This window comes from Kordia periserrulae, assembly GCF_003054265.1.
Lineage (GTDB): Bacteria > Bacteroidota > Bacteroidia > Flavobacteriales > Flavobacteriaceae > Kordia > Kordia periserrulae.
In genome coordinates, this window is sequence record NZ_QBKT01000005.1 from 288,358 (window position 1) to 398,225 (window position 109,868).

General features: G+C 34.5%; 91 protein-coding genes, 1 other RNA gene and 1 pseudogene (1 of these 93 running past the window's edge). 63 read left to right on the forward strand and 30 right to left on the reverse strand.

Going from position 1 to position 109,868, the window contains the following annotated elements; all coding sequences use genetic code 11:
* The 23 genes and pseudogenes from C8N46_RS12345 to C8N46_RS12455 form a co-directional block, all read left to right on the forward strand.
* Positions 1-332, forward strand: partial view of a response regulator gene (locus C8N46_RS12345; RefSeq protein WP_108115206.1) — the 3' portion only. It extends 295 nt beyond the left edge of the window; only the last 332 of its 627 coding nucleotides appear in the window; its start codon lies beyond the left edge, outside the window; its stop codon occupies positions 330-332.
* A 297-nt stretch (positions 333-629) separates the two neighbouring features.
* Complete coding sequence (locus C8N46_RS12350; RefSeq protein WP_108115207.1) at positions 630-1,589, forward strand: caspase family protein; 960 nt, start codon at positions 630-632, stop codon at positions 1,587-1,589.
* Between the two features lie 2 nt (positions 1,590-1,591).
* The gene (locus C8N46_RS12355) at positions 1,592-2,173 is read left to right on the forward strand and encodes a toll/interleukin-1 receptor domain-containing protein (RefSeq protein ID WP_108115208.1); all 582 of its coding nucleotides are present in this window, start codon (positions 1,592-1,594) and stop codon (positions 2,171-2,173) included.
* Positions 2,174-2,182: 9 nt separating this feature from the next.
* On the forward strand, positions 2,183-4,843 hold the full coding sequence (locus tag C8N46_RS12360) for a ligand-binding sensor domain-containing protein (protein WP_108115209.1): 2,661 nt from the start codon (positions 2,183-2,185) through the stop codon (positions 4,841-4,843).
* 41 nt (positions 4,844-4,884) lie between these two features.
* On the forward strand, positions 4,885-6,687 hold the full coding sequence (locus tag C8N46_RS12365) for a hypothetical protein (protein WP_146169811.1): 1,803 nt from the start codon (positions 4,885-4,887) through the stop codon (positions 6,685-6,687).
* Between the two features lie 336 nt (positions 6,688-7,023).
* Complete coding sequence (locus C8N46_RS12370) at positions 7,024-8,079, forward strand: DUF4407 domain-containing protein (protein ID WP_108115211.1); 1,056 nt, start codon at positions 7,024-7,026, stop codon at positions 8,077-8,079.
* A gap of 110 nt (positions 8,080-8,189) precedes the next feature.
* On the forward strand, positions 8,190-8,933 hold the full coding sequence (locus tag C8N46_RS12375) for a toll/interleukin-1 receptor domain-containing protein (protein ID WP_108115212.1): 744 nt from the start codon (positions 8,190-8,192) through the stop codon (positions 8,931-8,933).
* Positions 8,934-9,250: 317 nt separating this feature from the next.
* On the forward strand, positions 9,251-9,952 hold the full coding sequence (locus tag C8N46_RS12380; RefSeq protein WP_108115213.1) for a hypothetical protein: 702 nt from the start codon (positions 9,251-9,253) through the stop codon (positions 9,950-9,952).
* A 414-nt stretch (positions 9,953-10,366) separates the two neighbouring features.
* On the forward strand, positions 10,367-11,605 hold the full coding sequence (locus C8N46_RS12385) for a HesA/MoeB/ThiF family protein (RefSeq protein ID WP_108115214.1): 1,239 nt from the start codon (positions 10,367-10,369) through the stop codon (positions 11,603-11,605).
* Between the two features lie 20 nt (positions 11,606-11,625).
* Positions 11,626-11,883, forward strand: coding sequence for a ubiquitin-like domain-containing protein (locus C8N46_RS12390; protein ID WP_108115215.1), 258 nt, complete (start codon positions 11,626-11,628; stop codon positions 11,881-11,883).
* Positions 11,884-11,901: 18 nt separating this feature from the next.
* Positions 11,902-12,438, forward strand: coding sequence for a ubiquitin-conjugating enzyme E2 (locus C8N46_RS12395; protein WP_108115216.1), 537 nt, complete (start codon positions 11,902-11,904; stop codon positions 12,436-12,438).
* Between the two features lies 1 nt (position 12,439).
* Complete coding sequence (locus C8N46_RS12400) at positions 12,440-13,036, forward strand: Mov34/MPN/PAD-1 family protein (protein ID WP_108115217.1); 597 nt, start codon at positions 12,440-12,442, stop codon at positions 13,034-13,036.
* A gap of 2 nt (positions 13,037-13,038) precedes the next feature.
* Positions 13,039-14,481: a Mov34/MPN/PAD-1 family protein gene (locus C8N46_RS12405; protein WP_108115218.1), complete on the forward strand. Its 1,443-nt coding sequence runs from the start codon at positions 13,039-13,041 to the stop codon at positions 14,479-14,481.
* Between the two features lie 31 nt (positions 14,482-14,512).
* Positions 14,513-15,463: a hypothetical protein gene (locus tag C8N46_RS12410; protein ID WP_108115219.1), complete on the forward strand. Its 951-nt coding sequence runs from the start codon at positions 14,513-14,515 to the stop codon at positions 15,461-15,463.
* Between the two features lie 78 nt (positions 15,464-15,541).
* On the forward strand, positions 15,542-16,552 hold the full coding sequence (locus C8N46_RS12415; protein WP_108115220.1) for a helix-turn-helix transcriptional regulator: 1,011 nt from the start codon (positions 15,542-15,544) through the stop codon (positions 16,550-16,552).
* A gap of 65 nt (positions 16,553-16,617) precedes the next feature.
* Positions 16,618-19,125, forward strand: a complete 2,508-nt coding sequence (locus C8N46_RS12420) for an N-6 DNA methylase (RefSeq protein ID WP_108115221.1) — start codon at positions 16,618-16,620, stop codon at positions 19,123-19,125.
* 2 nt (positions 19,126-19,127) lie between these two features.
* Positions 19,128-20,039, forward strand: a complete 912-nt coding sequence (locus tag C8N46_RS12425; RefSeq protein ID WP_108115222.1) for a response regulator — start codon at positions 19,128-19,130, stop codon at positions 20,037-20,039.
* Positions 20,040-20,233: 194 nt separating this feature from the next.
* Positions 20,234-21,817: pseudogene (locus tag C8N46_RS12430) on the forward strand (type I restriction-modification system subunit M).
* Complete coding sequence (locus C8N46_RS12435) at positions 21,817-23,049, forward strand: restriction endonuclease subunit S (protein WP_108115223.1); 1,233 nt, start codon at positions 21,817-21,819, stop codon at positions 23,047-23,049. The pseudogene C8N46_RS12430 and the gene C8N46_RS12435 overlap by 1 nt, the downstream one beginning before the upstream one ends.
* 59 nt (positions 23,050-23,108) lie before the next feature.
* Positions 23,109-26,555, forward strand: coding sequence for a DEAD/DEAH box helicase family protein (locus C8N46_RS12440; RefSeq protein ID WP_108115224.1), 3,447 nt, complete (start codon positions 23,109-23,111; stop codon positions 26,553-26,555).
* A 22-nt stretch (positions 26,556-26,577) separates the two neighbouring features.
* The gene (locus C8N46_RS12445) at positions 26,578-27,957 is read left to right on the forward strand and encodes a DUF262 domain-containing protein (RefSeq protein WP_158269140.1); all 1,380 of its coding nucleotides are present in this window, start codon (positions 26,578-26,580) and stop codon (positions 27,955-27,957) included.
* Positions 27,950-29,866 (forward strand): DUF262 domain-containing protein, encoded by a 1,917-nt coding sequence (locus C8N46_RS12450; RefSeq protein WP_108115226.1) that lies wholly within the window; start codon positions 27,950-27,952, stop codon positions 29,864-29,866. The genes C8N46_RS12445 and C8N46_RS12450 overlap by 8 nt, the downstream gene beginning before the upstream one ends.
* Positions 29,859-30,461, forward strand: a complete 603-nt coding sequence (locus C8N46_RS12455) for a hypothetical protein (RefSeq protein WP_108115227.1) — start codon at positions 29,859-29,861, stop codon at positions 30,459-30,461. The genes C8N46_RS12450 and C8N46_RS12455 overlap by 8 nt, the downstream gene beginning before the upstream one ends.
* A gap of 256 nt (positions 30,462-30,717) precedes the next feature.
* Here the strand turns inward: C8N46_RS12455 and ssrA are convergent.
* Positions 30,718-31,115: a transfer-messenger RNA gene (gene ssrA, locus C8N46_RS12460) on the reverse strand.
* Between the two features lie 168 nt (positions 31,116-31,283).
* Here ssrA and C8N46_RS12465 point away from each other — a divergent pair.
* The 3 genes from C8N46_RS12465 (at position 31,284) to C8N46_RS12475 (ending at position 39,538) form a co-directional block, all read left to right on the forward strand.
* Positions 31,284-32,489, forward strand: a complete 1,206-nt coding sequence (locus C8N46_RS12465) for an NAD(P)-dependent oxidoreductase (protein ID WP_108115228.1) — start codon at positions 31,284-31,286, stop codon at positions 32,487-32,489.
* Positions 32,490-32,584: 95 nt separating this feature from the next.
* The gene (locus tag C8N46_RS12470) at positions 32,585-35,839 is read left to right on the forward strand and encodes a Calx-beta domain-containing protein (RefSeq protein ID WP_108115229.1); all 3,255 of its coding nucleotides are present in this window, start codon (positions 32,585-32,587) and stop codon (positions 35,837-35,839) included.
* A gap of 84 nt (positions 35,840-35,923) precedes the next feature.
* Positions 35,924-39,538 (forward strand): hypothetical protein, encoded by a 3,615-nt coding sequence (locus C8N46_RS12475; RefSeq protein WP_146169812.1) that lies wholly within the window; start codon positions 35,924-35,926, stop codon positions 39,536-39,538.
* A gap of 230 nt (positions 39,539-39,768) precedes the next feature.
* On the opposite strand, the gene creD is transcribed toward C8N46_RS12475, so the two are convergent.
* The 3 genes from creD to C8N46_RS12490 form a co-directional block, all read right to left on the reverse strand.
* Positions 39,769-41,151: a cell envelope integrity protein CreD gene (gene creD / locus C8N46_RS12480; protein WP_108115231.1), complete on the reverse strand. Its 1,383-nt coding sequence runs from the start codon at positions 41,149-41,151 to the stop codon at positions 39,769-39,771.
* Between the two features lie 99 nt (positions 41,152-41,250).
* Positions 41,251-41,547 (reverse strand): winged helix-turn-helix domain-containing protein, encoded by a 297-nt coding sequence (locus tag C8N46_RS12485; protein WP_108115232.1) that lies wholly within the window; start codon positions 41,545-41,547, stop codon positions 41,251-41,253.
* 2 nt (positions 41,548-41,549) lie between these two features.
* A complete protein-coding gene (locus C8N46_RS12490; RefSeq protein ID WP_170110084.1) occupies positions 41,550-42,188 on the reverse strand; it encodes a hypothetical protein in 639 nt (212 codons plus the stop codon).
* A gap of 252 nt (positions 42,189-42,440) precedes the next feature.
* Here C8N46_RS12490 and C8N46_RS12495 point away from each other — a divergent pair, with 252 nt between their 5' ends.
* The 7 genes from C8N46_RS12495 to C8N46_RS12525 all read left to right on the forward strand — a co-directional run bounded on the left by C8N46_RS12495 (position 42,441) and on the right by C8N46_RS12525 (position 50,175).
* Positions 42,441-43,736 carry a sensor histidine kinase gene (locus C8N46_RS12495; RefSeq protein ID WP_108115233.1) on the forward strand — a complete coding sequence of 432 codons (1,296 nt, stop codon included), beginning with the start codon at positions 42,441-42,443 and terminating at the stop codon, positions 43,734-43,736.
* 27 nt (positions 43,737-43,763) lie between these two features.
* The gene (locus C8N46_RS12500) at positions 43,764-45,044 is read left to right on the forward strand and encodes a sensor histidine kinase (RefSeq protein WP_108115234.1); all 1,281 of its coding nucleotides are present in this window, start codon (positions 43,764-43,766) and stop codon (positions 45,042-45,044) included.
* Between the two features lie 109 nt (positions 45,045-45,153).
* Positions 45,154-46,923, forward strand: coding sequence for an AraC family transcriptional regulator (locus C8N46_RS12505; RefSeq protein WP_108115235.1), 1,770 nt, complete (start codon positions 45,154-45,156; stop codon positions 46,921-46,923).
* A 112-nt stretch (positions 46,924-47,035) separates the two neighbouring features.
* Positions 47,036-47,239: a hypothetical protein gene (locus tag C8N46_RS12510; RefSeq protein WP_108115236.1), complete on the forward strand. Its 204-nt coding sequence runs from the start codon at positions 47,036-47,038 to the stop codon at positions 47,237-47,239.
* Between the two features lie 290 nt (positions 47,240-47,529).
* Positions 47,530-49,335, forward strand: coding sequence for a helix-turn-helix domain-containing protein (locus tag C8N46_RS12515; RefSeq protein WP_108115237.1), 1,806 nt, complete (start codon positions 47,530-47,532; stop codon positions 49,333-49,335).
* 100 nt (positions 49,336-49,435) lie between these two features.
* Positions 49,436-49,729 carry a hypothetical protein gene (locus C8N46_RS12520; protein WP_108115238.1) on the forward strand — a complete coding sequence of 98 codons (294 nt, stop codon included), beginning with the start codon at positions 49,436-49,438 and terminating at the stop codon, positions 49,727-49,729.
* Positions 49,730-49,827: 98 nt separating this feature from the next.
* Positions 49,828-50,175 carry a DUF1801 domain-containing protein gene (locus C8N46_RS12525; RefSeq protein WP_108115239.1) on the forward strand — a complete coding sequence of 116 codons (348 nt, stop codon included), beginning with the start codon at positions 49,828-49,830 and terminating at the stop codon, positions 50,173-50,175.
* A gap of 130 nt (positions 50,176-50,305) precedes the next feature.
* Here the strand turns inward: C8N46_RS12525 and kdsA are convergent, their stop codons facing one another.
* The 4 genes from kdsA to C8N46_RS12545 are packed head-to-tail and all read right to left on the reverse strand — an operon-like array spanning position 50,306 to position 54,657.
* Positions 50,306-51,124: a 3-deoxy-8-phosphooctulonate synthase gene (gene kdsA, locus C8N46_RS12530; protein ID WP_108115240.1), complete on the reverse strand. Its 819-nt coding sequence runs from the start codon at positions 51,122-51,124 to the stop codon at positions 50,306-50,308.
* Between the two features lie 27 nt (positions 51,125-51,151).
* Positions 51,152-52,345 (reverse strand): ABC transporter permease family protein, encoded by a 1,194-nt coding sequence (locus tag C8N46_RS12535; protein ID WP_146169813.1) that lies wholly within the window; start codon positions 52,343-52,345, stop codon positions 51,152-51,154.
* Positions 52,342-52,974 carry an ATP-binding cassette domain-containing protein gene (locus tag C8N46_RS12540; RefSeq protein WP_108115242.1) on the reverse strand — a complete coding sequence of 211 codons (633 nt, stop codon included), beginning with the start codon at positions 52,972-52,974 and terminating at the stop codon, positions 52,342-52,344. Before C8N46_RS12540 ends, C8N46_RS12535 begins: the two co-directional genes overlap by 4 nt.
* A 24-nt stretch (positions 52,975-52,998) precedes the next feature.
* Positions 52,999-54,657 (reverse strand): DUF4836 family protein, encoded by a 1,659-nt coding sequence (locus C8N46_RS12545; protein ID WP_108115243.1) that lies wholly within the window; start codon positions 54,655-54,657, stop codon positions 52,999-53,001.
* A 327-nt stretch (positions 54,658-54,984) separates the two neighbouring features.
* Here C8N46_RS12545 and typA point away from each other — a divergent pair, with 327 nt between their 5' ends.
* The 11 genes from typA (at position 54,985) to C8N46_RS12600 (ending at position 65,443) form a co-directional block, all read left to right on the forward strand.
* Positions 54,985-56,784, forward strand: coding sequence for a translational GTPase TypA (gene typA, locus C8N46_RS12550; RefSeq protein WP_108115244.1), 1,800 nt, complete (start codon positions 54,985-54,987; stop codon positions 56,782-56,784).
* Positions 56,785-57,052: 268 nt separating this feature from the next.
* Positions 57,053-57,292 (forward strand): uroporphyrinogen decarboxylase, encoded by a 240-nt coding sequence (locus C8N46_RS12555; protein ID WP_108115245.1) that lies wholly within the window; start codon positions 57,053-57,055, stop codon positions 57,290-57,292.
* 68 nt (positions 57,293-57,360) lie between these two features.
* A complete protein-coding gene (locus C8N46_RS12560; RefSeq protein ID WP_108115246.1) occupies positions 57,361-57,570 on the forward strand; it encodes a hypothetical protein in 210 nt (69 codons plus the stop codon).
* Entirely contained in the window at positions 57,560-58,939 is a 1,380-nt protein-coding gene (locus C8N46_RS12565; protein ID WP_108115247.1) for a nodulation protein NoeA, read from the forward strand. Before C8N46_RS12560 ends, C8N46_RS12565 begins: the two co-directional genes overlap by 11 nt.
* Complete coding sequence (locus C8N46_RS12570; protein ID WP_108115248.1) at positions 58,940-60,415, forward strand: sulfatase-like hydrolase/transferase; 1,476 nt, start codon at positions 58,940-58,942, stop codon at positions 60,413-60,415.
* A gap of 81 nt (positions 60,416-60,496) precedes the next feature.
* A complete protein-coding gene (locus tag C8N46_RS12575) occupies positions 60,497-60,745 on the forward strand; it encodes a type II toxin-antitoxin system ParD family antitoxin (RefSeq protein WP_108115249.1) in 249 nt (82 codons plus the stop codon).
* Positions 60,738-61,037: a type II toxin-antitoxin system RelE/ParE family toxin gene (locus C8N46_RS12580; RefSeq protein WP_108115250.1), complete on the forward strand. Its 300-nt coding sequence runs from the start codon at positions 60,738-60,740 to the stop codon at positions 61,035-61,037. Before C8N46_RS12575 ends, C8N46_RS12580 begins: the two co-directional genes overlap by 8 nt.
* A 185-nt stretch (positions 61,038-61,222) precedes the next feature.
* The gene (locus C8N46_RS12585; protein ID WP_108115251.1) at positions 61,223-62,095 is read left to right on the forward strand and encodes a GNAT family N-acetyltransferase; all 873 of its coding nucleotides are present in this window, start codon (positions 61,223-61,225) and stop codon (positions 62,093-62,095) included.
* Positions 62,092-63,204 (forward strand): DegT/DnrJ/EryC1/StrS family aminotransferase, encoded by a 1,113-nt coding sequence (locus C8N46_RS12590; RefSeq protein ID WP_108115252.1) that lies wholly within the window; start codon positions 62,092-62,094, stop codon positions 63,202-63,204. The genes C8N46_RS12585 and C8N46_RS12590 overlap by 4 nt, the downstream gene beginning before the upstream one ends.
* 14 nt (positions 63,205-63,218) lie before the next feature.
* Positions 63,219-64,706: an O-antigen translocase gene (locus C8N46_RS12595; protein ID WP_108115253.1), complete on the forward strand. Its 1,488-nt coding sequence runs from the start codon at positions 63,219-63,221 to the stop codon at positions 64,704-64,706.
* On the forward strand, positions 64,703-65,443 hold the full coding sequence (locus tag C8N46_RS12600) for an acyltransferase (RefSeq protein ID WP_108115254.1): 741 nt from the start codon (positions 64,703-64,705) through the stop codon (positions 65,441-65,443). Before C8N46_RS12595 ends, C8N46_RS12600 begins: the two co-directional genes overlap by 4 nt.
* Before the next feature lie 361 nt (positions 65,444-65,804).
* Here the strand turns inward: C8N46_RS12600 and C8N46_RS12605 are convergent, their stop codons facing one another.
* The 3 genes from C8N46_RS12605 to C8N46_RS12615 form a co-directional block, all read right to left on the reverse strand.
* Positions 65,805-66,293 (reverse strand): DapH/DapD/GlmU-related protein, encoded by a 489-nt coding sequence (locus C8N46_RS12605; RefSeq protein ID WP_108115255.1) that lies wholly within the window; start codon positions 66,291-66,293, stop codon positions 65,805-65,807.
* A gap of 192 nt (positions 66,294-66,485) precedes the next feature.
* Positions 66,486-67,010 carry a hypothetical protein gene (locus C8N46_RS12610; protein WP_146169814.1) on the reverse strand — a complete coding sequence of 175 codons (525 nt, stop codon included), beginning with the start codon at positions 67,008-67,010 and terminating at the stop codon, positions 66,486-66,488.
* 118 nt (positions 67,011-67,128) lie between these two features.
* A complete protein-coding gene (locus C8N46_RS12615) occupies positions 67,129-67,632 on the reverse strand; it encodes a Dps family protein (RefSeq protein WP_108115304.1) in 504 nt (167 codons plus the stop codon).
* 494 nt (positions 67,633-68,126) lie between these two features.
* On the opposite strand from C8N46_RS12615, the gene C8N46_RS12620 reads away from it, so the two are divergent.
* Genes C8N46_RS12620 through C8N46_RS12625 form a run of 3 tightly spaced genes read left to right on the forward strand, consistent with a single transcriptional unit; the run spans position 68,127 to position 69,367 of the window.
* Complete coding sequence (locus C8N46_RS12620; protein ID WP_108115257.1) at positions 68,127-68,675, forward strand: CIA30 family protein; 549 nt, start codon at positions 68,127-68,129, stop codon at positions 68,673-68,675.
* 57 nt (positions 68,676-68,732) lie between these two features.
* Positions 68,733-68,900 (forward strand): hypothetical protein, encoded by a 168-nt coding sequence (locus C8N46_RS20485; RefSeq protein WP_158269141.1) that lies wholly within the window; start codon positions 68,733-68,735, stop codon positions 68,898-68,900.
* An 11-nt stretch (positions 68,901-68,911) separates the two neighbouring features.
* Positions 68,912-69,367, forward strand: coding sequence for a tRNA (cytidine(34)-2'-O)-methyltransferase (locus tag C8N46_RS12625; protein WP_108115258.1), 456 nt, complete (start codon positions 68,912-68,914; stop codon positions 69,365-69,367).
* Positions 69,368-69,444: 77 nt separating this feature from the next.
* Here the strand turns inward: C8N46_RS12625 and C8N46_RS12630 are convergent, their stop codons facing one another.
* Positions 69,445-70,584: a glycosyltransferase gene (locus C8N46_RS12630; protein ID WP_108115259.1), complete on the reverse strand. Its 1,140-nt coding sequence runs from the start codon at positions 70,582-70,584 to the stop codon at positions 69,445-69,447.
* A 38-nt stretch (positions 70,585-70,622) separates the two neighbouring features.
* On the opposite strand from C8N46_RS12630, the gene C8N46_RS12635 reads away from it, so the two are divergent.
* Entirely contained in the window at positions 70,623-71,708 is a 1,086-nt protein-coding gene (locus tag C8N46_RS12635) for a glycosyltransferase family 4 protein (RefSeq protein ID WP_108115260.1), read from the forward strand.
* Between the two features lie 3 nt (positions 71,709-71,711).
* Entirely contained in the window at positions 71,712-72,137 is a 426-nt protein-coding gene (locus C8N46_RS12640; protein WP_108115261.1) for a sugar 3,4-ketoisomerase, read from the forward strand.
* 169 nt (positions 72,138-72,306) lie between these two features.
* On the opposite strand, the gene C8N46_RS12645 is transcribed toward C8N46_RS12640, so the two are convergent.
* From C8N46_RS12645 to C8N46_RS20155, 6 genes are all read right to left on the reverse strand, one after another.
* On the reverse strand, positions 72,307-73,248 hold the full coding sequence (locus C8N46_RS12645; protein WP_108115262.1) for a glycosyltransferase family 2 protein: 942 nt from the start codon (positions 73,246-73,248) through the stop codon (positions 72,307-72,309).
* Positions 73,248-74,144 carry a glycosyltransferase family 2 protein gene (locus C8N46_RS12650; RefSeq protein ID WP_108115263.1) on the reverse strand — a complete coding sequence of 299 codons (897 nt, stop codon included), beginning with the start codon at positions 74,142-74,144 and terminating at the stop codon, positions 73,248-73,250. The genes C8N46_RS12645 and C8N46_RS12650 overlap by 1 nt, the downstream gene beginning before the upstream one ends.
* A gap of 101 nt (positions 74,145-74,245) precedes the next feature.
* Positions 74,246-74,926 (reverse strand): cell division ATP-binding protein FtsE, encoded by a 681-nt coding sequence (locus tag C8N46_RS12655; RefSeq protein ID WP_108115264.1) that lies wholly within the window; start codon positions 74,924-74,926, stop codon positions 74,246-74,248.
* A 160-nt stretch (positions 74,927-75,086) separates the two neighbouring features.
* Entirely contained in the window at positions 75,087-75,281 is a 195-nt protein-coding gene (locus C8N46_RS12660; RefSeq protein ID WP_108115265.1) for a hypothetical protein, read from the reverse strand.
* A 185-nt stretch (positions 75,282-75,466) separates the two neighbouring features.
* Positions 75,467-75,616: a hypothetical protein gene (locus C8N46_RS20490; protein ID WP_158269142.1), complete on the reverse strand. Its 150-nt coding sequence runs from the start codon at positions 75,614-75,616 to the stop codon at positions 75,467-75,469.
* Positions 75,617-75,839: 223 nt separating this feature from the next.
* A complete protein-coding gene (locus tag C8N46_RS20155; RefSeq protein ID WP_146169815.1) occupies positions 75,840-76,031 on the reverse strand; it encodes a hypothetical protein in 192 nt (63 codons plus the stop codon).
* Between the two features lie 382 nt (positions 76,032-76,413).
* Between C8N46_RS20155 and C8N46_RS12665 the strand changes: the two genes are divergently transcribed.
* The 3 genes from C8N46_RS12665 (at position 76,414) to C8N46_RS12675 (ending at position 83,241) form a co-directional block, all read left to right on the forward strand.
* Positions 76,414-79,452 carry a tetratricopeptide repeat protein gene (locus tag C8N46_RS12665; protein ID WP_108115266.1) on the forward strand — a complete coding sequence of 1,013 codons (3,039 nt, stop codon included), beginning with the start codon at positions 76,414-76,416 and terminating at the stop codon, positions 79,450-79,452.
* Between the two features lie 12 nt (positions 79,453-79,464).
* Positions 79,465-81,252, forward strand: coding sequence for a TonB-dependent receptor (locus C8N46_RS12670; RefSeq protein ID WP_317046707.1), 1,788 nt, complete (start codon positions 79,465-79,467; stop codon positions 81,250-81,252).
* A 363-nt stretch (positions 81,253-81,615) separates the two neighbouring features.
* A complete protein-coding gene (locus C8N46_RS12675) occupies positions 81,616-83,241 on the forward strand; it encodes an amidohydrolase (RefSeq protein ID WP_108115268.1) in 1,626 nt (541 codons plus the stop codon).
* Positions 83,242-83,713: 472 nt separating this feature from the next.
* Here the strand turns inward: C8N46_RS12675 and C8N46_RS12680 are convergent, their stop codons facing one another.
* Positions 83,714-84,253, reverse strand: a complete 540-nt coding sequence (locus C8N46_RS12680; protein ID WP_108115269.1) for a DUF2911 domain-containing protein — start codon at positions 84,251-84,253, stop codon at positions 83,714-83,716.
* Positions 84,254-84,468: 215 nt separating this feature from the next.
* On the reverse strand, positions 84,469-85,482 hold the full coding sequence (locus C8N46_RS12685) for a hypothetical protein (protein WP_108115270.1): 1,014 nt from the start codon (positions 85,480-85,482) through the stop codon (positions 84,469-84,471).
* A 379-nt stretch (positions 85,483-85,861) separates the two neighbouring features.
* Here C8N46_RS12685 and asnB point away from each other — a divergent pair, with 379 nt between their 5' ends.
* Positions 85,862-87,526: an asparagine synthase B gene (gene asnB / locus C8N46_RS12690; RefSeq protein WP_108115271.1), complete on the forward strand. Its 1,665-nt coding sequence runs from the start codon at positions 85,862-85,864 to the stop codon at positions 87,524-87,526.
* Between the two features lie 141 nt (positions 87,527-87,667).
* Here the strand turns inward: asnB and C8N46_RS12695 are convergent, their stop codons facing one another.
* Entirely contained in the window at positions 87,668-87,868 is a 201-nt protein-coding gene (locus C8N46_RS12695) for a hypothetical protein (RefSeq protein WP_108115272.1), read from the reverse strand.
* A 43-nt stretch (positions 87,869-87,911) separates the two neighbouring features.
* Between C8N46_RS12695 and C8N46_RS12700 the strand changes: the two genes are divergently transcribed.
* Positions 87,912-88,931, forward strand: a complete 1,020-nt coding sequence (locus tag C8N46_RS12700; RefSeq protein ID WP_108115273.1) for a dipeptide epimerase — start codon at positions 87,912-87,914, stop codon at positions 88,929-88,931.
* 56 nt (positions 88,932-88,987) lie between these two features.
* Here C8N46_RS12700 and C8N46_RS12705 read toward each other — a convergent pair whose 3' ends face one another.
* Positions 88,988-90,001 carry a T9SS type A sorting domain-containing protein gene (locus C8N46_RS12705; RefSeq protein ID WP_108115274.1) on the reverse strand — a complete coding sequence of 338 codons (1,014 nt, stop codon included), beginning with the start codon at positions 89,999-90,001 and terminating at the stop codon, positions 88,988-88,990.
* 374 nt (positions 90,002-90,375) lie between these two features.
* On the opposite strand from C8N46_RS12705, the gene gyrB reads away from it, so the two are divergent.
* From gyrB to secDF, 7 genes are all read left to right on the forward strand, one after another.
* Positions 90,376-92,313 carry a DNA topoisomerase (ATP-hydrolyzing) subunit B gene (gene gyrB, locus C8N46_RS12710; protein ID WP_108115275.1) on the forward strand — a complete coding sequence of 646 codons (1,938 nt, stop codon included), beginning with the start codon at positions 90,376-90,378 and terminating at the stop codon, positions 92,311-92,313.
* Between the two features lie 152 nt (positions 92,314-92,465).
* Positions 92,466-93,479, forward strand: coding sequence for a DUF6588 family protein (locus tag C8N46_RS12715; RefSeq protein WP_108115305.1), 1,014 nt, complete (start codon positions 92,466-92,468; stop codon positions 93,477-93,479).
* 89 nt (positions 93,480-93,568) lie between these two features.
* Positions 93,569-94,495, forward strand: a complete 927-nt coding sequence (gene mdh / locus C8N46_RS12720) for a malate dehydrogenase (protein WP_108115276.1) — start codon at positions 93,569-93,571, stop codon at positions 94,493-94,495.
* Between the two features lie 146 nt (positions 94,496-94,641).
* Positions 94,642-94,881, forward strand: coding sequence for a hypothetical protein (locus C8N46_RS12725; protein WP_108115277.1), 240 nt, complete (start codon positions 94,642-94,644; stop codon positions 94,879-94,881).
* An 81-nt stretch (positions 94,882-94,962) separates the two neighbouring features.
* A complete protein-coding gene (locus tag C8N46_RS12730; protein WP_108115278.1) occupies positions 94,963-95,922 on the forward strand; it encodes a SecDF P1 head subdomain-containing protein in 960 nt (319 codons plus the stop codon).
* A 189-nt stretch (positions 95,923-96,111) separates the two neighbouring features.
* Positions 96,112-96,747, forward strand: coding sequence for a hypothetical protein (locus tag C8N46_RS12735; RefSeq protein WP_108115279.1), 636 nt, complete (start codon positions 96,112-96,114; stop codon positions 96,745-96,747).
* Between the two features lie 206 nt (positions 96,748-96,953).
* Positions 96,954-99,992, forward strand: a complete 3,039-nt coding sequence (gene secDF, locus C8N46_RS12740; protein ID WP_108115280.1) for a protein translocase subunit SecDF — start codon at positions 96,954-96,956, stop codon at positions 99,990-99,992.
* 72 nt (positions 99,993-100,064) lie between these two features.
* Here secDF and C8N46_RS20495 read toward each other — a convergent pair whose 3' ends face one another.
* From C8N46_RS20495 to folE, 8 genes are all read right to left on the reverse strand, one after another.
* Positions 100,065-100,226 (reverse strand): hypothetical protein, encoded by a 162-nt coding sequence (locus C8N46_RS20495; RefSeq protein ID WP_158269143.1) that lies wholly within the window; start codon positions 100,224-100,226, stop codon positions 100,065-100,067.
* Between the two features lie 74 nt (positions 100,227-100,300).
* Positions 100,301-101,476, reverse strand: coding sequence for a tetratricopeptide repeat-containing glycosyltransferase family 2 protein (locus tag C8N46_RS12745; RefSeq protein WP_108115281.1), 1,176 nt, complete (start codon positions 101,474-101,476; stop codon positions 100,301-100,303).
* 3 nt (positions 101,477-101,479) lie between these two features.
* Positions 101,480-101,617, reverse strand: a complete 138-nt coding sequence (locus C8N46_RS20500; RefSeq protein WP_158269144.1) for a hypothetical protein — start codon at positions 101,615-101,617, stop codon at positions 101,480-101,482.
* A gap of 425 nt (positions 101,618-102,042) precedes the next feature.
* Complete coding sequence (locus C8N46_RS12750; protein WP_108115282.1) at positions 102,043-102,519, reverse strand: DUF192 domain-containing protein; 477 nt, start codon at positions 102,517-102,519, stop codon at positions 102,043-102,045.
* Positions 102,519-103,400 (reverse strand): prolipoprotein diacylglyceryl transferase, encoded by an 882-nt coding sequence (lgt, locus tag C8N46_RS12755; RefSeq protein WP_108115283.1) that lies wholly within the window; start codon positions 103,398-103,400, stop codon positions 102,519-102,521. The genes C8N46_RS12750 and lgt overlap by 1 nt, the downstream gene beginning before the upstream one ends.
* Before the next feature lie 139 nt (positions 103,401-103,539).
* The gene (gene yidD, locus C8N46_RS12760; RefSeq protein WP_170110086.1) at positions 103,540-103,791 is read right to left on the reverse strand and encodes a membrane protein insertion efficiency factor YidD; all 252 of its coding nucleotides are present in this window, start codon (positions 103,789-103,791) and stop codon (positions 103,540-103,542) included.
* Positions 103,792-103,808: 17 nt separating this feature from the next.
* Positions 103,809-105,296, reverse strand: a complete 1,488-nt coding sequence (gene cysS / locus C8N46_RS12765; RefSeq protein ID WP_108115285.1) for a cysteine--tRNA ligase — start codon at positions 105,294-105,296, stop codon at positions 103,809-103,811.
* A gap of 22 nt (positions 105,297-105,318) precedes the next feature.
* Entirely contained in the window at positions 105,319-105,999 is a 681-nt protein-coding gene (folE, locus tag C8N46_RS12770; RefSeq protein WP_108115286.1) for a GTP cyclohydrolase I FolE, read from the reverse strand.
* Positions 106,000-106,361: 362 nt separating this feature from the next.
* Between folE and C8N46_RS12775 the strand changes: the two genes are divergently transcribed.
* Positions 106,362-106,790 carry a hypothetical protein gene (locus tag C8N46_RS12775; protein ID WP_108115287.1) on the forward strand — a complete coding sequence of 143 codons (429 nt, stop codon included), beginning with the start codon at positions 106,362-106,364 and terminating at the stop codon, positions 106,788-106,790.
* 16 nt (positions 106,791-106,806) lie between these two features.
* Positions 106,807-109,868, forward strand: a 3,062-nt coding sequence (locus tag C8N46_RS12780) for a PKD domain-containing protein (RefSeq protein WP_245896839.1), incomplete at its 3' end; no start/stop codon positions are given.

Genomic DNA, 109,868 nt, shown 5'->3' on the forward strand with positions numbered 1-109,868 from the left:
GTGGTTATATTTTAAAAAATCAAGTAAAGCAACAATTAATTGAAGCCATTATGGAACTATCAAAAGGGAATGATTATTATGGTAATAAGGTAAAAGATATCATAATGAATATGCATAAGTCTGAAAAGGTATATGGAAATGTAAATTTTACAACTAGAGAACTTGAAGTTTTAAAATTAATTGCAAATGGGTATTCTACACCTGATATCGCCAAAATGTTATGTAGAGCTAAGTCTACTGTAGATTCTCATCGGAAGAATTTAATAGAAAAAACAGGTTTAAAAAACTCGAAAGAACTTATTTGCTTTGCTATAAAAAATGGTTACGATTAGCTATAGAACTTTCTTAGTCTATTTACTACTAGATACAAAAACGGATTAAGTTCAATGCTTTCAAATCCACTATTTTTGAGAGCTTTTCGTACTTAAAAAAATATCTACATTAGAAAAACTTATCCCTACTTCTTAGGATAAAAAAATCAATACATCTAACAATATAGTTTATCAATAATTAATTCAAATTTGTTTAACTATTCAATCAATACTTTACTACACATAAAAATATATAGTAAGATGTTGAGAGTAGGAGGTAGCCTTACCAAATAATTATGAATTAAATATTAATAAATCATGCCTAGAAAAGCCTTAATTGTTGGAATCAATCATTATAATCATGCATCAAAATTGGATGGTTGTATAAACGATGCTAAAAGTGTAAAAAATGTGTTACAATTTCATGGTACTCATCAACGAGAAAGAAATTTTCATATTGACTTAAAAACTTCAGATCAAGAACAAATTACAAGCGGCGGCTTACAAGATGCCCTTTCTTCCTTTTTTCAAAGTAGAAGAGAAATCTCTCTTTTTTATTTTTCAGGTCATGGCTATGTAAGGAATGGGCAAGGTTATTTACTTACTCCAGAATGTAAAAGAGGAGATCAAGGAGTTCCTATGAAGGACATCTTAAGAATGGCTAATGATTCTCCAGCAAGCAATAGAATTATTATTTTAGATTGTTGCCATGCAGGAATTTTTGATAATGACTTTCTTGGAGGTAATTTAACAAGAATTGCAGAAGGAGTTACTGTTTTGGCAGCAGCAACAAAAAAACAATATGCCATAGAAATGGAAGGAGAAGGAGTGTTTACAAAACTGTTTTGTAATGCTATGGAAGGTGGAGCAGCAAGTATAATTGGGGAAATAACTCCAGGAAGTGTATATGGTTATATTGATAAAGCTATGGGGCAATCTGGGCAACGTCCTGTATTTACAACAAAAATACAGAGTTATGCTTGTTTGAGAAAAATAGCATCCCAAATCAATGTTGTTCAACTGCGTAAAATCATTGAATTATTTGAGCATCCCGACATGGATTTCAAATTAGATAGGACGTATGAGTATACCAATACGGAAGAAGCAATCTCTGAACATGTAGAAAAATTTAAAATACTTCAATTATACAATCGTGTGAATCTAGTAATTCCTGTGAATGCTCCACATATGTATGATGCAGCACAAAATGAAGAATCGTGTAGACTTACAGAATATGGAAAATCATATTGGACATTAGTAAAATCTGAAGTTATATAAATATGGAAAAAAACTACAAATATGATATCGCAATATCTTTTGCCGATGAAGATCGAAATATAGCATTAAGTATCTGTTTAGCACTAAAACTAGTAGCCCCTGAATTGATTTCCTATTATTATCCCGAACGGCAAGATAAGATGATTGGAAAAAAATTGAAAGAGGAATTAAAAGAAATTTACCGACATGATTCTAGATGTGTCATAATCATAGTTTCTCAACATTATATAAATCAAAATAAAAAGTTCGTACAAGCAGAAATCGAGGCTTTTATGCCACGCTACTTAATGGAGAAAGAAACTTTCTTGATTCCTGTAGTAATAGATGATACTTCAGTTACGAAAGTTGGGGATGAATTAGATGGTATTACTTGGTTTTCTTGGGATTATAATGCAGAGCACTTGGCAGATCAAATAAAAAGAATATTAGGTAAAAATATTGATGCCAGTTTCACTAATAAAAAAGAGAGTAAAAAAAATAAAAGTAGAGAGTCTAGCCAAGTGTTTGAAGCGAATGGTAATAACTTTCAGAATGATGTTATGTTTGGTAACAATAATACAATTAATAAAGGTAATATCAAATAATTTTATAAGATGATGGATGCACAAGGAAATACCAAAGAGGGTTGTAATGATGGCGAAACTCCTGAAAAAAAAGACCCTGAAAGTGAAGTAGTCGATGTAATAGAGCCGGATCAAACTGTTAATCAAAATACAGGTACAAATGTCGATGTTGATGAAGATAAAAAACCTGATGATGATATTGCGGATAAAAAATTTCAGATAAAGTCTCAGCAAGAAAAGGAAGAGACTCAAAAAATAGAAGTAAATGAAAATACTTTTGAACAAGATGTAATATTCGGGAATCGCAATACTATAAATAATAATTATTCGATTAATGAGCGTAATGGAATGCCTACCCAACTTGAACTTTTGGATACAAAGGAAATTAAGTTTGATGTACAATCATCTTCAAATAAGGCTATTGAATTCATTACCAAGGAAAACTTCATAATAGTCAACTGTGCACACTACGGAATTTCAAATAGTTTGATACAAACCATAGCTCATAATGAAATTTACAAGAATCATCAAAAACAAGAGGTTTCTTTTGATACCTACGAAAGTTCGGATATCGTTCATCTAATAGAAGATTGTAAAAGACAAACGCTTACTAAAGATTCAAATAAATTACTATTATTTATCAAGGATAGTAAAAACAAGAAAACACCAGCATTATTAAATTCACTTCGTAAAAAAAGCTATCATGGAAAGTTAGATGTACAGAAAAGACTAAGCTCAGATTTTCATATTATATACGTAACATATCATGAGGATCTAAATTACTTAAAAGAGTCACCTTTTGATTTTCATATAATTAATACATTTAAAATTTACACAAAAAAGTATGGAATCTCACAAGATCAAATACGAATCATTAGAGATGATCAAAAAGAAAATCATTGGAATCCTGATGAAAGAAATCTTTTAAGAGACTTAGATAAAATCATAGATGATCCAAATTTTGATGCGATTATAAGAAACAAGCGAGAAGAAAGTAAAACTAGCTTTAAGGAAATATTCAAAAATAAGCAGGAGCCCGTAGGTAAATATGTATTATTCGTAGCAACTATTTTCCCTGAATTACCTCCTGACCTTTTTAACAGGTACGTAAGGGTATTGATTGAAGATAAAAAAAAGGTATACATAAAAGATAAAAAGGTCAGCTTGCTTTCTATTTGGCAAGAAGATACAGATTCAATATTAGATGATTGCGGCTTGGAAACTTTTTATGTGAACAATCAGAGTTTCGTTGATTTCAAAAATTCAAATGAAGAGGCGAAGTGCAGAAATATACTTTTTCGAAAATTTACGCTATTTGCAGATCAACAAGCTCGAATTTTTATTGAAAAGCAAGCGTTGTTTACAACAAAAGTATCTCGCCCATTACACAATAGAATACATCCTGTAATTGCAAAATTAAATACATATTTCAAAAATTATTATGGAAACGAAATTTTAGTGTCATGGCTGAAATCACTAGAAAAACAAAGAGAAACGATAGTAGGTTATATAAATAAAGTGCAAACTCTTGAATCACATATTGAAAGTTTGAACAAAAAGAATGACATACTTAAACAAAATAAGAATATTGAAAATGAAGAAGATTTTCTAAAAAAATTAAAAGAACTTTATCCTATAAATTTCAGTCAAGAATATGAATCTCAATTAAAAAAACTTCAATATGTAAAGTTTTTATTTTACAAAGAAGAAGGAATTCCTAATAATGTTTCTATACAAACGACACTCAAACAACTAAATGAGTTAAAAAATTCCTTAGAACAAGAACTCCAAGAAATTAGGTTAAAATTGTATCGTAATATTGATATTCTTGATGAAAATATTTATTTATATGTTGACTTGCTCACAATGATTTTAGAAAATGATGAATCCAAAGAGTTGATTCCTCAATTTTTTTCAAACAGATTTTCAGAGGTAAGTAAGTATAGAGTTATTCTAGACATATTAACCAAATTTCAGATTAAAAATGATTTCTATAATTCTCTAGAGTTTTATAAACTCTCCTTAGAACACAAATCGGATACTATAAATGACTATGCAATACATCAGTTTGTAACACTGCTTCTTAAAGATCCGCTTAATTTTTACAAATACATTAAAGAGATACAGAATTGGTTTCCTGACGTGTCATCTTCTTTGAAAGAGTACACAAAATTGGAAAGAAATATTCTAAAGGTATATCTATTTACAATAACCGATCAAAAGAAGAAAGATAAGTATCATAAGCAAAATAGTAAGCTTATTAAAAGTGATGTATACAAAGCACTATTCGATAATTTTGAGTCCTTAAAAGAATCATTAGAGTTTATTACAAAAATGTTGTTTAATACATACGTTTTTTTCAAAAATGAAGATGATAAAAAAGATGATTTTAGGTCTAGACTGATACAACATCAACTCGCTTCGATAGTATCTTATTGGTATAGTTTGTTATGCCGTATCGGTGAGTCAGAAATAGCTGAAACTCAAATAGCCGAAAAGAAAAAACTTTTGACCGAAACCATTCGAAACATTTTGCCAAAAGATCAATCAAAAAAATTACTGTTGAATTTAAAACAAAACCGAAGAAATTTAAACATAAATGCTTCTAAAATAAAAGATATCAATGAGAAGAAAAAACTAAAGGTAAAACGAGGTTATTTAATTGAATTTATAAATCAACTAAAAAAATAAAGATGGTTAAAAAATTTACAATACAAAATAAAAAGTTCGACATGAATGACACTTCTAGAACTCATATTGACCCTAAAATATTTGAAAAAATAGTACGTACAGTTGCGCCAGATGATATCGAAATAGATGAAGAATACGAAAGATTAATTATTGTAAATGATAAAACAGGAGAACATTTTTATAAAAAAAGCTTGGGCATGAAAATGAGTTCTCTCTTAGGTCAAAAATATAGTTATCATATAATTAATTTTATTGAATTCTCAAAAGTTAAAGATGTTCTATTCGAAATTAGCGATCCTCGTGAAGGCTCTACAATTAAACTTAAAATGTCATTTGAGCTTAGTTGTATAAAATCCAAAGGCATAACAGCAATTCAGTTTTTGAAAAAAAATAAAAATGCATCTGTAGCTATATATAAAATTATAGCAAGTTGGATTCGTAGTTTCATAGAACAACACCCAAATTTCACGAATGATTTTTTTCGATTAGAAAAAGAGCTAAGAGAAGTAATTACAAATCAAGCACAAAGAAAAGGTTTTCGAATCAGAGCCATTCGCTTAGTTCCTATCGGGAATAAAAAAGTTGATATTAAACAACACATTACGATACTTCATGGAACAAAATGTCAGATAGCTGATGATCATATTGAAGTTAGGAACAAAATTGTGGTAAACCTTGTAAATGAAAGAGCTTTTTTGTGGAAAGACATAAAAAATCCAGAGGAATGGATAAAAGAAAAAGCAGATGCAATTATACAAAACGAACTTATAGACAAATCGTTCAAAGATATAGTAGATGAATTTAGAACAGCCTACAGAAGAAATATAAGTGCAAAATTAGATGCTGCAGTACGTGAAATTGGCTATTCCATTCAACACATAATTTCAATACCTAGTGATGAAATAGCGGAGTTTTTAAATGGCTTTGTTTTCAAATTAGGTAATCACGATACGTTTGAAACTAAAGAAGCTGAAATTAAGATAAAAATGAGCGTAACTGTTGAAGGTAAAGGAACTCAAATAAATGGTATTGATAAAAAATATATCAAACCTCGAAAATCAATCATTGAAGATATAAAAAAATTAACCATTGAAACAGTTGAAAAAGAAATGAGGACTGTGGATCCAGCAACGTATTATAGGGAGTTTCATGAGGTGAGTAATAATTTAGAATTAAAAATTAAAAAGCAATTAATTAAGGTTTTTAAACTTGACGAAAGTGATTTAAAAATTTCTATAAGCTTTCTTAAGACAGACTTGAAGGAACGTTTTGATAGGTTATTTGCTGAACGCGGAACTGTTATTATTGAGAGTAAAACAGAAAATATGTATTACGAAATCAAATATGGAGTCCAATTTGTTAATGATTGGCACATATTTCACAAAAATCACATTAAATATCAAAATGAAACTGCCCAAGAATATAATGATATAAGTAATTATATCAAAAATGAAATAGAATTAGAGGTAATGCGTGTTGCAGGTCCTTTAATTGAATTGGCGGATACAAGGAAATTAGATCAGGAAATAGAAAATTTATTTGAGCAAACTCAACATATTATTACAGATGAATTTGGATTGTTGTTAAAAGCTCCACGCTTACGAAGAGTAGCTCATAATGATCTAAATGATAATGAAATTCATGCTGCTGCATTTTTAGAACAGCGCAAACAGATAAGAGAGGAGTTAAAATTAGCGGTATTAGAAGAAGATGATGACTTAGTTGAGGAATTGTCAAAAAAACTGACTGAGTCCAGTGAACGTCTAAAAAAAATATCAGCTACAGACTCAAAATTCATAATCAAAGAGTCTAACGTAAAACAATTAGGTGAAAATGATTCATAAAATCCCAACTACTTCGCTCAATAAGCAAAACAATATCTATCGTGTTTCGGAACAATTAAAAAAAGAATCGAGGATACACCAAAACATTTATTTAATCAAAGTGAGAGGTATATGTTTATCATTTTCAGTATTAAAGAAAACGATACCGCTACTTTATGATTTTTCAAAGTTGCAGCAATGCTTAAAGATTAATAATGTGCATCAATTAAAAAAATGTACGGTATTATTGGTTAAATACAAATCTTTGAAGCCCATTTCCATTCAAATACATAGGAAACTATGATTAAAAGTTAGAGTAGAAATATAATAAAAGTTAATCACACTAAAAGAAAGCAGATGAAAAAACTACTACTATTTCTATCCAAAACAGATCTTGATATTTACAAAGAGTGCCCACAAAGCGCAAAAGATACACAAGTTGGTTTTGGATTATTTGTACTACTTACCGGAATCTTGGCATTTTGTTCAGGAACATATGCAATTTTGAATATGTTTACAGAATTTGATTGGAAAACAGAAACAGTTACCTTCAATACAAGTGGATACGTAATAGCTCCATTGTTGGGAATTTTTTATGCACTAATGATTATCGCTATTGACAGAGAAGTAGTAGCCGCTAAAAGTAAAACTACAGCACTAATGCGTCTATGTTTAGCAATAGTGATTGGAATTATAGTAGCTATACCAATTGAACTAAAACTACTTGAAGGGAGAATTGAAAAGCAACTTATTCAAAACTATAAAATTGAAAATAGTAATGAAACAGTCAAAAAGGAAACGGCCTTTCGTGATTTAGCTACAAAAAAGAGTCGTTTAGAAAAAAGAGTAAATGATGCACAGGAAAAAGTTGATTATTGGTCCAAAATTATGACGGAAGAATTAGCAGGTAGAGGAATTAGTAAAAAAAAAGGAGAAGGTAAAGTTTATAGGGATGCTAAGCGTAATATGCAACTTCATCAAAATAATGTTAAAAATGAAACAGCTCGACTTACTAAGTTTTTAGAAACAGAATATAGAGATGAAAAAGAATCAATTGAGAAAAAATTTGAAAAAGATCAAGTAGTGCAACAATTCGATTTGCTATCAAAGTTCCAGGCACTAGAACAAATTGTTGAAGAAGATAAAACAGGTAGTACTTGGTGGATGAGCTGGGGAATACGAATCCTATTTGTTTTATTTGAAATCATACCAAGTCTCATAAAAATTATGACGCAATCAACGGAATATGACTCTATGATAGAAGCGAGAAGACGTATGAACATTCAACTCATCAATACGGAAGCAAACAGAGCATTGGAAGATTTGGAAAACGATGATTACACTGGACAAACAGTTGGAAATTATGCTCCTAAAAAACACATACATCAAATCAAAACTCGAATAATTACATAGCATTTTTCTAGTAAAAAGTTACTAGATATAATTCCTAGAAAATAATTAAGAATAGTTCTTTTTTTAACTAGATATTAGTCCTGTTTTTTTAATAATAATTTTTCAATTTAATGAAATACAGGTATGACGTAGCTATTTCGTTTTCAGATGCTCAAAAAGATATTGCAGTTGGTATCCATGTAGCACTAGAGAAAATGAAAATAGAATCTTACTATTATTTATATAGGCAAGAAGAAAATATTGGTATTGACTTAAAATCTAATTTGCGAAAGCTGTATGAAGAGTATGCTAAACTAGCAATAATTATTTTTTCCAAAGATTATTCTAAGGGAAATTTTACCAGATTAGAGTTGAGTGCAGTATTAAATAGATTAAAATTAGAACCAAGTTATTTAATTCTAATAGTTTGTAAAGGAGCTAAAATCCCTAAATCCCTAAGTAAACTAACTTATATTGAGTGGAACTCTGACCCTCTAGCAATAGCGAAAATAGTCAAAAAAAGGCTTCAAACTAAGCCTAGTGTTAAATCTAGCGATATAAAAGTATTTCCAAATGTAATTACGATTGGTAGAAATAAACATGAATCCTTTTTAGCTGATCATAGAATTGATCCAATTACTAGACAATTAATTAGAGTTGGAGATAAAGTTGTCGTTTGCGAAAAGTGTAAATTGGTTTTTTTAAAAGAAACTTGGATTGTTTCATTAAATGGAATTCATTGCAATCAAAATAAAACTTTGAAAGAATTGCCGCTAAAAATTGATTTTCCGAAAATAGAAATAGAGAAAATTAATCGAATGATGTCTTCATTGAATTTCGAATTATATACTAGAAATACAGGTTTTTTTTTTTGAAGAAGTTTGTTGTAGCGAAAGTGAATTAATTTTTAAATTAAGTATAGCAAAGAATGTTTCATACTCAATAGTCATTTATTTTCATTCAGTAAATACCGAAACGTCTTCTTTATCTCAATTAACTTTAAATACTGGATTACTGATCATAAAAGTATCAAATAAGAATAAAGGGATAATTGTCAACTGCGGCGATGTTTCATATATATCTTCTGAAATAGGTTTTCTAATAAAAAATAGTGATTTAAAAAATGAATCTATAATTGTTGATTTTTATAATTCATTAATCAAGATTATAAAAAAATATCAAGATAATTGAGATGGGTATTTTAAGCGATACATTAAAAATAATCAAAGAAAAAGTTGAGAGTAAACAAGTAAAACTTTCATCTCAACTTTTAAATGAAGTTGAAGAATATGTTGTTAATAAGTCAACTGATAAGAGTATTGGATTTGAAATAGTTAAAAAAATTCTAGATGAAATTTTTGAGTATAAAGATAAAGAAATACAACTCGCGAAGCTTGCTAATAAAACAGACCATGATGCAGTTCAAAGTTTTGAAAAACTAAAAGCAATCCTAAAATCAGAAAAAAAGCCTTTTCAAAAAGATAAATCTAAGTATTTTATTCAATATTCTTTCTTTCTAATACTAGCAATATTGTCAATAATATTGCTAGTATATTTACTAACACTTCCTATACTAAATAAAAACTTATTACCTGAAAATACCTCTGGGCAGATAATGTATCGAATTTCATTAATAGTGCCATTTAGCACTATTATAGCATTACTTATATACCAGTATATGAATGCTCTAAAGCATTATCATAAAGCATGTGAGTCTATACATATAATGGGAAGTTACCCAGCCATTATAAAAGCTATATGCTCAAATGAAAAACAAAAACAAAAAGCCAGTGAGCGTTTGTTCGATATATTATTTGATTGGCAACCAAGACCAAGAGGATGGAAATTAAATAAAGCTTCAAAACACAAAAAAAGAAAAAAGAAAAACAAATAGATTGATGATTTTTTCTAGTAAAAACTTAGGAGAAACAAAATCAGTAGAAGTAGTTATAAAAATCATTAAAAACCTTTGGATATTTGAATAAGCAAAATAATAATTCAATGAGTTTCTTATCTAATATTTGGAAGCAAATTCAACATTTCTTCTTTACTGAAGACAAAGATGAATATCGTACAAATTCACAGACAAATACTAGTACAAATGTTGTAACTCAAAACAGAAAAAAATTTACAATAAATAATGTTTCTAAAACTTCCACAGGTTCTGAAGGATTTAGAGTAGTGTCAGAGAGTCGGCCCAGAAGTTGTATTTATTGTAACTCAAAAGGCACTATTATAAAAAAAGACAATAAATGGCATTGTTCAACTAATAGAAACGGTTGTGGTCATTCATGGTAAAAAATACAAAATGAAAAAATTTACAATAGAATCTATCAATAATATTGAAAATAATCCTACAGACCGACAAGAGCGAATTTCATGGTGGAGTCAAGAGCGATTGAAAAATGCGAAAGTTATGGTTGTTGGAGCTGGCGCAATAGGAAATGAAACCTTAAAAAACTTAGCATTGATTGGAATTGGAAATATTTTAATCGTAGATTTTGATACTATTTCAACATCCAATCTTAGTAGGACAGTGCTTTTTAGAAAAGAAGATGTGGGAAAGAAAAAAGCAGAAGTTGCAGCAAAGCGAATCAAAAAAATGGCGTTTCATGACGATATTCAAGTTTCATGGTTTCATGGAGACTTAGTGTGGGAATTAGGAACTGGAATCTATGAAGAAATGGATTTGGTATTAGGCTGTTTAGACAATGTGGAAGCAAGAATATCTATTAATAGACAATGTTGGTTAAGCAAAACTCCTTGGATTGATAGTGGAATGTATGAACTAGGAATGCGAGTAGAATTCTATAATCCCCCAAACGGGCCATGCTATCAATGTAATCTTACTCCTAAGCAATTAGAAAATGCGAATAAGCGATATTCTTGCGATCAGGCAAAATTAAAAGCGTTTGCAGAAGAAAAAATGCCTACAACTCAAATAACATCTGCAATTGTTTCAGGTATACAAGTACAAGAAGCTGTGAAATTCCTTTGTAGTCAAAAAGTAGAAGTAGGAAAAAAGATATACTTTCAAGGAAAGAATAATGATTTTGATATTTTCTCAAAACAAGAGGATCCGCATTGTACAGCACATGCAGAATACCCAAACGTGATTCCAATTCCTGTAAATGCGAATCACACATTACACGAGTTCTTACAATTAATTACAAAAAAAGAGTATTCTGGAAAAGGCGCATCTTTAGATTTTAGAGGTGATCGAACATTTGTTAAAACAGTATCCTGTAGGATATGTTTCTCTGAGATACGCTTAATGCGACCAACGTTTAGAATTTCGGCTGAAGAATTTATATGTAGTAGCTGTCGATTAGAAGGGAAATTTTTTTCAGACACAAATAGTTCAGTTGAAACAGTAAAAGTGACACAGGATATATTCAATTTAGAAAATACTGATGAAGAATTACTTCATTTTACATTAAATCAAATAGGAATTCCTTTTCAGCATATTGTAGCAGTAATAGATAAGGAAGACAACTATGCATATTACAAACTAAATAATAAAGAGACAATTTTTAATAAAATTTAATACTAATAAAAACGAAAATTATGGCAGATGTAACAGTAAGCTTTATTCATCCAACAGATGGGAGAGTAATAAGTGTAACCTTAGACGATTCAATGACAGGACAAGATGTCATCGGAGAACTAATCGCAAACGATTTTGTTCCACCTAGTAATGAAGGCTATAACCTAGCTATAAAAGGAGGAAAACAATTGGACAACCAAAGAACCTTATCCGAAAATGGAGTTGAAGACAATCATACACTAAGAGTGATTCCAGCTACAGATGCCGGATATAAGTAAACTATTAAATCCAAAGCGATGATGACACCTCAAGAAATTAGAAAATTACGCCTAAAAAATGATTACAAAGAAATGGTCAATATCAAAGGCGATATCATTACTTGGGAAGCTATAAACGGAAACGTTCCTTACATTGAAGCTTACAAGGTTACACTAAAAATAAAAGGAATCACAGGTAAAGGACCAACATACAGAGATACACATATTGTAAACGTTAAGATTCCAGCAGATTATCCAAGAGTAGCACCTGAGGTAAGAATGGAATCGCAGCCAGTAGTTTTTCACCCTAACTGGTACCGTGATGGAAAATGGTGTTTTGGGACTTGGATAATGTCTGAAGGATTAGGTCATCATATTGTCCGAATGGCTAGAACATTACAATATGATCTTGAAATTACAAATGAAGAAAGTCCTGCAAATAGAGAAGCAAATAGTTGGTTTTTAAAAAAGAAAGGAGGAAATATTTTCCCTTGTGATACACAACTATTACCCGATCCTACGAAAGAAAAAATGAATTTTTCTATGAAACCTAAAAAAAAGTTCACAATCAATTAGTATGAGTAAAGGTTTTGATAAATATAAAGTTTCTAGTGAATACGATGTAATTGATTTCACAAAAATAGCATTTGCCGAAAGAGAAAAAGAAATTATCTCCAATACTCAAAAAATCGATACGAAGAATAGCTTGTATATTTCTTCGTCTGCTAAAGAAAATATCTTTAGTCATATAGGATGGGGAAAAGATATATCATCAAACTCAGTTGAACAAGGAGGGTTATTAATAGGACATTCATACAAAAACAGAAGTGATAACTCAATTATTGGGCACGTAGAAGTAGCGATTCCCGCAACGACTGCAAAAGGTTCAATGACGTATCTAGAATTCAACCATGCTACATGGAAAATGATGATGGATAAACTTGACGCTATAAATGAAGCCACTATAGAAAGAGATTTACAAATCATCGGCTGGTATCACACACATCCAGGAAGATTATCAGTATTCATGTCTGGAACTGACATGAATACTCAGAGGAAAATGTTTTCGAAAGAATGGCAGTTTGCAATTGTTTTAAATCCACAAAAACAATTTTGGAGAGCATTCAACGGACGTAATGCAGAAGAATGTAATGGTTACATGTTAAGCAAGTAAATATGGAGAAGCTAGAAAATGAAATATTAAAGATAAGAGCGTTTTTTGATGCACATAATCGTATTAAATACTTTGAAGAGGTTAAAGTTGGAGAAAAATATATTATAGAATTTGAACTAAATCTTGAAACGTATATTTCACAAAATGAAACTACTGATATTTTTCGTTTTGAATTAGAAATTTCATCGAATAAACACAATAACGTCTTCGAAATATTTGTAAAAGATAAAACGAATGTACCTTTTCACCCACATTTTAAGAACTTCAAAATTATAAATAAGTGGTTTGTTAAGAGATCACAATGGATTGATTATGTAAAAAACAAGCATGATATTGTCACTTTTGTAAAAAGAATGATTCGTTCTTTACAATATCAAAAAGAATATATTAAGCCAAAATTCAGCGTTAATAAAAAAGCACGCGATTGGTATTTGATGTGCATTCATGAAGGTTCTGAAGACTTTCCAACAGATTCATTCTTCTCGAATCAGAAAGAGCGTTTAGAAATCCCTAAGGGTCAAGTTAAAAAGAAATTTGATGTACAAAAAAAGCAGACTCATCAAATTGTAAAAAAGATTAAAAAGTTTGACATTGTAGCTAACGAAAGTTACAATCCAACAGAAAAAATATTAGAAAATAATCGTTTTGAAATAGATCATAACTTAAAAACTCAAAACGAGAATATAAAATCTGACGCACTGTTGTACATATCCAACAATGCCAAGAAGGAAATATGGAAGCATATTCAATGGGGAAATCAAGAAACACAATCAAACAAAAAAGAGCAAGGAGGTATCTTACTCGGAAATGTCTTTTATGATACTGAAAAAAAAGTACAGTTTGGTGTTGTTGAAGAAGTAGTTGCCGGAACAAATGCTAGGGGTAGTTCTGTATATCTTGAAATGTCTCATGAAATTTGGGCACAAATGTTAAGTGATGCCGATAAAATCTTAGGAGAAAGGGAAGATGATCCACTACAAATTATCGGATGGTATCATACGCATCCCAATGGTTTAGATGTTTTTATGTCTGGAACAGATATGAATACTCAACGAAAATACTTCAATCAAGACTGGCACTATGCAATTATTTTCAATCCACACAAACAAATTTGGAAATCTTTTGTGGGAGAAAATGCACTAGAATGTAAAGGTTTTTTTCTTGAAGATGACGATTCAAATAGTCCAATCACTGAAAAGCCTACGGTACATAAAATTTCAAAAAAAAAAGTACTTCCATTTTCAATTTTAATAACACTAGTACTAGTTATTACAAGTGCTGGCATATTTCAGATATTCAAAAAAACTACGAAGAAGAGTGATGTTGTAGGGGAGCAAAATCTTTATAATGCTAGTGATTGTTTGCCTGTTGAGTGCTTATATCATTTGGAGCAAAACTGGAACGGCCTGAATGACTCTATTAGTAGCAATACTCTGAAAGAATAATATACTCAAATATAAGAATCCATAAGATATCATGAGTAATTCCATTATCATAAATAGAGTAAAACATCCTTCTATACTTGCAGATCATCGTGTAGATCCTGTGACAAAAAAGTTACTAAAAGTTGGCGATGAAGTATGTGTTTGTGCTGTATGTAAAACAGTATACTTAAAAGATGTTTGGAAAAATACAATGAAAGGGAAATGTTGCAAACAAACAAAAACATTATTATGCATTCCAAATACCGAATATGGTGTAAAAGAAACTCCGCCAGTGATAGAAAAAAGTTATAAAACTCATTTCTTGTTTTTTCTATTAGCTACATTTCTTTTTTTAGGACTTATTATATATTGGTATAATTTATATAATAATGAGCATATTCAAAAACAAAATCTATACTTCGATATTAAAAAATTAAGTGAAAAAAACAGAGATAAAAATAAAGAATATGGAAATAAAATAGATTCACTTGAAAAGGAAAATAATAATCTGAAAAATTCTAAAAAAAGTTTAGACTCGGTTCTAAATCGATTAAATAATATAAGTAAATCAACTTTCTGTATTGGAAAGAATATTCATGAAACGAATAGCGATAGTTATGATCAGAATTATTTAATGTTTCTAAAAACTTATGTTTCATTAAAAATTGATAATCTATATGTTAAGCCAAATCAAAATGATTATTTAATAATTGAACTATATAATGAATTCAATGTACTAATTGATTCCATAGAAGTTTATGTTAAAAGTAACATCGGGTGGAACAAAATTGATGTAAATTTTGAAATACCAAATCCTGGTGTATATTATTTAAAAAGAACAGGAAATGTACCTTTATTTTATGATAAAGTAAGTGGGAATTATGATTCATGTGTAGATAGTAATATAAAAATTTTAGGTTGTAGCAATTCAATAAACGAATATTATAAAAGGGAATACTATCAATATTACTATGATATCCATTATTCATTACTTACTGAGTAACAATACAATTATCCAAACCCACGCACTTCCACTGCACACATTTTACATATCTTTACAAAAGCATCAAAAAATAAAGATATGGCAACAAATAAACATGCTATTATACGTTATAATGCATTAGATAAATGTTTTAGTAATACAGGAAAACGATATTATATAGAAGATTTATTAGAAGCTTGTAACGAAGCGTTGTTTGAATTTGATCCAAAGTCAGACGGAATTAAAAAAAGACAATTATACGACGACATTCGATTTATGGAATCTTCACAAGGATTCTCTGCTCCGATAGAAAAAGTAAAAGATGGACGACGTACCTATCATAGATATGATGATTCATCATTTTCTATAAAAAATCAGCCATTAAATGATAACGAAGCCGATCAAATAAAATCTGCAATGTTGGTATTGAACAGATTTAAAGGGTTGCCGCAGTTTGAATGGATAAATGAACTTATTCCAAAACTTGATCAAACGTTTAAACTCTCTAATGAAAACCAAGAAATTATTGGGTTTGATACTAATAAATACTTAGTGGGAACAGAATATATTTCTCCTTTGTTCAAAGCCATTCAAAACAAACAAGCTTTAACGATTACTTATCAATCATTTAAAGCTAAAGAACCACAAGTATTACAATTTCATCCATGTTATTTAAAACAATATAACAACCGTTGGTTTTTATTCGGAAAAAGCGATGAATATGATGATGTAACAAATCTAGCGTTAGATAGAATAAAAAATATGGAACATGCTTCCATTGCCTATAATGACAACCAAATAATGAACTTCGAAGAGTATTTTGAAGATATCATAGGCGTGACAATGCCAAAAGATCAACCGTTGGAAAAAGTAGTTTTAAAAGTATCTTCTCAATTAACTCCTTACATAAAAACGAAACCTTTGCATGGCTCACAAAAACGAATAGCTGAAACTGATGAAAGTTTTACATTTTCCATAGAAGTCATTCCAAACTATGAACTAAAGAAAAAAATACTAAGTTTTGGAAAAGACATTGTTGTTGTAGAACCTTTTTTTTTACGAGAAGAAATAAAAGAAATTCTAAACAAATGTATAGAAAATTATAACTAGTGCAGAATCATTGCACATATAGAATATATCTTTGTGAAACAAGACAAGCTTAAAATAAAATTTGAATGGAGGATAAAAAATTTTTACAAATAGTAGCGGTACTAAGAACGCTCAAAAATACTTCTGATAGTAATCTATCAAAGATTGACGCGCTGATACTGGAATGTTTTTTACTAATACTGAAAAAAGAAAACATTTTACAAACTGGTATTATTAATTACAATTCCAACAGGATAGAAATTAAAGATACGATGAGTTCGTTGATAAAAAACGCTCTTCATTTCGAACTTGAGGAATTATATGAAAGTTACATTTACCATCTAATTAGTATTGTAAAAAAATATTACTTTTCTAGTTTAATTAGCATCATTACAAACATCCAGAATGATTTTATAGAAGAAAAAGGAACTGAATTGTTCGAATTCTTACTCGGTGAAACTGGCGGCTACAGAGATGCGTATGCAGATGCTCTACAGCCCCAAGAAGTCACTAAAATAATAAATCACTTCAAGCCAAAGAGAGCAAATTATAGCTATTATAATCCATTTGCAGGATTCGCTTCTCTAGCGATTGACTTACCCGATACAATAGAATATATTGGAGAAGAACTGAATATTGCAACTCAAGTACTGGCAAAACTACGCTTACTAATTCACGATAAACCTAGTAGTTTTATTCTTGAGCAAAAAGATAGTTTAGAAGATTCTTATGTCAATAGAAAGTATAATTTTATAGCCTTCAATCCTCCATTTAATCTAAAGTTTAAAAGAGATTTAGACTATCTATCTCATAAAAATAAATACTTTCTAAGAAATAATGCGAATGCGTATATCATATCAGAATGCTTCAAAAAGTTAAAAAAAGGGGGAAAAATGGTATTTGTAATGCCAAATGGTTTTTTGTACAGCAAAAATAAAAGAGAAAATGCGCTCAAGAAATTTTTAGTAGAGAATCAGTATCTGGAAACAATTATAGCGTTGCCTTCAAATATTTTAAACTTCTCATCAATTCCAGTAAATGTTATAGTATTAAACAAAGATGAATCTTCAGGGCAACATGTTCGCTTTATTGATGCTACTGAATTACATACAAAAGCGGACGGAAAAAGAAATGTGGTAAAAGTAGATAAAGTATTGTCTCTTATTGATAGTGATACTAAAAATCAATTGGTTCGTGATATCTCATTCCAAGAAATTGCTACAAATCAATACAACCTATCAGTAAATAGATATGTCTTTGAAGAACTTGAAATCTCAGAAGAAAATAAGGAGAGTCTAGTGCCCTTAAAGAAAATTTTAAAACGATTGCCAAGGGTAAAACCTAAACAACGAGAAGGAAGATTTATAAGGATAAGAGATTTATCTGATGATGAAACAAATCTTGCCAGATCGTTTGACGAATTAGAAGAAAGAGAATTAAAATCTAATGCAAATGTGCTAGTTGATAATTGTATATTATTGTCAACGTTGCATGCTAGTTTGAAACCAACTATATACAAAAAAGAAAAGCATCTGGTTTTTTATCCTAGACCAATGATTTTCGCAGCCACAGTAGATGAAGCTGTTGTTGATATAGAGTATCTAGTATTAGAATTGCAAAAAGAATATGTTTTAAAACAATTAAAAAGAAATAAAACTACAGGTGCAATACAGAAAATATCTATCAATGATTTACTAACTATCAATGTAGTACTTCCTAGTTTAGAAGAACAAAAAAGTAAAAAATTCGCTTACAAAGAAAAGATTGTTAGTAATAAACTAACGGAAGTAAAAGAACTAAAAGAAAGTTACGGAATTGATGTCGCTGATGAAAATAGTTTTCTACGTCACCAAATAGCAGGGCGACTCAAAAATATAAGAGGAGCGTTGAGCGCCGTACAACAAATTATAAAAGAACAGGTTGTCAAAGAGATGCCAGAAGTATTGTCATTGAAGCGTAATGAAAAACTACAACAAACGCTTGGAGGTTATTTGCAAATATTAGAAAGAGACATTACAGATATTAATAAAAGTGTTAATATCGCAGGACAAGAAATTGATCTTACAGCTATAAAATATTCAAAAATAGAAGTCCTAAAATTTCTAACTAACTATGTAGAGGAAATACAGGATCGTGACCATAATATTTTTGAAATTACATTAGATAAAGATCTTGAGTTATTAAAAGAAAGTGACGTTAAAGGAATATATATTGATGGAGATAAAGAATATCTGAGACGAATTTTTGACAATATAATTGAAAATGCAGAAAAACATGCATTTGAAAACCAATTAAATACGAATAACAAAATCAAAGTAGAGCTTCAATACGATTTTGAAAACCTCACATTACAAATAGACTTTACAAATAATGGAAACTCATTACCAAAAGATTTTACTTTAGAAGCTTATACCAGAAAAGGAAGTATGTTAGGGAAAAATGCGGGAAATGGACTAGGCGGCTGGCTTATAAATGAAGTTGTAAAAAAACACAAAGGGAAACTAAATATTACGGACAAAACTAGTGCTGAAATGCTGGAAAGTGAAGATATAACTACGATAGAAATAAAATTACCGATAACATTAAAAGAATAGCTATGTACAATATATTATGGTTCGATGACGAACATGAAACATTAGAAACAATAAAAGAAGATGCATTACTTGTAGATATTACACTTAACGGATGTAGTAATGCTGCTGATGGTTTAATAGAATTGAAAACCAATGAATATGATGCAATTATTCTAGATGGTTTATTTTATAAAAATGAAGATCATTCAGGCAATGCATTAAATGATGAAGCCTTTGGAGAAGTTGCCAAATACTTAGGAGAACAAAAAGCAAAAGGAATTACAATTCCTTGGTTTATATATTCAGGGCAACGTTCTTTTGTAAAAGATAAAAATAGTTTGGTGAATATATTTGCAGACACTTCCTTTGCAAATGGAAAAGTCTTTGATAAAAACATAGACGATGATTTTGAGGAACTATGCAAAGAAATTAAAAAAGCAGTAGATGCACTACCGCAAACACAAATAAAAAATGAATATGCTGATGTCTTTGAAATTTTTATATTAGGGTATTTACCAAATACGGTAAAAGAAAACCTAATAAATGTATTATTACAGCCATTACCAACAAATAACAATGAATTAAAAGCAATATTAACCAATATTCGTAGTATCCAAGAAAGTTGCTTTACAGCCATAGAAGCTAAAGGAATATTTACTAATGGGCTTAGAAGTTTTAAAAATAAAGTAAAGTACTTATCTGGAAATATAACTTGGGATGCTTCGCAAAATAAATTTGTGCCAACATCAACAGTCTATCAAACTCACGAAATTGAACTGCTGCAAAGTTGGCTATATCAGACATGTGGGAAATATATTCATCATACGCAAAATCAAGTGGATTACATGATTAGTAACTACAGTGTAGAAGCACTCAGAAATGGATTACTTGAAATTTTATTATGGTTCAAAAAGACAATGCAAGAGAATCCATAAGTATTAAAGTTTTAAAATACAAACTATGCTACAAATCGGTTGAAGGATTTTTTCCCGCAACCGATTTTTTCTGTAATAAATTCCCTATTTTGTTGCTCACGAGAAACAACGAATGCAACTACACTGCACAGGTGCTAAATATCTTTACATCAGTAAAATAAAAAAGCACAAGCAGTATGAAACTAAACGAAACAATGATCGCAGGAACGCTAAAAAGCACGATTGATAAAATCTGGAACGACTTCTGGACAGGCGGAATCTCCAATCCACTAACGGTAATAGAACAATTTACCTATCTTATCTTCTTACGCCAACTAGACAAACGTCAAGAACGTAGTGAGAGAAAAGAAAACCTTTTAGGAATTCCTTCAGAAAACCCAATCTATACGGAAAAACAACAGCCCTTACGTTGGAGTAGCTTCAAACAAAAGAATCCAGAAGAAATGTTTGATTTATTCACCAGACCGCAAAAAGATATTGACGACTTAACGGTTTTTGATTTCATGAAAAACATTGGTCAGCAAGGTGGCGTATTTGCAAAATACATGAAAGGCGCCATTTTCATGATTCAATCGCCAAAACTATTAGACAAAGTTGTACAGCAAATTGATAGTTTAGAATTAGATAACAAAGATGCAAAAGGCGATTTATACGAATACATGCTCAGTAAAATTGCGGAAGCAGGAACCAACGGACAATTCAGAACGCCGCGTCATATCATTCGGATGATGGTAGAAATCACGCAACCAAAACAAGACGATATTATCTGCGATCCAAGTTGTGGAACTGCGGGTTTTATGGTAGCAGCAGGATAATATATCTACGAAAAACATCAAGATTGGTTCAACAATCAGGAATTCAGAAAGCATTTCAACAATACGATGTTCAATGGTATTGAGTTTGACCCTACGATGTTGCGTATTGGTGCCATGAACATGCAATTACATGGTATGGATAATCCAACGTTAATAGGAAAAGATGCACTAAGTGAAAGTAACAGTAACATCAACGAAGCGTATTCATTAATCTTAGCCAATCCGCCATTTAAAGGTAGTTTGGACTATGATGAGGTAGAAAGTAGCTTGCTCAAAGTGACCAAAACCAAAAAAACAGAATTACTCTTCTTAGCACTCATGTTACGGATGTTAAAAACTGGCGGAAGAGCCGCCGTTATTGTACCCGATGGCGTATTATTTGGAAGCTCCAAAGCACACAAAAACATTCGGGAGCAATTGGTAGAAAAACAACAACTACAAGCGGTAATTTCAATGCCAAGCGGTGTTTTTAAACCCTATGCAGGTGTAAGTACGGCAATATTATTCTTTACAAAAACAAACTCTGGCGGTACGGATGATGTCTGGTTTTATGATATGAAAGAAGATGGTTTGAGTTTGGATGACAAACGCAACCTGAAAATTTCTGAAGAAGCATTTGCACAATGTTTTAGTGCTCCCGAAGCCATCGTAGCAGCAGTTCACGAAAAATGTAACATACCACAAATACTCATTGATGCACCAAAGCTGATCAATTTTGCAACAGAAAGTAAAGCAAAAAAAGCAAGCTTACGCAAACAATTCTCAGACCGTACACAACAATCATTCTTGGTGCCAAAACAAGAAATTATAGACAATGATTGGGATTTATCCATCAATAGATACAAAGAAATTGTATATGAAGAAATACAATATGATGCGCCAGAAGTTTTAATTCAGCAAATAAAAGATTTGGATACACAACGTACGGAAGCTTTGTCGAACCTAGAAAAGATGATTGGATAATGGAGTTAGTTGAATTAAATAAAATTTGTGATTTAAAAAATGGTTTTGCTTTTAAATCTAAAGATTATGTTGAAAAATCAAATACTTTAAGCTGTAGAATGAGTAGTATTCGACCAGGAGGAAACTTTGATTTAGATCACAACAAAAGATTTTTGCCAGATAATTTTTCTGAAATTTATTCTGATTATTTATTGAAAGATGGAGATATAGTTATAGCAATGACAGATTTGGCAGGAGATCCAAAAATACTGGGTGTTCCTACAATAGTAAAAACTGAGGGTAAATTTTTACTTCAAAATCAACGAGTAGGTAAATTAATTATAAAAAATGAAGATAGAGTGTTTATTCCTTTTCTGAAATATGCATTAAATAGACCTGAAAATAAAAGCTATTATAAAAAATTTGCTGGTGGAGGATTACAAATAAATGTTGGAAAGAAAGAAATTTTAAATAATAAAATCCCACTACCAAACTTAGCAACCCAAAAACGCATTGCAAACATATTAGACGAAGCTGACAAACTCTGCCAACTCAACAAAAAAATTATTGAAAAGTATGATACGCTTACACAGAGTTTGTTTTTAGAGATGTTTGGTGATCCCATTGAAAATCAAAAAAACTGGAAAGTAAACAGGTTAAAAGAAATTTCTATAAAAATTTTAAGTGGTAATACACCAAAAGGAGGAAGTAAAGTTTATGTGAAAAATGGAATTACATTTTTTAGAAGCCAGAATATTTGGAGAAATAGAATTGAGCTTGATGATGTTGTTTACATAAGTCAAGATATTCACAATAATATGCAGAAAAGTAGTTTGAAGAATGGAGATATCTTGATGACTAAAACAGGTCGAATCAATACGGAAAATAGTAGTTTAGGACGAGCTGCTATGTTCATGGGTAAGGATAATAGTGCAAATATTAATGGACACGTATATTTAATAAGACTTAAAGAAAATATCATTAATGAATTTGTTTTATTCATACTTACTACTTATAAGTATAGAGAATATATAAGAAGCGTATGTGTTGGAGGAATTGACAAAAGACAAATAAATAAAACACATTTAGAAGAGTTTCCTATAATTTCGCCACCACTAAAACTCCAAAACGAATTTGCCAAACGCATACAAATTATAGCACAACAAAAACAACAAGCACAAGAAGCCTTGCAAAAAAGTGAAGACTTATTCAATAGTTTATTGCAAAAAGCATTTAAAGGAGAATTAGTATAAACTAAGAATAGTAAAAGTTTTTTCCTACATTTATAAAGAATTTATCACAAACGAATGACATGAGTAATTTTACATTCTTACAGCAAGAGTTTCCAAAACTGTACGAAGCAGCAATGGAGGCAGAAAGCGATACGTTTTCTAAGCCAAAATTTGCTGCCTTGCAATGTAGAATTACCTTAGAATTTGCAATGGCTTGGTTGTATGACAACGACCCAGAATTGGAACGTCCGTACGACAGAACATTAAGTGGTTTGTTGCATCATTACCAATTCAGGAATACGATAGATGCCATCATGTTTCAAGAATTAAACTTGGTACGGCGTATAGGAAACAAAGCTGCACACGGTACAAAAACAACAAAACAAGAAGCACTTATTTGCCTGCGAAGTATTTTTCGGTTTACGACATTTATCAGTAAATATTACAGTGTTGCCAATCCTGAAATTCCAGCTTTTGAAGAAGCGTTCATTCCAACGGCAACGCAAACGATAAAAGACAATACAGCAAAAGAACTCAAAAGCATTGCTGAAAAAGCTACAAAACAATTAAAAGAATTACAGCTTCAAAAAGAAAGAGAAGCAGCACTTATTGCAGAAAATGAACTCTTAAAACGGCAACTAGAACAACAAAAACTAGCGTTTATAACACGCAAGCAACTACGAAAAGAAAGTATCAATGCCGCTGTTGAAATTCCAACACTAACACCAGAACAGGAAACTCGCAAACTATACATTGATATATTATTACACGAAGCTGGTTGGAAAGGCTTAAAAAAAGGAACAGACCTGGAGTTTAAAGTAACAGGAATGCCAGTAAGTACCAATCCTTCGGGTAAAGGTGCTGCCGATTATGTACTTTGGGGAAACAATGGATTGCCACTAGCAGTCATAGAAGCAAAACAAACCTTGGTTGATGCCCGAAAAGGAAAACAACAAGCGGTTTTATATGCGGATTGTTTGGAACAAATGACAGGACAACGTCCAATTATATTCTACTCCAATGGTTTTGAAACTTACATTTGGGATGATACGTTTTATACAGAACGTCAAATTCACGGATTCTATACTAAAGAAGAACTAAACTATCGTATAGAGCAGCGCAATAGTAGAAAAGACATTCGACAATTTCAAGTCAATACAGCGATTGTAGAACGACCGTATCAACTAGAAGCGATCAAACGTGTGGCTGAAACGTTGGTTGTCACGCACAAAGGAGATATAAAAGGAAAACACAGAGAAGCCTTATTAGTTATGGCAACAGGAAGTGGAAAAACTAGAACTTCCGCAGCCATTGTAGATATGTTAACAAAATGCAATTGGGCAAAACGAATCTTATTCCTAGCAGACAGAAATGCGTTGGTTACACAAGCTAAAAATGCGTTTAAAGAACACTTACCGCACTTAAGCGCGATAGATTTAACCAAAGAAAAAGATGATAACAAATCAAAGTTGGTGTTTTCAACGTATCCAACCATACTAAATAAAATAGATTTACTAAACGACACGGACGAGCGTTTTTTTGGTGTTGGTCATTTTGATGTTGTAATCATAGATGAAGCACATCGTTCTGTCTATCAAAAATACGGTGCTATATTCGATTATTTTGACGCTATTTTAATCGGATTAACTGCAACGCCTAAAAATGATATTGACCACAATACTTATAGCTTATTTGGAATAGAAGATGAAGACCCAACATTTGCGTATGAATTAACACAAGCGGTAGATGATGAATATTTGAATCCGCCAAAAGCGATAAAAGTACCTGTTAAGTTTGTCCGAGAAGGTGTCAAATACAAAGAACTATCAGAAGAAGACAAACGAAAATTTGAAGAGAAATTTGGAAACTATGAAGGAAATCCAGACAGCGAAGAAGCAGATATTTCTAAAAGTGATATCAATAAATTTCTATTCAATGAAAAAACGGTAGATATCGTCTTAGATTTTTTAATGACCAATGGAATTAAAGTCGATAGCGGAGACAAATTGGGAAAAACCATCATCTTTGCTAAAAATCATAATCATGCTATTTTTATAGAAAAACGATTCAATAAAAACTATCCGCAATATGGCGGTCATTTTCTAAGGGTAATTGATAACTATGAAAGCAAGGCACAAGCTTTATTAGAAAAATTTTGTGACGACAAAGAAGAATTATTACCACAAATAGCAGTTTCTGTAGACATGATGGATACTGGTGTGGACGCGCCAAGAGTTGTAAACTTGGTTTTCTTCAAAGAAGTACGATCGTATGCCAAATATTGGCAAATGATAGGTAGAGGAACACGGTTGCGTCCAGATTTATTTGGAATAAGAAAAGACAAAAAACACTTCTTAATATTTGATTTCTGTGGAAATTTTGAATTCTTTGATGAATTTCCAGACGGATTAAAAACAACAATTTCAAAATCGTTATCACAAAGTGTTTTTGAAACGAAACTGAATATAATTACTGCGATAAGAGACAATGTCAATGCTTCTGCTGAAGAAGATACTATTGCCGAAAACTATACAAATCAACTGTATGAAGCTATCAATGAATTAGATGAAACTCGATTTGAAGTTCGAAAAGTATTGCGTTTTGTAAAACAATACAAAGTCAAAACCCGATGGGACAATTTAACTGTTGGAGATGTAGCCGATATATGTACAAATCTATCAAATTTACCTGTGTATAAAGATGGCGATTCAGAATCTGCAAAACGTTTTGATTTGTTGGTGTTGCGTTTACAATTGGCATTAGTAACAACCGTTAAATCGCCTCAAAGCTATATTCAACAGATATATGATATTGGAATTACGTTGTATAAAAAGCGAAACATTCCAATGGTGGCTAGTAAATTAGGAATCATACAACAAATCATAGATCAAGATTTTTGGAAAGAAATAAATGTCACACAAATAGAACATATTAGAATAGAATTGCGAGAACTGATTTTTTTAATAAAAAAAGAAGGCGTCTTACCAGTATATACAAATATGGAAGACATTCTTTTAGAAGATGGCGTAGAAGAAGTTGATATTTTGCCGACATATACAAAACTTCAAAGTTATAAAGACAGAGTAGAATCTTTCATACGAAAAAATAAATCGCACTTAGTTATTGATAAATTACACAAAAACATACCAATTACAGATCGAGAACTAGCACTTTTAGAAAGTTTACTCTTTGAAGATGAAATAGGTTCAAAAGAACAATACAAAAGAGAGTATGGAGAGGTGTCACTAGGGAATTTTATACGATCTATTGTTGGCTTGGATATTGGAGTTGTGAATACCTTATTTAGCGAATACATTCAAAACGAAAATCTACAGCCAAATCAAATTACTTTTATTCAAACATTGATAAATTACTTAAATGTAAATGGAACCTTAGATAAATCATTATTGGTAAAACCACCTTTCAACGAAACACATGATGATGGTATTATTGGAATTTTTGATGATGAAAAAGACATACGAGGTATTATTTCTATTATAGATACGATTAATAGAAATGCAAACTAATTTCATAAAGTTTTATGGGACTATGGAGAAACCAAAAATTAAATCGTTGGAAGAAATACTTTTTACAAGCGAGTTAAATATTCCCAAATACCAACGACCTTACAAATGGAGTGCAAAAAACGTAAATCAATTACTAGATGATATTTTAGTACATAGTGATAAAATTGCGTATCGTTTAGGAACTCTAGTAGTACATCACGATTTGAAAAAAAAAGAACTCAATATAGTAGATGGTCAGCAACGTCTACTAACCTTGTCTTTAATAGCGTATGAATTATTGCAAACTGAAATTGCACCAAAACTTAAACGGTTTTCAGTTGAAAACTTAAGTATCTCAAATGTAAAGATTGATAATGAAGTTTCTATAAACAACCTCAAAAAAAATCAAGCAATCATAAAATCGCGCATTAAAGAATTCACAAGAGATACGATACTTTTTTTCTTTGAAAAATGTGAATTTGTGCACATCAAACTGAAGGATATTTCAGAAGCATTTCAATTTTTTGATTCGCAAAATACAAGAGGAAAAGACTTAGAACCACACGATTTATTAAAAGCCTATCACTTACGAAAAATGGTTGGTAATACGGAAGAGGAAAAAATACAATGTGTGACTAAATGGGAAGAAGTTTCAGACGAATTACATACAGTTTTTGTTCACTACTTATACAAAGTCCGTCAATGGTGCAAAGGGCGATCAGGTTTACACTTTAACAAAAACAAGATAGGAGTTTTTAAAGGAGTTTCTGTTGAAGATACCAATAACTATAATTTTGTACAGCCATACAGAATTAGTCATTACTTCACAGAAAAGTACAACAATGATATATACAGAAAAATTGATCTTTCGCATCGTGATTATCCGTTTCAAATAGATATGGTCATGTTAGACGGGAAACGATTTTTTGAATACGTACACTACTATGCCAATCTAATCCACAAAATTCAAAACGCTTATAATGATAAAGTATCGGATGAATCTATCTTAAGCAATCTAACAGAAGAAGAAAGCACGGCAAAGGAAATTTTTAATCTTTTACGAACCTATCATGGCAGAAACAGAACAGGTGATTTGTATGTAAAAAACATCTTTGATTGCTGCATATTATACTATGTAGACAAATTTGGAGACCATAAATTAGAGGAAGCCATTGTGAAATTTTTTCTTTGGTCTTTTACACCAAGGTTAGAAAAACGGGCTGTTAAAGAAGTGACAGCAGACAATCATGGAAAAGCATACAATGGATTTTTTAGAACGATTCGTGAAGCAGTACACACAAATGACATAATACACAAGTCATTAGATTTGGTGAATTATGTAGGAAATGATAAAGCAGTTAAAAACTTAGGAAGCATTGTTAAGATGTTTACCGAGCTTAAAGCGATACGAACAAATGGATAGAGAACCTGTAGCATTTAATTTAAAGGGAATTTTTGAAGACAATTATATCATTCCGCTGTATCAAAGAAACTATGCTTGGCAAGAGCGTGAAGTAGCACAATTAATACAAGATATATGGGATTCGGGAATATCTGAGGAATCTAAAAACTACTACATTGGAACCTTGGTAGTACATAAACGTGAGGTTCATGGAAAGCCTTTATATGAAGTAATTGATGGGCAGCAACGGTTAACTACTTTAAATATCTTATTAAGCGTATTAAAAAATGAGTTTGAGGAAAATATTACTACTAGATTCGAATCAAAATTAAAGTTTGACAGCAGAACTATTTCTTCCAATACTCTAAAAATCTTAGCTGATAATCATGAAAAACCTTCTGAAAAAGAAAATTCCAAAATGCGTCAAGCGTATTTAGACATGTCAAAGAAAATTGCTGAACTTTATGCAGGAAACAAAGTAGCACTACAAAATTTCAAAGAATATTTATTTGATAAAGTACAATTGTTACGAGTTGAAGTTCCAGAAGATACAGATTTGAATCACTATTTTGAAATCATGAACAATCGCGGCGAACAGTTAGAAAAACATGAAATCTTAAAAGCAGAATTACTAGAACCTTTACAAAACGATGTAGATGCTACGAATGCTTTTTCAATGATTTGGGATGCTTGCGCCAACATGGAACGTTATGTGCAATATGGTTTTGAAAGTGACATAAGAAAAGATGTATTTGGAAAATCGTGGGATAAACTTCCAAAAAATTTTGAGTGCGTCATTGAAGCTATAAAAAAAGAACAAAAAGATAAAGAGGATACAAAAAATGAAAACGAATCCTTTTCGTTTTTAGAATTAGCTCAAAAGGATGAGATAACGTATAAGAATGAAACTTCCAAGGGAGAAAAAGAAATACGTTTCAACGCTGTGGTAACGTTTCCCAATTTCTTGTTGCACGTACTGCGTGTTTATGTAAACTATCACATAGATGAAAATGATATTCCATTAGATGACAAACGATTACTAACTACTTTTAAAGCAGTTATAGATAAAGAAAAGGATAAGGAACAATTTGTCAAAGACTTTTCCTTGTGTTTGTTACAGTGTAAATTTTTGTTTGATAAATATGTGCTAAAAAGAGAATTTAAAGACAATCAAGAACATTGGAGTTTACAAAAAATCAAATTAGATTCTCAAAAGAAACCCTATTATAAAAAGACGTTTGATTCAGATCAGCCAATCATGTTATTGTCTATGTTTCATGTGTCATTTCCTCAAATGATCTACAAACATTGGTTAAATGGTGTATTAAATTATTTATACACAAGTTATGATGAAGGTATATATGAAGATGAATATATTGAGTTTTTAGAAGTAATGAGTGATGCTTTTTACTTTGATCGATTTGGTGAAAATGAGTTGTCATACTTTGATATTATTTACAAAAATTCATGTAAACCTATTCATAGAGTAATCAATGAGAAACATCTACATATAGGAACAAAAGTTCAGAATTTTATCTTCAATCGACTTGATTACTTGTTATGGAAATCAGAAGTTATATCAGAAGAAAAATTATATAATATTAAAAATATTAATTCTTTTAGTTTCTCTTTCAGAAGTTCTGTTGAACATTTTTATCCTCAAAATCCCAAACCTGGAGCAGATCTAAAGACATTCTCTAAAGACTATTTAGATAGATTTGGAAATTTATGTTTGATTAGTAGAAATAAAAATTCAGCGCTCAGTAATTATTCTCCAATTGCTAAAGCAGAACATTATACTAATTCATCAATCATTGAAAGTTTAAAGCAGCGTTTAATGATGAATGATAGTAATAACTGGGATGAAACTGCTTTTACTAAGCATGAAAATAAAATGATAAAATTACTGAATACAAATACATTTGAGTAAATATCTTCGTAATCCTTTTTATTGTGGAATTATTGTAAGTCCATTACTTCCCGACGAGATTATAGAAGGAAAACAAGAACCACTAGTTTCGAGAGAAGTATTCTTAAAAATCAATAATCTTTTACAATCAAGAAAGGATGTAAGGAAATATAATTCAGAAGATGAAAATCTACCATTAAAAACGTTTGTACGTTCTTTATCGTGTGATACTCCATATACAGGTTATATTGTAAGATTAAAAGATTTATATTATTACAAGAATAGAAGAAAAGGAAGCAAAGAAAATAGAAGTGCTAAAAAGATGCATCAGACATTTTTAGAATTTTTAAGGAGCTTTCAATTATCAGATAGTAAATATATTGAACCACTAAAAGAAATCATAGAAGAGAAGTTTATAGAACTTAATGCTGAAAAAATAGAAGATGCAAAAAATGCTAAAAATCAATTAAATGCTATTCAGCGAAAAATAGATCGTTTAGAAGAGCGCTTTGTATTTGAAGAAATATCAAAACCTCAATTTCAAAAGTTTAATGAAAAATTGAAAGTGGAAAAAAAGAGAATTAGAGAAACTTTGTTCAAAAAACAAATTCAATAGTTCGAACCTTAAAAAAGCGATTGAAAAGGCATTAGAATTTGCGCTTAATCTACCGTCATTATGGGCTTCGGGTACTATTGAAGTAAAAAGAGCAATTCAATATATGTTATTTCCAGAAGGAATTAGGTATGACTTTAAAAGTCATCAATTTCGAACTTTTCGAATCAATTCTATATTTTCAGCAATCTCAAGTATATCAAGGGATTTGATGGAAATAAAAAAGAGAATTACCATAATTTTTATGATAATTCTCTCGAAGTGGAGTCGGAGAGAATCGAACTCTCGTCCAAACAAGCAATTCAAATGCTTTCTACACGCTTAGTTTTTGTTTCATTGTCGATTAGCAGCTGACCAAAAACCGCCCACTACTAACTTAGCTTTTTTAGTTGAAAAACTGTGGCAAAGCTACACAGTTTCGATGTTGATTTTTATGGTATCTCAAAATCGGTCGCCATCAACAAGGGCTACCGGGAGATATTTAGCTTTTCCGTCTTACGGAAACTAAGGCAAATCTTACTATGATTCAGATTACGCAGCTAAAGCGTAGTTATTCTCGCCATTTAAAAAGTGTGAAATATGAGATTTACGAGCTGTATCCCAGCGCTCGACGTGCTTACACTTCAATTCGACTCGCTGTCAAAACCAGTCGACCCCAAAATGTTTCAGAACTTTTACGTTTAATCGTAAAAAGGATGACAAAAATAACACAAATTTTAATAGTTTTGTGTGTTTTGTTCCAAATACAATACATACTAAGCAAAAAATATACCAAACTAAGCTATGTCAGTCCCTAGTACTACTGATGTTTTAAATAAAAATACCATGAAATTTGCCATCATTAAAGAACGTAAAAATCCACCTGATAGACGAGTTGTTTTCTCTCCTGAAAAGTTAGTTGAAGCAAAAACACAATTTCCAGAAGCGACCTTCAAAGTAGAAAGTTCAGATATTCGTGTGTTTGCTGATAACGCTTACGCGGGAAAAGGATTTGAAGTCACTGATGATGTGTCTGATTGCGATGTAATGATTGGCGTAAAAGAAGTGCCGATTGACCACTTGATTCCGAATAAAAAGTACTTTTTCTTTTCGCATACGATTAAAAAACAACCGTACAATCGCAAGTTGTTACAAGCAATATTGGCTAAAAATATTGAAATGTACGACCATGAGGTCATTACCAAAGCCAATGGTGGTCGCTTGATTGGTTTCGGGCGTTATGCAGGTTTAGTAGGTGCTTACAATGGTTTTCGTGCGCTCGGATTACGCGACGGATTGTTCAAGCTACCAAAAGTAGAAACGCTTGCCGATTTGGATGCTGTAAAAAAAGAATTAGATAAAATCACCATTCCAAACATCAAAATCGTCCTTTCCGGAACAGGAAAAGTTGCGTACGGCGCCAAAGAAATTTTAGACCATTTGGGCATCAAAGAAGTCAGTGATGCTGTGTATTTAACTGCGGAGTTTTCAGAACCTGTATATTGTATGATAGATGTTATTGAATATAATGTACGAAAAGATGGAAAAGTAGGCGATAAGTTTGCGTTTTACAAAGATCCTTCTGGCTATAAAAGTAACTTTATGGCGTATGCCAAAGTGTCTGACTTTTTTATTGCAGGACATTTTTACGGCGATGGTGCTCCGTATCTATTCACACGAGAAGATGCCAAACATCCCGATTTTAAAATCAACTTAGTAGCTGATATTTCTTGCGATATTGATGGTCCTGTGGCAAGTACCATTCGTCCTTCGACTATTGCGGAACCTTTTTATGGATACGACCCACAAACAGAAACTGAAGTAGCTTTTGATGCCGAAAATGCCATCACTGTCATGGCGGTTGACAACTTACCTTGCGAATTGCCCAAAGATGCTAGCGAAGGTTTTGGAGATATGTTTTTAAAATATGTCATTCCAGCATTTTACAATGGTGATAGAGACCGAATTTTGGCGCGCGCAAAAATGACAACTTCAGACGGTAAACTCACCAAACGCTATGCATATCTGCAAGATTATGTGGATGAAAAATAGTCTTTTCTGTTGAAAATCAACATGAGATAAAGAAAGTAATGTAGGGAATTGATTGGTTAAATTGTTATCTTTATAAACCAACCATTCAAAAACTGATGAAAAAATCATTACAATTCCTATGTTGCTTGCTATTATTGTGTACATTTTCCTGTGAAAATGATGATAATATCATACCGCAACAAGTTGCTGAAGAAGAACAACCCGTAATTCCAATTAACTTTGAAGAAAACTTTGGAACTTCAGTCACAGCGCGTTTTTTAGGACGTGTTGTAGATGAAGACAACACTCCAATTGCGGGCGTTACCATTAAAATTGGAACGACCACCACCACAACAGATTTATTTGGAATGTTTTCTGCATCAAGCTCGGAAGTATTTGAAAAATTTGCCTATCTCACCGCAGAAAAAACTGGATTTATCAAAGGTTCCAGGGCATTAATTCCATCCACAACCGATGTCAACCGCGTAGAAATCATGTTACTCAAAGAAGATGTCATTGCCACAATTGCTTCTGGAGAAACTGCCATGGTCAATCTCAGCAATGGTACAGAAGTGTCTTTTAGTGGAAATTACATGCGAGAAGATGGCTCTACTTACAATGGATCAGTAGAAGTTGTCCTAAAACATTTAAGTCCAGAAAACGATAATATGGAAGCCATGATGCCAGGAATGCTCTTTGCGCAAGATGAAAGTGGCGGCGCAGTAACTTTAGAAACCTACGGTATGATTGCTGTAGAATTGATGGGAAGTACAGGCGAAAAATTACAACTATCTGACGGAAGTACATCACAAATCACCATGCCAATTCCAGCCAATACAGTAAATCCACCAGCAACCATTCCTTTATGGCATTTTGATGAAACCTTAGGATATTGGGTGGAAGAAGGCGAAGCAACACTGCAAGGAAACATGTATGTGGGCGAAGTAAGTCACTTTTCTTTTTGGAATTACGACTATCCGTATCCGTCTGTTTTGTTATGTATCAAATTAATTGACGAACTCGGAAGACCTTTAGCTTACTCACCGCTAGATTTATATTCTTCTTTACTAAATAGTACAGGAACCTACGGATTTACCAATGCCAACGGTGAAGAATGTGGTTTAGTGCCAGCAGGAGAAGAACTAACAGTTACCGTTCCAAATCCGTTGTGTCCAGGCGAACCATTTACAACGACAATCGGACCTTTTACAACAGATACAGACATTACACTCACAGTACCAGCAGGTCAAAATACCTCAACCATTCAAGGAACATTTGTCAACTGTAGTGGTGAAAATGTGACGGATGGATACATTCAGTTATTCATCAATGGAAACTCTGAAATCATTCCGGTAACGGATGGAACAATTAATTATACAATTACGTATTGTGACGATATTGACTATTCCTTAAAAGGTGTAGATATTATCAATAATCAAATTACAGATATTATTACTGGAACGTTAGATGGCACTGAAATCATTGACTTGGGTGCACTAAGTTCATGTACAGGATTTGAAGATACGGACGGCGACGGTGTTTTTGATACGTTTGAAGATGTAAACGGCGATAACAATCTCGACAACGATGATACAGATGATGATGGCATCCCAAATTATCAAGATGCAGACGATGACGGCGATGGTGTCAATACTGCTGATGAAGATTACGACGGAGATAACGACCCAACAAATGAAGACAGTGATGGCGACGGAACTCCTGATTATTTAGATGCAGAAGATGTATTGGTGTTTTCAACAGAAGCACAAGGAGTAGGCTGTGATCCTATCGAGTTTAACTTAGATGAAATAGCAGCGACTGACGGAAATGATTTACATACCTACGCTTTTTACCTTACCGAAGCTGATGCTGCGGCAGAATCAAGTCCGTTAAGTTCTCCTTTCGGAGTATCTATAGCAGACTTAACAAGCAACACACAGCAAATATTTGTAGTTGCTACTAACATAACTTCAGGGCAAACCGCTATTGGCGAAGTTTATTTATATTGGAGTTATGAAGATGCTGATGGTGACGGATTGACCGATTGTGAAGAAATCACAGGAATTGACAATCCAAGCACGAATTTAGTACCAAACGGTACCAGTGATCCAAACGACCCGAACGATCCAAATCCGCAACCTGTAGCTACGTTGAGTATTACAAGTATAACGGTAAATGAAGATGTTGGAACTGCTACAGTTCCTGTAACTTTAGACGTTCCAAGCGATGTAGATACGGTGGTAGGAGTTTCCACTTCTGGCGGAACAGCCACACAAAATTTAGATTATACAACAACGGTACAAACACTAACCATTCCTGCAGGACAAGTTTCAGCATCATTTACAGTGCCTATCATTGACGATACAGATGTGGAACAAGCAGAAAGCGTTATTGTTACCGGAGTTATTACGGCAGGAAATCTTTTAAACCAGCCAGGCGATCCGCTAACGGCAACGATCACTATTGCAGATAACGAAGTTGGTGTTACATTTTCACTGCAAAGTACCAGTGTAGCAGAAGATAATGGCGTTGCAGTAGTTCCTGTCACATTAGGGAATCCGTCAAATGTAGACACTGTCATTAGTATTGCCACTTCTGGTGGAACAGCTTCAGAGAATTTGGATTACACAGCAACCGTACAAACACTCACCATTCCTGCGGGACAAGTTTCAGGAAGTATCACCATACCAATTATTGACGATTCGGAAAGCGAAGGCGACGAAACAATTATTGTTATTGGAAATGCAGCATCCACAAACGTAACCAATCAGCAATCGCAAGCAACAGTTATCATTGTAGATGATGATATTTCAAACTACCCAACATCTGGGACTATAAGCGGATGTGATGATGGCACTGGTTTTAATACGTTTGATGTAACGTCAATGGATGTTTACTTTTTAAATGGCAATACGAATGCTACCATAAGTTATCATGCAACGACAGCAGATGCACAAAATGATTCAAATCCTCTTCCTATGCTGTATCAAGCTCAAAATGGAGATATCATCTATGTGCGAATTTCAGAAACTTCTGGATTCTTTCAAATATCCACATTGCAATGTATAGTGAACCCAACACCAATAGCAGTAGGGAATTTAGCCATAATTGAATGTGATGGAAATGCAGATGGTTTTGCTACGTTTAGTCCTGCTCAGCTCGAGCCAGATATTATTCAAGCACAGGCTGGACTTACAGTAACGTATTATGAAACTCAAGCAGATGCTGACAGTGCAGTAAATGCGATACCTGCAAACAGTTATACAAATATTGTTGTAAGTTTTCAAACCATTTTCTATCGCATAGAAGACCCTACAACAGGATGCTATTCAACAGGAACTATTGATTTGATTGTAGATTCTGGTTGTTAATTAATTGAAAGTAAAAAACACACCTTTCTATGTCAGTTAGATGTTTTTTTATATATTCCCAAAAATGTATTGTAAAATAACCCTATGAAAAGAACAACAATATGCTTAATGTGTTTGCTTTTCTTAAATATTTTTTCATGTAAAAATGATGAAACAATAGAAGAACCAATCGCAACTGAAGAACCAGTACCAGAGCCAGTAATTCCAGTAAACTTTGAAGAAAATTTTGGAAACGCTATCACGGCACGTTTTTTTGGACGTGTTGTAGACGAAGAAAATATGCCAGTACAAGGTGCTTCTGTTATTATCGGAAACACCATTACAACTACAGATATTTTTGGTGTTTTCTCAGGAAACGATACTACTGCTTTTGAAAAATTCGCCTATGTAACTGTTACAAAAGAAGGCTATATTAATGGTTCACGTACAGTAACTCCATCTGATACTGAAGTAAATTATATAGAAATCACATTACTCCGAGAAGATATTGTCACAACAATTAATTCTGGCGAAGAAAGTTTGGTAAGTTTACCTAACGGAGCAGAAGTCACCTTTGATGGAGATTTTATCAGAGAAAGTGGCTCACCGTACAACGGAGAAGTATCTGTTATATTGAAACATCTCAATCCTGACGATGAAAATATGGAAACCATGATGCCAGGAATGTTATTTGCGCAATCAGCAAGTGGAGAAGCAGTAGTTTTAGAAACTTACGGAATGCTTGCTGTAGAGCTTAGGAGTAGTTCTGGAGAAGAATTACAACTAGCAGAAGGAAGCAGTTCGCAAATCTCAATGCCAATTTCTATCAATACAAACAATCCGCCAACCATCATTCCATTATGGTATTTTGATGAGGAAGAAGGATACTGGAAGGAAGAAGGGCAAGCAACACTCATAGGAAATAAATATGTAGGAGACGTAACACACTTTTCATTCTGGAATTATGATTATCCATATCCAGCTATCAATTTATGCATCACATTAGTTGACGAAGACGGAAACCTATTACCCAATACAAACTTAGACATCTATTCACAGCTTCTAAACTCAACAGGAACCTATGGTTATACAAATAATTTAGGAGTAGAATGCGGTTTAGTACCCAAAGGAGAGCAACTTATAGTAAATGTAACAACGCTAAATTGCGAAAGCGGTCCACATATTATTGGTCCGTTTATTTCAGATGCAGATATTACCTTAACAGCATCTTCCTTAAATAATAACACAATTAGTATTACAGGAACTTTTGTAAACTGTGATGGAGAAAATGTTACCAATGGTTATATACAATTATTCATTGACGGAAATTCAGAAATAATTCCTGTTACCAATGGAACCATCAGTTATACAATGCCTTATTGTGGTGACTCTATGGAGTATTCTCTAAAAGGTGTAAATATTACAAACGCACAAGTAACTGAAGTTATCTCAGGAACATTTAATGGTAGTGACACATTAAACTTAAATACCCTAAGTTCATGTGCCAATTTTTCAGATTCTGATGGCGATGGAATTGTGGATACGTTTGAAGATATCAACGGAGATAACGATTTGACAAATGATGATACTGACGAAGACGGCATCCCAAATTACTTAGATGCAGATGATGATGGTGATGGCACAAATACAGCAGATGAAAATTATGATGGAGACAATGACCCAACTAATGATGACACTGACGGTGATGGAATACCTGATTATTTAGATGCGGTAGATGTAACTATATTTGATTCAGAAATTATTTCTACAGGTTGTGATCCAATCATCTTTAATATTGATGAAATAGCTTCACAATACGATAACCCAAATATGACGTATGCTTTTTATGAAACTGAAGCTGATGCCAATGCTGAAACCAACGTGTTGACTTCAACGTATGAAGTTCCATTCCTAGATTTTACTGAAGGTGATAATATTTATGTAAAAGTAACAAACACAATTAGTAATGCCAGCGCAATAGCTTCTGTGTATCTGTTTTTTGTCTATACTACAGATAGTGATAATGATGGGTTAACTGATTGTGAGGAAATCACTGGAGTTGACAATCCTGATACTATTGTAGTAGCAACAGGAACAAGTGACCCGAATGATATGAATGATCCTATTGATTTTACAGATACAGATGGTGATGGACTCACAGATTTGGAAGAAACTACAGGAATTGACAATCCGCTTACAGACATAGCACCCAATGGTACAAGCGATCCAAATAATTCGTGTGACCCAATTGGACTTGACCTAACTGACACAGATGAAGATGGATTAACCGATTGTGAAGAAACTACGGGAATTGATGATCCAAATACGCAATTATCACCGCCAGATGATGCAGATGGTCCAACAAGTGATCCCAACGATTCATGTGATCCAATAGAAATTAGCCCTTTAGTTGATAGCGATAATGATGGACTGACCGATTGTGAAGAAACTACAGGAAATGATAATCCAAATACAGTTTCTGTTGCCACAGGTGTAAGTAATCCGAATGATATAAATGATCCTGTAGATTTTACAGATACTGATGGAGATGGACTTACGGATATAGAAGAAACTACTGGAGTCGATAATCCAGTGACACCAGCAACACCCTCTGGAACAAGTGACCCAAATGATTCTTGTGATCCAATAGTATACAGCCCTTTAATTGATAGTGATAATGATGGATTGACAGATTGTGAGGAAACCACAGGGAACGACAATCCAAATACAGTTTTTATACCTCCTAGTATAAGTAATCCTAATGATGCTAACGATCCATATCCACAATCAGCTCCGGTGGTTTCTGTTACTTATTCACCAACAGTAAATGAAGATGTTGGGACTACAAGCGTACAGATATCTTTAAGTTCTCCTAGTACTAGTCCAAAATATTTTGAAATTTATCATACTTATCAGTTTGCTGACCCTTATGCTAGTTATGAATTAGATTATTTTATATATGCGGGCTCTATCACAATTCCTCCAGGACAAACACAAGCAGTAATTGCGGATGTAATAATAGTGAATGATACATGGGCGGAATCGAATGAACCCATAGAGATGCAACTTTTTGAAAAAATTCCAAATATTGATGGAGGCCTCACCTCAATATTTATCCAAGATACATCAATTACCATAATAGATGATGACAGCTTAGATGATTTACCTATGGGCGCCGGAACTATTTGTTATAATGGAGAGTTTAGTCTGTTTGATCTGTCAGATATGGACGCTTACTTTTTAAATGGAAATTCGGGAACGGTTACATATCATTCCACGGTTTTAGATGCAGTAAATAACATAAATCCTATAGGACCGCTTTATCAGTCTCACATTGAAGTGTCTGTTAGAATTGCATATGCAGATGGTTCAGTAGAAATATCACAAATATGGTTTACAGTTGCTTTTCCTCCTACATATTCAGGAAATGGAACCATTAGTTCCTGTGATAGTCTTTCAGGAAGCTCCAATGATGGAGTCTCTACATTCGATCTCACAAATGTAGAAACTGATATAACAATTAATAACATGTCTAATTTACAGATAATGTATTATGAAAGTCAAGCAGATGCAGATAATGAAACAAATCCAATAGCAACCCCTACTAGTTATACAAATACTGTTTCTGGAACACAAACTATTTATGCAAGAGCAACTAATATAGAAAATGGATGTACAAATGTCTTTAGCTTTACTATTTCGGTAGATGCTGGCTGTTAGCTTATGTTTAATAAAAAATAGAAAAGCATCTCACTAACGAGATGCTTTTCTATTTTAATTTAAATTTGAAAAAATATTTAAAAAATCAAGTAATATGATGAAAACGAAACCCGAACTTTTCAGCCCTCCAATCTTAAAAAGCCAGGAATCGTTTTCTCACCAAACTAACTGTTTTTTTTAGTTTATAGGTTTATAAGTTTATATGGGTTTATGTTGGTTTTCGACTTAATCTATGCGGTAGCTAAAGGTTTTTTAGTTTCCGAATACCAATCAATTTTTCGCGAAACGTACATGACAATTCCTAAAATGACAAACAATCCAATACTTCCTGCTAACAGTGCGTAACTTTCCAATTGAATAATCACATAAATAAAACTGTACAATGCGGTCAACGAAGTGCCAATAAATACAGGGAATTTCCAGTTTTTTAAAATGGATTTAGAATAGAGCGTAATCATGACGACGACCGCACTTCCTGCAATTACATAGGCTTTTACAAAACTACTGTGTTCTGAAATGGAGATGAGTAAGGTGTAAAACATCACCAACGCGAGTCCAATCATTAAATATTGAAACGGATGAATGGAAATTTTACTCAAAGTTTGAATGAGGAAAAACACCAAAAACGTCAATCCGATGACTAAAAAGCCGTATTTAGCAGCGCGTTCACTTTGATGATATTCGTCTAGCGGAATGATAAAATCGGTTCCAAACGCATAATGTGTCAAACTAGGCAATATCACAAAATACTGTTGTGAAAATGGACGATTGGTGTGCAATAATTTCCATTGCGCTTCAAATCCACCATTGTCAAGTTCGCGTTTATGTTGCGTAATAAAACTTCCCGAATGTTTCGGATGTTGCCAATCGGATGTCATTTGTACATTGGTCACTTTCCCAATCGGAACAAATTGCACGCTTCTGCTACCATTATACGAGAGCTTAAAATCAAAACTGCGAACAGCTTCTGACGGCACATCATCCAATGCAATAAATGAACTTTCAAGTGTGTCAATATGTGACTGATCTGAAGGCAAAGTTTCAAAATTATAGGCATTTCCATTCAAATTTAGCTTCACTTCACTTTTCAAGCCTTTTAAATTGGTGGTTTTAATAAGCAACGTCGCTTTATCCCAAACAATATCATCAGTAGCGACTGACTTTTCAGAGAAATTAGGAGTTTCAAAACTTCCCGAAGTCACAATATCAGCGCTAAAAACCGTAGTTTCAAAATTGTTTCGTTTTTTAGGAATTGTTTGTACGTCTGAATTAATGTCTAAGTCCTTCGGAAAAAAGTAAGCATAGTGTATTTGTGTTGTTCGTTGTTTCTCGTTTTTCTTAGTGATTTCGTTATATTGTATCGTTTCTGTATGTTTTTTGTACGGAACTTTTAAAATAGGACCATACAGTAAAATTTCATCTCCCCATTTTTCATTCAATTCACTTACGACGCCTTTTTGCCGTTCTTCTCGTTCTGTAATCAAATCTTGAATCAGCGAAAGCGGAATCATGAGTAATAAAGTCAACACGCCTGTAATGATAAATTTCGCGGTGATAGAGGTGGTAAACCAATGCCATACTTTTTTGTTTTTGTTTGTTTGATGTATTTCCATTTTTAATAGATTTAAAAGTACTTTGAATTTCAAAGTAAATAGATAAAAAAATAATTTGATGATATTAGGAGCAACCCCTAACGGTTTTTCTTTGATAGATTATTCACTTTTTTTAATCAACTTTTCAAGTGCTTCAATATGTTTTTTAAACTCCGCTTTTCCGAGTACTGTCGCGCTGTATCGTGTATTTGGCTTTCGCCCGATGAATTGTTTTTCCACCTTGATATATGCTACTTTTTCTAAGGCTTTGGTGTGACTTGCCAAGTTGCCATCAGTTACCGAGAGTAGATCTTTCAGCATTTTAAAATCTGCGTACTCATTCACCATCAAAATAGACATAATTCCTAGTCGAATTCGATGATCAAAAGCTTTATTTATGTTATTTATAATACTCACAATTACGCTGCTCTTCGTTCTAAAAGGACATACATCAATCCGCCATAAATGATGTGAAACACTCCAAAACCGATTGCCCAAAAATACAAACCATATCCGATATACTGTGTAGCAATCAACCCAAGAATGATATTGGCATAGCCTAAATACTTTACATGTCCAAACGTATATTTACTGGCATTGACACATGCCAGACCGTAAAAAACAAGCGTGGTTGGCGCTACGAGTCCCACAATTCCTTGCTGTAATAAAATCAATGTGAAAATTCCGCCAGTTGCCAGAGGAATTAAAAAATTGATAAGCAAGTTGATAGCAGTTTTATCAAAAATTCGTTCTCCGTTTTTGCGCGCTTTTCGTTGAGTTAACATAATTCCTGTTACAACGGCCAATATCAAAACTATTGCAGCAATCGTCATCAATTTAAACGTAATTGTTTCTGTCAATACAGATGTATCTCCAGTGTAAGAAGCGTTACGAGTTTCATAAGCGATGCTCAATTCTCTTCGGGCAAACCATGCGCCAACTAAGGCATACATTCCTGCCATGATGCCCGAAAGTCCACTCAATGAAATAAATCGGGAGGATTTGTTCATGAGATGCTTAATCTCTTTAATGTCTTTTAGATAGTCTGATGATGTCATATTAAAAGTACTTTGAAATGCAAAGTAAAATAAAAAAGTTGAATTGTACAACTAAAAAATTACATCAAAATGAAAAAAAGAAAAGTAGTGCTGGTCATTTGGAATGTAAATCAGAGAAAAATTCAGATTTTTTCTGATACATAAACAACGTTTTTTCTTAAATAAAAATGCAATGCGTATTTAATTTTCTCAAAATGAGCACTATTTCAAATCATTTCCATAAATTTAGAATCTTAACCTAAAATTGATTTGTTGAAAAGAGTTTTAAAATATCTCAAAGATATTGGGCGACTTGAACGTTTTGAAATAAATAACAGTAGCATCACTTTTTTACTTGCAGGACCGAGTACCTACATTTATGTAATGTTTATGTTACACTACAACCCCGATTTAATTATTCCGTATCGTGGCGAAATTGTATTTTCGTTATGGTTTGTTTTTGTTGGAATTCTTCCGTATTTTAAAAATACCTTTCTCGATGAAATTTACGGCTGGATTAGCTTTGCTAGTCTAATGATTTTTCAATATTATCTTACGTATACTACAGCGTTGAACGACTTTTCACTGGATTATCTTCTCGTAACGTATGTGTTTATTTTTGGAGCTGTGTTATTGTTGAGCAATCGTTTGTTGGTCGTTATTTTTAGTGCATTTCAGTTGATTCATTTGGCGTATCGTGTATATTATTCTGATTTGGATAGCATGTCCGAAAGTGCCATTTTAGTCTCCATGAGTACCATTTTTATCTTTTCTTTTTTGGTGATGAATGGATTGATTCGCTATCGAAAAAATTTAGAAGCGATTAATGTAGAATTGGAAAAGCGCATTCAGCAACGTACGGAAGATTTACAAACTCGTGCAAAAGAATTACTCCGAAAAAATAAAGATTTAGAAGAGTTTGCCTATGTAGTTTCACACGATTTAAAACGTCCGTTGCGCAATATTTATACCTTAACAGAATGGCTCACAGACGATACGGAGTACCAATTTAACCAAGAAACCAATCAAAGTTTGCAATTGATAAAAGAACAAGTAACGCAAATGGATTTATTGGTTGAAGGTATTTTGAATTATTCGCTGCAAATGGACAAAGAACGCAATGTGACTACTATTGACTCTCAAGAGTTGGTGAACAGAATTGCTACGGTAAACGCCAGCGATATGGTAAAAATTCACGTAGATGATACATTGCCAAAAGTGGTTTTTAACGAATCGCAACTGCTACAAGTATTTCAAAACCTGATACAAAATGCCATCAAACACAACGACAAAGAATTGGCGGAAATTCATGTGAACTATCAGCAAACAGCTGCTGGACATCAGTTTTCTATTCAAGACAATGGTCCGGGAATTGCAAAAAAATATCACAAGAAAATCTTTGAACTGTTCCAAAAACTAGAAGTCAAATCGGAAGTTGATTCTATCGGAATTGGATTGGCATTGGTGAAAAAAATCATAGAACGGAATGGAGGAAGTATTGCTGTAGAAAGTGAATTAGGCGTTGGAACTTCTTTTATATTTACCATTCCAACGGAAGTCAAATCCTGATTTTTACCAGTAGCGGCATTCATAATCATGACAAAAAATGTACTCCAAAATATAGGTTCTTTAAAACCGTTTGAAATACGCAATAGCTACATTACGCTAATTTTGGGCGCGCCGAGTACATACATCTATCTGGAAATCATAAAACATTACAATCCAGATATCATACTGCCTTTTTATGGAAATATTGTATTTGCCTTGATTTTCTTGCTTATCGGAATTTCAGCAAACTTTCGGGTGAAATTTATTTTGCAAAATTATGGTTGGCTGGTATTTGGTTCTACAATGGCTTTTCAGCATTACCTCACGTATGCTACGCATTTGAATAATTTTTCGTTAGATATTTTATTGGTGAATTATGTATTTGTTTTTGGCTCGGTATTGTTGTTGAGTAATCGAATTTTAGTATTGATTTACAGTTTTACAGAAGCCATTCACTTAGCGTACGTAGTATATATTTCTGATTTAGATGCCATGAGAGAAAGCGCCATATTGCTCTCTACGATGGCAATTTTTATCTGTGCTTTTTGGATGATGAACGGATTTATTCGCTATCAACGGAAAATGGAATTGCTGAATTCAACGCTGGAAGATACTGTACAACAACATACGTTAGATTTGGAGATTCGCGCCAAAGAACTGCTAGAAAAGAACAAAGACTTGGAAGAGTTTGCCTATGTCGTTTCTCACGATTTAAAACGTCCGTTGCGAAATATTTACACCTTAACCGATTGGCTTTCCGAAGATGACGACGAGCAAATAAACGCAGAAGCCATCAAAAGTTTGCAACAAATAAAGGGACAAGTCGCACAAATGGATTTGCTGGTAGAAGGTATCTTAAATTATTCATTACAAGCAGAACCTGAGCAATCGGTAAAGGAAGTCAATTTACACACTACCGTAAAGCGCATTGTAGATAGCTTGGCTGGCGAAAATGTCTCAGTTTCATTAGAAAAAAAGTTACCACGCGTTTTGTACAACGAATCGCAAATACAGCAAATATTTTTCAACTTACTGCAAAATGCCATCAAACATAACGATAAAGAACACATAGAAATTTCAATCGATTATGAAGTCAATAAACTTCAATACAAATTCTTTATCAAAGACAACGGTCCTGGAATTGCAGAAAAATATCATGGAAAAATATTTGAGCTTTTTCAAAAATTACAAACAGACGTACAAGAAGAAGCTATCGGAATTGGATTGGCGTTGGTAAAAAAAATTGTAGAACGCAACGACGGGAAAATTTATGTAAAAAGCACCGAAGGAAATGGCGCTACTTTTATATTTACGATTCCGAAAAAATAAATTGTATCAACCGTATGTATCGCAGAATTAATTGTGATAAAGTAATGTCGTTATGACATAAAATTCATACTTTTGAGTATTCCCTGTAATTCCTATCACAAAAAAAAAAATGAGCTTACTATTTCGTTTCAAACATTGGAGTATTCTTACAATTTGCATGCTTTTCTATTTTTTTATAAGCAGTGCTGTTGCTCAAAATCAAACTTCAAAAGTTGATGAAATTACTGCTTTTAAAACGGCATTGCAACAACTTTCTTTTAACGATGTGGTAGAAGAATATTACAAGTACAGAGTTGTAGATTCTACAAAAGCAGCAACCGTTATAGCGTATTTACGAACGAATTTTATCAATTCTGATGATGAAAACGAAGTCGCAGAAACCTATATCACCATGGCAAGCTGGCAGAAGAAAAATGATAGTTTGCAATCATCACTCACAAGCTTAAACATCGCAATTGAGAAGTTACAATCGTTGGATAACAAACCTTTATTATTTGAAGCACACAACAAAAAAGGAGTCTATTTATTCGAAAATGGCGAGAACGAAGTAGCACTAGAAAATTTCTTAACCGCATTTCAAATTGCCAGAGAAACAAACAATATCAAAGATGAACTGAGTGCGTCCAACAATATCATTCTTATTAAAATTCAAGCGTATGATAATTTGGGAGCCATCGATTTATATCTTGAAAATTTAAAGCGTATCAAAGCTTCAGGCGATGTAGCTTTGGAAAATAAAAAATTCCCCATATATCTCGGATTGACCAAAGCGTATATCAATTTGGAAAAATACCAAGAAGCCAGTCAATACGCGCATGAAGGTTTTGAGTTGAGCAAGCAAAAAAATATAGTGGCATATCAAGCGTATTTCACAACATTTTTAGGGGAAATAGCTTCTAATAATGGAAACTATACTGAAGCCAGTGCGTCGTTTAAAAGGGCAAAAGAATTGATAGATGAAGCGGGCGGAGACAAAGTGTTGGACATTTTTTTGAAATTGTACTTAGGAAAAAATTTTGCAGCACAAAACAAACACCAAGAAGCTATAAAAGTATTTTTGGAAGGAGAACAATTACTACAAAAAAATGAAGTCGATTTTCTAAGCATTCAAGAGTTGTATGTGGGTTTGGCTAAATCGTATTTAGCATTAGAAAACATTGAGCAAAGTTCAAAATACTTTGAAAAAGCATACGAAATTGACGTAAAAAATGACAAAACACGCGCGGTCATCAATTCGAGGATTATGCAAGATGAACTCGGTAAGTTGAAGGAGCAAATTACAGATTTAAGAACACGGTCGCAACAAACAAAATATTATTACGCTTTCGGCATCGGATTGCTTATTTTGGTGATTATTGGCTTGATAATGTATTACAAAAAACAACAACGCAACAACAAAAAGTTGTTTCAAAAGCTAATGTTAGCTTTGGAAGACAAACGTTTGCAGGAAAAAAATGCTGTGAACACAACTATAGAAGACATAGCAAAAAGTTCTGTTGGTGATGCATCAAAAGCTCCTGAAATAGACGAAACTACTGCTGAAATTCTTCAAAAGTTAGAAGAATTTGAAGCCAATGAAATGTTTTTAAGCAATGAAAGCACGTTGGTAGAAGTGGCGAAAAAATTACAAACCAACACCACCTACCTTTCCAAGGTCATCAATACGTACAAAGAAAAATCGTTCACAGCATATCTAACCGATTTACGGGTTGATTATGCCATTGAGCGTTTATCGAAAGATCGAAAATTTCGTTCATATACCATTGGTGCTATCGCACAAGAAATTGGTTTCAAACGCTCGGAATCTTTCTCTAAAGCCTTTAAAATAAAGACAGGTTTGTATCCGTCATACTTTATAAAAGAGCTTGAAAAACAATAGGTTATGATGTGTATTGCTCGCTTTTTATAAATTACGACTAGTATTATGAAAGGTAGCGCTCATTTTCTCGTTATCTTACAAACGACTACAATTTCGAAATACTACAAACGATATGAAAAAAGAAAGAAAATTACAGTTAACCTTAAAAAAGGTAAGCATCTCAAAATTACAAACTGTTATTGGAAAAGGTCTCGTTACGTCTATTGATCTTCCTTGTGCTGTATCTGAAAACTGTATTGTCAGTGTAATTTGTTCAGATCCAAATGCGGATTGTAAAACTTTTTTAACAGTATCAGACAGTCAAGAACGATGTTAATTTAAGCGGATGCACAAAATTTGAAGAAAACGAATTGAATTCCTTAAAAACGAAAACTCCTAAGAACATTCTTAGGAGTTTTTTTAGTGTAAAGAATTTTGTGATTTTTTTAGTGTACTAGTGAATTCTTATTCAATTCATTCTTAGCTTTTTCCAATGCAACAGGCATATCGCTATGGCAATTGCGAATGTAGTTTTACCAAAATTGCGCTAAAAAACATACATAAATTACGGGAAAACCGTTATTTTTGAACAATTACCTACCGCAACATATAAAACTGTATTCCTGTATGCCTCAAACAAAACGTATTACGCTTTTATTAGTATTATTTTGTGCAATACTAGGACACAAATCTTTTTCCAGAACAATAATTCAAGATAGTATTGCGCAATTTGATAAAGTTGCATTTCAGGATTCTTTGCGTGTGTTGGCGCCAAAGGAGTTTGTGAGATTGTTTACAATACAATATATAGAGGATAAAAATAAAGCTAGTGCAAGTCTAGAATACGTTATGAATGATATGCTCAATTCTAACGAACTTGAAATGCAGTTTTGGGGATATATTTCGTTAGCTAAATGGGAAAATTACAACACAAACTTCAACGAGTCTTTGGATTATGTTTTAAAAGCAACTCAAACAGCAAAGAGCATAAACTCTTTAGATTTGTTATTACGAACACATATTTATCAAGGGGATTTCTACTATGATGCTGGAAAATACAAGAAATCAATGGAAGCCTATTTAAAGGCAATGAGATATGCAAAAGAAACAAATCATGTAGGTCGGCAATTGGCTATTTCAAAAAATATAGCCTTATTGAAACTAGAAGTAGGCGATGCAAAAGGATCTGCAGATTTATTAGAAGGAACTCTTAAAATTCTAGAAGCGCAAAATTCACCAAAACTAAATAGATTAGAGGTAAGTATTTATATTGCGTTAACAAAATCCTATTTGCGATTGGGAGATTATGAGAAGTCTAAATACTACGGTACAAAGGGCTTGCAACTCAGCAATAAATATGGAGACGAAGATGCTAAAGCATATTTGTATAATTTTTTAGGAGAAACGAATATAGCTGTTGAGAAACTTCAAGAAGCGATGTTGTACTTAGACAAAGCACTAAACTATGCGAAAGAGATAGAAACTTCTAAATCTCAAATTCCTTTTATAAACCTAAATAGGGCAAAAGCTTTTTTTTACAAAAAAGACTATACAACGGCTATCCAAATTTTAGAAGCTATAGAAACGCATCAAAAACGTAAAAAAATAAGTTTTTTTAGTTTAGAAGATATGTATGAGTTTTTAGGAAAATCATATAAAGCCCTTGGGAATACTGAGAAAAGCCTTTTTTATTTTGAAAAAACAAATGAAGTATATACTGAAAATGATAAAAAGCAAAATGAAATAGGTCTTGAAATTATTAAAAAGTATGATTTACAGTCGTTGAAAGAAGAACTAAATCAGGCAGAACAAAAAACAGTAAAAACTAGAATCGTTTTATATGTTAGTATTTTTTTAGCGATTTTGGTTGTGATTGGTTTGGTATTATTCTATAAAAATCGCGAAAAGCGTAATCAACAAAAATTTGAATCCCTTTTACATTCGTTGGAAATAGAAAAAGAAAAAGCACTCTTGGCTAAAGAAGCAGCAATAAAGAAAGCTACAGAAGAAAAAATAATGATTGAAAAAGTTGTTCCTGATGAAACAACGGATAAAGAAGTTGAAATCATTGACGAAACAAAAGCCAAACTTTTAAAGAAACTCCAAAACTTTGAAGATAAAGAACTGTATTTAAGCAAAAACAGCAGCTTAAACGATGTAGCCAAAAAGTTAAAAACCAATACTTCGTATTTATCAAAATTGGTCAATGCGCATAAGGGGAAGTCCTTTACAGCATACATTACCGATTTACGGGTTAATTATGCCATTAGACGTTTAAAAGAAGATAAAAAATTCCGTTCCTATACCATAGATTCCATTGCCAGAGACATCGGTTTCAATCGTTCAGAATCGTTTTCGAGAGCCTTTAAAAATAAAACAGGACTATATCCTTCATATTATATAAAAAGACTTGATAGTCAGAACATTGAGTAGTGTTTTTTATACTCGTGATTTATGAATTTCTAGATGTATTTTTTAAAAAAACTATGCTTCGCATTTATATTTGAGCATAACTTATGAAACCAAATGATTTATGAAGAAAAAACAGATTCTCTCTAAACTCCAATTGCAAAAAACGACTATTGTATCCTTTAAAGCCATGAAAACTATTATGGGAAAATCACTTGTAAATGTAGATACGATTCCAATTTCAGTTGATGGCGTTACCTGTGTAACTTTAACGGATTGCCGAACACAAGATGGTCAGTATACCTGTATGTCTTGTACGGGTGATGAATGTACACGCCCAACGACCAGAACTGGTGATTCTCATGATTGTGGAGCAAATGATACCAAAGAAAACTGTCTAGATACTAGACGCTGTTAACATTTGAAGAAAACGATGTTAATTTGAGAAAGAGTTTACCTTGTGTAAGCTCTTTTTTTTTGTGGAAAAAAATAAAATATGTTTTATCTTAGGAGTTCATGAATCCCGCAGAAAACTACATTCTACAACAACCAGAACCGTACAAATCTATTTTGCTCGAATTGCAAGTAATGATAGAACATTTGCTACCAACCGCAGAACTGAAGTATAAATACAAAATTCCTTTTTACTATTACAAAGGCAAACCCTTTTGTTACTTCAACGCAAGTCATAAAAAGAAATTCGTAGATGTAGGTTTGGTCAAAGGTGGCGAAATTACGGTGCATACATCACACTTAGTGACTAAAAACCGCAAGCAAATGGCATCACTGCGTTACAAAGATGTTAAACACATCAATCAGAAAATTTTCTTCGATGTCATAAAAGAAGCCGCTAGTTTGTACTAACGGCTGTATATGATAAGGTCTACATTTCGACTGCGCTCCATGTGACACGATTTTGTTGTCTAAAACGTCTAAAACGTCGAAAAATCTATAAATCTAACAAGTCTAAAGAGCGAAGCGAATCTAAGAAAGTCTATAGCGCTTTAATCGTCTTACGAATCTTTACCAAATTGCTCAATAATTTTTCCAAATGGTCTAAATGAAGCATGTTTGCGCCATCGCTTTTGGCATTTGCAGGATCAAAATGTGTTTCAATAAATAATCCGTCTACGTTGTTCACAACGCCTGCACGCGCAATGGTTTCAATCATATCAGGTCTTCCGCCTGTAACACCGCTAGATTGATTTGGTTGTTGAAGCGAATGCGTTACATCTAAAACCGTTGGAGCAAACTGTTTCATGGTTGGAATGCCACGAAAATCAACAATCATATCTTGGTAACCAAACATCGTCCCACGATCGGTAATCCAAGCATTTTCATTGCCTGAATCGTGCACTTTTTTAACCGCGTGTTTCATGCTTTCAGGACTCATAAATTGCCCTTTTTTCAAGTTGACAACTTTTCCTGTTTTTGCCGCAGCTACCACCAAATCCGTTTGACGAACTAAAAATGCTGGAATTTGCAACACATCTACATATTGCGCCGCTTTGTCAGCATCAGTAACTTCGTGAATGTCTGTAATTGTTGGGATGTCAAAGGTCTCAGAAACCTTTTTAAGAATCGCTAACGCCTTTTCATCTCCAATACCAGTAAAACTATCAATACGACTACGATTCGCCTTCTTAAAGCTTCCTTTAAACACATACGGAATTTCAAGTTTGTCCGTAATTGTGACTACTTTTTCCGCAATGCGCAACGCCATATCTTCACTTTCAATAGCGCACGGACCTGCGAGTAAAAAGAAATTATCGGCGGTAGTATGTTTAATCTTAGGAATAGAACTGAGTTGCATAAATTGTAAATTTTTTGCAAAGATACACTAAATTTCAGTAGTAAGTAAGCTTGTATTTACGGCCGTCATCTGCTTGATTTTTTTATGCGTGTGTTTGGTGTAATATATGGCAAGAATGACAAATAAAACAATCGCAGCAATGCCCACGTAGACTAACGAAAATGCACTTGTTTGTACGCCTAAATTGTCAAAAAAGGGCACAAAAGCGAATTTACAAATCACAGTGAGTATAAGTGCAATCGCAATAGAAACCGCTAAAATTTTATACGAAATAGCTAAATATACATTGGCAATTTGCTTGCGCGAAAAGCCTAAAAAGTGTAATTGGCAAATGGTTTGTTTGTTCTTTAAAATAAGTAGATTGATATTGGTAACAACTAGCGTAATGGATAAAATGGTGATTAAAATTCCAATACCTAACACAATAGACAATACCAATTGCAAAAAGTAACTAATGCGCGAACTTAAAAGCTCACTTTGAAAGTATTGATACTTGTTTTTGGCTAAAAAATCCAACAATTTAGGGTCTGACGGATTCACCACTTCCATAATGACACGCGATATGCGTACTTCTTTGTCTGGACTCAACAGTTGATTGGTATAGTTTAAAAAAGTTTCAGGCACCAAAATCGTGTTGATTTTCTCGGAAGTTGCCAAAATATACGCATCGTACACTTCTCTTTTAGAGGTTCCTGTCAAATTGAGCTCAATAGGAATTTTACGAATTAAATCCTGATTAATTTGCGGCAAACCTGCGCCAGGCGCAAAGCCGTAATTGTATAAATCAATATAATTTTTTGGAATGATAATCGGGACTTCTCTTGATGAAGGCGACCAATTCCAGTCTTCGTTATCCACATCAATAAAACGATCGGAAACAGCTTCTAGAAACATATCGGTTGAAATACCGCCCATTCCCATGATAGAAACACTTCCTTGCACTCGGTACGTTCCGTTGGTAAAACCGCCCACTTTTTTGACGAATTCTTGTTGTTTGAGTGTTGCTATTTCTTCTGGCGTAAACGCATTGTCACGACCTAATTGTTTGGAAATAATCACGGTTTGATTGCTCAACAAATCACTCGACGAACCAAAAAGTGACTGCGTATCCACAAAAAGCTGGAAAACCACTAACAAAATTCCCAATCCCAAACTGGAAGTCAACGCAAAAAAGAGCAGTTGCGAAAAATGGATTTGTTTATGGAGTAACTCTTTAATCACAGCAGCAAGGTTTTTGAGTAGTCAATATTATAGGAATTCCCCAAACTTGCAATCACTAAAGTTGCGTTTCGAGCCGTTACTTCTTCTAAAATAAGTTGGGTTGCGTTGTCAATTTGCACATCATCAATATGGCTAAAAGGCTCATCTAATAGTAACAATTCAAAAGGTTGACAAAGCGCTCTTACAATAGCAACGCGCTGTTGTTGTCCGTACGACAGCGTTTCTGCTTTCTTATCTGCCAAATGTGCCACGTCTAAACGCTCCAAATAGCTTCTAATTTCAGCTTCCGTTTTATGGTTTGTCAATTGATTTTTTAGCTGAATATTCTCTATTGCGGTCAATTCAGGAAACAATCGCAATCCTTGAAAAACAATAGAGATTTTATGACGGCGAAATTGCGTCCATTCTGTTTCAGAAAAGCTAGCAATATCTTTTTCATCAAACAAAATACTGCCCGTAAACTTATTATTTAAACCGTATAAAAAATTGAAAAAGGAACTTTTTCCACTACCAGATGCCGCTTTTACCAAGTAGCTTTTGCCCGCTTCCAAATAAAAAACTTTACTCCAAACTTCGGAAGAAGCAGGAGTAAAGTATGTTGGGTGTATTTCTTGTATGTGTATAGTCACGCTACGTAAACTTGGAAGGCTATATTAGTAACGAGACATCATTTTCATTGTTTCTTCTAAGGCAGCATCCATATAGTCAATTGTACGCTCAAGCGAGTTGCCATCACCTTTTGTGTAGGTAAAAGTTTCCATGCCATCCGCATTCATGATAAAATGTGTGTCTCCAAAAAATTCACCGTACTTTTCATACGTCGTACTCATAGTATCATTATTTCCATACATGGAAGCATACGGATTCATGCTATTTGCCATATCAGAAAACATTTTATAAGCGTTTTCAGACATGTACATGTAAATTGAATTGTCTAATTTAGACTTGTGTTCGAAACTAGATAAGTTCGCAGCTAATTTTCCATTGTTGTACACTTCATCAGCTTTGCTTTCGTCATTTGTGATGAACAATACATTGTCTTTCAACATCACAAACACATTGTCATCCAATTCATAGTAATTTTTTCCTTTCGTGTTTTCTGGTCTTTTCATCTCCATTGCTTTGTTGACAAGCGTTTCAAACTTGTCCATGTCTTTAATAGCAACGGCACCGTACATGTAAGGTATTTTTGTTTCAAATACTTGGTATTCTTCATCATCACTGTAATAATCACGAATACTATCTTTTTTAGTAATTCCTTCAGTTACAGCTAGCATCATAGAGCCATCAAAAAGACCTGTAATGTCTTCCATGGTCATTCCTATTTCGCGTTTCATTTCCTTATTTGTTCTTTGCAGGTTCGTTTTTAATCCTGTTCTAAACATTTCTGGAATAAGTTCATTGTCTTGCAAACTCTCAAAATGCTTATACAACGCAGTAGGATCTAAGGAAACTTTAAATACCATAGCAGGATTGCTTGGTAATACATTCAATAAGTCAGACTCATATCCTTTCGCTGCCCATGACTCATATCCTGTTAACGACTTAATATCTTTGTTCAACTTTAATGTTGCTTTTGTTAAGATGCGGTCATCTTCAAAGTTTCCATAATATGCAAAATTATTATCTCCGAGTTCTATGCTATTTTTTCCTGTGAACATAGATGCCATTGCATCGCCCATTTCCTTTAATGGAGTAGAAGAAACGTGCATTCCCATGTCCATGCTAGTGTCAAAAAAGCTTTTGTAGTAGTTAGTTGCGTAGATGTTTTCGGAAGCTTCCATCTTTGTTAAATCAATCAAATCTTGATCAGGATATCTTGAACCTGCAACAATCAAAGCAGTTTCATTATTCCATCCAATCGCCATATCTCTGCTAGAATATACAGTGAAGGCATCATTTTTACCAACATTTTCTTGCTTTTCAGCGCGTGGTAAATCCTGTAGCATCGGCATTATCATTTTTTCAAAAGAAGCGGCGTCTTTGATAGGAATAATCAATCCTCCATAACCTGCTCTTCCTTCTGCGACCATAAAACCTAATAAAAATTCTTTACGGAAAGCAGCGTTGATATTTTCTGCGGTCATTTGCTCTTCTAAAAATGCTTTCATTTTACGAGGCGCAGACTGCTCAATCATTTTACTGATGTGTAAGTCTTTAAAATCAACATTTTGACTTTTCGCTGCTAACGATCCCAAGTTTACATACATTACTCCGGCAGCATCTTTAGGGATGTAAGATGATTCAGAATTTTTCTTTCCACAACTAATGACCAATAAGGCGATTGTGAATAGGAATACGATTTTTTTCATACTAAATGAAGTCTTTAAGGTTTACAATATTTATTATTAATCTGTGGAGGAATGCAAATTTAACAATATCTATAGGTTTTAAAATAAAAACACGATAAAATTGTACAAATTTACGTTGGTTACCATAAGGAAAGACGACTGTGTAGCGAAAATGTTACAAGAATGCGCATAATCACTCAAAAAAAACAATAAAATTCACAAAACAAAACGTTCTAAAATAGTAGCTTAAATTATTAATTAACAGTAATTTAACCTAAAAAGGAAATAAAATTCTTTTGTCTAGTAAATAAACGCTACTTTTGCACGCTTAAAAATAGAGGCAAAGAAATGACTTCAATAAAAAATATTGCAATAATTGCGCACGTTGACCACGGAAAAACGACGTTGGTTGATAAAATCATGTATCACTGTCAACTTTTTCGTGAAAATGAAAATACGGGAGATTTAATCTTGGATAACAATGATTTGGAGCGTGAGCGCGGAATTACGATTACTTCAAAAAACGTTTCGGTTACGTATAAAGGAACGAAAATTAATATCATTGACACGCCTGGTCACGCCGATTTTGGTGGAGAAGTAGAACGTGTACTCAACATGGCAGATGGTGTATTGCTTTTAGTAGATGCCTTTGAAGGACCAATGCCGCAAACGCGATTTGTACTGCAAAAAGCGATTGACTTAGGATTAAAACCTTGCGTAGTTGTCAATAAAGTGGATAAGGAAAACTGTACGCCAGATGAAGTATACGAAAAAGTATTTGACTTAATGTTTGAATTGGGCGCGGAAGAATGGCAGTTAGATTTCCCTGTAGTGTATGGTTCTGCAAAGCAAAACTGGATGTCAGACGATTGGCAAAAGCCAACAAATTCTATCGAGCCATTGTTAGATATGGTAATGGAACACATTCCGTCGCCAGAATTTGAAGAAGGCAGCACACAAATGCTAATTACCTCTTTAGACTACTCATCATTTACTGGACGAATTGCCATTGGACGTTTGCAACGTGGAACTTTGAAAGAAGGCATGCAAGTATCGTTGGTAAAGCGTGATAAAACAACCATCAAATCAAGAATCAAAGAATTGCATACGTTTGAAGGCTTAGGTCGTAAAAAAGTATCTGAAATTCAAGTAGGAGATATTTGCGCGATTGTCGGTTTGGAAGGTTTTGAAATTGGTGACACAATTGCCGATTTAGAAAATCCAGAAGGATTAAAAACCATCGCCATTGACGAGCCAACGATGAGTATGTTATTCACGATTAACGATTCACCTTTCTTTGGAAAAGATGGAAAATTTGTAACATCACGTCACATCAAAGACCGTTTAACAAAAGAATTGGAGAAAAACTTAGCATTACGTGTTCAGGAAACTGACAGTGCGGATAAATTCTTAGTATATGGTCGTGGCGTATTGCACTTATCAGTCTTAATTGAAACGATGCGTAGAGAAGGTTACGAATTACAAATTGGACAACCACAAGTAATCATCAAAGAAATTGACGGTGTAAAATGTGAGCCAATAGAAGAATTAACTATTGATTTACCAGAAAACGTTTCTGGAAAAGCGGTAGAAATGGTAACCCTTCGTAAAGGAGATTTACTAAGCATGGAAGCCAAAGGCGATCGTATGATTTGTGAATTTATGATTCCATCAAGAGGAATTATTGGTTTGCGTAATCAATTGTTAACGGCAACTGCTGGTGAAGCGATTATGGCACACCGATTTAAGGAATATCAGCCAGTTCGTGGTGGAATTCCTGAGCGTCAAAACGGTTCGTTGGTATCTATGGAAAAAGGAACAGCCATTCCATATTCTATTGACAAATTGCAAGATCGTGGAAAGTTCTTTGTCGATCCAGGAGAAGAAATCTATGAAGGTCAGGTAATTGGTGAAAACTCTCGCGGCGACGATATGACGGTCAACGTAACAAAAACCAAAAAACTTTCCAATGTACGTTCTGCTGGAGCAGATGACAAAGCAAAGATTGTTCCTGCAATTAAATTTTCATTAGAAGAAGCATTAGAATACATTCAAAAAGATGAATACGTAGAAGTAACACCAAATCATCTACGACTGCGAAAAATCTATCTCACGGAAGTGGAAAGAAAGCGCAACAAAACCATCTAACAGTATTGAAAATAACTAACAAAAGGTTCCATTGCGCAAGTAGTGGAACTTTTTTTGTCTAGTTATGAGATGTTGGTATTGAGAATTGAGAAGTTTCAGATGACATTCCTGCGTGCAGGAATCCACTTAATAATAAAGAGGTATTAGTGAAATGAAAAAACTAGTAAAACTAAGTAGATTCCGCATCGAGTGCGGAATGACAGTAGCGAAAATCAACAAATCAACACATTGACGAATCAACAAAAAACGAATAACAAACAAAAAACAAATGGACATCTTCGGCATCACAGGAACAGAACTTATAGGCTATTTAGCGTCATTGGCAGTACTAATTTCATTCACAATGAAAGATTTAAAAAACTTGCGTATGATTAACGGAATTGGTTGTTTACTTTTCGTTTTATACGGTTGTTTAATACCAACCTTGCGCGTTGGATTGCCAATCATCATTACCAATTTAGCGATTTTTGGCATCAATATTTATCACTTAACACGTTCCAAAGCGTAGCGACTGAAATAATGTTAGCGAATTGTTGGTAAAATGTAAATTTTTCTATCTTTACCAAAAATCAAACTATGCAGTTTCTTTATTTCGATGCAGGAATCGGCGCAATGATTGCGCAGGCAGCAGTAGCGGTTGCTGCGGGAGTTTTGTTGTTTTATAAAAGTATCAAATACAAAATTAGAACTTTGCTTGGTTTGCAAAAAGACACTTCCGAAGAAGTTTTTGATGACATTGATATAGACGATTCTACGCTCGAAAACGCATCGAAAGATGACAAATAATTCTCGACACGCTTCTTCCTATCGCGACCCGAGTGGTCATATTTTTGTAGACAAAGGCATTGTAAAACGTGTCATATTTCCAAGTTATTTTTCCCAATACGAAGCCTTACAAAGTTCCGGATTCTTTCAAAAAGCATTTCAACACAAGCTATTAATTCCGCACAAAGAACTCGAAAAAGCGGAAACGCATATGTACATTCAGCCTGAACAAATTCCGTTTTTTACCTATCCGTACGAATGGAGTTTTCAGCAATACAAAGAAGCCGCATTGCACACGCTAAAATTGCAGAAATACGCGTTGCAACATAACTTTTCGCTGAAAGATGCCACGGCGTATAACATAGCTTTTCACAACGGAAGTGCCATTTTTATAGATACGCTTTCGCTCGATTTTTACACAGAAAACACACCTTGGCGTGCGTACAAACAATTCGTGATGCACTTTTTAGGACCGTTGGTCATTGCCAAATATCACGGTGCAGAATTCTTGAAAACGATGTCGAATTTCATTGACGGAATTCCGCTCAAACTCATCACGTCATTATTGCCTGGAAAAACCAAACTGAATCCGTTTTTGTATACCAACATTCACTTGTTGGCGAAATATGAAAATAAGCATCAAGAAGAAAACGTGCAGGAACGCAAACAAGCTTCGCTTTCCAAAAAAGGATTGTTCAACATTATTGATAGTTTGTACAATTACATCAAAAAATTACAGCTCAAAGAGCAATCAGAATGGGGAAATTATTACCAAAAAACGAACTATTCTGATACGGCTTTTCAGCAAAAATCACACATCATTAACAATTGGATAAGCGAAATAAAAGCCAAAACCGTCATTGATGTCGGCGGAAATGACGGAACGTTTGTGCGACAAATTCCTAGCGAACTCGAATTGGCGTTGGTTGGTGACATTGATAATAATGCAGTAGACCACAATCACTATTTGGTCAAAAAAAACAAAGAAAAAAACATGTTGCCGTTTGTAATTGATTTGCTCAATCCGTCCGCAGCGATTGGTTTTCAAAACACCGAGCGTTCTTCTTTTGTAGAGCGTGTACAGGCGTTGCAACCCGATGTGACGTTAGCATTGGCGCTGATTCATCATTTATCCTTAACGGGAAATGTGCCTTTTGAAAACTCAGCAGCGTTTTTTGCATCGTTCTCTAAAAACCTCATCATCGAATTTCCAAAACGAGCGGATTCGTATGCCACGCGATTGCTCAATGCAAAAGCAGAATTCAAAGATCAGTTTGGACATTACAATCTAGAAAACTTTGAAAAAATATATTTGGAACAGTTTCAATTAATCTCCAAAAAGGAAATTCCCGATTCCGAACGTGTGTTGTTCCTATTCAAGAAAAAATAAGTGCCGAAAGTCAGAAAAAACATAGAAAAATTTGTCGCAAGCACAAAAGAATATCCAATCACATTCGCGATTGCGGCAGGTTTATATTCGTTCATTTATGTGTTTGCGTCTAACTTTATGTTGGTCAATTCGTGGTTTCAATTCTTCGTCATTTCTGTAGTATATTTGGCAATTCCGGTCATTATTTTTACACTTTCGTGGGAATTGACAAAGCGACTTTCGTTTCTGCAAAAGTTCAAACCGTTCGTCTTACCTATCTTAAACGCGATGTTTTTTGGATTTTATTTTGTGGGAAGAATGTATGGTTTTCAGCATAAAAAAATCATTCTCGGAGCCGTCATCATCTGCGCATTACTAGCGGTTTTGCTCAGAAAACACTACAAAAAAATCATCGTGTTGCAATTCATTATGGCATTTGTGGCGTTTACAACCTTGTTGCCAACGCTGTACGGAGCGTTATTCGACAGCGACGAATGGCGAGAATTTCCAGAAGAAGTCGTGCAAACCAACTTCAAAAAATTTCCGAACATTTACGTCATTCAACCCGATGGCTACGCGAATTTTACCGAATTAGCAACCGAACCGTACAACTTTCAAAACGACGAATTTGAATCGTATTTGCAAGACAGTGGATTCAAATTGTATACAAATTTCCGAAGCAATTACACGTCAACGGTATTGTCTAACAGTTCCATGTTTGCGATGAAACATCATTACAAAGGCAGGCAATTGGCAGGTGCGAGAGAAGTGATTCTGGGCGATAACCCTGTGATTCAAACCTTAAGAAACAACGAGTACGAGACGTTTCTCTTTATGGAAAATCCGTATTTACTGTTGAATCGTCCAGCCATCAAGTACGACTATTGCAATATTGACATGAGCGAAGTTCCTTGGTTTGGTATTGGCGCGTTTGACAATCCAAAAGAATTGCTGCAACCGCTAACGGAAACCATCAAAAAACAGCAAGGAAAGCGTAGTTTTTACTTTATTGAAAAAATTCTTCCAGGACACATTTCAACGTTCAAAAGTGGTACAAAAGGCAAAGAAACGGAACGCGAAAACTATCTCACGCAAGTGAAATTAGCGAACGAATGGTTGAAAGAAATCACACAAATCATCACAAAAACCGATCCCAACAGTTTAATCATCATTGCGGCGGATCACGGTGGCTACGTAGGATTTGAATACACCAAACAACTCTTTCAAAAACAAACCGATAAAAAGCTCGTCTATTCAGCATTTACGGCGGCGTTGGCAATCAAATGGCCCAACAATACTATTCCGAGTTATGATACCAAACTCAAGTCATCCGTAAATCTTTTTCGAACCGTTTTTGCCTACTTGGGAGAAAATGAAACGTTGCTAGAAAACTTCCAAGAAGACGCCAGTTATTCTCGAATTTCCGAAGGAATTTTGGGTGAAGTCTACAAGTATATTAATGCTGATGGAAATGTGGTTTTTGAGAAGGTGGAGTAAATCTCCAGACATTTTTCATGGATTCTTTGTTGATTTGTATAAAATACCAATTATTGGTACTTTTATAAAAAAGTCAACTCTATGAGTAAAAACACGTCCATATTATTAGGGAATTATTTTGATGAATTTGTGAAAGCACAAGTTTCTGAAGGGAGATACAAAAATGTGAGTGAAGTCATTCGTGCGGGACTTCGACTGTTGGAAAATGAAGAAAATAAAGTGGCTGCGTTGCGAAACGCGATTCACGAAGGTATGAACAGTGCCGTAGTTGAAAATTTTGATTTTGATTCACATCTAGCAAAGCTAAAATCGACAAGAAATAATGACTAACATTATTTTTAGACAGAAAGCTGTTGATGATTTATCGGAAATTTGGAATTATACATTGCTAAATTGGTCTGAAAATCAAGCAGATCAATATTACAAATTGATTCAGGCGGCTTGTGTAGAAATTTCAAAAAATCCTTCTATCGGTAAGAGTTATGAAAACATTCATAACAAATTATTAGGATTCAAAACAGGAAAGCATATCATTTTTTATCGCCAATCTTCTAAAAATAGTATAGAAATTGTTAGGATTCTACACGAACGAATGGATTTAGAAAACAGAATTCAAGAATAAATGGCAATTCCTCATTGAATTCACATACGAATATTCCTTAAAGTACGTTAAAATTAGTAAATTCACTTTTTCTAAACCAAACCCTCATTTATACACTAACCACATACACGGATGCCTCCAAATCGCTTTGGGACGACTTTGTCTCAAACGCAAAAAATAGTACGTTTTTGTTCTATCGCGATTTTATGGACTATCATAAAGACCGTTTCAAAGATCATTCGTTGCTGCTTTACAAAAAAGAGAAATTAGTAGCACTATTTCCTGCAAATCAACGTGATAATCGTGTGTATTCACATTTGGGTTTGACCTATGGCGGATTGCTTTTTGACGAAAATCTAAAGCTTCGCGATGTTGCTGAATGTTTGAAATTAGTGCTGGAATATTTGGAAGAAAACAATATCGAAAAGTTGCATATCAAATTGTTGCCGTCGATGTACAGTCCGTTTCCAACAGATGAATTGCAGTATTTGTTGTTTATTTTAGAAGCGAAGTTATCACGAAGAGATGCACTTTCGGTGGTAAATATGAAACATCGCCCAAAAATATCGAAAGACAGAATCGCGGGAAATAAACGCGCACTCAAACACGGTTTGGTTACTAAAGAAGAACAGACATTTGAAGCCTTTTGGAATCAAATTTTAATTCCGAACTTACGCCAAAAACACGAAGCAACACCTGTGCATACATTGGCGGAAATTCAATTGTTAAAACAACATTTTCCAAAAAATATCCGACAATTCAATGTGTATAAAAATGATGAAATCGTCGCAGGAACGACCATTTTTGAAACCGAACATGTAGCGCATTCGCAATACATTTCAGGAAACGAAGACAAAAACAGTTTGGGAAGTCTGGACTTTTTACATTTGCATTTGCTGAACGATGTTTTTCAAGATAAAATGTACTTTGATTTTGGTATTTCAAACGAAAATCAAGGAAAGAACATCAACGAAGGATTGCACTATTGGAAAGAAGGTTTTGGCGCACGAACCATCACGCAAGATTTTTACGAAATTGACGTGCAAAAGCATCACAAACTTGACACGATTTTTATATGATACCATTTTTGGACTTACAGAAACTCAATGCGCGATATGAAACGGAATTTCAAGCTGCTTTCAAACAGTTTTTAAATTCTGGATATTATGTGTTGGGCGAAAATGTACGTCAGTTTGAAGAAGCTTTTGCCAACTATTGCGGAACGAAGTACTGCATTGGTGTCAGCAACGGATTAGATGCGCTGACGTTGATATTGGAAGCGTATAAAATCATGGGGAAACTGCAAGAAGGTGACGAAATCATCGTTCCTGCAAACACCTATATTGCCACGATTTTAGGAATCACCAAAGCGGGATTGAAACCTGTGTTGGTGGAACCGAATCCAGAAACATTTAATATAGCTATTTCCGAAATCGAAGCGGCTATTTCATGGAAAACGCGTGCTATTTTAGTGGTGCATTTATATGGACAGTTGACGGAAATGGAGGAAATTCATGCCATTGCTAAAAAACAGAATTTACTCGTGATGGAAGATGCCGCACAAGCACATGGCGCGGTAAATGTTGAAGGTAAGAAAGCTGGAAATTTAAGTGATGCGGCGGGATTTAGTTTCTATCCAACAAAAAATTTAGGTGCGCTGGGAGAAGCAGGAGCAGTAACGACGAATGATTCAGAATTAGCGGAAATCATTAGTAAGTTGCGCAATTATGGAAGTTCATCAAAATATGTAAATCAGTATAAAGGAGGAAATTATCGTTTGGATGAAATTCAGGCAGCGTTTCTTCGTATAAAATTACCACATGTAGATGCGGATAATGAAGTTAGAAGACGCATTGCAAAACGATATCTAAGCGAAATAACAAATCTAGAAATCATCTTGCCAACGTATCAAAATGAGGCTTCGCATGTGTTTCATCAGTTTGTCATTCGCACAAAAAATAGAAACAAACTTCAAAAGTATTTAAAAGAAAACGGTATTGGCACGTTGATTCATTACGAAATTCCACCACACAAGCAAGAAGCGTACAAAGAATGGAATCATTTGCACTTTCCTATCACGGAGAAAATTCATGATGAATGTTTGAGTTTGCCTATCAATCCTGTATTGGAACCTGCTGAAGTGGATACGATTATTTCTGTGCTCAATTCATACACCAACCAAACATAACTTCCATAAGTTTTATGGCGAACAACCCACAATTTTCATACACGCATATTTTAAAAGCCACGTCGTTATTTGGCGGCGTTCAAGTTTTTAAGATATTGATATCCATCATTCGTGTTAAAATTGTAGCGATTTTACTCGGTGGTGTCGGAATGGGAATTATTGGCTTGTTTAATAGTACAATTCAAGTGGTAAGCGAAATTGCGAAACTTGGCTTGGACACAAGTGCTGTCAAAGAATTGGCACATGTACACGCTTCCGAAGATGAAAAAGCCATTCAGCAAACCGTCAGCATTCTGCAAAAATTCATCATGATTACGGCAAGTATCGGAGCTGTTTTTACGATTGTATTTTCAGCGTTGTTGAGCAAACTCACTTTCGGAAATACAGACTATACGTTTGAATTTATTTGGCTGGCGTTGGCAATTTTCTTTATGCAATTGACTAATGGAAAAATCGCGATTCTACAAGGAACACAAGCCTTGAAAAAGTTAGCTGTCGCCAATGTGTTGGGAAGTACAGTTGGATTGCTTGTTTCGATTCCGCTATACTACATGTACGGTTTGGAAGCAATTGTGCCAACAATTATCATTACGGCGGTTGTGATTTTTGGTTTCTTCTGGTATTTTGAAAACACACTAAAAATTCAACGAATTTCGTTGGGAATCAAACAAGCGTATGTAGAAGGAAAAAGTATGCTACGCTTAGGTTTGGTGTTGAGCATCACAGGAATTGTCACATTAATTGCAACCTATCTATTACAAATATTTATTCGCCATGTGGGCGGATTGGATCAAGTTGGCTATTACACTGCGGGATTTTTAATCATCAACGCATATGTAGGCATGATTTTCAACGCGATGGGAACGGATTATTTTCCACGATTGTCTGCGATTCACACCGAAAATGCCAAAGTGCAGCTTGCAGTACGGAATCAGGCAACCATTGCTATTTTATTACTTACGCCAATCATTACTACTTTTTTTGTGGCAGCGCCGTTAGTCGTGAATATTTTATACTCAAAAGAATTTTTAGTGATTTTGGGATTGATTTCTTGGGGCGTTTTAGGCATGGCATTTAAAGCAGTTTCTTGGTCGGTTGGCTATGTAATTTTAGCAAAAGGCGATTCCAGAATCTTTGTAAAAACTTCCATTGGTTTTTCAATATTGATGTTGACAATGAATTGTGTTGGCTATTATTTCGGCGGATTGACAGGTTTGGGAATTAGCGTGTTAGCGTATTATATTATACATTTTGTAAGTCTGTTGATTATTACGAAAATAGCGTATGGATTGTGGTTTCAATCCGCATTTTTCAAGCTATTTTTACTGTGCGTATTGTTGAGCGGACTCGGATTTGCGTGTACTTATTTAGACAATATATATTTGAAATACGGCGGAATGATTGCGATAATGCTTCTTTCTTATATCTTTACATATTCGCAATTGCAAAAAAAGATGAACATTAAACAATTGATAAAAAATAAGCTTTTCAAACGCTCATGAGACGAATTTTCAATAAAATACGACGTGTTTGGAAGTTTTATACTGCCGTAAACTGGATGAAAACCATCTATTTTAATTATAAAAAGTTTCCGTTTCGCATTGCGAGAAAGCTACCAGTAATGTTTTACGGTTCGGTAAAATTTTCTGATATCAGTGGTGAAATTATCTTGGATGTTCCCGAAGTGAAACGCGGCATGATTGGTTTTGGACAAAAGTTTGAATTGCCGACGCGCTCCAAAAGAATTGCAGAATTGTCTGTGATGGGAAAATTGGTTTTTAAAGGTCACGCACACATCGGAATTGATTGTTTTGTACATGTGGGAGAAGGCGCGTACTGCGAATTTGGGTATATGTCGTGTTTGGGTTCTAACGTAAAATTGATATGCAAAGAAGAAGTTATTTTAAGCGACTGGGTTGGCATTGGTTACGAATCACAATTGACCGATTCTAATTTTCATCCGATGATGAATACCGAAACAGGGGAACTGTATCCAATGACAAGTCCTGTGCATTTGGCAAAATACAATGCGTTTTCCAACAGAATTTCCATCATGCCAGGCACCAAAACTCCTGAAAATTGTGTTATTGCGTCCAATTCGGTGGTCAATAAAGATTACAGAGATTGGGGAAGCAATATTTTAATCGGCGGCGTTCCCGCAAAACTCATCAAACAAAACTACAACCGCGATTGGGAAGGCGAGAAGGAGATGTTGAAAAAGTTTAAGATTATTTGGTGATTTTTTTAATGTGTCAATGTTTTGTTGTTTGAAGTTTAAAGGTTTAAAAGTTTAGATGTTTAGGTCTAGAGAATAATTCAATATTCAACATCCAACATTCAAAATCCATAAAGTTTCAAAGTACTTCTCGATACTAAATTTTTTCGAAATTTCACTCGAAGTGACAGATTGGTTTTTAGTTTGGGAGTTTAGTATTTTAAGAGCTTTGTGTGTACTTTTACGTTTAAAATTTATCATTTTACATATAGAGTTTCCAAGCGTCAGTTCGAGTGGCGAACGCACGTTCGTTGTATCGAGAACAGCTGAGAATTTCTAAAGTTTACAATAATTTAGCATCCAACATTTAACATTCAAACAAAACCTATTTTTTCCGTTGAAACGTAGCAGGATTTCCAAACCAGACTTCATTTTCAGGAATATCTTTGTTCGCGAAGGACAATGCGCCAATGACACTATTTTTCCCAATCGTGATTCCGTGATGCAAAATACAATTCGTTCCAATAAAAACATTTTCACCAATATGTGCGCCTCCGATTTGCTGTTTTGCTGTATTGAGATTGTTGGTCATTAATTTTGGAGAAATATACACATTGTCTTCAACGACCAAACCGCGCGCTAGGATAGAATCGTATCGAATCGTAACATTATTCTTAATCACACAATTTCCAGAAGACGTGACACGCGAATCGATATAGCAATTTTCGCCAATTACGGTTCCTTTTCGGAGTTCTACATAATTTCGTATTACCGTATTATCTCCTATTACAACATCTTCTTCAATAATGCAAAACTTGCCAATCGTTACATTTTTACCGATAGTCGCTTTTTCAGAAATACAATTAAACTCCATACAATACTGGGAAAATGATGGTTATACAATGAAAAACGAAAATAGAAAAATAAAACTAAAAACATACCACATAATTAAAATATCACAATTGCTTTACGTGGTGTCAGAATTTTGTGTACACATAAAAAAACCATCTCAAAACTTGAGATGGTTCTTTACATAGCGTAGGCTATTTCAGGTAATTAGGTTGTATTACTTCATGTCAATCACTTCAATTTCATATACATTATTATTCGACATGATAATATTATACATTCCTTTTGTTGTTAACATACTTACCTTTTTCTTTTTATTATCGGATTCAATTCTATGAATTTCTTTCACTTTCATTCCATTTTCTGTGCACCATACATTCAATCCACTTCTTGTCAACATAAAGTCATAATTGAAATTTTCTGGTTTTACATATTTAATGGTAATCTCTCTTTCATAATTAGAATCTCTATCCATGTCCAATTTAAAAGTAGTCTCTAAAGCGGGCGCTACAATCAAACGTTTTTGGTTCAAATCGTACTTATCATCATTTTCAAAGGCTACTGGATATACTGCTTTGGTATCTTCGTAAATTCTCACTTCAGAGTTTACAGCTTTTTCTACAATTTCATATTCAGTTACGTTTGTACGTACAATTTCTGAATCTTTTAAATTGTTCTGTGCAAATGAAATTGAGGTTGATAATATAATTGCGGGGACTAATAATTTTATATAATTTTTCATAATAATCTTTAATTTTTTGTTATTTATGACGTCATACTTTAAATAGTACTGCGATGACATCTTCGACAGCTTTTCGATTTACTGTGTATAAATCTTTATTTGATTGATATTGAAATTCTTAGGCTTTTACCATAGAATTATTCAATTGTGCAGAAGTTTTTTTGGTCCAAGCATTCAACATCCAACTAGATTTTTCTAATTCTCTAATGTATGCGCCAATTAAGTCAATGGTACCTTCATCTCCTGCGTTGTTAGCATGATCGATTACCACTTTCATTTGTGATAAAATCAATTTGTGGTCATTGATTAAAATTTCAATCATTTCTGAATCGGTCAATAATGGACTTGATTCTTTTACGGCAGAAATTTCTAAGTAATCACTCATTTTGCTAATTGGGTGATACTTTAAGGTCAACACACGTTCTGCAATTTCATCAATCTTTGTTTGTGCGTTGGTATATAATTCTTCAAATTTTTCGTGTAAGTCAAAAAAGTTTTTTCCTAAAATATTCCAGTGAAAACTTCTTAATTTTTGATAGTATACGTGATAATTAGCCAATAGCGTATTCAATTCTACTACTACTGGGACTAATTTTTCATCGCTCATATTTAGATAATTCATAATATATTTTAATGTTTTTTGGATTAATAATTGATTTTTAAAAAGAAACACTTGGCTTGAACTTTGGAGAACCCAAAATGAAATATCAAGAAGTAATTTTTTGTGCTTCAATTGCGATTTGTAATAATCACACTTTCAATATAAGGTATGAGAAAAAAATGTCAAGTGATTTAACAAAACTTAACTTGTAGCAATAAAAATTAACGTAAAATATGTTAATAAAATTCATAATTTGTTAAAATTTTAACATTTGTTTTCTGTTGAAAAATGATTGAATTTTGAATAAAAATTAAAAATAAAATGAAAAATTGTTTTTTTTTGATGATTCTTCAATGAAAATATAAAAAATCAAATAATTATTCAAAAACTAAAAATCTAGTTTAAAATGAGTTTTTGTGTGATGTTGAGTTTCAAATTTTAACAAATTAAATCTACAATTTTCAGACATCATTTTACAGCTTTTTTAAATCTTTGTATCTTTAAGAAAAAAAGGAATGAATACATTTTACACGCTATGTTTTTTACTAGTATCCCAACTCTTTTATGCACAACAATCTGACATCGATTTTGGAAAATACAAAGATGGTGAACGTTGGCAAATCACCAATGATGGCGTGATGGGCGGACTTTCCCAAGGCGATGTTCGATTTACAGATAATGGTGTCGTTTTTAGTGGTATGATTTCCTTAGAAAATAATGGCGGATTTTCCTCTTACAGAAGCCAATATGCAAAACGAGACCTATCTTCCTATAAAAAAATAATCATTCGGTATCGTTCCAAAAATTATGCAATGGGCTTTACGCTAGAAATGGACAAACGTTGGTATGTACCGTATTACAAAGCCGATTTACCAACAACCGATTGGAAATGGGAAGAAAAAGAAATTAAGTTTTCAGACTTTGTTCGCTACAACATCGGTCGCAAACGATCTGGAAAACCGACGCAAGAAGAATTGGCAAATATTCTTCGTATCGGATTCATCTCCAACGAAAAAAAAGCGGGACCTTTTAAAATTGAAATCGATTATATAAAGTTTGAATAAAAAAGAAACATTTCTAAAATACTTTTCTTTATATTATATTTTAGTAAAAAATAATACATGAGTCATATTTATAGAGGTTTTGTTTTGTTAGTGGCAATACTATGTGCCGTTGGCTGCGCTTATTTTGGAAGTATATATGCTACAGGTGGAGCTATTGGAATGGGATTACTCAGTGGTATGTGTTTTATTTCTATTGCTATTTCATTTATTGGTACAGAAGAATAAAATATTTAGAAATGCCATACAACATTGTCCTCGTAGAACCCGAAATTCACACAAACACAGGAAATATCGGACGTTTAAGTTTGGCTTCAGGTTCTAACTTGCATTTGGTAAAACCTTTTGGATTTGAAATCACAGATGCGCGACTCAAGCGTGCGGGACTTGATTATTGGCAACATTTAGATGTACACATTTACGAAAGCATCGAAGAATTCTACACAAAAAATGCAGACAAAAAAATGGTCTATCTCACGAGTAAAAGTCAAAAATCATATACAGAAATTCCGTTTGAAGACGAGTTGTTTTTGGTATTTGGGAAAGAATCTGTGGGTTTGTCAAATGAAATCACGGAAGCAAATAGTGAAGTTTTATACACCATTCCAATGTTCAGTGAACATATACGAAGCTTAAATTTAGCCAATGCCGTAAGTATTGTGGTGTATGAAGGTATTCGGCAATTGAATTCTTAGAAATGTAAGACTACGAAGTTCAAATTGTCAGTTTGAGCGCAGTCGAAAACAGCTAAAATCAGTGAGTCCAGAAAAATCTACGACTCATTCCAAAGAGAAACATACTGCTGCGCAACTGTTTCATATTGGTGAAATTCTTCCACAAATGCACGTGCACGCTTTCCAATAGCCATCATTTCTTCAGGATTTTCAATCAGCTCACTCAGTTTTTCAACCAAATCATCAACGTTTGGAGTCGCGTTCATCAATACAGGTTGTTCAATTTGATAATAGGCTAAAAAATCCTTTTCCGCTCCCGAAAACACTACTTTTCCTTTTGACATCGCTTCAAGCGCATTATAACCTTGATCGTAACCGTACAACTGATCCATAATAATATGCGCTTCGTTATAGGTTTGAATATATTCCGAATACGGTAAATTCTCCGCCGTTTTAATCTCAACCTGATTGGGATATTTTTTCGCAACAAGTTGCAAGGCTTTCTCAATCAAATTGTTTCCTTTTTTTAAATAATTGACCTTATTGACGCCATGAAAAATAATCACTTTTCCGTTGTATTCTAACGGTTGAAATTTGAGTACATCTATATTGATTGGAAACGGAATCAGTGGTAATACTTTTGGATGATTTCGATACGCCATTTCATAATCAAAATTTGCAGGAATAATTCCGTTTATATTTTTCATCACAAAATGATGCAACTTTTCATGCGATTTTGACAAATATTGAAGCGAATACTGAAACCACTTTTTAGTACTTTTATCTTTTTGATAAGCTGTTAACATGTGATAAGGCAAATCAGCATTCAAAATAAAATTCACATAATGAAAATCATCGCCACATGACGACAAAAAGACTTTTTTATTATGTTTAAAGAGATATTTCAACAATTTCCGCTCAACAAAAGGCGTCGTAGCAAACGGAAACTCGTTAATCAATTGCACCACATCGTAGTTGCGAAACGACTTTCGGTGTTTGTAAAAACGATAGGTAATCTCCAAAAATGCAATATCAATCTTGAAAATCTTAAAAAACAACTGCCGAAACGCATTGGGAATTTTTTTATGAAAAAAAGTAGCTTCAAGCGAAACATCGATTGGATAATTTTTAAAGTTGTCAGCGCGACCGATGAGTGTCACATCGTGCTGTAACTTTTGTAGACCTTCTTTGAGTGAATTGTGAAATCTACTGTATTCTCCAACCAATAATATGCGCATAAACAGTATATTTGTGTGAAAGATAGTAGGAAAACTTTATGCGGCAAAATTCTAAAAAGAAAATCTGTTTAATTGTAGAATGTCTCAGCGGCGGCGGCGCGGAAAAGCAAGCAGCCAACTTTTCAAAATCGCTTCACAAATACGGTTTTGAAGTATCCATTATTTCGGTAAAAGACCAGATTTCGTACGATTTTGCAGGAACCTTGTACAATCTTGGAAAGGGTGAATCTTCTGTGAAAATCATCAAACAAATTCAGAAGTTTTTTGCGTTTAAAAAAGCCTACAAGCAATGCAATGCCGATATGTATATTGACTTTCGCTCGCGAAGTCGCTTTGTGATGGAATGGCTGTTGCACAAATGCATCTTTCAAGCCGAAAAAATGATCATGATGGTGCACAGCTATCATATTGAGTGGCATATCCCGAAAGGAAAACTATTTCGAGAAATTTATAATAAAACGCATGCTGTAGTGGCGGTTTCTGATGAAATTCAGTGGAAATTGGGCGAGTTGTACGATTTTGAGAACTTGTTGTGTATTCCCAATTATATCACTGCCGTAGAATCGTCTCAGAGTGAACCAAATGCGGCAAAAGAAAACTACATCATTGCGGTTGGACGTTTGCAAAACGACATCAAACAGTTTGATAAATTGATAGAAACCTATCACGCATCACAATTAGCAAAACAAGATATTAAGCTGTATATTTGTGGTGAAGGAGACGACCGAGCATCGCTGGAGCAATTGATTTCAACACTGCAATTACAAGCGCACGTACAACTCTTGGGATTTGTAGAAAACGTGACAGCATACATCAGAAACGCAAAATATTTAGTGTTATCGAGTAGGGTAGAAGGCTTTCCGATGGTTTTATTAGAAGCATTGCAGCAAAAAACACCTGTCATTTCTTTTGATTGTAAATCGGGACCGAGTGAAATAATTCAACACAAAACCAACGGTTTGCTCGTTGAAGATCAAAACTTTGCGGCGTTGAAAGATGCAATGATACTTTTAATCGAAAATATGGAATTGTATATGAATTGTAAAGAAAATGCTGTATCTTCCATACAAAAATTCACTGAAAAACCCGTAATCCAAGAATGGATTCAACTCATAAATGCCTAAAATATGTCTACAACTGTTGCTGATATTCAATTGATATCCATCCCCAAAATCGAAGACTTTAGAGGAAATATTTCTGTCGTTGAAGGTGATACAATTCCTTTTAAATGCAAACGTGTGTATTATTTGTACGACATTCCTAGTGGCGCAAAAAGAGGTGGACACGCACATGTAGAACAGCAAGAAGTACTAATTGCATTGAGTGGAAGTTTTGAAGTAATTTTTAAAGATGGCACATCCAAAAGGCGCATTTTACTCAACAAACCCAACCAAGGTTGCTTGATTCCGCAAGGAATTTGGCGCGAATTGGAAAATTTCTCTTCCGGAGCGGTTTGTCTTGTCCTAGCTTCCGACGAATTTGACGAATCCGATTACATTCGCGATTATCAAGATTATGTCATTACCAAAGAAGATGTGAAGTTGTCTAAGTAAATTTCGGCTTCGCTCAATTTACAGTTATGAGATACGAGTAGTGAGTTATGAGTTATGAGTTATGAGTGACGAATCGACAAATAACGAACAACAAAAAACAAAAATCAGCAAACCAAAAGCAAAGCGACCTAAAACCCAACGCCCAACACCTAAATTGAGCGTAGCGAAACTAAAAAGAAGTCACCCTAACATTCCGTTTCAGTAAATAATTTTTCAACTTTTTTAGCCACACTAACACAAATCGTGGACTTTTGATAAGAATTCGTTGCTTGATAGTTAAATTATTATAATTGATATTTTGAAGTATATAATTTCGTTGCAACTTGGCATTTTCCAACGTATATAAAGAAGCGAAAATATAGCGATACAAATCCAAATACTTTTTTAGGGAAGGATTGTTCTTAGCAGCTTTTTCGTAACTATGTAAATGCGGAATAAACTTTGATGAAATAGTGTCTTTGCTCATTTGGTTGGGAACTTCTAGGCGAATTTCTGCCAACGGTTCGTAATGATAGGCAACACGGTATTTTGAACAAAATCGGATATAAAAATCGATGTCTTCCGCAAACGTAATTTTTGAGTCAAAAACTTCCACATCTTGGCAAATTTCCTTTTTAAAAGCAACGCTACTTTGACAAAAAATCGGCTGAAACATGCTCGCTTTAAAAAAATCATCCAACAAAAAAGACGTTCCTTGTAAAGAAGCATCCATATTCTTTTTCGGAACTAAGTTTTCATGCGAGGCATACACTTCCATATAATCTGTTCCATACAAAGACGCTTCAGGAAATGTAGTGTGTAATTTGTGAATGGTTTCTAAAAAATTGGGCAACCAAACATCGTCTGCATCCAACAAGGCGATAATTTCACCAGAAGCTTTAAAAATTCCGTGATTCCGCGTAGTGGAAAGTCCCAAATTCTCAGGATTTTCTATCAGTTGAATTCTATCGTCTGAAATTTGTGAAACGATAGAAACACTTTTGTCCGTGCTCGCGTCATTGACAATCAGCAATTCAAAATCCGTAAAGGTTTGTTGCAACACACTTTCAACAGTTTGCTGAATGTATGTTTCTTTGTTATACAATGGAATAATTACGGAAAAAAGTGGCATTATTGACGCTTATCTAAGTAGCAAAGATACGTTAATCTGTATAAGTCAAAAATAAACATGGACGGATTGTTGGAAAGTAAATTTTTCTCAAAACGGTTTCCAAACCAACGATATAGTAAGGATAAAACATGGTTAATGCCAAAATTTTTGACACGTTTGAACATTTTTGTAATTAAAATATCATTGTGTTCAATCAATCCGTTTTTTAAAAATAAAATCAGCACTTCTACCGATTCCATCGATTTTCGAATAAATTCTTTACTCGTGTCCAATCCCAAATGATACACAGGATTGTGAATGTGTGTCATGTGAACTTCCGCGTGTTTCAAATCGTTGGCAAACAGCGTATCTTCATGGCGCGCATTGGGAATATCTTCGTTAAATTTTACTTTTTGAAACACGTCTTTTTTAATCAAAAAACTCAAGGTTAAAAAGCGCAAATACGACGCTTCTTCACGTTCTTTAACGCTCAACGCTTCACGTTCTTTTCCGTAAACCCAACGCAATACATTTTCTTGTTTGGGTTTCTCTTCTTGATATAAAATTCCACCGTAAATCACTTCTTTTTCGTCTGAAATAGCGGCAATATATTTAGAAATAAAATCTGCTTTAACGGGAATCACATCAGCATCTAAAAACAACAGCCAATTAAAATTCGCCTTTTGTGCCAGCAAGTTCCGAATTCGGCTGCGACCGATATTTTCAGGTAAAACAGCATATGAAGCATTGGAAAGCAAGTTGATAGGCTCATTTTTTTTGATGCTTTCCTGTTCGTCAGAACAATCATCCAAGCATACAATTTCAAACGTAATTCCAGTTGCTACAGCTTGCGAATGTATCGTTTCTACCAACGTAGAAATGTCGTAATTGTATGTAGGAATCAAAATTGAAAGCATGCGTACGAACTAGATACAGTTTAGACTGCCAAAGTAAGCTTAATTTTTTAAATTCTCAGCAGTGAATTGCTAAAATAACAGGTGCTAAAAAGCGGAAATGTTTACGCGCCTTTCTGAACGACTTCAAAGACTTTCCCTTCATCGCATTTTAGCGTTTTGGAAGGATATTTTAAAATCAAAGCGTAATCGTGGGTTGCCATTAAAATGGTACGTCCGTTTTTGTTGATTTCTTGCAGTACTTCCATGACTTCCACACTGGTTTGCGGGTCTAAATTTCCTGTAGGCTCATCGGCAATAATCAGTTCAGGATCGTTTAGCAAAGCACGTGCAATGGCAATACGTTGTTGCTCGCCACCAGAAAGTTCGTAGGGAAACTTGAAGTTTTTCGTTTTCATCCCAACTTTATCCAACACCTCATCAATTTTCGCTTTCATTTTGTCTTTATCTTTCCAGCCAGTAGCTTTAAGCACGAATGCTAAATTATCAGCAACCGTTCTGTCTTGCAACAATTGAAAATCTTGAAAAACAATGCCTAATTTTCTACGTAAAAACGGAATATCTTTTTCTTTTAACGTTTTTAGATTGAAATCGACCACCGTTCCTTCGCCATCTGTCAAAGGCAAATCGCCGTACAATGTTTTCATAAAACTACTCTTTCCCGAGCCTGTTTTTCCAATCAAATACACAAAATCACCTTTGTGGATGGTGAGATTGACATCGGAAAGAATCAAGTTTTCACGTTGAAAAATAGAAACGTTTCTAAGGCTGAGAATTTGTTCCATGAATGCTAAGGGATTTTAAAAGATAACACAAAGTAAACAATTAAACCGCAATACAGAAAACTTATTGTGGTAAATGCTGTTTCTACACAAAAAAAAGCGAACCGAAGTTCGCTTTGTTCGTAGCTTTTTAATGTTTCTTACGTGTACATTTTTGATGCTTCTATCCGCAGAATAATTCAGTTTGACAATCTTCTGTAACCATTGGTGGATCACACGGACCTGTTAATTGAAAACAACAAAGTAGCAAAACGCCATCAGTAATAAATGTCAATCTTGGATCGCCTCCAGCAACATTTTCAAAATTTGAAATTGACTTTTTGTTCAATTTTAATGATTTTAAATTCTTTTTTTTCATGATTTAAAGTTTTAATTTTTGGTTTCACTAAGATAAGTATCGTGATTGCTACAAACAAGACATTTTTTACGTTGAAAATAGATAGATTTTTGAATCGGTTCCTTCTTTTAATTTTGTTCTTTTCAACCAAGAATCATGCTGTTTTGGCATAAAAAAAGCGAACCGAAGTTCGCTAGAAGTTTGTGTTACTGTTCTTCTTGTTTTGTTGGACAATGTCCGTACGATGGACAATGACAAATAGAAAGTGGTTTGGAATCGGTGCCACCTTTCAATTTAGCAATGGTAGAAATGGTTTCTTTTTTAAGATTGAACGAGTTGATTTCCTTCTTTTTCATGATTAAATGATTTAAAATTAATAATTTAAAAAGATACAAAACATGTGCGTGAAAAATAAGTATTCCCAACGATTTTGAACCGAATTATGGAATTTTCATAAAAAAGGACTTATATAATAGAATACTATAATTTTTAGAAAAGAAATGCCTCGTGAATAGCAAATAGTGAATAGAAAAGGTCAGAAGCAATTCTGACCTTTAGTTTTTTTGGATTTTTTGCGACTTAACAATTGATGGAAGTACAAGGACCAATAGTGTATATACAGGCATTAGGACAATAATCAATAGTAGTATCGTTCACACAATCTGGTGCTGCTGTTCTTGGGTCATTTTGTCCACCATTCAATTTAAAGTCGTTTAATTTTGAAATGGACTTTTTGTTTAGCTTTAATGATTTTAAACTTTTTCTTTTCATAACATTTTACTATTTAAGGTTATACGATTTTAATATACTAAAAATCTTATTAAAAAAGAAAGATTTTACCTTTAATTATTCATAAATACGACTCTTTTAATAATGCATTTAGATGCATAAGCGTCTTTACAAAGGCAAAGATTTTGAAATTACTTTTCCTCAAGAAAAGCAGTCAAATTGTTAAGAAATTCCTAAATACCACACTAAAATTGCTTTTTGTGAATAAATGATATAATTATACCCAAAAAGCGACGTTATTTAGATAATAATACTGAATTTTTGAACCGTTCAAAATTGGCGAATCCTATTTATTTATGGTAAGTTTGTAAGGAACAGAAATTCAATCGCAATTCATTGCCAATCTCATAAAAACACAAGATTCATGAGTAAAAAAAATCTTCAATTCATTCTATGCTTAGTGTTCCTTTGTTTTCAACTTTCCTTTGCACAAAAAACAAAAGTGTACACGCACGATTTAAAAGAATACAACGAAGCCTTACACTTGTACAATAGCAAGCAATACCAAGCTTCGCAAACACTTTTTGACAAAGTGAAAAGAACCACTGACGATTACGAAACAGAAGCCAATTGTGCTTATTATATTGCCAATTGTGCCGTGCGATTGAATCAGTTGGGCGCGGATAATATGATGGAAGATTTCGTAAAAAGATATCCAACAAGCACCAAAAGAAATTCAGCCTATATTGATGTTGCCGATTATTATTTTGAGAATGGAAAATACGCGCGCGCTCTCAAGTGGTATGACATGTCGGGAGACAAAGGATTGACCAATTCGCAACGAGAAGAATACAACTTTAAAAAAGGCTATGCGTATTTCACGTCAAAAAAATACGACCAAGCAAAAACCTACTTTCAAAAACTATTAGATTCTCCAAAATACGGTTCGCAAGCTAAATATTATACAGGGTATATTGCGTATCAAGAAGATAATTATAAAGAAGCAAGCGAGTATTTTGACGGTGTTTCCCAAGATGAAGAATACAATGAAAAACTGTCGTATTTCAAAGCAGACATGAATTTTAAATTGGGGAATTTTCAAAAAGCCATTGATTTATCGAAAAAAGAATTGCCAAATGCAGACCGCAAAGAAATTTCGGAACTCAATAAAATCATTGGAGAAAGTCATTTCAACCTCAAAGAATACGAAGAAGCAATTCCGTATTTAAAAGCCTATAAAGGTAAAAAAGGACGTTGGAACAACACCGATTTCTATCAATTAGGTTACGCGTACTACCAACAAAAAGATTATGAAAACGCCATCAAGCAATTCAATAAAATTGTAGATGGAAATAATTTCGTAGCACAAAACGCCTATTACCATTTAGGAGAATGTTATCTAAATACCGACAAAAAACAACAAGCGCTGAATGCTTTCCGCAACGCATCGCAAATGAATTTTGATGTAAAAATTCAAGAAGATGCAGGATTGAATTATGCGCGATTGAGCTACGAAATCGGAAATCCGTACGAAAGTGTGCCTTCTGTCTTGACTTCCTACTTAAAAAAATATCCTGAAACCGAACATCAAGCGGAATTGGAAGAATTATTGGTAAGCTCATATATCACTTCAAAAGATTACGAAGCGGCGTTGAATTTATTAGAATCCAGCAAAAAATACAGCGACAAATCTACCTATCAAAAAGTGGCGTTTTACCGTGCGATTGAATTGTTTAACGATAGCAAATATCAAGAAGCGTTGACCTTCTTTGACAAATCGCTCAAAGAAAACGAATCGCCAGAATACACTGCAAGAGCAACCTTTTGGAAAGCAGAAACCAACTATTTATTAGACAATTATGATTTGGCGTTGCAAGGGTTTCAATCGTTTGCCAATGCAAATATCACAGATACGGAAGAAGCGCAAACCATCAATTACAACTTGGCGTACACGTATTTCAAACAAAAAGAGTACACCAACGCGATTTCAAACTTTGAAAAATTCATCGCAAACAATGCTGACGATTCGGCACGCGTAAATGACAGTTATTTGCGTTTGGGTGATAGTCACTTTGTAACAAGCGATTACGCAAATGCCATCAAAGCGTACGATAAAGCAATTGCGATGAACGGAATTGACGAAGATTATGCGTATTTCCAAAAAGCGATTAGCTACGGTTTTACAGGAAAAACCAATACAAAAATCAGCGAGTTGGACAAGTTCATCAAAAAATATAAAAAATCGTCCTTGCGTGATGATGCCTTATACGAATTAGGAAACACGTACATCAACAACGACGAAACCACAAAAGGACTGAATACTTACGAGCAAATGGTGGAAGAATACCCAAGAAGCTCGTATGTGTCGAAAGCAATGTTAAAGCAAGGATTGATTAACTACAATACAGGGAAAAATCAAGTAGCATTGACAAAATTCCGTTCGGTAGTTTCCAAATTTCCAAACACGGAAGAAGCAATTCAAGCAGTAGCAACGGCGAAACTAATTTATATCGAATTGGGACAAGTAGAAACCTATGCAAATTGGGTGAAAAATCTTGATTTTGTTGATGTAACGGATGCCGAATTGGACAAAGCAACTTATGAAGCGGCTGAAAAGCAATTCATCCAAAACAATACCGACAAAGCCATTGAAGGTTTTGAAAAATATGTACAGCAATTTCCAAACGGACTCAACGCGGTAAAAGCGAATTTCTACTTGGCACAATCGTATTTTAGCAAAGGAGAAACGCAAAAAACCATTCCGCATTACGAATACGTATTGCAAAGTGAGCGCAACGAATACACAGAACAAGCCTTAGCACGATTGGCGCAAGTATTATTAGAAAAAGACAATTATGCAAAAGCGATTCCTGTACTTCTACGTTTGGAAGAAAGTGCCGATTTCCCTCAGAATGTAACCTATGCGCAATCCAATCTGATGAAAATCTACTACGAACAAGATAACTACGCAAAAACGGTAGCATACGCTGAAAAAGTGCTAGCAATCGACAAAATTGACGATCGTATCAAAAGTGATGCGCACATATTCATAGCGCGTTCTGCCATTGCAACCAATGACGAAGACAAAGCAAAAACGGCGTATCAAGAAGTGCAAAAAATCGCCACAGGAAAACTAGCGGCAGAAGCGTTGTATTACGAAGCGTATTTCAAAAACAAAGAAAAAGACTATGAAGGTTCGAATGCAGTCATTCAAACATTGGTCAAAAACTACTCCAGCTACAAACAATTTGGAGCCAAAGGATTGATTTTAATGGCGAAAAACTCCTATGCGTTAGAAGATTCGTTCCAAGCAACCTATATTTTAGAAAGTGTCATTAAAAACTTCCAAAAATACCCTGAAGAAGTAGCAGAAGCAGAAGCTGAATTAGCTAAAATCAAAGCAGCGGAAGCCAAACGGAATTCGTCGGTTACGCCACCAAAAGATGAAGACGACGGAAACTAAAAAGCGAACGATTTGAAATCAAACACAAACTTACAAAGCAAGCACAACATGCGAAATCACATCATAAAATCAACTTGTCTATTAGTGGTACTATTCATAGCAAATTTTGCGACTGCACAAGAAAAAGAAAAAGACAAGGATAAAGACAAAAAAAACATCGGGACGGAAGTGGTAAATGTGGTAAAACCATACACGCCATCAGTTTCGGACGCGTTCAAAATAAAGCAAACTCCGTCACTAAACGATAAAGAAACGGCAAAAAAGAAGGAAATCAAATACTCCATTTTCTCGTTTCCTGTGGCATCAACATTTACGCCAGCCAAAGGTCGTGCGGCAAACTTAAAGAAAGCCGAAAAAGAACAAATTTACAATACCTACGTGTCGCTTGGTTTAGGAAACTACAATACAGCAGCACTCGATTTTTACACAAGTAGAGCCATTAGCCGTGACGAAACCTTTGACATTGCGTTGCGTCATCACTCGTCGCAAGGTGATATTGATGGTGTGGTGTTGAATAATAATTTCTTTGATACAAAGTTGGATTTGGCATATATCAATCGCAGTCGCGACTTATCTTGGAAAGGAAAAGCGGGTTATCAGCATCAAATCTTTAATTGGTACGGTTTGCCAGATGTTGGATTAACGGCAGCGCAAATTGGAACAATTGACGAACAACAAACCTATCACAATGTCTATTTGGGTGCGGATGTAGACATGGAAGATTCATTCTTTAATGGCGGAAACATCTTGTACAGAAGAATGTTTGACGCAACGAGTTCAGGCGAAAACCGATTGATTTTGCAACCAGAATTTGAAGTGGAAATCGCGGGCGAATTGATTAAAACCTTAGTAGATATTGACTATGTCGGCGGAACGTTTGAAAACAATTATGCAGGTTCAGGAAGTATTGATTACAGCACGCTAAAAGCAGGAATCTCGCCAAGTTTGGTCATTTTACGTGATGATTTAACCGTAAACTTTGGCGCAGGAATCTATGTCGCAATGGACTTAGAAAACAGCGAAACGGATATCTTTATCTATCCAAGAGTCACAGCGCAATATCGTTTGAGTGGTGATGATATTATCGCGTATGCGGGAGTAGAAGGTGACTTGCGTCAAAACTCGTATTACGACTTTGTACAAGAAAACTTTTTTGTGTCGCCAACACTCGGAATCGCACCAACAGATCAACAATACAACGGATATTTAGGAATCAAAGGAAAGCTTACTTCTAACGTAAGTTACAATGCCAAAGCGTCGTACATGTCTGAAAAAGGAAAAGCGTTGTTTAGCGTGAATCCATTCAATCCGCAACCAGACAATGGTTACACCTACGGAAACTCGTTCAATGTATTATACGATGATGTCAACACGCTTTCGGTAGCTGGAGAAATCAATGTAGATATTACAAGTAACTTTAAATTTGGCGCGAAGGCGGAATATTTCAATTACAACACGGATACGCAACAAGAAGCATGGAACTTGCCAAACTTGGAAGCATCTATTTTTGCGGACTATCAAATTACGGAAAACTGGTTTGCTGGCGCGAATATCTTCTTTATCGGTGAACGAAAAGACAACGTAACCTTTGCTCCAGGAACTATCATGGCAATGAACCAAATTGTAACGTTAGATAGTTTTATTGATGTCAATGCACATGTAGGATATCGCTTTAACGACCGTTTGTCTGTTTTTGCGAAAGCGAATAATATTGCCAATCAAGACTATCAGCGTTGGGTAAACTTTCCAGTACAGCAATTCCAAATCATGGGCGGTGCCACCTATAAATTCGATTTTTAGAAATAAAAAAATAATGTAACTTTTCTAAAAGCGTTTCATCACTTGAAGCGCTTTTTTTGTGAATTTTTGTGTGATGGAATCGCATACCAAAGAAACCATTTTAAAAAGTTGTATTTTTAGGCTTGAAAATTATAATAAGTTACTTTTCAATATTAGTAAATTACAGAAATTCATAGCTGTTCTCGATACAACGAATCTAAGATTCGTCACTCGAACTGACGGTATGCGAAATAGAAATTGAAGTCGAACTCGAAACTGAAAACGAATCGTCACTTCGAGTGTTTTTCCGCACATTGAGCTTGTCGAAATGAAGGGAAAATGTATCGAGAAGTAATTTGAAGTTTCAAATTAAACAACCAAAAAATGACCAAAAAACTCCTCATTCTATCACTCCTAATCGTTTGTTTCTCTTGTACTCAAAAAGAAACCGTAGACAGCATCGTCTTCAATGCAAAAATCTACACGGTTGATGAAAACTTCTCCAATGCAGAAGCCTTTGCTGTAAAAGACGGAAAGTTTGTTGCGGTAGGAAATACGAGTGATATTTTAGCCAGTTACGAAGCCGAAAACAAAATTGATGTAGCAGGAAAAACTATTTTTCCAGGGTTTATTGATGCACATTGTCACTTTTACAGATTAGGAACCAACAAACAAAGCGTTGATTTAATCGGAACACAAAGTTTTGAAGAAGTCATTCAGCGTATTTTTGATTTTCAAGAAGAAAAAAATGTGCCTTTCATTACAGGTCGTGGTTGGGATCAAAACGATTGGGAAGTTAAGGAATTTCCAACAAAAGACCGTTTAGACAAACTATTTCCAAATACACCAATCGCGCTAACGCGTGTAGACGGACATGCGTATTTGGTGAATCAGAAAGCGTTGGACATGGCAGGAATTACGCCAGAAACCAAAGTGCCAGGTGGCGAAGTGCAACTCAAAGACGGAAAACTTACAGGAATTTTGGTAGACAATCCAATGGATATGATTGATAAAATCATTCCGCAACCCAATCGCGCTCAGCAAATTCAAGCTTTGCAAGACGCACAAGGCGAATGCTTTTCCTATGGTTTAACAACCGTTAATGATGCAGGTTTGGATAAAAATGTCATCAATCTCATTGATAGTTTACAAAAAGCAGAAACGCTGAAAATTCGTGTCTATGCAATGATTAGCAATACGCCAGAAAACGTAGCCTATTATATTGACAAAGAACCGTACAAAACCGATTATTTGAATGTGTGTTCGTTCAAAGTATATGGCGATGGTGCTTTGGGTTCGCGTGGTGCAGCGTTAAAAGAACCGTATAGCGACCACGACAATCATTTTGGCGCCATGGTGACGAGTCCTGCAGAACTCTCAAAATTGGCGGCGCGCATTGCAAAAACTAAGTATCAAATGAACACGCATGCTATTGGTGATTCTGCCAATTATCAAGTCTTAAAAACCTATGCAAAAGTATTGGAAGGACAAACCAATCGTCGTTGGAAAATAGAGCATGCACAAGTCATTGACGAACCTGATTTTGACATTTTCAAAAACGAAAATATCATTCCGTCTGTACAACCAACACATGCAACGAGCGATATGTACTGGGCTGGCGAGCGTTTGGGAGCAGAACGAGAAAAAGGAGCGTATGCCTACAAACGATTGCTAGACTTATCAGGGAAACTTGCGTTGGGAACTGATTTTCCTGTAGAATATGTGAGTCCGTTCAAAACATTCTATGCCGCTGTGGCGCGAAAAGACTCAGAACATTATCCAGAAGGTGGCTATCAAAAAGAAAACGCTTTATCGCGTGAAGAAACCTTAAAAGGAATGACCATTTGGGCAGCATACAGTAACTTCGAAGAAAACGAAAAAGGAAGCATTGAAACAGGGAAATTTGCCGATTTCATTATCTTGGATAAAAACCTCATGGAAATTCCTGAAAAAGACATTCTAGATGCAAAAGTGTTGGAAACCTATGTTGCTGGGAAAAAGGTGAAATAGATTTTTTAGTTAGACTTTTTAGAAGGTTAGAGTGTTAGAAACGCTTCGCTTTTAGATTGTTTGGCTTTTTATAAAAGACATTGGTACATTTTCAAGTTATCAAATTGATACATTAACAAAAGCGTCATTTCGAGTGAAATCTCTACGAGATTTCACTCGAAATGACGCTTTGTATACTTAGCTAAAAAAAAGTAATAGTTATATGATGAATAGTCAAGAGTTATAGAAAATATCAAAAAAACAAACAATGCTTCGACAGGCTCAGCATCAACAGAAAAAAAACAATAAAATTGAGCGAAGCGAACCTAGAAAATTCTCAATACCAAATCGCGACAAGCGATTTCCCAAAAAAACCTTGAATCCTTGAATTTTTAAATCTTTGAATCGAGCAAAGCGACTAAAAACAAAAACTCAGAAACCGTACGATTTCTGAGTTTTCAAATAACCAATAATAACAATAAATAAAGAATAATTAAAAACTAAACGGTATCGCGGCACTAATATTGTCCCATGCTAGTACCATGCGAGCACCATCAGTTTCTTTTGTGAACGCGATGGAGAAATATTCCAACGCATCAATTTTTTTTACAGGAACGTCGAGGCGAGCTACATCTTTATCCTTATCGTAGTAATAAGAACCCCAAACGTCTGTATCAGAATTTATAATAATTGTCCAAGTATCTTTATTCGGAATCGTAAATAAACTGTACGTTCCTGCTTTAATCTCTTGCTCTCCTAATTTTACATCTTTAAAAAAAGTAATCTCGGTAGCTTCATTGGCACCAGTTCGCCAAACTTTTCCATAAGGAACTAAGTTTCCAAAAATGGTACGTCCTTTCTTTTGCGGTCTTCCATACACTACTTTAATAACAGGAGGCGCATTTCGTGCTGGTTTAAAATAACTAATATCGTGCGGACTCTTATCAACATCGCTAAATTTCTGAGCAGAAACGTCAATGCTGAAAAGCATCGTTAATAAAAGAATTCCAGTAACTAAAAAATGCTTTCTCATAGTGCTTAATTTTCAGGTTAAAAGTACTAAAAGTTCTTCTTAGCATTATGTTAAACTTTTAGTTAAGATGTTAAAGTTAGAGTGCAAACGAGCGGTTCACAAGCAAATATGTATAGGGAAGTTGTATTTCTTTAATAAAAATCAACATATACTAAAGCGGGAAATCCGTTAAGAAAATCCCGCTTGTAAAGTGTTAATCGGTAGCTAATACTATTTTAAATTAGCTTATCAAGCATTTCTTCAACATACTTTTCAGCACGTTTATCGCCGCTAAGTGCTTTATTGATATTTTTAACTAAAGTTTTAAGGTCTAATTCTTTCTCTGTCAATCGTTTTCTTTTCATTACTAAATTTAGAGCAGTTATAGCGCTTTTTTCATCTACAACATATTTGCCATCTTTTACAGAATATTCAAACCTTACAGGTGTAGTGCCCAACATAAAACCAGTACTTCTTTTAGGGCTATTAGCGCCTTTAAACAAATTATCACTTAATGTACTCAAAGATGTTGTAGAAGTAGTTGAAGCTAAGGATCGCATACCTGTAATTAGGGCATTGCTTGTTAGTAAGTTTTGAAACGGATCATTATAAGGTGCATGTGTATTAATCACTTGCAATGCCTTTCCATTGGCTGTATTTAGGCTGTACGACAATTGATCAAAATCTAAATTAATTTGTGTTCCAGCATAACTTGGGTCAAACTGTGAATCTAAAAAGGTGCCTCTGTGCTCAGCAGAAACCAACACACGAGCCGTTTCTGGATCTGAAAATGTTAATGGACTAAAAGAATCTACGTTAGAACTTAGGATTAACTCCGTGTATCCTCTAATTGCTAAATCAGCAGGAGGAGAAGCAAATAAGTTTGCCAAATTAGGTAAAATAGCCACCGATGCAGTCTGACCAGCAGGAATAAAAAGACATGGTACATAATGTCCTAATTGTTTACCCACAATCTGTTCACCAGCACTTGTCATTGTAGTGCTAAACACATTGTCTGCGGTAATGTCATAAACCACCGAATTGTTGGTGTTTGTAAACTCAGTGTTTGGACTATCTGCAGGGTCTCTAACCGAAGTTCGAGTTCTTAATATGAGCTTAATATCTCTATTTTCAAGATTAGAGATTTCTAAAAAATAACCTTGTACAACAGTTCTGCCAACCTCTGAGGCAGGTCCAGTTACTGGTGCTATAGGTTTGTAAAGTAATTCAAAGTTACTGATAATTGCCATGTGTAAAATGTATTAAATTAATATATGTTTTGAAGTTTTTCACAGTCAAATGGAATAGCTATTCTTTTTTTTTAATTGATGAGACCGTGTAAAATTTATAAGTCAAAACTATATTATGAATGGCTCGGTTTAAAGTGGCAATCTATAAAGTGTATTCTTCAATACATGACCAAATATGTCGCATGATAGAATAGGACAACTTCTTTTTTCATGCCTTTTTTATAGTTTGAAAGTTTATAAACATTTTTAATAGTTAAATAATTTCAATTCATAATAAAAATAGCATAATTTATTTTAAATTGTAACCATAAGTAGTATTTGTATTTTTAAATTGAAAGTTTAAATCAATATTTGTCATGTAATTGAAAAAAAGAAAATTATGTGCGGAATCGTATGTGCCTTTGAGCTAAAAGAAAAAACAGAAGAGTTACGACCTCAACTCTTAGAAATGTCAAAAAAAATTCGTCATCGTGGACCCGATTGGAATGGAATCTATGCTTCTGAAAATGCTATCTTGGCACACGAGCGTTTGGCTATTGTAGATCCAGCTTCTGGAAAACAACCTTTATTTAGTGAAGATAAGCAACTCATCTTAGCGGCAAATGGAGAAATATACAATCATAGAGCATTACGCAAACAATTTGAAGGACGATATACCTTTCAAACACAATCGGATTGTGAAGTAATTCTAGCTTTATACAAAGAAAAAGGAAGCTCCTTTTTAGATGAATTGAACGGAATTTTCGGATTTGCCTTGTATGACGAACAACAAGATTCGTATTTAGTAGCAAGAGACCACATGGGAATCATTCCTTTATACATTGGTTGGGATAAAAATGGAACGTTTTACGTAGCTTCCGAATTGAAAGCATTGGAGGGCGTTTGTAGCAAAATTGAAGTATTTCCTCCGGGACACTATTTAGATAGTAAAGACGGCGAACTCAAAAAATGGTATCAACGCGATTGGATGGAGTATGATGCTGTAAAAGACAATCAAACAAGCATTGACGAATTGCGTGAAGCGTTGGAAGCTTCTATTCACAGACAATTAATGTCGGATGTGCCGTATGGCGTATTGCTTTCGGGCGGATTGGATTCTTCGATTACTTCTGCGGTAGCGAAAAAATATGCACAAATGCGAATAGAATCTGACGATACGACAGAAGCTTGGTGGCCACAATTGCACTCGTTTTCTATCGGATTGAAAGGCTCTCCAGATTTGGCTGCTGCCAGAAAAGTAGCGGATCATATTGGAACAGTGCATCACGAAATTACCTTTACCATTCAAGAAGGATTGGATGCAATTAAAGATGTGATTTATCACCTAGAAACATACGATATCACAACAGTTCGTGCCTCTACGCCAATGTATTTAATGGCAAGAGTCATCAAGTCGATGGGAATTAAAATGGTATTATCGGGTGAAGGTGCGGATGAAATCTTCGGAGGCTATTTATACTTCCACAAAGCACCAAATGCACAAGAATTTCACGAAGAAACGGTTCGTAAGTTAGATAAACTCTATCAATACGACTGTTTACGTGCGAACAAATCACTAGCCGCGTGGGGAATTGAAGGTCGCGTACCTTTCCTTGACAAAGAATTTATGGATGTTGCGATGCGCATCAATCCAAAAGATAAAATGATTAATGGCGAACGTATGGAAAAATGGGTGTTGCGAAAAGCATTTGAATCCTATTTACCAGAAAGTGTTGCGTGGCGACAAAAAGAGCAATTTAGTGACGGCGTAGGCTATAGCTGGATTGATACTTTGAAGCAATTGGTAGAAAGCGAAGTATCTGACGAGCAAATGGAAAACGCAAAATTCCGTTTCCCAGTACAAACACCAAGAGCCAAAGAAGAATATTACTATCGCAGCATCTTTGAGGAGCATTTTCCATCAGAAGCAGCTTCTTTAACAGTGCCATCAGTACCATCGGTAGCGTGTAGTTCGGTAACTGCATTGGAATGGGATGAATCGTTCAAAAACATGAATGATCCATCAGGGAGAGCTGTTGCCAATGTACATGCGGAAGCGTATTAGGTATACTACTTGTCATTTCTGCGTAGGCAGGAATCCATAGAATGGTATCTAGGTATGACTAATTAAATTAAGAACACATTTATTTTCTCAATTATAGTTTACACAAAAGCATCAAGTCGATTAGATTTGGTGCTTTTTCTTTTAGCTGCCTTTTTTCCAAAAGTAGGAGGCAGCATATAAAATTCCGCAAGTAATAGACATTCCGAGTATAAATAAAAAAATCCGTTCATCTGCAATATCTTTAGCATCGGAAGTAGTAATTCTCAATACTTCTGGAATTGCTCCAAAAATGGTTATTACAACACAAAAAATTGCTAAGACTCTGTAAGCTGATTTGCTCATGAAAAATAATTTGTGTCAAGATAAGAAAACGTATCTTTAAAACATGAAATTACAGCTTACGATACATAATTTTGAATTGCCATTGCAACATGCGTTTACAATTTCGCGGTACACGGTGACGGTTCAAAAAACGGTAGTGGTTGTAATTTCTGATGGAGAATTCAAAGGATACGGAGAAGCAACCGTAAATCCGTATTACAACAGTTCCGTGGAAAGTTTGAAAGCTGCATTGGAGCGTGTGCGTTCGATTGTGGAAAATCTTTCCGAAAACATACATCCAACCCAATTTTGGAAACTTCTCGAACCAAGATTACAAGAAAATTACTTTGCCTTGTGCGCGCTCGATTGTGCCTATTGGGATTTGTATGCAAAACAACAACAAAAACCATTGCGACGCTTTTGGAGCGAACACGATACACATCTCCCAAAAACAAACTTCACTATTGGAATTGATGCGATTTCTGTGATGCAATCCAAAATCAAACAGAAACCTTGGGCGATTTACAAAGTAAAACTAGGCACGAAAAACGACGTGGAAATCATAGAAAAGCTTCGAGAAGTTACGGATGCTGTGTTTAGAGTGGATGCCAATTGCGCGTGGACCGTGGAAGAAACCCTAAAAAATGCCGAAATTCTCAAAAAACTAGGTGTCGAATTCATAGAACAACCACTAAAAGCCGACCATTGGAGCGGCATGAAAATCCTCAAAAAAGAAAGTGTCTTACCAATCATTGCAGATGAAAGTTGTCAAAAATTGGCAGATGTTTCAACGTGTGCGGAAGTCTTTCACGGAATCAATATCAAACTCATGAAATGTGGCGGCATTACACCAGCCTTGCAAATGATTCAACTCGCGAAAGCAAACAACTTGCAACTCATGGCAGGTTGCATGACGGAATCGTCTATCGGAATTTCAAACCTAACCCAATTAGCACCATTATTAGATTACATAGATGCTGACGGCGCATTATTGCTGCAAAAAGATATTGCCAAAGGTGTTACATTCAATAATGGAGAAATTTTGTACTCCAATCAAAATGGTTCGGGAGCGGTTTTGCTATAACAAAAAACGCTCAGAATTTACTGTAAACTCTAAGCGTTTGATATATGTTTTTAAAGTTACTGCTTCATAAATTTCTTAGTAGTCACAGCACCTGAAGTCGTTTCAAGCGTTACAAAATACATTCCTTGTTGTAAATTTGCCACTGAAATTCGTGAAGCAACACTGTTAGTTGTAAACACATTTCTACCTTGTACATCTACAATAGAAACAGATTTAATAGCTAGATTATCTTTAGATTGAATTGTAATAAAATCGTTTGCAGGATTCGGATACAATTCAAACTGAGCAGCTGTTACAGCATTTCGAGAAAGCGTCAAAGAAGTATTGCGTTCATGTGTTTCGGTGGTTTCATTAATTCCTAAAAAACCAGACACAAGTGTAGCGTTATTGTATCTAAAAGCAATATTACTTGCGTTATTGTCGTAATAATAATACGTAGTTTGTGTCAACGTTCCAATATCATTAAAAATAGGAGGAATGCTAAAGCTCAAACTTTGATCAATTCGTAGGCGTGTTACATTTGCTACATAATCATTGGCAACAGCATCTGTCATTGTCAGAGTTCCGTACGCATCTACAGTGGCTGTAAACGTTCCTGTAAACGTTCCGTTTGTACCTTGATAAGAAAATGTTCCTGCAGCAGTCCCTGAATTATTTGCCCCAAAACTCAACGGAAACAATCCTATAAAAGCATTTGTTGTATTATAATTTAACACAATATCTCCTTGCGAAGCGCCTGTAATATAATTTCCTGTACCATCTTCTCTTAAAAAGAACACACTGCTTGTTGGCGTCATTCCTTGCGTAGTAATGGTTTGAACTTCTGTGGTTCCAGGATAAGTAGTTAATTGTGTAGCATCTGGTGCAGCGTATGTGTCAATATTAGTGCCTGCAGGTGTCAAATTATCAAATGTCCAAAAGACATTAGCGCCTGTTGGTGATTGATCTAAAGCTGCGGCTGGAGTCACTATGGTAAAATTCGTTCCTGGATTGGTATTATACAGAGCAATAGTTTGTGAAAAACCTGCAAAACTAAAAAATAAAGCAAGTACGAGTAATTTTGTTTTCATAGGTAAATAGTTGTTAGTATAGTAAATGATACGTAAAGCTACTAAAACAATGTTACTAAAAGATGATTTCTCGCTAAAAAAGAGGGGTTTGTAAGTTTTTTAGCTAAAAAAAAGGAGTTCATTAAATCGTTTCTAAGCGACTTTTAAATAAAACAATCAGGCTTGCTTCAAAAAAAACAGCAAAAATGCGATTAAGGCTATTTTTAGCCATTTTAAGCAACTTTCTCTAAAAACGACAAATGTTAATAACTATTTAAAAAGCTGCTTAAAAGTATGTGTAAATGAATTTATGAAGTCTTATATTTGTTTTTTACTTGTCGAAAAATAACAACACGTAACACTGTTTTAAAAATATAAAATTAAGGAGAATATTTATGAGCGAAGAAGCAAAAAAACAATATTCAGCCGATAGTATTCAGGCATTAGAAGGAATGGAGCATGTACGTATGCGTCCATCCATGTATATCGGAGATGTTGGAGTGAGAGGATTGCATCATCTTGTGTATGAAGTAGTTGATAACTCTATTGATGAAGCATTGGCAGGTCATTGTGATACTATCAGTGTAATTATCAATGAAGACAACTCTATTACTACGGAAGATAACGGTCGTGGTATTCCTGTGGGAATTCACCAAAAAGAAGGTGTTTCTGCACTAGAAGTTGTAATGACCAAAATTGGAGCTGGAGGAAAGTTTGACAAAGATTCGTATAAAGTATCTGGTGGATTGCACGGAGTTGGTGTAAGTTGTGTAAATGCATTATCCGATCATTTAAAAGCAACTGTTTTTAGAGAAGGAAAAGTATGGGAGCAAGAATACGAGCGCGGAAAACCATTATATCCTGTAAAAGCTACGGGCGATTCAGATAAAAACGGTACCGTAGTAACGTTTAAACCAGATGCTAGCATCTTTACACAAACGCTAGAATATAACTACGAAACGCTTGCCAATCGTATGCGCGAATTGGCGTATTTGAATAAAGGAATCACCATCACGCTGACAGATAAGCGAAACAAAGATGAAAAAGGTGAATATATTCAAGAAGTATTCTATTCGGAAGAAGGTTTAAAAGAATTCATCAAATACTTAGATGGAAACCGCGAACAAATCATTGCAGAAGTTGTTGCCTTTGAAGGAGAGAAAAACGGCATTCCTGTGGAAGTTGCGATGACGTACAACACGTCGTACTCTGAAAACTTACATTCGTATGTAAATAATATCAACACCCACGAAGGAGGAACACACTTATCAGGATTTAGAAGAGGTTTGACGCATACGCTGAAAAAATATGCAGAAACTTCAGGAATGTTAGATAAACTAAAATTTGACATTTCGGGTGATGATTTCCGCGAAGGATTAACTGCGATTATTTCTGTAAAAGTTGCCGAACCACAATTTGAAGGACAAACCAAAACCAAACTTGGAAACCGTGAAGTATCTGCGTCGGTAAGTCAGGCAGTATCTGAAATGTTAACCGATTATTTAGAAGAACATCCAGATGATGCTAAAACCATCGTGCAAAAAGTTGTATTGGCAGCGCAAGCTCGTCACGCCGCACAAAAAGCCCGTGAAATGGTACAGCGCAAAACGGTGATGAGTATTGGAGGTTTGCCAGGAAAATTAAGTGATTGCTCTGAGCAAGATCCTGCAAAATGTGAAGTATTCCTTGTAGAGGGAGATTCGGCAGGTGGAACGGCAAAACAAGGACGTGACCGTAACTTTCAAGCAATTTTGCCATTGCGTGGTAAAATTTTGAACGTTGAAAAAGCCATGCAACACAAAGTATTTGAAAACGAAGAAATTAAAAATATCTTCACAGCACTTGGTGTTACCATTGGAACCGAAGAAGATAGCAAAGCACTGAATTTATCAAAACTACGCTACCATAAAATCGTGATTATGTGTGATGCCGACGTTGATGGTTCGCATATTGCTACGCTGATTTTAACATTCTTCTTCCGCTACATGAAAGAATTGATTGAAAACGGACATATTTACATTGCAGCTCCACCATTATATTTGGTGAAAAAAGGCGCAAAACGTAAATACGCGTGGAACGATAAAGAACGCGATGTGATTATAGAGGAATTTGGTCAAGGTGCAAGCATTCAACGATACAAAGGTTTGGGAGAGATGAACGCAGAGCAATTGTGGGACACAACCATGAATCCTGAGTTTAGAACCTTACGCCAAGTAATGATTGACAACGGAGGAGAAGCCGATCGTGTATTCTCCATGTTAATGGGCGATGAAGTACCTCCACGTAGAGAATTTATTGAGAAAAATGCTGTCTACGCAAATATTGATGCGTAGTTAGATTTTTTATAAAACCAATACAAAGGCAATTGCGTACATAAAGTATGTGATTGCCTTTTTTTATGGAAAAAATCAAAAAAGGGGCAATTTCCTGTATACATTCTTATACGATTTCAGTATTTTTAAACATCAATAAAAACCCTACAAAAATGAAAACCCCACTGATTTTAGGACTCATTCTACTAGGAATGAGCTTTTCCAATGCGCAAGAAAACATCAATGAATTACTAGCCGCTGGTATTGACGATGCCAAACGATTTACTACAGATTACATTGCGCCAGCTTCCGACGGACTCGCTTATGGAATCAACACAGGTTGGTTCAACAATGCGAAAGCGCCGAAACGTTTTGGCTTTGAAATTTCCATTGTTGGAAACGCTTCTTTTATAAAAGACGAAAAAAAATCATTCCAACTCAATGTTGCAGACTATGAAAACATTCGTTTTCCGGACAACAGTCCTTCCAAAACGGTAGCGACTGCGCTAGGAGAAAACGATCCAGATATTACGGTAATTGTTACGTATGACGATCCTATTTTTGGAAATCAGGAAGTAGAATTGACGCTGCCAACAGGAATTGGTTCAGAAAATGTAGACATCATTCCAACGGCTTTTGTGCAAGCTAGTTTCTCTCCATTCAAAGGAACACAAGTAAAAGGACGCTTCTTTCCAAAAGTAAACACAGAAGATGTTGAACTCAGTACGTACGGATTCGGAATCCAGCAAGAATTCACTTCGTGGTTGCCAGCAGAAAAAGTATTCCCAGTGGCAATTTCGGGGTTAATCGCCTACACACGTTTGGATGCAAGTTATGATTTTACAGACTCAGGAGTGATTGCAGGAAGTGATCAAAAAGTAGAAACAGAAGTCAAAACACTATTATTTCAACTCATTGCAGGAACAAAATTCAAAATTGTAAACTTTTACGCAGGATTGGGATATATTACGGGCGATTCCACAACGGACTTGCTAGGAAACTATACCGTGACAGACGGCGTGTTATTTTCACAAACTATTACGGATCCGTTTTCGGTAGAACGTGATATTTCTGGTGTGAGAGGTACGCTTGGCGCGAATTTAAAACTAGGATTTTTTGGTTTAAATCTCGATTACTCGCTTGGAGAGTTTGACAGTGCAAGTCTTGGAATTAACTTCTCATTTTAAGGATATTTTAAGCGTTTGTTCTTTTCTAAAGAAGAGATTAATTTGTACTTTTGCACCTTATAAACAATACATTAAAAAACAATAAAAATATGAAAGTTACAGTTGTAGGTGCAGGAGCCGTTGGTGCAAGTTGCGCAGAATATATCGCGATTAAAAATTTTGCTTCCGAAGTTGTTTTATTAGACATCAAAGAAGGATATGCAGAAGGAAAAGCTATGGATTTAATGCAAACCGCTTCTTTAAACGGTTTTGATACAAAAATCACAGGAAGTACAAACGATTATTCAAAAACAGCTGGTAGCGATATTTGTGTAATTACTTCTGGAATTCCACGCAAACCAGGAATGACACGTGAAGAACTCATTGGAATCAACGCTGGAATTGTAAAATCAGTTTCTTCAAGCTTGATTGAGCATTCTCCAAATACCATCATCATTGTGGTAAGTAATCCAATGGATACAATGACGTATTTAGTTCACAAAACAACTGGATTGCCAAAAAACAGAATTATCGGTATGGGCGGTGCGTTAGACAGTGCTCGTTTCAAGTACAGATTGGCAGAAGCTTTAGAAGCGCCAATTTCTGACGTAGACGGAATGGTAATTGGTGGACATAGTGACAAAGGAATGGTGCCTTTAACAGCGCATGCAACTCGTAACAGTATCAAAGTATCTGAATTTTTATCAGAAGAGCGTTTAAACCAAGTAAAAGAAGATACCAAAGTTGGTGGAGCAACTTTGACAAAATTACTAGGAACATCAGCTTGGTACGCGCCAGGAGCGGCAGTTTCAGGATTGGTTCAAGCCATTGCATGTGACCAAAAGAAAATGTATCCTTGCTCAGCATTGTTAGACGGAGAATACGGATTGAGCGACCTATGTATCGGAGTTCCTGTAATTTTAGGGAAAAACGGAATTGAAAGCATCGTGGAAATTGATTTAAGCAATGCAGAAAAAGAACACTTAGCAGAAAGTGCAGAAGGTGTAAAGAAAACAAACGGATTATTAGAATTATAATTTTTGATTTATAAAAACAGAGAAAAACCTCAGTCAATCATGGCTGAGGTTTTTTTATATGATCAAACAAAATGAATTGTTTAGAGATATTTAACAATTGTTGAAAGATTATTCTTTATATTGATATAAATTAAAACTTATTTATTATGTTAAAAACAATTTCAAACTTACAAGGGGTAAAAAAATTATCTAAACAAGAACAAAACTTTATTAATGGAGGTAATCTTCAGGGCATAGATATTACTAGCCCAAAATTTTTATTTTGTAGTAATTATGCTGGAGCAATGGCTTTGTCAGATGGTACAGACGGGGGTTATTTGGATGACGAAGTGACAATGTCAACTCTATACAGAGAGCATTTTAATGATTGTTACTTTTTTGAATAGTATTTTTTAAAAAAGTATAATTTAAAAATAAGCTTTCTAAATTGTTGTTAGACAGCTTATTTAGTTTTTAATTCAAAAAAAATGATATATAAAAATCACAGTATTTACAGCTTAGTCTTTGCTTTGTTACTTATAATAATATCTTGTGAAACTGCTCAAAAAGTTCCCAAAACAAGTATACAGTTCGAAATAGTAGAAAACGGCTTATCGCAAACAGAAAAAAAACGAGGCATTGAAAACTTAAAAAAACGACTAGAAACACTTGGTGTGCAAAATGTAGAAATTACAGAACGTCAAGGGCAAAAAGTTACTTTTACGTATGAAGGAAATATAAAAAGACCAACTTTTGACAAAGCTTTTTCAGTAGCTGGAAAACTAGGTTTTTATGAAGTATGTTTAGAGAAAAAAACATTAATTGAATACTTAGGAGACTTACGTAAAGTAGCATCAGATTCAGATACGCTAGCAAAAACAGCAGACACAAAAGAGGATGTTGATGCGTTATATGGAATCACATTTGTGCATTCAAGGGGTCCTATTTTTGGAGTTATTCCTGAAGAAAACATCAAAAAAATACGTCCGTTATTAGAAAAAGGCGCATTCTATTATGCTGCACAAAAGAAACATATTCAATTTTTATTGGGTAAAAAAGATACCAAAGGCAATTACGATGTCTATGTTGTGTATACAGATAAAAATGGCAAATCGGCATTGGATGGAAGTTATGTAGAAGCTGCCGCTGCTGAAAAGTCAAGATATTTTGATGGATACAGCGTAAACATTCAAATGAACGAAGAAGGTGCAAAAATTTGGGGGAAACTTACAGGTCATGTTTATGAAACTAGAGGAAATATCGCAGTAGTTTTAGATAATATTGTATACTCTGCCCCAGGTGTAGTTAGCGGAGCAATTACTGGAGGAAGGGCAGAAATTCAAGGAGACTTTACTAAAGAAGAAGCGGCTGTTTTGGCAACAGCAATTCGTTCAGGAAATATCCCGAAGATGGAAATCATTTCTGTGACAACGCTCAAACCTTACTAAACTATTTAAAGTAGCATAATAACATTCATAACTTAAAGTCAGCTAATTCGGGTCAAGTCTGCGAAGCGTTCAGATAAAACCATAAAAAATATTTCAACGCAAACGTCAGAATATTTAAATCTCGATTATCGAGTAAAATAAAATCCTAAAAGACTGTAATAATGCAGTCATAATTTTTATATTTGGCGGATGATTGCAAAAAAATATTTTAGTGCCTTCATAATTTTACTCGTACTCTTTGGTTTTTACCAAGAGCAAACACCTGCGCCCAATCAAGAAATTGAACTTCAATTTGCAGAAAACGCAGCAGTTTCATCTGAAACTGTTGAGGTCATTCAGGCAATCAAAGAACAACTTCGTTCGTTAGGTGTTGAGTACATTCAAGTACGTGCGCAGGGACAAACACTTAAAATTTCGTATTTCAGTCAAGAAAATGTAGCGGCAATCAAAGAAGTATTGCTTGCAAAAGGCTTTTTGGCAACGGATACAATTCCAGTAATTCCTACAGAAGACAATCACGAAAACGGTACTCTTCAAACGTATGCAGATGTTGATACGTATAAAATAGATGTCTACGAACTACAATCGGCAGGCGATTCGTTTAATGGTGTTCACGGAAAATACATTTTAGAACTACACAAAGAATACGACAAATCTCCAACACCAAATTCATTTGCGAATACCAGTGTATTTTTTACGGGAGCTATCGATACAACTACTTTCGAATTGACGTACACTATCTCAGCGTACACGACAATTCCAAAAGAAAACAATACGCACGAAATTCCAGATGTCCGCGCAGGACCTTTTTCAATCGTATCCTAAAAATAGAGTGAAGTTTTGATACCGAACGTATCAAATACTACTTGTCAAGAATCGAATCAAAAACGGTTTCTTGATGTTAAATATGTCTTTTTGAAGCGTCAAAAAGGATATACAATCACAATCAAATTACAGATAAAAAATAATTGTCAAATCACGAGCGAACATCTATATTTGCCCGTTTAAAAATTTGACCAAAAACATTAAAAATGCAAAACAAAGGATTAATTAAATTATTTGCGCTTTTATTCGGATTGGTAAGTATCTACCAATTGTCATTTACTTTCATCACGAATAAAATAGAAAATGATGCGAGAGCGTATGCAGTAGCGCAAGTGCCTAAACCAACTGACGGCGAAGACACAAAAGAGAACTCAGATAAAAGAGCTTTAGTTGAAAAAACATACTTAGACTCTATTGACAGAGACGAACCTGTCAACTTCGGAATTACTTCATTTACGTATAGTGAAGCCAAAGAAAAAGAATTAAACAAAGGATTGGACCTTAAAGGTGGAATCAATGTAATTCTTCAAATATCAGTAAGAGACATTCTTTCTGGATTAGTAGGAGAAAGCGATAATGAAACATTCAAAAAAGCACTTGATAGAGCTGATGAATTGCAAAAAGATTCTCAAGAAGATTACTTGGAATCTTTCTTTAGAGCTTTTGACGAATTAAAGCCAGAAGGATTAAAACTAGCAAATCCTAAGCTTTTCTACACCGCTTCACTACAAGATGAATTAAAAGAAAATGCATACAACACAGCAGATGATGTTGTAAAAAATGTATTGAGAAGAAAAGTAGATCAGTCGATTGTTTCTGCGAAGGAAGTATTAAACAAACGTATTGACCAATTTGGAGTAACGCAACCAAACATTCAGCGTTTAGGGACTTCTGGACGTATTTTGATTGAATTGCCAGGAGCTAAAGATGTAATTCGTATTGAAAAATTATTACAAACGACAGCCGAATTAGAATTCTGGAAAACATACAACAACACTTCAGTATTGGCTTCGTATATTGTAAGTGCTAATGAAAAATTAAAAGAACTTCCAGCATTTGCTAAAAAAGATACTACTGAAGAAGATGATGTTGACGCATTAGCAACGTCTACGGAACAAGACACTTTAAATGTAGTAAATCCGTTATTTGACAAAATGTCGTTAGCGCAAAATGGAAGAGGCGGTGTCATTGCTGTTGCGAAAGAAGAAAACAAAGCAGCTATTTTAGAGTTGCTTAACAATCCAATTTTAAAGCAAATTCAACCAGCAGAATTGCGTAATGTACGTTTTGCTTTTGGAAAAGAAGTAGATCCAGTTAGCAGAACGGTTGATTTATATGCGTTGGCAGGAAACCGTAAAGGAAAAACGGCTACTCCACAAATGCGAGGTGATGTAGTAGATGCTGCACAACAAAGCTATGGTAACGACATGAAGCCAGTAGTAACAATGCAGATGAACGGAATTGGAGCGAAGCAATGGGAAAAACTAACAGGTGAAGTATATGAAGAAAGAGGAAACATTGCCGTAGTTTTAGATAATATTGTGTACTCTGCGCCAGGTGTTACAAATGGTGCCATTTCTGGTGGAAATACTGAAATTTCAGGTCAATTCACCATTCAAGAAGCACAGGATTTAGCAAACGTATTGCGTGCAGGTAAATTACCAGCGCAAGCAGAAATCTTACAATCAGAAGTTGTTGGACCATCTTTAGGACAAGAAGCTATCAACAGTGGTTTAATGTCGTTCTTAATCGCATTGGCATTGGTATTAGTTTGGATGGTATTCTACTATGGTAGAGCAGGATTGTTTGCGGATGTTGCCTTAGTATTCAACATCTTATTAATATTTGGTGTATTAGCAAACTTAGGAGCGGTATTAACGTTACCAGGAATTGCAGGTATCGTATTAACCATTGGTATGTCGGTAGATGCAAACGTACTTTTATTTGAGCGTGTTCGTGAAGAATTGGCTAAAGGAAGAACACTGCAAGAATCTATCAGTCATGCATTCAGCTGGAAAGGAGCAATGTCTTCGATTTTTGATGCGAACATTACCACTGGTTTAACCGCTTTAATCTTATTCTTATTCGGAACAGGACCAATCAAAGGTTTCGCAACTACCTTATTAATCGGTATTGCAACTTCTTTATTTACAGCAATCTTCATTACACGATTACTAATCGATTGGTATTTAGGAAAAGGAAAAACCTTGGCATTCTCAACAGGTGCTACGAAGAACTTATTCCGCAACATGAACATTGAGTTCTTGAAGAAGCGTAAAATTGCATACATCATTTCTGGAGTTGTCATTGCCATTGGTTTATACTCTATTACGCTTGGAAGCGGATTGAATCAAGGAGTTGACTTTGTGGGTGGACGTTCATACCAAGTACGTTTTGAAGGTACAACAAGTCCACAAGACGTAAGAGCTTCATTGCAAAATGTTTTTGTTGATGGCGAAAATGCAGTGTCATTAGAAGTAAAAACGTTTGGAGATGACAATCAGTTAAAAATCACAACCAACTACAAAGTAGACGAAACAGGAACGGAAGTAGATAATGATATCAAAAGAAAACTATTTGACGGTTTAAAATCATATTTACCAAGTACAATGGACTATGACAAATTTGTTGACGGTGCAGAAGATAAAACTGTCGGAATCATGCAATCTATCAAAGTTGGACCAACCATTGCAGATGATATCAAAAAAGCATCATTCTGGGCTGTATTAGGTTCGTTAGTAGTAGTATTCTTGTACATTTTATTACGATTCAGAAGATGGCAGTTCTCTTTGGGTGCGGTTATAGCAGTATTCCACGATGTATTAATCGTATTAGGAATCTTCTCATTGGCATGGAAATATTTACCATTTACGATGGAAATCAACCAAGCATTCATCGCGGCGATTCTAACGGTAATTGGATACTCGCTAAACGATACCGTGGTTGTATTTGATAGAATCCGTGAATTTATGAACGAGAACTCTAACTGGAAACTTCGCAAAGTGGTAAATTCTGCACTAAACAGTACATTAAGTAGAACGTTGAATACGTCGTTAACTACCTTAGTAGTATTATTAGCGATATTTATTTTCGGTGGAGAATCTATTCGTGGATTTATGTTTGCTTTAATTGTAGGTGTGGTTGTAGGTACATACTCATCTATGTTTATTGCAACGCCAATTATGTATGATACGGTTAAAAAAGGAGATATCAACAAAGGATTAGGAGAAGATACTAAAGCCTAATTTGGTACAAAATACATACAAACTAAAAACGCTGCTCATTTGAGCAGCGTTTTTTTATGATTTCAATAGCAATTACTTTTCGCAAACAACTACCGAGTTTTCACAGATGCCACCACAAGTAATATTTGTTTTATGTGTGGTTGGTGCTGCTAAACCTCCTGTAACTTTTTCAGCATTCAATTGAGAAATAGCTGTTTTACGTAGTGCTAATGATTTTACATTTTTAGTTTTCATGTGTATGTAATTTTAAGTTAATGCTTCAAGATAAGAATCGTACAGAGAATATATTTACGGGAAAACCGTAGAATTCATTGCAATGCCGTTTCTAAAGTTTTCAGTTTTTTCCACTTGGTATCTTTTTCTCTAGCTTTTCTAACAAATGCTAAGGCTTGTTTTATATCGTTCTTTTTCATAAAAATAAACGCGTACAGCAATAAAGAATCGGCTTGCAAATGTTTTTTATTACGATTTAAAAAAAGAATACAGAAAAAATAATACTTGCAACTATACAAAACACTAGCAATCTTATACACTTTGTCTGCTTTTTCACAATAACAGGCAATGTACATAGCATTTTCAAAATCGGATGCTTTTATGGAGGTCTTTAATTTGTGGTAAAATTTTAGTGCTGCGCGATACTTCTTTAATGAAAAATAAAAATCGCCCAATAACATATTCGTAATGGTGTACGATTTATAATTTGGAATGCTTTTCAACGTTTCAATAGCTTTTTCAGTATTTCCACTTTCGTGGAATAATTGACTTAAAATTAAATTTGTAGCGACTACAATCTTTTTATTAGTGGGTTGAAACGACGCTATACTTTTGAATGTTTCGGTAGTATTTTTAAAATATTTCAGCGTTTTTATCTGTTGATACCTAAGCCATTCATTATTGGGATGTGCTTCCAAATAGGCGTTAATCTGTGTTAGATATTTTTGTTGTTTGTAATTGACAAACGAGATTTCTGCGCTAATAAAGTGGTCTAAATAACAATCTTGTTGTATAAATACAGGAATGTGCTCACGTTCAAAAAAATCATCAAGTCGTTCGTGAATAGGATAGTGGAATCTAGCGTTGGTTGTTCGTTTAAACAGGCGAATAATATTGACAGGATATTGCACGCGTTTCAAATCGTGATGTTGCCTGTAGATTTCTTTTCGAATAATAGAAAACGCTTTTACGTTGGTAGTTTGTAGATTGGATAAAAACTGTTGATTATACACAAAGCGTTCATCTGCATCAATAATCAAAATCCACTCGCCAGAAGCTTTAGATATGGTAAAGTTTCGAGCTAGTGAAAAATCATTGTTCCATACATCTTGGTAAATATGATTGGTGTAATTTTGAGCAATGGCTACGGTATCATCTGTAGAAAAAGCGTCTAATATAATAATCTCGCTGGCAACTTCCTTTACAGATTCCAGACAGGATTGAATATTAGACGCTTCATTTTTTGTTATGATGCAAACGGAAAGCAGCAAAAACTATGAATGATAAAAAGAACTTACTTCATTTTGTGCTGCTTCTTCGTTTGCACCACCGATGATTTTTGAAGTATCAACAGCAGGCTTTTTTGCAAATTTTTCTAATATGGTAGACGATAAATAACGTAATAGACTCATATGTGAAAAGTTTTGATGAAGTATAAATATACTAAAATGAGCGCAATTTTTTTGAGGAATTTAAAAAAGAAACATAAGTGACAATGCTATATAAAAACGAACGCTTGTAAAAACAATAAAGACGGTCTTTTAAAAAACATCAAGATAAGACTGCAAAAACATCTTGATAAAATTATTTTTTATCTTGATAAGTTGAGGAAAACATCTTGATAAAATATTTTTTTGTCTTGATAAAATTCAAAGGTGCTCAAAGCTCAGTATTTACAATACTTTGAAGATGCTTAAACTTTCTGAAAAGTTCACTGAAAAGAAGTCAATTACTTCGGGGCGAGCCCACGAAGCATCAAGTAGAAACTATTGAAACATTTCGACGCAAGCCAAGCGTCGGAGCATATTTAATCTCGATTATCGAGTAAAATGAAGTTCTAGTTTTTTGTAAATGAAATGCTATCGCCAACTTCCAAATTCCACGCGTCTGCCAATCCTGCTTTGATTTCCAATACATACATCGCAGGAACTTCTGAAGGAAGTCCAGTTTCATTCAGCGGGATAGCGTTTTTTTGAAAACTCACAATCTTTTTGTTTTGATCTATATAAATAATATCTAAAGGAATAAAAGTATTTTTCATGTAAAAGCTCTGTGGAAGCGCCGATTTGAATATAAAAAGCATGGATTGCTTGTCTTCCATCGACTTGCGATACATGAGTCCCGTTTGGCGTTCATAATCCGTTTCAGCAAACTCTACATCTAGCGTTTTGATTGGTGTTCCGTCGGCTTTCAATAACGTCAATTCACCTTCTTTGGTAAACGAAATGTCTTGGGTTTTAACTTGCGGATTAACGGTTTCTTTACACGAAACAAACGCTACAGAAATACACAAAAACAAGAGTAACTGTTTCATTAGGAAGTCGCGGTTTTAGGAGTTTCAGTGTTTGACGAATTTGTTTTTCTAAACATAAAATAAAAGCCTGCAATGATAAATGGAATGCTCAACCATTGTCCTGTGCTCAACACATTGTTAAATGTTTCTCCAAATCCGCCCAAATTCTCTTTGACAAATTCCACAAAGAATCGCACGGTCCAAAGTAACACTAAAAACAATCCAAAAATATAACCGTCTTTCTGTTTTTTGTCTGTTTTCCAATAGGTGTACCACAAAATCGCAAAGACAAACACATAACAAATCGCTTCATATAATTGTGCGGGATGACGTGGTAATGTATCGCCATTGGCTTTAAAAACAACTCCGAAATCTGACTTGGTGTACGTTCCTACAATTTCAGAATTGAAAAAGTTTCCAATGCGCACAAAAACACCACCAATCGCCACAGAAATAACCACTCTGTCTAAAATCCAAAGCAAGGTTTTGTATTGGTATTTTCTACGGTATAAATACAGTGCAACAATAATTCCGATAGCCGCTCCGTGACTTGCCAAGCCTGCAAAACCTGTAAATTTATAGCCTTCTATAAAGCCAAAAAGTGTGGAGTTGGCATCGGCTTTAATTGGTAGTAAAATTTCGATTAAATGGTCTTGATAATGTGCCCAATTGTAAAAGAAAACTTCTCCCAAACGCGCACCTAACAACGTAGCAATCACCGTGTACATAAATAGCGAATCCAAATACTTTAGCGGAATGCCTTCTTTTTCGTAAATCCGTTTTGTAATATAATATCCCACACTAAATGCGATGATAAACATTAAGCTATAATATCTAATTTGAATTGGGCCTAAATTCAATAAAACTTCGCTGGGATTCCAGTTGATACTTAGTAGGTGCATAAAATGGTATAATTTATAAAGTGTAAATATAGGTAAACCAAACGGAAATCAAAGAACGCAAACCGTTAAGGAATTGCATTTTGTTGAAAGTCAGTGTATGTAATTTTTGTATGATTGAAAATGAAAGTGATGGTTAAAACTATTCCTTTTTTTTCTTTTTTGGGAATTCGTCAGGCACAGGATCATATCCGCTTCCGCCGAAAGGGTGACAACTAAAAATTCGTTTCATGGCTAAAAAACCGCCGCGAAACAATCCGTGCTTTTTCAGTGCTTCTGCAGCATAGTGTGAGCAAGTTGGCGTATATCTACAAGCGGCAGGCGTGTAGGGTGAAATTGCCGCTTGGTAAAAACGGATGATTAATAAAAAGGGATATATAAGTATCTTTTTAATAACAATCGTTTAAGAAATTACTGTGAAAGCGAAAACGAAGTGCCGTCTTTTCCGTCTTTCAACTGAATGCCCAAGGCTGCTAATTCGTCGCGAATTTTATCAGAAGTGGCAAAATCTTTGTTCGCGCGTGCTTCATTTCGCATATCAATTAACAATTCAACCACGCCAGAAAGTGCATCGCCTTCATCAGACGTTCCGTTTTGTGCTTCCAATCCTAAAATTTCAAACACAAAAATGTGCATGTATTTTTTCAATTCTTCCAAACTTTCTGGTAGAATCGTTGCTTTTCCATCTTTTAGCTGATTGATATATTTAACCGCTTCAAACAAATCTGCAATTAAAATTGGCGTATTAAAATCGTCATTTAAGGCATCGTAACAATTGCGCTTCCAAACGGAAAGATTGAAACTTGTTTTATCTCCCACAGGTTGTAACGTTTCTAGTGTTTTGATGGCTTCCATCAACTTATTAAAGCCTTTTTCAGAAGCTAGTAAGGCATCATTGCTAAAATCGAGAATGCTACGGTAATGTGCTTGCATCATAAAGAAACGCGCGACACTTGGAGAAAATCCTTTGGATAAATGTTCGCTGTCTCCAGAGAAAATTTCGCCAGGTAAAATATTATTTCCTGTCGATTTTGCCATTTTCTTTCCGTTCAAGGTTAGCATATTGGCATGCATCCAATAATTGACAGGCGAAACACCTTTAGCAGCTTCGTTTTGAGCAATTTCACATTCGTGATGTGGAAACTTTAAGTCCATTCCGCCACCGTGAATATCAAATCGGTCACCTAAATATTTGGTGCTCATTGCAGTACATTCTAAGTGCCAGCCAGGAAAACCTTCGCTCCAAGGAGAAGGCCAATGCATGATGTGATTTTCTTCTGCACGTTTCCAAAGTGCAAAATCTTGCGGATTCTTTTTATCGCTTTGACCATCTAACACACGTGTATTGTGGATTAAATCCTCAACTTTGCGCTTGCTTAACTTTCCGTATTCGTTGGTTTCGTTAAATTTTAAGACATCAAAATACACAGAACCGTTGACTTCATACGCAAAACCCTTTTCCATGATATTCCGTACAATTTCAATTTGCTGAATAATATGTCCTGTCGCAGTAGGTTCAATACTTGGTGGCAAAAAATTAAACTTTTGAAGAATCGTGTGGAAATCAATCGTATATCGTTGTACAATTTCCATCGGTTCCAATTCTTCCAAGCGTGCTTTTTTTGCGATGCGATCTTCGCCAGCATCCGCATCATTTTCCAAATGCCCAACATCGGTAATATTTCGTACATAGCGTACTTTATATCCTAAATGTTGTAAATATCTAAAAATCATATCAAAAGACATAAACGTGCGTACATTTCCTAAATGCACATTGCTATACACGGTAGGACCGCACACATACATTCCAACATGACCTTCATTAATAGGTGTAAAAACTTCTTTTTGGTTGGTGAGGGAATTGTATATTTTAAGTTCTTGTTCTTGATATAATTTCATGATAAACGATCAAAAATGGTAATTAAAATTTAGTGTCTAATTTAATATAATCTAGGAATTCTAAGCGTGTTTTTTCATTTTTAAATTTTCCGCCAAATTCAGCTGTTACGGTGCTGCTCTCTATATCTCTGATTCCGCGAGAATTCACACATAAATGTTTGGCATCAATCACACAGGCAACATCTTCCGTGCCGAGTACTTTTTGCAGTTCTTTCACCACTTGAATTGTTAAACGCTCCTGTACTTGTGGGCGTTTTGCATAATAATCAACTATGCGATTCATTTTGGAAAGTCCCACCACATTTCCATTAGAAATATAGGCAATATGTGCGCGACCTACAATTGGAAGTAAGTGATGTTCGCAGGTAGAGTAGACTGTGATGTTTTTTTCTACCAGCATTTCGTTGTACTTATATTTATTGTCAAACGTAGAAGCTTTTGGTCTTCTATCAGGATGCAATCCGCCAAAAATTTCCTTTACAAACATTTTAGCCACTCTATTTGGCGTTCCTTTCAGGCTATCGTCTGTCATGTCTAAACCTAAGGTTTGCATGATATTCGCGACATCTTTTCGGATGCTTTGTATTTTTTCGTCATCACTCAAGTCAAAAGCATCTTCGCGCATAGGCGTTTCATAAGAGGTCATCATGTGATCGTCTCCCATAGCTTGTATTTCTTCTTCAAGCGCTTTATCTATTTTCATTGATTGTATATTTCTTCATCAAAAAAACAACAGTACAAATCGGTATGTAAAAACCAAGATATAAAATCGTGGTATCGCTGTAATTTGCAACTTTATTTTTTCAAAAATTAACAAGACTGCAAAGATAGCTAAATAATATATACGATGCGGTTGAACGTACCGTAAATAAATGTGTTAAAGAATCATGAATATCACAAAATTTTCTTAATTTTCCGCGATTCAAAATAATTTTTTTAACACAATGTCGGTTTTTTGCGGGTGTTGTTGTTATATATAATGTAAGCAGAATGAAGCGTTTTTTTAATAAAAATTGCAACGCTTCTTTTCAAAATTAATAACCTTAGAATACAAACACGACTGTTATGCGTAAATTCTATGTATGTATGATGTTTCTCTTCTTTGGACTTAGTGTGAACGCTCAAATTGGCAAGGCTTCGCATAAGTTTAAAGCGCATCAAGTAGATAACTTCATCAATGAAGTTTATGGAGATCAAGCTCAAAAAGTAATTTTCTCCAACAAAAATCTGTACAGAACTTTTAAAAAATTAATTCTTGAGCGAATGGAGATTGTGCGAAAGTCGGAAATGAAAGGGAAAAAAGTACCTAAAATTACTGAAAATGGTATGTTTGATACCTACAATAGCAATGTAAGTCATGATGATTTTTTTGATGTCAACAACTTCAATCCATTAAAGTACAAACTTGTATTTTTTGACGCTAGTTCGTATCAGGTATATGAAATAGACAACACGGATTACCTCCTTATTATTAAGCCACAACCAAAACTATAAAACTAAACACCTAGAGATGAAAAAAATAGTTCTCTTACTTCTTATTATAACACCATTCTTTTGTTTCGGACAAAATGTTCTTATTGAAAACGGTACCTTTAATATATGTCAAGGTACATTTTTAGATACAGGAGGAAGCGGTGCAGGACAATATTCCAACAATGAAAACATTGTCATGACCTTATGTCCAAACGATGCAGGCGATAAAGTGCAATTAGAATTTACGTCGTTTGGATTGCAAGACATGAGCGATTTTATGAATATTTATGATGGTCCTGATACTACAGCGCCACAATTTGGTTCGTTTACAGGAACCGCATCACCAGGAACAGTAATTGCTACAAACTCTAATACTTCTGGGTGTATTACCATAGAATTTATTTCAGATGCCGCAGGTGTTAACATTGGTTGGGCAGCAACCATTTCGTGTGTAACGCCATGTCAAACCATTAATTCTCAATTAGATTCTTCTGTTCCAGCGGCAGATGGAAACAATATCATCGAAATATGTCAAGGCGATTCTGTAACCTTCAACGGAAGTGCTACATTTAGTTCTGACGGTACAGGAGCTCAATACCAATGGGATTTCGGAGATGGAAACTCTGCTAGCGGACAATCTGTAACGCATACCTTTCCAAATCCAGGAGCATATATCGTCAATTTAAATGTAACGGATACGAATAACTGTACAAATGACAATCTTATCAATCAAGTTGTACGAGTTTCCACAACGCCTGATTTTACAGGAACGACGCCAACAGATCCCATTATATGTTTTGGAGATAGTACGACCATTCCAGGAGTGGTAACACCAACACCTTTTATTGTAGAATGTACGCCGCCAGTAAGTGGTGAAACGTTTTTGCCTGATGGAAGTGGAGTTTCGTATGAAACTTCTGTTGTCGTTGACTGTTTTGATTCTGATCAAGTATTAACTTCTGGTTCAGAAATATTAGAAATCTGTTTAAATATTGAGCATTCGTATACAGGTGATTTAGAAATTGTCATTGTAAGTCCAAATGGGCAAGAAGCAGTATTATTAGAATATCCAAATTCGGGAGGTGGAACGTTTTTAGGACAAGCACTTGACGATGGAAGTACTGCGCCTGGAATCGGAGCAGACTACTGTTTTGGACTCTCAGGGACAACATTTTTAGACAATGCGCCAACCACTAACTTAGGTTCAGGAAATGCATTTCAGCCAGGAACCTATCTTCCAGAAGATCCAAATGGATTTGACAACTTAATTGGAAGTCCATTAAACGGAAACTGGACAATTAGAGTAACGGACAATTTAGCCATTGATAACGGATATATTTTCCGTTGGAGCTTAGACTTTGATCCTGCTATTCTTCCTGCTGACGAATCTTTTACGCCAGTAGTTGTTTCTGAAGGATGGTTGCCAGATGCTTCTATCACAGACACTACAGGAAATGTAATCACGGTTCAACCAACAACACCAGGACAACATTGCTATACATATGAAATGACAGATGATTTAGGATGTACATACTCTGAAACGGTATGTATTGATGTAACACCAGAAATTAACAATGGTTCACCATCTAACCTATCAAACTGTTCCAACAATACTACCGAAGTATTCGATTTAACAGTCAACACAGCACAAGTGCTAGCGCCAATTGCCGATACAACTAATATAGAAGTCACCTATCACTTGTCACAAGCGGATGCAGACGCGGGAATCAATGCACTTACAGATGCACAAGCACAAGCATACACAGCTACTGATGGAGACGTAATTTATGTGAGAATTTCCTATACAGGAACAACTACAATTGATTGTTTTCAAACAGAATCATTCACCATAAACATTGGGAATACAACTGCCAATGCAGTTCCAGACTTGATATTGTGTGACATTGGAAACGATGGAGTAGAAGATTTTGACTTATGTGCACAAACAGTATTAGCGCTTGGAACGCAAGATCCAGCAGAATACACGGTAACCTATCATGATACACAAGCAGATGCAGACAACAATATGAATCCACTGCCATGTATCTACACAAATACAACGGCTCCTATAGACGATATTTACATCAGAGTTCAAGACAATAATAGCGCAACGTGTTTTGCGGTAACTTCTTTCGATTTAATCTTAAATCCTGAACCGTCACTCACAACAGCACCAGACATGGTTGTTTGTGATGATGCTTCAAATGATGGTGTTGAAATATTTGACTTATCTACACAAATTCCACTAATATTAGGCACGCAAAACCCAGCAGATTTTACCATTAGTTTTCATGCGAGTACCGCTGATGCTAATGCAAATGTAAATCCGCTACCTACGATGTACACTAATATCACTCCTTCGGATGTTATTGTGGTACGCGTAGAAGACAATACTACAAACTGTGTGTCAACCACACAATTTAATGTAGTTGTAAATCAATTGCCGATAGCAAATGCTGTAGCAAACGTTGTTGTTTGCGACGATGATTCTAATGACGGTGTTGAAAACTTTGTATTAACGAGTTTTGATACACAAGTATTAGGAACACAAGATCCAGCAGTTTTTAATATTACGTATCACGCAACGATGCCAGATGCTGTAAACGATGTAAACCCACTAGCAGTCAACTATACAGCAACAGTGGGAACACAGACTATCTACGTTCGTATAGAAAACAATGCCAATGCCTCTTGTAGTGATACAACGCAATTTGACATACGTCTAAATGTACAACCGATAGCAAACGCGGCATCAGATATGGTTTTTTGTGATACAGATGGCAATGGCACGGAAGATTTTGACTTTACTACGCAAGAAGCTGCTATTTTAGGCGGACAAAATCCAGCGGACTTTAACATTACGTTCCATAACAGTCAGGCTGATGCGCAAGCAGATACGGCACCTCTTTCGAGTCCTTACACTAGTAGTGGCGGAGAAACGATCTACGTTCGTATTGATAGCACCGAGCCAGGCAACGACTGTTTTGCTGTTACGGATTTTGATTTAATTGTGAATGAATTACCAGTAGCAGTACTACCAGCTACGATAGAAGAATGTGATGATGATGGCGACGGTTTTGCTGACTTTACCCTAACGGA

Bases quoted from the DNA above. Each gene is read 5' to 3' on its own strand.
- C8N46_RS12405 (WP_108115218.1), top strand. From the start codon at position 13,039: ATGGAGAAGCTAGAAAATGAAATATTAAAGATAAGAGCGTTTTTTGAT.
- C8N46_RS12520 (WP_108115238.1), top strand. From the start codon at position 49,436: ATGAAGAAAAAACAGATTCTCTCTAAACTCCAATTGCAAAAAACGACT.
- C8N46_RS20155 (WP_146169815.1), bottom strand. From the start codon at position 76,031: ATGAAAAGAAAAAGTTTAAAATCATTAAAGCTAAACAAAAAGTCCATT.
- C8N46_RS12395 (WP_108115216.1), top strand. From the start codon at position 11,902: ATGATGACACCTCAAGAAATTAGAAAATTACGCCTAAAAAATGATTAC.
- C8N46_RS12680 (WP_108115269.1), bottom strand. From the start codon at position 84,253: ATGAGAAAGCATTTTTTAGTTACTGGAATTCTTTTATTAACGATGCTT.
- gyrB (WP_108115275.1), top strand. From the start codon at position 90,376: ATGAGCGAAGAAGCAAAAAAACAATATTCAGCCGATAGTATTCAGGCA.
- asnB (WP_108115271.1), top strand. From the start codon at position 85,862: ATGTGCGGAATCGTATGTGCCTTTGAGCTAAAAGAAAAAACAGAAGAG.
- C8N46_RS12390 (WP_108115215.1), top strand. From the start codon at position 11,626: ATGGCAGATGTAACAGTAAGCTTTATTCATCCAACAGATGGGAGAGTA.
- C8N46_RS12660 (WP_108115265.1), bottom strand. From the start codon at position 75,281: ATGAAAAAAAAGAATTTAAAATCATTAAAATTGAACAAAAAGTCAATT.
- C8N46_RS12525 (WP_108115239.1), top strand. From the start codon at position 49,828: ATGAATCCCGCAGAAAACTACATTCTACAACAACCAGAACCGTACAAA.
- C8N46_RS12510 (WP_108115236.1), top strand. From the start codon at position 47,036: ATGAAAAAAGAAAGAAAATTACAGTTAACCTTAAAAAAGGTAAGCATC.
- C8N46_RS12615 (WP_108115304.1), bottom strand. From the start codon at position 67,632: ATGAATTATCTAAATATGAGCGATGAAAAATTAGTCCCAGTAGTAGTA.
- C8N46_RS12355 (WP_108115208.1), top strand. From the start codon at position 1,592: ATGGAAAAAAACTACAAATATGATATCGCAATATCTTTTGCCGATGAA.
- C8N46_RS12630 (WP_108115259.1), bottom strand. From the start codon at position 70,584: ATGCGCATATTATTGGTTGGAGAATACAGTAGATTTCACAATTCACTC.
- C8N46_RS12555 (WP_108115245.1), top strand. From the start codon at position 57,053: ATGGACATCTTCGGCATCACAGGAACAGAACTTATAGGCTATTTAGCG.
- C8N46_RS12700 (WP_108115273.1), top strand. From the start codon at position 87,912: ATGAAATTACAGCTTACGATACATAATTTTGAATTGCCATTGCAACAT.
- C8N46_RS12475 (WP_146169812.1), top strand. From the start codon at position 35,924: ATGAAAAGAACAACAATATGCTTAATGTGTTTGCTTTTCTTAAATATT.
- C8N46_RS12735 (WP_108115279.1), top strand. From the start codon at position 96,112: ATGATTGCAAAAAAATATTTTAGTGCCTTCATAATTTTACTCGTACTC.
- C8N46_RS12365 (WP_146169811.1), top strand. From the start codon at position 4,885: ATGAATGACACTTCTAGAACTCATATTGACCCTAAAATATTTGAAAAA.
- C8N46_RS12635 (WP_108115260.1), top strand. From the start codon at position 70,623: ATGCGGCAAAATTCTAAAAAGAAAATCTGTTTAATTGTAGAATGTCTC.
- C8N46_RS12590 (WP_108115252.1), top strand. From the start codon at position 62,092: ATGATACCATTTTTGGACTTACAGAAACTCAATGCGCGATATGAAACG.
- C8N46_RS12505 (WP_108115235.1), top strand. From the start codon at position 45,154: ATGAGCTTACTATTTCGTTTCAAACATTGGAGTATTCTTACAATTTGC.
- C8N46_RS12655 (WP_108115264.1), bottom strand. From the start codon at position 74,926: ATGGAACAAATTCTCAGCCTTAGAAACGTTTCTATTTTTCAACGTGAA.
- C8N46_RS12450 (WP_108115226.1), top strand. From the start codon at position 27,950: ATGGATAGAGAACCTGTAGCATTTAATTTAAAGGGAATTTTTGAAGAC.
- C8N46_RS12370 (WP_108115211.1), top strand. From the start codon at position 7,024: ATGAAAAAACTACTACTATTTCTATCCAAAACAGATCTTGATATTTAC.
- C8N46_RS12385 (WP_108115214.1), top strand. From the start codon at position 10,367: ATGAAAAAATTTACAATAGAATCTATCAATAATATTGAAAATAATCCT.
- C8N46_RS12575 (WP_108115249.1), top strand. From the start codon at position 60,497: ATGAGTAAAAACACGTCCATATTATTAGGGAATTATTTTGATGAATTT.
- C8N46_RS12730 (WP_108115278.1), top strand. From the start codon at position 94,963: ATGATATATAAAAATCACAGTATTTACAGCTTAGTCTTTGCTTTGTTA.
- C8N46_RS12750 (WP_108115282.1), bottom strand. From the start codon at position 102,519: ATGAAACAGTTACTCTTGTTTTTGTGTATTTCTGTAGCGTTTGTTTCG.
- C8N46_RS12715 (WP_108115305.1), top strand. From the start codon at position 92,466: ATGAAAACCCCACTGATTTTAGGACTCATTCTACTAGGAATGAGCTTT.
- C8N46_RS12435 (WP_108115223.1), top strand. From the start codon at position 21,817: ATGGAGTTAGTTGAATTAAATAAAATTTGTGATTTAAAAAATGGTTTT.
- folE (WP_108115286.1), bottom strand. From the start codon at position 105,999: ATGAAAATAGATAAAGCGCTTGAAGAAGAAATACAAGCTATGGGAGAC.
- C8N46_RS12675 (WP_108115268.1), top strand. From the start codon at position 81,616: ATGACCAAAAAACTCCTCATTCTATCACTCCTAATCGTTTGTTTCTCT.
- C8N46_RS12470 (WP_108115229.1), top strand. From the start codon at position 32,585: ATGAAAAAATCATTACAATTCCTATGTTGCTTGCTATTATTGTGTACA.
- C8N46_RS12585 (WP_108115251.1), top strand. From the start codon at position 61,223: ATGGACTATCATAAAGACCGTTTCAAAGATCATTCGTTGCTGCTTTAC.
- C8N46_RS12425 (WP_108115222.1), top strand. From the start codon at position 19,128: ATGTACAATATATTATGGTTCGATGACGAACATGAAACATTAGAAACA.
- C8N46_RS20495 (WP_158269143.1), bottom strand. From the start codon at position 100,226: ATGAAAACTAAAAATGTAAAATCATTAGCACTACGTAAAACAGCTATT.
- C8N46_RS12545 (WP_108115243.1), bottom strand. From the start codon at position 54,657: ATGAAAAAAATCGTATTCCTATTCACAATCGCCTTATTGGTCATTAGT.
- C8N46_RS12650 (WP_108115263.1), bottom strand. From the start codon at position 74,144: ATGCTTTCAATTTTGATTCCTACATACAATTACGACATTTCTACGTTG.
- C8N46_RS12640 (WP_108115261.1), top strand. From the start codon at position 71,712: ATGTCTACAACTGTTGCTGATATTCAATTGATATCCATCCCCAAAATC.
- C8N46_RS12375 (WP_108115212.1), top strand. From the start codon at position 8,190: ATGAAATACAGGTATGACGTAGCTATTTCGTTTTCAGATGCTCAAAAA.
- C8N46_RS12685 (WP_108115270.1), bottom strand. From the start codon at position 85,482: ATGGCAATTATCAGTAACTTTGAATTACTTTACAAACCTATAGCACCA.
- C8N46_RS12490 (WP_170110084.1), bottom strand. From the start codon at position 42,188: ATGACATCATCAGACTATCTAAAAGACATTAAAGAGATTAAGCATCTC.
- C8N46_RS12645 (WP_108115262.1), bottom strand. From the start codon at position 73,248: ATGCCACTTTTTTCCGTAATTATTCCATTGTATAACAAAGAAACATAC.
- C8N46_RS20500 (WP_158269144.1), bottom strand. From the start codon at position 101,617: ATGAGTCTATTACGTTATTTATCGTCTACCATATTAGAAAAATTTGCA.
- C8N46_RS12360 (WP_108115209.1), top strand. From the start codon at position 2,183: ATGATGGATGCACAAGGAAATACCAAAGAGGGTTGTAATGATGGCGAA.
- kdsA (WP_108115240.1), bottom strand. From the start codon at position 51,124: ATGCAACTCAGTTCTATTCCTAAGATTAAACATACTACCGCCGATAAT.
- mdh (WP_108115276.1), top strand. From the start codon at position 93,569: ATGAAAGTTACAGTTGTAGGTGCAGGAGCCGTTGGTGCAAGTTGCGCA.
- C8N46_RS12465 (WP_108115228.1), top strand. From the start codon at position 31,284: ATGAAATTTGCCATCATTAAAGAACGTAAAAATCCACCTGATAGACGA.
- typA (WP_108115244.1), top strand. From the start codon at position 54,985: ATGACTTCAATAAAAAATATTGCAATAATTGCGCACGTTGACCACGGA.
- C8N46_RS12695 (WP_108115272.1), bottom strand. From the start codon at position 87,868: ATGAGCAAATCAGCTTACAGAGTCTTAGCAATTTTTTGTGTTGTAATA.
- C8N46_RS12625 (WP_108115258.1), top strand. From the start codon at position 68,912: ATGCCATACAACATTGTCCTCGTAGAACCCGAAATTCACACAAACACA.
- C8N46_RS12580 (WP_108115250.1), top strand. From the start codon at position 60,738: ATGACTAACATTATTTTTAGACAGAAAGCTGTTGATGATTTATCGGAA.
- C8N46_RS12565 (WP_108115247.1), top strand. From the start codon at position 57,560: ATGACAAATAATTCTCGACACGCTTCTTCCTATCGCGACCCGAGTGGT.
- C8N46_RS12665 (WP_108115266.1), top strand. From the start codon at position 76,414: ATGAGTAAAAAAAATCTTCAATTCATTCTATGCTTAGTGTTCCTTTGT.
- C8N46_RS12415 (WP_108115220.1), top strand. From the start codon at position 15,542: ATGGCAACAAATAAACATGCTATTATACGTTATAATGCATTAGATAAA.
- cysS (WP_108115285.1), bottom strand. From the start codon at position 105,296: ATGAAATTATATCAAGAACAAGAACTTAAAATATACAATTCCCTCACC.
- C8N46_RS12705 (WP_108115274.1), bottom strand. From the start codon at position 90,001: ATGAAAACAAAATTACTCGTACTTGCTTTATTTTTTAGTTTTGCAGGT.
- C8N46_RS12610 (WP_146169814.1), bottom strand. From the start codon at position 67,010: ATGAAAAATTATATAAAATTATTAGTCCCCGCAATTATATTATCAACC.
- C8N46_RS12400 (WP_108115217.1), top strand. From the start codon at position 12,440: ATGAGTAAAGGTTTTGATAAATATAAAGTTTCTAGTGAATACGATGTA.
- C8N46_RS12595 (WP_108115253.1), top strand. From the start codon at position 63,219: ATGGCGAACAACCCACAATTTTCATACACGCATATTTTAAAAGCCACG.
- C8N46_RS12445 (WP_158269140.1), top strand. From the start codon at position 26,578: ATGGAGAAACCAAAAATTAAATCGTTGGAAGAAATACTTTTTACAAGC.
- C8N46_RS12600 (WP_108115254.1), top strand. From the start codon at position 64,703: ATGAGACGAATTTTCAATAAAATACGACGTGTTTGGAAGTTTTATACT.
- C8N46_RS20485 (WP_158269141.1), top strand. From the start codon at position 68,733: ATGAGTCATATTTATAGAGGTTTTGTTTTGTTAGTGGCAATACTATGT.
- C8N46_RS12500 (WP_108115234.1), top strand. From the start codon at position 43,764: ATGACAAAAAATGTACTCCAAAATATAGGTTCTTTAAAACCGTTTGAA.
- C8N46_RS12725 (WP_108115277.1), top strand. From the start codon at position 94,642: ATGTTAAAAACAATTTCAAACTTACAAGGGGTAAAAAAATTATCTAAA.
- C8N46_RS12410 (WP_108115219.1), top strand. From the start codon at position 14,513: ATGAGTAATTCCATTATCATAAATAGAGTAAAACATCCTTCTATACTT.
- C8N46_RS12380 (WP_108115213.1), top strand. From the start codon at position 9,251: ATGGGTATTTTAAGCGATACATTAAAAATAATCAAAGAAAAAGTTGAG.
- C8N46_RS12560 (WP_108115246.1), top strand. From the start codon at position 57,361: ATGCAGTTTCTTTATTTCGATGCAGGAATCGGCGCAATGATTGCGCAG.
- C8N46_RS20490 (WP_158269142.1), bottom strand. From the start codon at position 75,616: ATGAAAAAGAAGGAAATCAACTCGTTCAATCTTAAAAAAGAAACCATT.
- C8N46_RS12515 (WP_108115237.1), top strand. From the start codon at position 47,530: ATGCCTCAAACAAAACGTATTACGCTTTTATTAGTATTATTTTGTGCA.
- creD (WP_108115231.1), bottom strand. From the start codon at position 41,151: ATGGAAATACATCAAACAAACAAAAACAAAAAAGTATGGCATTGGTTT.
- C8N46_RS12620 (WP_108115257.1), top strand. From the start codon at position 68,127: ATGAATACATTTTACACGCTATGTTTTTTACTAGTATCCCAACTCTTT.
- lgt (WP_108115283.1), bottom strand. From the start codon at position 103,400: ATGCACCTACTAAGTATCAACTGGAATCCCAGCGAAGTTTTATTGAAT.
- C8N46_RS12605 (WP_108115255.1), bottom strand. From the start codon at position 66,293: ATGGAGTTTAATTGTATTTCTGAAAAAGCGACTATCGGTAAAAATGTA.
- secDF (WP_108115280.1), top strand. From the start codon at position 96,954: ATGCAAAACAAAGGATTAATTAAATTATTTGCGCTTTTATTCGGATTG.
- C8N46_RS12420 (WP_108115221.1), top strand. From the start codon at position 16,618: ATGGAGGATAAAAAATTTTTACAAATAGTAGCGGTACTAAGAACGCTC.
- C8N46_RS12350 (WP_108115207.1), top strand. From the start codon at position 630: ATGCCTAGAAAAGCCTTAATTGTTGGAATCAATCATTATAATCATGCA.
- C8N46_RS12440 (WP_108115224.1), top strand. From the start codon at position 23,109: ATGAGTAATTTTACATTCTTACAGCAAGAGTTTCCAAAACTGTACGAA.
- C8N46_RS12775 (WP_108115287.1), top strand. From the start codon at position 106,362: ATGCGTAAATTCTATGTATGTATGATGTTTCTCTTCTTTGGACTTAGT.